The sequence below is a fragment of the Micromonospora sp. Llam0 genome (assembly GCF_003751085.1).
Taxonomy (GTDB): Bacteria; Actinomycetota; Actinomycetes; order Mycobacteriales; family Micromonosporaceae; genus Micromonospora_E.
This window is the reverse complement of the sequence record NZ_RJJY01000002.1, coordinates 1,645,100-1,760,083: the sequence shown is the minus strand read 5'-3', so window position 1 is coordinate 1,760,083 and position 114,984 is coordinate 1,645,100. Positions and strand designations below refer to the sequence as shown.

The following is a 114,984-nucleotide window of genomic DNA, read 5'->3' as shown; positions in this document are numbered from 1 at the left end:
AGTCGAGGTGCTCGAAGCGAGCCGGGTCGGCCTCTGGCTGGGGAAAGACCAGCTTCAAGTCGTCACCTCGGGTGAGTACGACATTCGCGCCGGCCTTGGGACTGACACAGATCCAGTCGATGCCCGCAGGTGCGGGCAGAGTGCCGTTGGTCTCGACCGCGACCTCGAAGCCTGCTTCGTGCAGGGCGGTCACAGCCGTCTCGTCCAGCTGCAACAGTGGTTCGCCGCCGGTGCACACCACATACCGTCGGCTGCGGGGGTGTGCCCGCCCTTGCCAAGCCTCGGCGACGGCGGCGGCCAGCTCGGCGGCGGACGAGAACCGCCCGCCCCCAATGCCGTCGGTGCCGACGAAGTCAGTATCGCAGAATTGGCAGATCGCACGATGTCGATCACGTTCTCGCCCGGTCCAGAGGTTGCAACTGGTGAAGCGGCAAAAGACTGCGGGGCGACCGGCATGCGTACCCTCGCCCTGGAGTGTGTAAAAGATCTCCTTGACCCGGTACACGCCGATCATCCGTCGCCGGAGATGGCAGGGTCGATCATGCCGAGCTCGGCGAAACCGCGTTGACGGAGCAGGCAGGAGTCGCAGCTGCCGCAGGCCCGGTCGTCGATCGGGTCGTAGCAGCTGTGTGTCCAGGCGAAGTCGACACCCAGCTCCAGGCCCCGCTGGATGATTGCGGCCTTGGTCAGCCGGATCAGCGGGGTGTGGATGCGCAACCGCTGTTGCCCCTCGACGCCGGCCTTGGTGGCAAGATTGGCCATCGCCTCGTATGCAGCGATGTACTCCGGGCGGCAGTCCGGGTAGCCGCTGTAGTCCAGTGCGTTCACCCCGATGAATACGTCTGAGGCGTTGAGGGTCTCAGCCCAGGCCAGCGCGAACGACAGGAAGATCGTGTTGCGTGCCGGTACGTAAGTGACCGGGATGGTGTCGTCCATCTCGTCGGTGTTGGTGCGGTGCGGTACCGCGAGCGTGTCGTCGGTCAGTGCCGACCCGCCGAAGGCCCGCAGATCGATGTCGGCGACGATGTGTTGGGCTGCGCCGAGTGCCTTCGTCACGCGGGCGGCGGCGTCCAGTTCGACGGTGTGTCGCTGCCCGTACCGGAAGCTGAGCGTGTGGGCCCGGTAGCCCTCGTGTATCGCGATCGCGAGCGCCGTCGTGGAGTCGAGGCCGCCGCTGAGCAGCACCACGGCATTGCGCGTCCCTGTCGGCACGTGCTCCGTCACCTTCCACCCTCGTCCATCGGCACAGGTCTAGCCAGCTGGCAAGCATACCCAGCGTGCCGCCGGAGCCCCGATCAGGGCCAGCGTTCCGGCGGGGAGCGGAGTCCTCGTATCGGTCCATTCGAGTGGGGTGTTGTGCCGTTGATGACCAAGGGAATCCCCGTTCCTTCAGAGGGCGGGGAGGAAGTCAAGCGTTGTGGGCGCTCAGGAAGGCCCTGCATCAGGCGGCCGTGGCTCAGCGCTGGTAGGTGCTTGACGCCGCCAGCGCGATCCCGCCGCGGACGTTGAAGTCAACAGTGACCTTGAGAAAGATGGGATTGAGTGCGGCTACCAGATCATCACGCATCTTCGTGGCCAGGTGCTCGTGGAAGATGCCTTCATCCCGGAAGGTCTCCAGGTAGAGCTTGAGGCTCTTGGTCTCCACACCCCGGTCACCCGGGCGGTAGTCGATCCGGATGGTCGCCCAGTCCGGCTGCCCCGTGATGGGGCAGCGGCAGGTGAACTCCCGGCAGTCGATCGTTATCTCCTGCGAGCTGTCCGTGATCGGAAAGGTATCGAGTGTCCCGTCAGGCTTGGCCTGCGCCTGCCCGAGCTTAGTCAGCGCCATGGTCCGATCATAGGCTCTGCCCGTAATGCGCCCAGTTTGTCCCTAACCTTGACCGCCGCGTTCAGCATGTCCGGTACGTCCACTGGCTCGATTGACAGCAGAGAGTAGTGAGTTCACACCGCCTCGTCGAAGGTGGCCCGCTTGGTCGACCGGCAAGTGGAACACGTCCGGGAGATCGTGTCGTACGGTGCCTCCTCACTGCTGGTGACCAGAAGCCACCCGCACCCGAGGTTATGATCTTGCTAGTTTCGAAACCGGGTGGCAGCGTCACGTACCGTGGTGCTGTATGGAGATGGAGGTTGCTTGGCCCTCCGGTGCCGGCTTGCGGAAGCACGCTTCAAACCACCACGAGAGGCGTTGGCTGAAGACCGTCGTCCTGAGCGTGATTGGAAAGGGCGCGGCCGGGATCGCGTCAGGGTATGGACCGGGAAGATGAGTGATGAACGTCGAGTTCTCCGCCGTTAACGTGTCGGAACTCAGCCAGACGACATCAGAACCGAGGTCGGAGGTGATTCTCGGGATGAGCCTGGGGGATACCCGCTCACTTCCCCGGTCCGCTCTGGGCGGTGGAGATCCCGAAGAGGGGTGGTACCAGGATTCTGGGCATGCCCAACGCGGCCGGCCGGGTGGCGCAGACCGCTGCGGTACTGGCGCTGGAGCCCGACGGAACTTTGACCTGTCGGAGCAGGAGAACCCCGCAGGGTGGTCCGAGCTTTCCGTTGATTACCATCGTCTTCCTGCACTATGGATCGATCAATGACGCAATCTGCGGGCGACGACCGAGTCGACGAGATCGAGCAGGCCATCGTGAAGAGTCGGCGCTACCAGACGGTGGCTCCAGCCACGGTGCGACGTCTGGCCAGAGCCGCTCTCGTCGCGGCTCGGGGCGATGTTCCCGATGCGGTGAAACGCACCAAGCGCGGGCTACATGAGATTTACGGTGCGTTTCTACCGCCCAAGCCGCCCAACTACGCAGCGTTACTCGGGCAGGTCGAATCTGCCGTTGACGCCGGAGACGACGAAGCGGTACAGGAAGCCCTCCGACGTGCGATGTCGGTGCATCTATCCACCCGGGAGCGGCTGCCACACCTGGCGGGGTTCTACCAAAAAGTCTTCCGTGACCTGCCCGAGCCGAATACGGTGCGTGAGTTAGCCTGCGGCCTCAGCCCGCTGGCTGTGCCGTGGATGGGTCTACCCGAGCAGGCCGTGTACGTCGCGTCCGACATCGACGCCCGCCTGATCGACTTCGTGGGTTCCGTGCTGACGAGATTGGGTGTCCAACACCGGGTGGGGGTGGCTGACATCCTTGAGGATCGGGTTGACGAGCCGACCGATGTCACGCTACTGCTGAAGACGTTGCCTTGCCTGGAAACTCAGCGCCGGGGATCCGGTTGGGAGGCGATCGACCTCGTCAACTCGCCGATTATCGTGGTAACCTTCCCGACCAGATCTCTCGGTCAGCGATCGAAAGGGATGTTCCAGACCTATTCGCGGGGCTTTGAGTCGCAGGTCCGGGAGCGGTCATACAGCTTTCGGCAACTGGAGATTGGCAACGAGCTGGTCTACGTCATTCAAAAGTAGCTTTCGTCGATCGTTCAAGAGAACTGGCTGGCGTCGATTAGCTTGTGCTAGATCTGACCGTTGATCGTAGGCCGAGTCGCGTCCCGGATTCTGGGCGTGCCGTACGTACTCACCGTGGACTGCTCCCGACTCTCGGGCTACTCGGTACGGAGCGAAACGGGCGGAGAGGCGGAGTCGCGGCTCTGGGCGGACTGAGACCACCTGGCCTCACCCCTTGTGGATCGCTACCAGCTCCTCCGATGCCAGGCTGGCTCGTGAGAAGCGCCAACCCCGACCGCGGGCCAGCTCGGAGAGCTCCTCGACGTGTCGAGACACGAAGACCGCAGCTCGACCGTTCATGGCCCGGGTGGGGAACGAAACCACTACGTCGCGGCAGTGCAGCCGGTCGATCAGCGCCTGCCCGGCACCCGTACGGCGTCCCTCCATGCAGTGGTACGTCTTGAGTAGTAGCGCCAGGTCGGCGCTCACCGGCCGGCCGTCGGCGAGCACATCCTCGTGCCGGATCTCGCACTCGGGGTATGCCCGCCCAAGAAACGCGTTACCCAACGCGACGAACAACGCGTTGAAGTCGTAGCCGACGTACTGGGCATCGCTGACCTGCCGCAGCCAGGGCAGCGTGAACGGGTTCAGCGCGCACGCGATGTCCGCTACCGTCCGTGGTGGCGGTACCAGTCCGAACAGGACGGGATAGAAGTCGTCGAGGTCGGGCAGACGCTCGGCGGTGGAGAAGTGGCCACCCAGCATCTGCCGGCACCAGTCCCGCCGGACCTGCGGATCGTCGAGATCGGCTCGGTCGATCGCCCGTCGTAGCGCCGGTGGCCGAGCGGTGAGCAGATGCAACGCAGCCACTTTGTGCAACCGGGCCCGGACCCGGCGTTCCAGCTCGGCCGCGTCGCCGGTGCCCCGCCCTTCCCGCCGTACCAGGTCGACAATCGTCTCCGGGTGGATGTCGCGGTACTTGGCGGCCGAGGTGAGCCGGGCGATCACCTTGTGAACGGCGGGAGGCTCGGCCGTTCGTGCTGATGACGCGGCGACGCCCGGCGGGTGGGCATCTGCTGGGCCCGGCGGGTGGGCACCTGCTGGTCGCAGGCGGGCCAGTGGTTGATCGTCGTCCGGTGCCTGGTCCGGTGGTGGAGGTGTGATCACCGGCCGGTCATCCCCGCCCGCCCGGCTCGCGTGCGGCGGATCCGGCCAGTTGGCCGGACCGGATCATCTCCAGCAGGCGGGTGTAGAAGCGAAGGTTGTGCAGGGTGGCGAGCCGGTCCGCCAGTCCGTCCTTCACCCGGAACAGGTGGTGCAGATAGCTGCGGCTGTACCTCTGGCAGGTCGGACAGTCGCAGGTCGGGCAGATTGGCTGGTCCTTGCGGGAATTCTCCTCGTCGAGGATGTAGATGTTCTGGTAGAAGCTCCGATCCGGAGTGAGCTGCCGGCTGGCGATATCAGGTTCGAACGCGTAAAGGCGGCCGTGCCGGGCATCGCGGGTCGGGATCGTGCAGTCGAAGACCCATCGGGTGTCGAGCTCGCAGAGGGCGACCAGATGCTCGGGCCGGCCGACTCCGAGGGCGAACAGCGGCGCGTCGGGCGGAGTGATCCGGGCGAGCAGGGCGAACATGTCGCGCTCCAACTCGCCAGCGGAGTTCAGCGGCCAGCCGCCGAATCCGAACCCCTGCGCCCCGGACTCGACGAGGGCGTCGACGCAGCGTTGGCGCAGCGTCGGATCGGTACCGCCTTGGACCACCCCGACCAAAAGGGGTGGCTCCGATGTCCGGCGCTGCCGACACTGGAGGTCGTACGCCTGTCGGGCCTGCCGGAACCAGCGGATCGTGCGCTCGGTGGAAGCGAGCTGCTGAGCCGGGGAGTCTTCCGGGCCGGTGCAGTCATCGAGGGCGATCACCACGTCGGATCGGAGGCCGAACTGCCATTCGATGACCTTCTCGGGAGTGAGCACGATCTTCTTCGTATCTGGCGACTCTTGAAAAGTCACCCCGTTCGATCGGATTGACCCGATTTGACCCCGTTTGCGGATAAGGGAGAGTATCTGAAACCCGCCGGAATCAGAGACGATCACACCGTCCCAGGCCATGAAGTGGTGTAGCCCGCCGGCCCGTCGGACGGCCTGGAGTCCGGGGCGCTGGGCCAGGTGCATGGCGTTCACCATCACCGCCTGAATCCCCACTGTCGCCAGGTCACGGCTGTCGACCGCGCGGACCGAGGCCCGCGTGCCGTCGGGCAGGAAGGTCGGCAGGACGATCGAACCGTGAACGGTCTCCAGCCGGTGCCCGGCCTGCAATCGGTGCCCAGCGGGAGCGGCAGGGTCTGCGGAGATCATCAGGTCGCAGCTCCTCGATGGCGGCAGACGGCTTCCCCACGATACGCCACCTGCCGGACGCCATCTCAGCCGCCGCCTGGACTGGCGGCCGGCTGGTAGGTCTTGACCGGGCTGTTTCTTGCCGGACATGCACCGGTCCTTGTCGGACATGCGCGTGCGGGGGCTCGTACGCGCTACCACTGTCCGGCGGCTTTCTCCTGGCCAGCCGTACGGTGAATCCCGCTGGACAGCATTTCCTTCTGGTCCGATCATGGACTGGCGTTCCGGCCGTCAGATGGCAGCCGGGCTCAACCGACTCCATCACCCTGATGTGCAGGTGAGACGTGCCGATCTGGGGTCGAATCGTGCTACTGGCGGCCGGTGAGCCGTACAAGAAGGTCATCGGTGTCGACTTCTCGCCTACCTTCATCCAGCAGGCCGAGGATAATCTGCGTCGCTACACCGGGCCGCTGAAGGCCGCCGAGGTCGAGTTGCTCGCTATCGATGCCGCTGACTTCGTCGCGCCTGTCGAGAATCTGGTCGTGTACCTGTTCTCGCCATTCGGGCCGCCGGTCTTCACGACAGTGATGAACAACCTGGTCTCGGCGGCACGGCGAAATCAGAAGAAGATCACGGTCATCTACTACTCGCCGGACTACGACGATCTTGTCAAGGAAGCCGGATTCACCCTCGTCGGCCATGACAAGGGCGACCATTGGCCGTGGAGCATCTACTCAGTCGGCGGCTGATACGAAAGTGCCTGCGGCGGGTGAACGTCGCCAGCCCGTCCCGTTCCTGGGCCGAGTTGTCCGCCGGCGGCGAACCGCAGCGCGGCGCCAACCAGGATCGCCAGAAGGCCGCTGACAACGAGCGGGCCCAACGTGCGCCCGGTGACCGGAAGGCCGTCCTCCGATGTGCCGTCGCCGGGTTCGTCGGTTACCGGCGGTCCTTCCCCGACGTACCGGAAAGCGATCTCGTTGGAGGTACCGGCCGGGGTGCTGACGGAAATCGTCGTCGCGCCGGCCTCGCAGGCGGGGGTCGGGAAGGTCAACACGTTGAACGCGCCGCCGACCGTGACGACCGCCGGCCCGAGCGTCCGGCCGCAGACTGTCACCCGGGTCTGCCCGGGTACGAAGCCAGTACCGCTGACCGTCGCCGTGGTGCCGCCGACGGTGGTTCCCTCACCGGGGTTCACCGAGTCGATCCAGGGCGTGGCATCGCTGCGATACGTGGAGTCGGTGAGGGTGTCGATGTCCGTAGGTCCTGGTGATGCCGGATCGGTCGACAGTGCTGGCCGCGCGCACGCCGCCTCGGCGACCGTCACCGTGCCGGCCGAAACCGTGACCGTGCCACCGGCCGTGTCGCCGGTGATCTCGAACGTCGCCGTGACGGCGGTGACGGCGGTGACGCGGGTGCCAAGCTCGCGGGTCTCGGTTCCGGTGACGCTCGCGGTCAGCTGCGCGCCGGTCAGCCCGGTCACCGGCAGCGACCGGCTCGACGTGATCGGTGACCCGTCGACGGGGAGACTGACGGCCGCACCGAAGACGGTCAGCCCGTCGAGCGTGGTCTCCGCCGCCCCACGTCGGTCCGGTCCACAGCTCACCGAGGCGGAGGCTGCGGTCACCGCCAGCGCCGGTACGCCGAAGACACTGACGGCCAGGCCGCTGACCGTGCCGGACCCGGTGCTGTGGTGCGGCCGTCTGGTGACGGACACCTCCTCGACCGTCCCGCTGGCCGACACGCCGACCGCCGTCGGTAGGGCGATGTCGACCGCGTTTTCACTGTCGGTGCCGAGCGTCGGCGGGGCGGTGGCGCTGCCGACGACGGCGTCCGCTTCGATCGCGGTGCTGCCGACAACGTCGGCGGCGAGGTCGAATCGGACGCCGACGGCGTGCCCGTCCCCTTCCGCCGCCGTGACCGGCCCGGACGCAGCCAGACTGGCGAGCGCTCCGGCCAGGGCTGCGACGGTGAGCATGGATGTATTGCGGCGTGTGGTGGTACGCACAGTTCCTCGTCTCGGACTTCGGCCTCACACCGCGCCAGGTGGGGATACGACTCGCACCGGCGGGCAGGAGCAGGAGTGGCGTGGCCGGAAGGATTCGGCAACGACAGGCTGAACGACAGAAAATGCGACCAGTTACGCAATTATCGGTAGATCGGCCAGATCAGTCTGATTGCGACCGATTGCCGGGCGTCGGTGCAGCCAGGAAACCGGAGGAGGACACCGACGGGGTCGGCGGTCCGCCGGAACTCTCCGGCTGCCCGGCGGTGCCGGCGGGACGGCGTGTCAGACTGCCGTACGTGACATCGCGTCCGCAGATTCCCAACGTGCTCGCCGCCCGGTACGCCTCCGTCGAGCTTGCCGCTCTCTGGTCCCCGCAGGAAAAGATCCGGCTGGAACGGAGACTCTGGCTCGCCGTCCTGCGCGCCCAGCGCGACCTCGGCATCGCCGTGCCGGACGGGGTGATCGACGCGTACGAGCGGGTCGTCGACCAGGTCGACCTGGCCGCCATCGCCGAGCGCGAGCGGGTCACCCGGCACGATGTCAAGGCCCGGATCGAGGAGTTCAGCGCGCTCGCCGGCCACGAGCACATCCACAAGGGGATGACCTCCCGAGACCTGACCGAAAACGTCGAACAGCTGCAGATCCGGGCATCGCTGGAGCTGATCCGCGACCGGGTCGTCAGCACCCTGGCCCGGCTGGCCCGGCTCGCCGTCGAGCACACCGAGCTGGTCCTCGCCGGCCGCTCGCACAACGTCGCCGCCCAGGCCACCACGCTGGGCAAGCGGTTCGCGTCGGCGGCCGAGGAGCTGCTCATCGCGTACGAACGGTTGACCGACCTGATCGACCGCTACCCGCTGCGCGGCGTCAAGGGGCCGGTCGGCACCGCCGCCGACCAGCTGGACCTCTTCGAGGGTGACGCCGCCAAGGTCGCTGAGCTGGAGCGCCGGGTCGCCGGCCACCTCGGCTTCCGGCGGGTGTTGGACAGCGTCGGCCAGGTCTATCCGCGCTCCCTCGACCTGGACGTGCTCTCCGCCCTGGCCCAGGTCGCCGCCGCCCCGTCCTCGCTGGCCACCACCATCCGGCTGATGGTCGGCCACGAGCTGGTCACCGAGGGCTTTCGGCCCGGGCAGGTCGGCTCCAGCGCCATGCCGCACAAGATGAACACCCGCTCCAGCGAGCGGGTGAACGGGCTGGCCGTGGTGATCCGGGGCTACCTGTCGATGGTCGGCGAGCTGGCCGGCGATCAGTGGAACGAGGGCGACGTCTCCTGCTCGGTGGTGCGCCGGGTGGCGCTGCCGGACGCGTTCTTCGCCGCCGACGGGCTGTTCCAGACCTTTCTCACCGTGCTGGACGAGTTCGGCGCGTACCCGGCGGTGGTCGCCCGGGAACTCGACCGCTACCTGCCGTTCCTGGCCACCACCCGGATTCTCGTCGCAGCGGTGCGCGGCGGCGTCGGCCGGGAGGTCGCGCACGAGGTGATCAAGGAGCACGCGGTCGCGGTGGCGCTGGCCATGCGGGAGCAGGGCGCCGCCGACAACGACCTGTTCGACCGGCTCGCCGCCGACGAGCGGCTCGGGTTGAGCCGGGACGAGATCGCCACGGTGGTCGCCGACCGGGTCGGCTTCGTCGGAGCGGCGCCGTCGCAGGTGCGGGCGGTGGCGGACCGGGTGGCCGGGGTGGTCGCCGACCACCCGGTGGCCGCGGCCTACCAGCCGGCCCCGATCCTGTAGACCTACCTACCAGCCGGCCCCGATCCGGTAGACCTACAGCCGATCCGGTAGACCTATTTGCTGCCGGAGCCGGCCGAGCCGCCGGTCTCGTTGCCGGCGCTGGCGTCGGCGTGACTCGCGTCGACCTTCGACTGCTTCGAGTCGTCGCCGGCGTCCGGCCGGATCTGCAGCACCACGGCAGCCGTCCCGTACGCACAGAGCTCCATGTGGGTGCTACCCACCTGCCGGGTGTCGAACCGCATCCCGATGACGGCGTTCGCGCCCTTCTTCTTGGCGGCCTCGCCCAGCTTGCCGATGATCTCGGTCCGGTACTTGGTGAGGCTGGCCGGGCCGCCCGGGTCGGACTTGCCGCCCCGCAGCGCCTTGACGCCTTCCTTGAACGGGTTGATCGAGCGGACCACCGAGGTGACCACCTCACCCAGCACGATGCGGATCTCGTATCCCGGTAGATCGTTCGTCGTCACGATCAGCACGGAACCGATGCTATGAGCGACAGTGTGCCCTGATCACGGGCATTGGTGGAGCCTGCGCCATCTGTGAAACGGCACGGCGCGGACGTCCGGTCGCCAACCGCGACGGCGCGGACCCCGTGGCTGATCACGGAGTCCGCGCTGTCGTGCGCCAGGACCGGTAGGTCAGGTGACGTCAGGTCACGTCAGGTCAGACGCCGGCCACCGAGCGGATCCAGGACCGGTTGTACGCGACACTGCCGTAGTTCTGGATGTTGACACCGTTGGCGGTCGACGCCACCCCGACCTGCTGGCCGTTGTAGAACTGTGGGCCGCCGGAGTCGCCCCGCCAGGCGTTGCCGTTGATCCGGGTGCTGCGGATCGCCCGGCCGCCGTACGCGTCGGTGACGCTGGTGCTGGTCACCTGGACCGAGGCGGTCTTCAGCTGGGTCGACGCGCCGCAGCCGCTGTAGCAGGTCATGCCCCAGCCGTAGATGCTGTTGGTCGAGCCGACCGGCGGGTAGCTGCTGGACAGCGTCACGTAGCTGGTGCTGACTGGGCTGGAGAAGTAGAGCAGGGCCAGGTCGTAGCGGCCGTACGCGGAGCTGACCGTACGGGTGACGCCGCCGGAGGAGCGGTAGACGCTGCCGATCCGGACCGACATCGAGCCGCTGACACAGTGCCGCGCGGTGAGCACCCAGTTGGCGGCGATGATGGTGCCGGAACAGGTGAACGAGCCGTTGCTGAAGACTGCGGCGGCCCACGGGGCGGACGACACCGTCCCGCCGCCGATGATCTCCTCCGGCGCGGCCGTCGCCGCGGTTGGCGTGGCCAGCAGGCCGATCAGGGTGGTGGCTACTGCTGCCACAGCCAGGCGAACGCGCATGGGTGGGGCTCCTTCCGAGGGGGCAACCCGGGGTACGGGTCGGTGAGCCACGCCGCCGGACGGGTATCCGGCAGCGGAGTTTGTTACAGCGCCCGTCCGACGATCGTCACCGGGCGTTTGACGAAAGACGTTAAGCGCTTCGATGGTCATCTACAAGAATCAAATCGAAGTCATACGATGCATTGATGTCCCGCGACGGCGTCCCGCGCCCCTCGGCGTCCCGCGCTGCCCTCGTCGCGTCCGCCGGCGATCGCCGGTCAGGTGCGGCAGGCCGTCCGTGGGTGCCCGGTGAGCCGGTCCGTCGGCGGTGGCCGATGTCGTCGTTATCGGTTCGTGGCTGATTTGTGGCCCGATCACCGATTCGGCTCTTCGACCGCCGGTGCGTCGTACCCGGTGCCACCAGGTAGGCTGAGCGGTGCGCGGCCCGTTCGAGGCCGGCACCCCCAACGCGTACACGGTCAGGAGTGCCACGTGGCTCGCGTCGTCGTCGACGTCATGCTCAAGCCGGAAATTCTCGATCCCCAGGGCCAGGCTGTCGCGAACGCGCTGCCGAGGCTCGGAGTCAGCGACGTCTCGGCGGTGCGGATCGGCCGACGGATCGAGATCGAGTTCGCCGGCGAGCCCGACCTGGATCGGGCTCGTGAGATCGCGGACAAGTTGCTGGCCAACCCGGTCATCGAGGACTACCAGGTCCGGCTGGCCGAGCAGGCTGATACAGCCGGTGATCCGTCATGAGCGCCCGGATCGGTGTGGTCACCTTCCCGGGCTCGCTCGACGACGGTGACGCCGCCCGCGCGGTGCGGCTCGCCGGCGGGGAGCCGGTCCGACTGTGGCACGGCGACGCCGACCTGCGCGGCGTCGAGGCGGTGGTGCTGCCCGGCGGCTTCTCGTACGGCGACTATCTGCGCTGCGGAGCCATCGCCCGGTTCGCCCCGGTCATGCAGTCGATCGTCGCGGCTGCTGGTGACGGCCTACCGGTGCTCGGCATCTGCAACGGCTTCCAGATCCTCTGCGAGGCCCACCTGCTGCCCGGTGCGCTTACCCGCAACCAGCACCTGCACTTCCGCAACCGGGACCAGATGCTCCGCATCGAGACCGCCGGGACCGCGTTCACCAACGCGTTCTCTCCGAAACAGGAAGTCCTTGTCCCGCTCAAGAGCGGCGAAGGCTGCTACGTGGCCGACGAACAGACGCTCGACGAGTTGGAGTCGACCGGCCGGGTGGTGGCCCGCTACGTCGGCGGCAACCCCAACGGTTCCCTGCGGGACATCGCCGGCATCACCAACCCCGCCGGCAACGTCGTCGGGCTGATGCCCCACCCGGAACACGCCGTCGAGGACCTGACCGGCCCGTCCCGAGACGGACTGGGTTTCTTCACCTCCATCCTCAAGCACCTCGCGGGAGTGCCGGCATGACCACCCAGTCGGAGGCGGCGGCCGTCGCCGACCCGGCAGCGACCGCCCTCGGCGTACCGGTCGACCGGTACGCCGGCGGCCCGGACACCGTCGAACGCGCCACCGATACCCCTGGTGAGCTGCAGCCGTACACCGAGCTGGGGCTGCGCGACGACGAGTACGAGCGGATCCAGCAGATCCTCGGCCGCCGGCCGACCCAGTCCGAGCTCGCCATGTACTCGATCATGTGGAGCGAACACTGCTCCTACAAGTCGAGCAAGGTGCATCTGCGGCAGTTCAGCGAGAAGGCTCCGGCCAGTGACCTGATGCTCGCCGGCATCGGGGAGAACGCCGGCGTCATCCAGGTCTCCGACACCCTCGCCGTCACCTTCAAGGTCGAGTCGCACAACCACCCCAGCTTCGTCGAGCCGTACCAGGGGGCGGCCACCGGCGTCGGCGGCATCGTCCGCGACATCCTCGCCATGGGCGCCCGCCCGGTCGCCGTGATGGATCCGCTGCGGTTCGGCGCCGCCGACCACCCGGACACGGCCCGGGTGCTGCCCGGCGTCGTCGCCGGGGTCGGCGGCTACGGCAACTGCCTGGGCCTGCCCAACATCGGTGGCGAGGTCGTGTTCGACCCCTGCTACCAGGGCAACCCGCTGGTCAACGCGCTCTGCCTCGGCGTACTGCCGGTGGACCGGCTGCAGAACAAGGCCGCCGCCGGGGCCGGCAACGTCGTGGTGCTGATGGGTGCCAAGACCGGCCGGGACGGCATCGGCGGGGTGTCGGTGCTGGCCAGCGCCACCTTCGACGACGCCAGCCAGCAACGCCGCCCGTCGGTGCAGGTCGGCGACCCGTTCATGGAGAAGCTGCTGATCGAGTCATGCCTGGAGCTGTACGACGCCGGGCTGGTCGTCGGCATCCAGGACCTCGGCGGCGCCGGCCTGACCTGCGCGCTCACCGAGACCGCCGCTGCGGCCGGCACCGGCATGCGGGTCTGGCTGGAACGGGTTCCGCTGCGTGAGCCGTCGATGGAGCCGCACGAGATCCTGGCCAGCGAGTCGCAGGAACGGATGCTGCTGATCGTCGAGCCGGCGCAGCTCGACGCGGTGCTCGCCACCGCCGAGAAGTGGGGCGTGCTGGCCACCGCGATCGGTGAGGTCACCCCGGCCGAGCCGGACGGCCGACCCGGGCGGCTGGTGATCAGCTGGCGTGACCACGTGGTGGTCGACGTACCGCCGGGGTCGCTGGCCGACGACGGCCCGATCTACGCCCGGCCGATGCGTGAGCCGGCGGACCTGATCCTGCTGCAGGCCGATCGGGCGGAGACGCTGCCCCGCCCCGGCACCCCGGACGAGCTTCGGGAAACCCTGCTGCGGATGATCGCCTCGCCAAACCTGTGCGACCGCAGCTGGGTGACCGAGCAGTACGACCGGTACGTGCTGGGCAACACTGTGCTGGCCCAGCCTGAGGACGCCGGGGTCATCCGGATCGACGAGCGGAGCGGCCTCGGTGTCGCCCTGTCGGTCGACGGCAACGGCCGGTACGCCCGGCTCGACCCGTACCAGGGGGCGAAGCTCGCGCTTGCCGAGTCGTACCGCAACGTGGCGGTGACCGGTGCCCGCCCGGTGGCGGTCACCAACTGCCTGAACTTCGGCTCCCCTGAGGACCCGAGCGTGATGTGGCAGTTCGCCGAGGCGGTTCGCGGCCTCGCCGACGGCTGCGCCGAGCTCGGTATCCCGGTGACCGGCGGTAATGTCAGCTTTTACAACCAGACCGGTGCCGCCGCGATCCACCCCACCCCGGTGGTCGGTGTGCTCGGTGTGCTCGACGACGTGGCGCAGCGCGTCCCGATGGGCTTCGTCCCGCCGTCGCACAGCGACGGTGACCTGATCATGCTGCTCGGCGAGACCGAGCTGGAACTCTCCGGATCGGAGTGGGCCTGGGTCACCCACCGTCACCTCGGCGGTACGCCGCCCAAGGTCGACCTGGACCGGGAGCGGGTGCTGGCCACCGTGATCGGTGAGTCGGCCCGGGTGGGGCACATCACCTCGGCCCACGACCTCTCCGACGGCGGGCTCGCCCAGGCACTGGTCGAGGCGTGTCTGCGCCGGTCGATCGGGGCCCGGATCGCGTTGCCGCCGGAGTTCAGCGACGGCTCGATGCCGTTCGTTTTCCTGTTCAGCGAGTCAGCGGGGCGGGCCATGGTCGCCGTGCCGCGCGGGCACGAGAAGGCGTTCACCGCGCTCTGCGTGGAGCACGGACTGCCCTGGACCATGATCGGAGTGACCGACCCGGCGGCCCGGCTGCTGGAGGTCCGCGACCAGTTCAGCGTCGGTCTGGACGAGCTGCGCGGTGCCCACACCGGTACCCTGCCGGCGCTGTTCAGCGCGGTAGGGCCGCGCAACGTGCCGGCGGACCCGCAGGATCCGGACGCCGTCGGGGTGCTGGCCAGCGACGCGGTCGCAATCGACGCCCCGGCCGGTACGCCGGAGCAGACCACGGCGACGGTGGACGTCGACCCGGACAGCGACGAAGCCGAGGCGGTGACCGAGCCGGCGGACGGGAAGCCGTCGGATTCGGCCGACGCGGTGACCGAGCCTGCCGCGGTGACCGAGCGGGAACCGGAAGCAGTCACCGACAGCGACGCGGTGGCGGAGGACACGGCAGACAGCGGCGATGTAGCGGCGGCCGAGAAAACGGCGACCGGCGGCGACGCGACCGACGACGCGGCTCAGCCGGTGGACCGGCCCGACCCGTCCGCCGGCAAGCCGAAGAACCAGAGCTGACCGGGCGGTCGACAGACTGACTGATCGATGATGGGCCGGACCCGAACGGGTCCGGCCCATCATCGATGTCGCGTCGGTTGGCCGTCAGTCGTCGAGCCAGTCGAGGGAACGTCGCTCACCCCGGTTGCCCGACTGCGGCGCCGCACCGTGCCGCGGCTGGTCGCCGGGCGGCTGCTCGCCGCCGTAGGGCTGCTGGTCGTAGGGCTGCTGTCCGTACGGCATCTGCTGGTCGTAGCCACCCCGTTGGTCCGGGACGCGGCGGTCGTCGTAGCCGCCGCCCGCAGGCGGGTAGCCGCCACCCTGGTCGTAGCCGCCACCGGTCGGGGCGCCGTACCCGCCCGATTCCCGGCCGGACTCGTAGCCCGCCGATCCGCCGGGGCTGTAGCCCGGCGATCCGTAGCCCTGGTCGGAGCCGTACCCGCTGCCCCGGTCGCCACCGTAGCCCGCGCCCGGGTAGCCCGCATCGGGGTAGCCCGCGTCCGGGTAACCGCCGGCCTGGGGTGGGCTTTCTCCGTAGTTTCCGCCGTAGCCGGCACTTGCGCCGTAACCGCCGCCGTCCGGCCCGTAGCCGGGGCTGCCGCCTCGGTAGCCGGGCTGCGGCGGTTCCGGACCACGCGGTGGTGGTGGCACGTCGCCGCGCCCCTGATCCGGGCCGGGGTAGCCGGTGGAGTCGTACGGCGGGCCGGACTGTCCGTAGCCGCCCGGCTGGTAACGCCCGGTTGGCTCGTCGTAGCGATCCGAGCCGTAGCCGCCGGCGGGGGAGTCCGCTCCGTACCCGCCAGGGGAGTAGCCCGAGCCGCCGCCGGAGTCGCCGTAGCTTCGGCCGCCGCGGTAGCCGCCGGCCTCGTCGGCTGGCGGCCGGCCGGTCGGCTCGCCGTACTGACCGGGTACCGGCGGGGCGCCGTAGCTGCCGGGTGCCCCGGAGGATGGGGCGTTGCCGCCGTACGGGCCGCCCGACGATGGGGCACCGCCGTACGGGCCGCCGGACGACGGCGGGGTGCCGTACGGGCCACCGGACGACGGCGGGGTGCCGTAGCTGCCGGGTGCCCCGGAGGACGGGACGTTGCCGCCGTACTGGCTGCCGCCGTAGGTGCCGCCAGGGCGGGCCGCCCCGGCTGGTCCGCCGTAGCCGGAACCGGCCCCGCTACCCGGCTGGTCGGCACCGGGTACCGCGCCGTACACGCTGGTGGCACCGGCGGGGCCGGAGCCGTAGCCGGGCTGGGTCGGCGGTCCGCCCCAGCCGGGGCGCTGGTCCGCGCCGTACCGTGGCTCGGGCCCGGCCGGCGGGTTCGGCCCGGGCGGCGGCGGAGCACCGTACGGGTCGGGGAACTCGTCCTTGATCGGTGGCATCTGGTGCAGCATCGTCGGCGCGTCCGACAGCGACGGGCGGGTGATCATCGTGGCGTCGGAGACCGGGCCGGGCGGCATCGGTGGCATCGCCACCCGGGTCGCGTCGTCGGCACCGTGGTAGACGCCGCGGCTGCCCGGCGCGGCGGCCCGCCCGCCAGCCGGATCGTCGTCGGCCGGCTCCGGGCCGTCGTCGACGTCGCCGTCCTTGCGCCGCACCAGCAGCAGCACGATGGCTCCGACACCGAGCGCGACCAGCAGGCCGCCCATGATGATCAGCAGCCAGGAGCCCATCCCCCCGCCGCTGCTCTCGTTCGCCAGGTTCTGGGTGTCGACCGGTGGGGCGTCGGTGGCCGCGCCGCTCGGCGTCGCCTCGGCGGTCGCCGACGGGGTCGCCTCCGGAGTGGCCGACGGGGTCGGCTCCACGTTCGACTTCAGGGTGATCCGGTCGACGGTGATCGACTGCCCGGCGGCGGCGGTGACGACCTTCACTTCGCTGTCGTCGTACTCGTCGGCGGTCGCCGCGATCCGGATGTCGCCGGGGACGATCGGCCGGTCGTTGCTGGAAGTGAACCGGTAGTTGCCGTTGGCGTTGGTGGTGGTGTCGTAGTTGTTGCTCTGCGAGTCGCTCATCGCGACCACGGCGCCTTCGATCGGTTCACCGGTGGAGACGTCGGTGACCTTGCCGGCGACCTCCTTGACCCGGGGTGCCTCCTGCGGCCCGCGGACCGAGACGTCGCGCTGGACCCGGCCGTTCTCCCCGTCGACCACGGCGACGATCTCCACCCGGCCGCTGCGGTTCTGGTTGGTCCCGACGTTGCCGGCGATCAGCTCGACCGTGTACTTCTTGCTCGCGCCCCGCTCGATCGTGTCTGTGAAGTCGCACTGACCTTCGCACCGCAGCTCGTTGATGTTCGTGGCGACCCGGATGTTGACGGAGGTCCCGCCCTCGACCTCTTCCTCGCCCGCCGGGTTGTTGTTGCGGACCTCGAATTCGAGGGTGGCCCGGCCACCGGAGCTGAGGTTGGCGTTGGAGAGGCTGGTGATGGTGACTGTGGGTGCCTCGGCGGCCGCTGGCGCGGCGGGCAGGCCGACTAGTGCGACGGCAGCCAGCGCTGCGACAACACCGGCCCGCGAAAGCCAGGCTCGTAGGTGTGTTGTCACGTCCACCGCCTTCCGGTTTGATCCTTCCCCCGCACCAGGATTCGGGCAGGGGTCACCCGTGACGAGTACACCGTCGGCAACTATGCCTTGCCGAGACGGATGTGCGCGACCCAGGGGCGGGAGCAACTGGTACCGGAGCTAGTCGTATCGTCCCGATGTGTCCTCTCCGTACAGTAAGTCCACTACGGTCGCCGCCGTGCGGGACGCCGTGGCGGCCGGTGCCGTCCCCGCCCGTGTGCAGCTACGCGATGCGGTCCGCCTGCTGTTGGCGGCGCTGGCCGAGCGAGCGCCGGGCCGATCGGTGGAGGTCCGTGTCCCACCTTACGGTGCAATTCAGTGTGTAGCCGGGCCGCGACACACCCGTGGCACCCCCGCGAACGTGGTGGAGATCGACCCGGTGACCTGGGTGCTGCTGGCGACCGGCGACCTCGACTGGGCTGCGGCCGTGGCGAACGGACAAATCTCCGCGAGTGGTCCAAGGTCCGATATATCGCCGTACCTGCCGCTGTGAGGCGGGCCGGCGATTTGCCGGCCGGCTGCGGCGGTCACCCGGCCGGCTGCGGCGGTCACCCGGCCGGTGTGGGGCCAAATGGAGCACTCTGGGCCAACCGGAACCTCGCGTACACTGTTCGGCGACGGTAGTCCGGTGACACCCCGCGCTGAGGCGTGCAGGCCACGTGCAGGCCAGGCGTCAGTGCAGACCAGTACGAGGGAGCGGCAGGTGCCTCGAGGCGACGGCCGGTTGAGTCACGATCTTGATCCCCAACGACCCGGTCCGCAGGACGCCTGTGGCGTGTTCGGAGTGTGGGCACCGGGGGAAGAGGTCGCGAAGCTGAGCTACTTCGGTCTCTACGCCCTGCAGCACCGGGGCCAGGAGGCAGCCGGGATCGCGGTGAGTGACGGCTCCGGCGTGGTGGTCTACAAGGATCTCGGCCTGGTGGCCCAGGTCTTCGACGAGCCGACCCTGGCCAGCCTGCGCGGCCATCTCGCCATCGGGCACGCCCGCTACTCCACCACCGGCGGCTCGACCTGGGAGAATGCCCAGCCGACGATCAAGGCGACCAGCGCCGGCACGACGATCGCCCTGGCGCACAACGGCAACCTGGTCAACACCGCCGAGCTGGCCCGCGAGGTGGTCGACCGAGGGCTGTCCGGCGACGGCTCGACCTCGGACACCGCCCTGGTCACCAGCCTGCTGGCCAGCCGCCCGGACCTGTCGGTCGAGGCCGCGGCGCTGGAGGTGCTGCCGACCCTGCGGGGCGCGTTCAGCTTCGTCTTCATGGACGAGACCACGCTGTACGCGGCGCGCGACCCGCACGGCGTCCGGCCCCTGGTGCTCGGCCGGCTGGAGCGGGGCTGGGTGGTCGCCAGCGAGACCGCCGCGCTGGACATCGTCGGCGCCACCGTGGTCCGCGAGGTGGAGCCGGGCGAGCTGATCGCCATCGACGAGCACGGGCTGCGGTCGGCCCGGTTCGCCCCGCCGGAGCCGAAGGGCTGCCTGTTCGAGTACGTGTACATCGCCCGCCCGGACACCACCATCGCCGGGCGTAACGTGCACGCCGCCCGGGTGCAGATCGGCCGCCGACTGGCCCGGGAGCACCCGGTCGAGGCGGACCTGGTGATCCCGGTGCCGGAGTCGGGCACGCCGGCCGCGATCGGCTACGCCGAGCAGTCCGGCATCACCTACGGCGCCGGCCTGATGAAGAACTCGTACGTCGGCCGTACGTTCATCCAGCCCTCCCAGACGCTGCGCCAGCTCGGCATCCGGTTGAAGCTCAACCCGCTGCGGGAGAACGTCCGTGGCAAGCGGCTGGTGGTGGTCGACGATTCGATCGTGCGGGGCAACACCCAGCGGGCGATTGTGCGGATGCTGCGCGAGGCGGGTGCCCTGGAGGTGCACGTACGCATCTCGTCGCCGCCGGTGAGCTGGCCGTGTTTCTACGGCATCGACTTCGCCACCCGGGCTGAACTGCTGGCCAACGGGCTGGACACCGAGGGTATACGCCGGTCCATCGGTGCGGATACTCTCGGTTATGTCTCGCTTGCCGGTCTGATAGCGGCAACCGAGCAGCCGAAGACACGATTGTGTCGGGCATGTTTCGATGGGGAGTACCCGATCGAGTTGCCAGCTGGCAATCTGATCGGCAAGCACGTGCTCGAAGGTGTGGACCGCCGGGTCGCTGGCGGGGTCGGCCATCCGGGGGACATCACCGAGCAGGACTATCAGGCCGGTGGCGACCGGACCGGCCCGGGCGCTCAACGGTTCGCTGTCAGCACTGGCGGCCCCGAGGCCCTGCACCGCCCGTAGCACCGGCCGGACCGGCCTCGGTCGTCCGACCGGCAGCCCGAGTCGAGCGATCCTCGACAGCTACCCGACGCGGCCCCGCCGCGAGAAGCACAAAGGGGAGAACCGTGACGCACGTGACTGAGCGCGGCAGCGCGGACGTCGGCCCGACCGCCGACGACTCCGGCGCCCGGACGGTCAACCGCCAGCCGTGGACGGCCAGCGCCGGCCGGTCCGGCCGCAAACGCACCGTGACGTACGCGGACGCCGGCGTCTCCATCCACGCCGGTGAGCGCGCCGTCGAACTGCTCAAGTCGAAGGTGCACAAGACCACCCGGCCCGAGGTGATGGGCGACATCGGCGGCTTCGCCGGGCTTTTCCGGCTCGACGTGCAGAAGTACCGGCACCCGATCCTGGCCTCGTCGACCGACGGGGTGGGCACCAAGCTGGTCATCGCCCAGCAGATGAACATCCACGACACGGTCGGCATCGACCTGGTCGCGATGGTGGTGGACGACCTGGTCGCCTGCGGGGCGGAGCCGCTGTTCCTGCTCGACTACATCGCCTGCGGCGAGGTCGTGCCGGACAAGGTCGCCGAGATCGGCGCCGGCATCTCCGACGGCTGCCGGTACGCCGGTTGCGCGCTGCTCGGCGGCGAGACCGCCGAACACCCCGGGGTGCTGCGGCCGGACGAGTACGACGTCTCCGCGACCGGCGTCGGCGTGGTCGAGGAGAGCGAGATCCTCGGCCGGGACCGCGTCGAGGTGGGCGACGTGGTGATCGCGATGCGGTCGTCCGGCCTGCACTCCAACGGCTACTCGCTGGTCCGCCACGTCCTGCTCGGCGCCGGTCGGATGCGGCTGGACACCGTGGTCGACGACTTCGGCCGGCAGCGGACCCTGGGCGAGGAGCTGCTCACCCCGACGAAGATCTACGCCCGGGACTGCCTGAAGCTGATCGAGGAGTGCGAGGTCCGGGCCCTGGCCCACGTGACCGGCGGTGGCATTCCCGGCAACCTGGTGCGGATCCTCCCCGAGCACGTCGACGCGCTGGTCAACCGCGCCACCTGGAAGCCGCAGTCGATCTTCGACCTGGTGCAGGCGAAGGGGCGGATCGAGGACAACGAGATGGAGTCGACGTTCAACATGGGCGTCGGCATGTTCGCCATCGTCTCCGCCCAGGACGCCGACCGGGCGCTCGCCTGCCTGACCGGCAGCGGCATCGAGGCCTGGCAGGCCGGCGACATCATCGAGGGCACCGGCACCGTACAGATGGTCGGCCACCACACCCGGGGCTGACGGCGGGCCGCTGCCGCGTCACCTTGGCGGGTCGGCACCGCCGCGCTCCGGCGGGCCGTACCGCCGATTCACCTCGGCAGACCCCGACACCTAGCCTGAAACGACATCCGTCACAGGCAGGAGGATGGGGATGAGCAGGGCCGAAACCCGGCAGGACCCGGCCGGTGGGGGGCGGCTGGCCCCCACCGGCATGCGCGGTGTGGCGACCGTCCCGAGCTACGTCGTCATGCAGCCCACCACGCTGTGCAACCTAGACTGCACCTATTGCTACCTGCCGCTGCGGGCGGCCAACCGACGGATGCCGGTCGCCGTGGCCGCCGCTGTCGCCCGACCGGTGAACACCTGGGCCGCGCAGCAGGGACGCCGGTTCTCGGTGGTCTGGCACGGCGGTGAGCCGTTGGCTGCCGGGCTGGACCACCTGTCGGCGCTGATCACCCCGTTCAGCGCCGACGTGGAGCACCACGTGCAGACCAACGCGACCTTGATCGACGACGCCTGGTGCGAGTTCTTCCGCGAGCACCGGGTACGGGTCAGCGTCAGCGTCGACGGTCCGCGGGCGCGTAACGACAACCGGCACACCCGGGGCGGTCGGCCCGCGTACGACCAGATCCGTAGCGGTGTCGAAGCGCTACGCCGGCACGGGATCGAATTCTCGGCGCTCTGCGTGGTCAGCGACCCGAGCCCCGGCCTGGCCACCGAGCTGTACCAGTTCTTCCTCGACCTCGACTGTGACGTGCTGGGCGTCAACATCGAGGAGACGGAGGGCGTGAACGTCCGGTCGAACAGCTGGCCGGACCGGGCCGTGGCGGGCTTCTGGGCGGAGCTGGTCGGAGCCTGGCGGCAGGCACCGCAAATCCATCTGCGCGAGGTGGAGTGGTCGCTGCGGTATGCGGCAGCCGTGCTCGACGGCACGGCCGACCAGGTGCTGCCCCGCCAGCTCGACCCGATCCCCACCATCGGGTACGACGGGTCGGTGGTGCTGCTCTCGCCGGAGCTGGCCGGCTTCTCCGATCCCCGGTACGGGGACTTCACCAGCGGAAACGTGTTGACCAGCGGGCTGACCGAGATCCTCGCCACGCCGGAGCGGACACCCTGGGTCACCGAATTCGTGGCGGGCGTCGAAGCATGCCGGACCACCTGCCCGTACTTCCGGTTCTGCGGAGGTGGTCACGCTGCCAACCGTTACTTCGAACACGGGCGTTTTGATGGTACGGAGACCAACCACTGCCGTAACAGCAAGATCCATCTACTGGAGGGAGTGTTGGCCCATGCCAGAGACCAGCCGGCAGCGGCCTGAACCGGTCGGCGCAGCCCCGGGAGCCACCGTCGCCGAGGCAGCTGGCGACGATCAGGTGGCGGACCGGGTGTACGCCGTCCGGGACGGTCTGGCACTGCTGCTCGCCGAAGCGGAACAGGCCCGGCGCCGTCGCGCCGAGGCGGCCGGTGCCGACGGCGCGGTCTGCGCCTGGAACCACTTCGAGAACATCCCGACCTTCTACAACTGGAACAACCGCCCCCGTTGACCGCTGCGACCGGCCGCGTACCTGGCGCTCCGCTCGGCCCCGTACCCGGGCAGGGCGGCACGCACCAGTCGCCCGCCTGCCGACGGACATCCGGTGGTGCCTACCCCGTCCTGGGGTACGCACCACCGGATGGTGGCATTCCGACACACGTACGGCGACCAGCCGGGCCGGAGTCCTCGTCGACATGAATCAGCACGCGGACACTGACCGCGTGCTCTGATCAGTCGGACCCTCAGCGGGACGAAGAGGGTGTCCAGTTACCCCGGTCGTCGTCGGCTGGGTCGTCCTCGTCATCGTCGTCGAGGTACGGATCGTACTCGTCGTCGAAATCACGGTCCGACTTGCCGCTGCCGGCGAGCTCTCGCTGCAAGGCGGCGAGGTCGGTGTTCGGGGAGTGGTATTTCAGCTCCCTGGCCACCTTTGTCTGCTTGGCCTTAGCACGGCCGCGCCCCATGGCTCGACCCCCTCGCACAGAATTCGGGGCAGCCCGAAGGCGGGCCCCGATGACGTCAGGCATCTCTCGTGGGTCTTACGGTACATGGGCGGACCCAGGTTCGGCACCTCGGGTTGCATCGGGTCGCTCCCGTGCGTCCTCGGCGGCCGACGTCGTCACGGGCAGCGGCGGGGTAAGGAGCCGGATCCCCACCGCTCGTGACCCGTACGGGTGATTCTCCACACGCCCGGTGATGGCCACCCGGGGCGGACCGGCGGGGTCAGCGCCCAGGCCGGCGGCGCTCGGGGTGGCGGCTCACCGGAGATGGATCGCGCGCAGCCGACCGACCTCGGCCATCCGGCGTTCGGCGAGCCGGTCGGCCGCCACCGCCGGCGGTACGCCCTCCCGGTCTGCGCTGCGCAGGATCTCCCGGGTGGTCTGGTAGATGCGGGTCGCCCGGGCCTTCGCCCGGGCGAAGGCGAACCCGTACCGGCCGTTGGCCGACGGTGTGGCGGCCCCGGTCACCTCGTCGGCCACCTGGATCACCCCACCGGCGTTGACCACGTAGTCCGGGGCGTAGAGGATGCCCCGCTCGGCGAGCAGCTTCTCGACGCCGGGGTGGGCCAACTGGTTGTTGGCGGCTCCGGCGACGATCTCGGCCCGCAGCGCCGGAACGGTGTCGTCGTCGAGCGCCCCACCGAGCGCGCAGGGCGCGTAGACGTCGATCTCCTGGCGGATCAGCACGTCGGTGTCGTCCACCAGGTCGACCTGCGGATAGGTGCTCCGGGCCCAGTCCACCGCCGGTTCGCTGACATCGGTGGCCACCACCGCGGCACCGTCGTCGAGCAGATGCCCGGTCAGCTGCCGGCCCACCTTGCCGAGCCCGGCGATACCGACTCGCCGGCCGGCGAGACTGGCCGAACCCCAGCGGTGCTCGGCGGCGGCCCGCATGCCCTGGAACACCCCCCAGGCGGTGAGCTCGGAGGAGTCACCGGCTCCGCCCTGCTCGCGGCTGCGTCCGGTGGCGAACCGGGTCTCCCGGGCCACGACGTCCATGTCCGGCACGTAGGTGCCGACGTCGCAGGCGGTGTAGTAGCGCCCGCCGAGCGATTCGACGAACCGGCCGTACGCGCGCAGCAGCGGCTCGGTCTTGAGCTGCTCCGGGTCGCCCCAGATGACTGCCTTGCCGCCGCCCAGGTCCAGTCCGGCCATCGCGTTCTTGTAGGCCATCCCCCGGGACAGCTCCAGCACGTCGTGCAGGGCGTCGGCCTCGGAGGCGTACGGGTAGAACCGGGTGCCGCCGAGCGCCGGCCCGAGCGCGGTCGAGTAGATCGCGATGATCGCGCGCAGCCCGGTCGGCTGGTCCTGGCAGAAGACGACCTGTTCGTGCCCGGTGGCGGTGCCGGGTCCGGTGGTGGTGGTGAAGACGCCCATGTCTGCTCCTGAGACGGTGTCGGCACCCTCGTGAGGTGCGTCCGGTGCGCCGGGCCGGTGGGCCCTGCTGGCTCCGAGCCTAGTATCGGCCGCAGCGCGACGGACCCGCCCGCTGCGGGGGTGTTTGCCCCCGGCGGGGGCGGTGTCGTGCGGTTTCGTGGGAGGATCGCGCCGTGCCGTCCCTCTTCGCTTCCTTCGCCTCATACCTGCGGGTGTACGAGCCGCTGGCCGCGTTCGACCGTGAGCGACAGGTCTACTGGCGCCGATACGTGCGGGAGGGCCGCGCGGTCGGCCCGCTGGAAGGGCCGGGCCGGCAGCGGACGGCGGTGATCGAGGCGCTCGGCGCGGGCTGGACCCGGCTGCCCGACCTGCCGGACGAGGCGTACGTGCTGGAGTCGGACGACACGCTGCTGGTCTGCCCGTGGAACCTGCGGGTGCGGGTGGCGGAGGCGGCGTTGAGCGCGCGCGACGGTGTCCCGTCGGTGCTGGCCGACGCGTTCGTCCCGCCGGTACTGGCCGGTCAGGCCAGGGCGGTGATCGACGACTGGCGCAGCGGTGCCCGGGTGCTGGAGCACGGGGTGCCGCGGGTGCACGAGCAGGCCGCCACCTGGGGGGTGCCGTTGCGGTGGTTCGTCTTCGTGGACTTGGCCGAGCGTGACCTGATCGTCACCGGGGCGCGCCGGGCGCTGCGCTACCGGACCGAGATATCCAAGGCCCGTCGCCGGGCGTCGCGCGGACTGTCGGTGTTGCGTAAGTCGGTGGGGGATGCGCCGATCACCGAGGCGGTGGAGGAGAGCGCCCGGTGGCTCGAGGAGTTCCATCCACGGTCGGTGGTGGAGCTTGACTACGGTGGGTTGGTGCGGCTGCTGCCGGACGAGACGTTGGAGGCCGACGATTCGCCGGGTCTGGTGAGCGCCGGGTTGGCGGCGCTCGGCCGGGGCGACGCCGAGGCGGCCGGCGAGGCGTACGAGAAGCTGGTTGCCCGGTGGCGTGCCGTTCAGCTACTGGAGCGCTGCAACTAGTAGTCGACGAAAAGGGTGAATCGGTTTCAATCACCGAGTATTAGGCGCAGATTCTGCCGCGAATCCCGAAGAAGATTCGTAATCACCCGTTCACGACCGGTGATCAAGAGTCCGATTATGGTATGTTCTGTCACAAAAAAGGGAGAAAAATCGGTCATTGCTCATCCGTCCATCCAAGGACGTTCGGCCGTTCGGCCCATGTCGGACATCGGGGACTAGCCGGACCATGGGAGACGCGTCGGCCGGCGGGACCCCGGCCGATGTCTATAGCACTGTGGAGGAGTGACTGATGGCATCGCGTACGCACGAACCAGAGCCGTTGCTCACGCCGGCCGAGGTGGCGTCGATGTTCCGAGTCGACCCGAAAACCGTCACCCGGTGGGCGAAGGCCGGCAAGCTCAGCGCCATACGGACGTTGGGCGGCCACCGCCGATACCGGGAGTCGGAAGTACGTGCCCTGCTGCAGGGGCAGATTCCCCAGCAGCGGCAGGGTGATTGACTGGCCTCTCCAAGTGGCTGACATCGGCTACGCCAAGGGGCGGTGATCTCGGCTCGTCCGGGGTCACCGCCCCTTGTTTCATGTGCACTGCGTCAACGGCGGCCCGGCGGATCTCCGCCGGGCCGCCGTGTCACGATGCGTACCGTACTCAGCTCGCCGGCGGGTGCCCGCCGTCGCCGTCGACCACCTCGTCCGGGGTGCCGTCCTCGTCCAGATCGACCATGGTGATGTCCACCATGCCGTCCCCGTCGGTGTCGAACTGGTACATGTCGGCCTTGCCGTCGCCGTCGGTGTCGACCACCCAGACGTCGGTCTGCCCGTCGTTGTTGGTGTCGGCCTTGAGCAGATCGACGCGATCGTCACCGCGCGTCTCCACCGACTCCTGTGCCTCGGTCATCCCAGGTCCCTCCATCGCTCAGTCACAACAGCTGCGGATGTCGACAGTAGGGTGCCATCCGGCCGGCCGCGACCCGGCCTCACCTCGCCGCGTACGGGTTGACCGTCGGATTCAGGTAGGTCACCGTCTCCGGCACGCCGTCCTGGTCGGCGTCGCGCAGCGTCTGGTCCGCCTGGCCGTCGAAGTCGGTGTCCTGAACCCAGGTGTCCGTCCGGCCGTCGTGATCGGTGTCGGCCGCCACCTCGTCGATCAGGCCGTCACCGTCAGTGTCGGTGGCGACCACGTCGATCCAGCCGTCGCCGTTGGTGTCCGCGCTGACCTCGTCGACCCGCCCGTCGCCGTCGAAGTCGCGCAGCATGCTCTCCAGCCGACCGTCCCCGTCGCCATCGACGTACGCGACCTCCGCCAGACCGTCGCCGTCGCTGTCGTGCAGGACCACGTCGGCGAGGCCGTCCCCGTCCCGGTCGACCAGCACGTCGGTGGAGCCGTCAAGATTGTGCTGGACGATCGTGTAGGATCCGCCGTCGTACGGCTCGGCGCCGTAAGGGCCGTCGCCGTACGGCTCGTAGCCGGCATCGTCGTGGCCCGGGTCGCCGCTCGGGCCCAGTCCCTGTTCCGCTTCGACCGCCTCGTCACCGAGGGCCGGATCGACCCACTCACTCATCCTGCCGCCTCTTCCGCAGATCGTCCTGGCTGCTGACAAGGGAAACCGTACGCAGCGGCGACCTGCCTGTGATCCCGAGAAAGTGCCAGCTGGGCGGACCGGCCGGCGGGTGCCCGGCGACCGCCGGCCCGGTCTACTACCGGCCCGGTCTACTGGTTGATCGGCAGCCCGGCCGCGGCCAGCGACTTGATCACGTCAGCCGACTCGGCGAAACCGATGATCAGGACCGCGTCCGCGCCGAACGCCTTGATCTCCTGGGCTTCACTGTCGAAGTTCACCGGCGGCGCGTCCGCGCCGGCCGGCGGCTCGTAGCTGAGCAGCTTGAGCCGGTCCGGTCCGACCCCGGCCCGGTCCAGCTCCGCCCGGACGTTCTCCTGCAGGCCCTCGCCGTACGAGTCCCTGCGGGCCACCAGCACGATCCGCTGCGACCCGTCCCGCAGGATCACGTCGGCGAGCGCCCGTCCCTGCAGCAGGTCCGACGGCGCGGTACGGAAGTACAGGCCCTGGTCGTCGACCTCGCTCAGCCCGGCGTCGGTGTTGCTGGGCGAGAACAGGATCAGCCCGGCGGCCGCCACATCCGGCAGCACCTCGCGGGAGATGCCGGACGCACCGGCACCGATGATGACGTGCACCCCTTCGTCGACGTGCCCGGCGACCGTCCGGCGGGCCACGTCCGGGTTGGTCCCGTCATCGCCGTCGAACCACTCGACCGGCTCGCCGAGCACCCCGCCGGCCTCGTTGATCTCCCGGACCGCGAGCGCCGCGCCGGCCGCCAACGGCGGGTACGCCAACGCCAGGTCGCCGGTGCGCGGCAGCAGGCCGCCCAGCTTCAGCGGTGCCTCGGCGCGGGTGGCGAAGGTCTCCGGCTCGGCCGGTGGCGGTGCCGCCGTGGTGGTCGTCGACTCGTCCCCGGCACCGACGAACTCGGTCTTGCCGTCGTTGATCTGGCCGTCGCCGTCGAAGTGCAGGGTGGCGTAGCTGGCGGTGGACGGCTCCCCGACGTCGGTGAAGCCACCGCGTTTCAAGGAGACCCCCCGGTAGGCGATGTCCGTCCCGTCCCGGGCCAGCTCCAGGCAGAGCGCGACGACGTCGCACTGCTCGCCGCCGGTGGTCACCCCGTTGATCTGGGCGGCGATGTCGGCCGGGTCGGTGCTGCCGGCCAACTGGGTGGCGAGCGCGCTGATCACCACGGCGTCGTACGCCTCGCCGGCGTACAGGAAGTCGTTGAGCTGCCGGTCGACCGTGCGCAGCCGGCTGATGAAGTCGTCCGACAGCGGGGTGAGCGGGCTGGTGCCCTTCATCCCGGTCAGCAGCGTGGTCTGCCCCTCGAACTCCGCCCCGAACGAGTTGCTCATGTTGCCGTCGGTGCCGTACAGCCGCACCGGGTTGACCTGGGACTCCTCGGTGGCCGCCGGTTCGGCGCAGCCCGCCGCGCCGACCAGCATGATTGCGCAGAACGCCAGGGCGGCGGTGCGGGAGCCGCGTGACACGAGCATGGGGACGTCCTCCATCGGCCGAAGGTCCGCAGGGCACCTTAGCGCCTCCTCGGCTGGAACGCGACGTCAGCCGGCCTGCCGGTGACGGCGACCCGGCCAGCGGCTTGACCTCGCCGCCTACCCTTCCGCTCATGACCGACCGACGCGATGGGTCCGACGAGGCGTTCACCGACGCTGCGGAGATCCTGCGCTCCGCCTTGGCCGGTGACAGTGACGGTGTGGCGGGTGCCTTCGACGCGGTGGTGGACCGCAGCGGGGTCACCGGGGCGTACGACGTCGCGTGGTGCCTGGCCGCGACGATGGTCGGCGACGACGTACCGGCCGGCGGCTGGGCCCTCGACTTCCCCGGCATCGACGAGGCGGGCTACGACGCGCGGTGGGTGGCCAGGTTCATCAGCGCGTACGCCAACTCGGACGACTCGACCGGGGAGGCGCTGTTCGGTGCCGCGCTGGCCGACGGGCAGCTGCCGGAGTGCCTGCTCACGCTGGCCGGGTCGGCGGTCGCCACGCTGCGTCGCCGCCGGGCCGCCTGACGGGAGCCCGCCGAGCTGCCGGTCACCTGCTCCAGTCGTGTTTGGCCGCCCGGACCAGCTTGTCCTTCAACTCCCGGGTGTGCCGTCGGGAGACCGGCAGCTCGGTGCCGTCGATCACCACCACGTACCCGGAGCTGGCCAGCCGCAGCTCGGTGATCAGCCGGAGCTGGACCAGGAACGACCGGTGGATGCGGACGAAACCGGCGTCGGCCCAGCGCTCGCCGAGGGTGGCCAGCGGCACCCGGACCAGGTGCGAGCCGTCGGCCGTGTGCAGCCGGGCGTAGTCACCCTGCGCCTCCACCCAGCGCACCGCCGACCGGGGCAGCATCCGGGTGGTCCCGGCCAGCTCCACCGGGATCGCCGGGTCCTCCTCGTTGCGGGCGATGGCCGCCGGATGGGTCGGCACCACCCGGGCGGTCAGCACCCGGCGGACCGACTCGGCCAGCCGCTCCGCGCGTACCGGCTTGCGGACGTAGTCGGTGACACCGAGGTCGAAGGCGTCGACCGCGGCGTCGTCGTACGCGGTGACGAAGACGATCGCCGGTGGCCGGGCGAACCGGCGCAGCACCCGGGCCAGCTCCATGCCGTCCAGCCCGGGCATCCGGATGTCGAGGAAGACGGCGTCGACGTCGGTGTCGCGCAGCACCCGCAGCGCCTCGGTGGCGTCGGCGGCCGTGTGCAGCCGGGCCACCCGGGGGTCGGCCCGCAGCAGGTACGCCAGTTCGTCGAGGGCGGGCGGTTCGTCGTCGACCGCGAGTACCCGCAGGAACGGGGTCACGACAGCACCTCCCACCGGCCGGTCGCGCCCGCCCCCGGCCGTACGTCGGGGTGGAACTTCGGCACCCGCATGCTCACCTTCGTACCCGCTCCCACCGCGGTCTCCACCACCAGCCCGAACTCGTCGCCGAAGACCGAGCGCAGCCGTTCGTCGACATTCGACAGGCCGACGTGCTGGCCGGCGTCGTCGGCCGGATCGGCGCCGCGACGTACCGGGTCGGCGCCGGCGGTCAGCACCGCCGGGTCCATCCCCACCCCGTCGTCCTCGACGGTGATGTGGCACTCGGTCCCGGCGTCCCGCGCCTCGATGCTGACCGTGCCGAGCCCTGGCTTGCGCGACAGTCCGTGCCGTACCGCATTCTCCACCAGCGGCTGCAGGCAGAGGAAGGGCAGATGCACCGGCAGCACCTCCGGGGCGATCTGCAGCCGGACCTGGAGCCGTTCGCCGAACCGGGCCCGTTCGATGGTCAGGTACCGGTCGATCGACCTCAGCTCCTCGGCCAGCGTGGTGAACTCGCCGTGCGCCCGGAACGAGTAGCGGGTGAACTCGGCGAACTCCAGGATCAGATCCCGGGCCCGTTCCGGGTCGGTCCGGACGAACGACGCGATCGCGGTCAGCGCGTTGTAGATGAAGTGCGGGCTGATCTGCGCCCGCAGCGCCCGTACCTCGGCTCTGGCCAGCCGTTCCCGTGACGAGTCCAGCTCGGCCAGCGCCAGTTGGCTGCCCGCCCACCGGGCGGTCTCCAGGGTCGCCTGCACCAGCCCTGGCGCCGGATCGTCGTCGACCACCGCGATCAGCGCCACGGTGGCGTCGCCGTCCGGCCCGGTGAGCGGGGCGACGACGGCCCCGCGCACCAGACAGTCGGGCCGGTCACAGGGCAGGTCCCGGGCGGTCAGCACGAGGGAGCGGCCGGCGTCGAACGCCCGCTGGGCGGCGGCGGTGAACTGCTCGGCGTGGTGCTGGCCGCGGCCGTCGAACGCGAGCACCGCCTCGCTGCCGACCAGCGCCGCGCCCGGGGCGCCGACCAGCGCCCGCAGGTGCCGGACGGCCTTGGCCGCGTCGGCCGCCCCCAGCCCGTTGCGCAGCGGTTCAGCGGCCAGGCCGGCGGTGTGCAGGACCTGGTACGTCGCCCGCTGCGTCGCGGTGGCGATCCCGCGGCGGGCGCGCAGCCGGACGACCGCGTACACTGCGGCGGCCAGCGCGGTCACCAGAGCCAGGACCGCCAGTGGTGCGGATAGGTTTGCCGCCACGGACAGATCTTGTCCGCTACCGGCGGTGCTGCCAAGCGGAAGACGACGAATGGTCGCTCAGCGGTCGGCTGCCCGCTTTCGACGGACTTTCTGCCATCCGTCGGCATCCGGGACCGGTCGGCATCCGGAACCGGTCAGTAGGCACCCTTGCGGGCCAGCACCACGCCGATGGTGCGCCAGAGGATGCTCAGGTCGTAGGTCAGCGACCAGTTGTCGACGTAGTAGAGGTCCAGCCGGACCGCCTCGTCCCAGGACAGGTCGGACCGGCCGGAGACCTGCCACAGCCCGGTCATCCCGGGCCGGACCAGCAGCCGCCGCCGGACGTCGCCGAGGAAGTCGCCGTCGTCGGCGGGCAGCGGCCGCGGCCCGACCAGCGACATCTCGCCCTTGAGCACGTTGATCAGCTGGGGCAGCTCGTCGATCGAGCTGGCCCGCAGGAACCGACCGATCGGGAAGACCCGCGGATCGTTGCGGATCTTGAACAGCATGCCGTCGGTCTCGTTCTGGTCGACCAGCGAGGCGAGCCGCTCCTCGGCGTCGACGTACATGGTCCGGAACTTCCAGACCCGGAACACCCGGCCCTCGTGGCCGACCCGGGGCTGCCGGAAGAAGACCGGACCCCGGTCGGAGAACCGAATCGCGATCGCCACCGTCAGGAACAGCGGTGCCAGCATGATCAGACCCAGCCCGGCGGCCACCCGGTCCAGCAGGTTCTTGGCCAGCCAGCCCAGTCCGGAGAGGGTGGGCTCCTCGACGTGCAGCAGCGGCAGACCTTCGATCGGCCGGATGTGCACCCGGGGACCGGCGATGTCGGTCAGCTGCGGTGCGACCACCAGGTCGATCCCGCTGCCTTCCAGCTGCCAGGCGAGCCGGCGCAGCTCACCCGGCTCGGAGCTGGCCGAGCCGCAGACCGCGATGGTGTCCGCGCCGACCTCCCGGACCAGGGCGAGGACGTTGCGGCCGGCGTACACCGGTACCGGGGTCTCGAGGCCCCGGGCCGCCGCGTAGCCGTCGGTGAGGTGGATCGCGACCGGCATCAGCCCGGCGGCGGGACTGCGGGTCACCGCCCTGAAGACCTCCAGGGTCTCCGGCAGGGTGCCGACCAGCACCATCCGGTGGGTGGCCTGCCCGATCCGCCGACGCAGTACGTGCAGGGCGTACCGGGCGAGGAAGCGGAACATCAGGATGAACGCCAGCGCGCCGAGCAGCGCGGTGGCCACCGAGAGCCGGGACAGGTCGGTCTTGGTGGCGAAGGCGAGGAACGAGACGCTGGCGGCGACCGTCACCCCACCGCGCAGTACCCGCTTGAACTCGTCGGTGCCGAGGCCGAGGTAACGCCGGTCGTAGGAGCCGGTGCCCCAGAGCACCACCACCCAGCCGAGTGGCAGCAGCAGGTAGGTGACGGTGTGGAACCAGGTGGCGTCCGCATCGGCATCGGAGAACCCGGAGGTGGCCTTCTCGAACACCGAGATCGACAGGTAGCTGGCCAGCACCGCCGCCGCGAAGTCCAGCGTGAGCAGGATCGCGGTGTACGGACGGTGCCAGCGCGACGCGCGACGCCGGGCCCGAGCCCAGGCGGACCGGGGTACGCCGTTGGTCGGTGTCGGCGTCGGCGGTTGGATCTCGAAGCTGTCGACGTGGCGCACCCTGTTGCTCCGGCTGGTGTTGGTTACCGGGCGCTGGAGGCTTGTCGTCACCTCACCCACGTCCTCCCGCGTGACACGTGCCGCCCACTCTCCGTGAAGGCTTGGCTCGCCCACCAGCTCAGTCTCTCACGGTGCCCGTACACGGACGGTAACCCGAAAGACTTTACGCCCCCCGGCCGAACGGTGGGGGACCGGCGGTTCCGGTGGTGTTGAAGCATTGGGACCGGGCCACTATACCGATGGATCGTCTCCGAGGAAGTCTCCGTTGTGGTGCAGATCGCCGTGGCGCGGGACGTACGGGCTTCTGCACCCCATTTGGTCACCTAACGCACAAGACGGGACAACCGTCGGTCAGCGAGTGGGCGGCCGCCGGTCTGGCAGGTGGGGCAGTACTGCAGGCTAGAATCTGCAAAAGAGACTTCCCGCACCAGATCGCCGCAAACAGGGCAGGGCAGGCCGGTTCGACCGTGCACCCGCATCCCCGAGCGCTTCTCACCCTTCAGCTCGGCCGCCCGCTGACCTACCGACCGGTCCACCGCGTCGGTCAGCACCCGCCGCGCCGCCTCGTACAACCCCGCCAGCTGATCGTCGGTGAGCCGATTGGTCAACGCGAACGGCGACAACCGCGCGGTGTGCAGGATCTCGTCCGAGTACGCGTTACCGATGCCGGCCAGCACCTCCTGCTCGGTCAGCACCCCCTTGACCTGACCCCGCCGAGCGCGCAGCCGCCGCGCGAAGGTGTCCGGGTCCACCGCGAGCGCGTCCGGACCCAGCCGGGGCCACCCCGGGCACCTGCGCCGGATCGGTCACCAGGTACGCGGCCAGCTTCTTCTGCGTACCGGCCTCGGTCAGGTCGAAGCCCGAGCCGTCGTCGAGGCGGACCCGTACGGCGATCGGCCCCTTGCCCGGCTTCAACGGCGTGGCCGAGGGAAACGACTCCCGGTAGTGCAGCCAGCCGGCCCGCGCCAGATGCACCAGCAGGTGCAGCTCCGCCCCGCCGGCCTGCGCGCCGGCCGCATCGGCCGCATCGGCCGCATCGGCCGCACCGGCCGCACCGGCCGTCGCGCCGAACGTGACGTCGAGGAACTTGCCGTGCCGGCCGGCGTCGGTCACCGCCGCGCCGGCGACCGCCGACGGCGGCGGATCGTACGTCTTGAGCGCGTTGATCGCCGACACCTCGACACGCTCGACCCGACGGCCGACCGCGCGCTGGCGCAGGTAGGCCGCGAGCGCCTGTACCTCCGGCAACTCGGGCACGTCCTAGATGATCGATTCCAAGGGGTCAGTGGTCGAATGCGGTCAGGGAGCGCAGGGTCGGTTGGCCGGTGTGCCAGTTGTGCCAGATCGCGGCGGTCAGGGCGAGGACGCGTTGCAGGACCCGGACGGCGACGCCGGTGATGGTCCGGCCGCCGTGCTGTTCGAGGTCGAGTTGGCTTTTGAAGGTCTGGTTGACTGATTCGATGGTCTGCCGGACGGCGCGGAGCAGGCCCCGGCCGGGTCGTGCGGGTTCGGTGCGGTACGCGGGGCGTACGACGGTGACATCGTTGTCGTTGAGCCAGATTTCGGTGTCGCGGTCGCGGTAGCCCTTGTCCACGACCAGGATCACCCCGTCGGGGTGGTGGAACATGCCGGGTTGCAGGGTGACCAGGTCGATGAGGACTTCACGTTCGTCGGTCTTGGCGTTGGTGAGGGCGAACGCGACCGGCAGTCCGTGGACCGTGGTGACCAGGTGCAGGCGTAGTCCCCAGAACAGCCGGGAGTGGGAGGCGCAGTAGCCGTAGCCGGCCCAGCCGGCCAGGTCGGAACGCTGCACCGTCTCGCGGGATGTGCCGCAGGGCACGGGTGTGGAGTCGGCGATCCGGATCGGGTGCCGCCACGGGTCGGTGTCGGTGGCGAGCACCGTGATGAAGTGGGCCAGTTGGGTGGTCAGCGCTCGCAGCCGTTTGTTGTAGCCGGGCTGTTTGGGCAGGTGGGGGAACAGGTGGATGATGGATTTGCGGGCGTAGCGGATCCAGCGGGTCTCGTTGTGGTAGCCGAGTAGTGCCTGCATCACTGACACCGTGATGAGTTCGGCGTCGGTGATCCGGGCGGTGATGCCGACCGCTGGACGCCACCGGTTGAGGTGCGGGGACGCCTTCAGTTCGTCGTCGATCCTGACGTACAGTGCGGTCGCGAGGGTGTCCAGATCGACGTGCACGTGGCCTCCATGGTTTCGCTGCCTAGGCAACGTTGATCATGGATGCCCTCGCGTCCGCTTGCTACCCCGTATCCCTTGGAATCGATCATCTAGACGGTAGCGTCTGACGACGTCGAGCAGGAGGGTGGACCGGTGAGAGTCGTCGTGGCGCACAACCGATACCGGCAGGCCCAGCCGTCCGGCGAGAACGTCATCGTCGACAGCGAGATCGACCAGCTCACCGCCGCCGGCGTCGAGGTGATTCCGTTCCTGCGCAGCTCCGACGACATTCCGGCGCTGCCGGCCACCGGCAAGGCGCTGCTGCCGATCTCGCCCAGCTACGCCCCGGCCGCCCAACGCGACCTGGACCGGCTGCTCACCGAGCACCGGCCGGACGTGCTGCACCTGCACAACCCGTACCCGCTGATCTCGCCCTGGGCGATCCGCACCGCGCACCGGCACCGGGTGCCGGTGGTGCACACCGTGCACAACTACCGGCAGGTCTGCTCGGCCGGGCTGTACTTCCGCGACGGCCGGATCTGCACCGACTGCCGGGGGCGGGCGATCGGCCTGCCCGGCGTGGTGCACCGCTGCTACCGCGGCTCCCGGGCGCAGAGCGCGGTGATGGCGGCGACCCTGGCCCTGCACCGGCCCACCTGGCGCTCGGTCGACCGGTTCATCGCGCTCACCTCGGCGGTCGCCGGGCACCTGCGCGACTACGGCGTCCCCGACGAGCGGATCGTGGTCAAGCCGAACGCGATCGCCGATCCCGGCCCGCCCGCCCCGCTCGGCGACGGTTTCCTCTTTCTCGGTCGGCTCACCCCGGAGAAGGGCATTGGCCTGCTGCTCGACGCCTGGCAGCGGCACCCGGACGGGTCGCTCGGCACACTGCGCATCGGCGGCGACGGCGAGCTGCGGCCGCTGGTCGCCTCGGCCGCCGCCGGCCGCACCGACATCGACTTCCTCGGCCCGCTGGACAGATCAGCGGTACGCGACGCGCTGCGCGCCAGCGCCGTGGTGCTGGCCGTCTCCACCTGGCACGACGTCCTGCCGACCGTGGTGATCGAGGCGTTGGCCAGCGGCCGGCCGGTGCTCGGCACCGCCCTCGGCGGCATCCCCTACCTGGTCGGCGCCGACTCCGCCGGGGCCGGGATTGCCGGCCCGGCCGGTGCTGTTCCCGCCAACGCCACCACTGCTGCCGGCTGGGTGGTACCGCCGGAGGCGGCCGCACTCGCCGCCGCCCTGTCGTTCGCCCGCGACGGCGCCGCCGCGCTGGCCGGCGTCGCCCGTACCCGCTACGAGACCACCTTCCACCCCGACGTGGTGATGAAGCAGCACCTGGCCGTCTACGACGCGGTCGCCACCAAGATCAGTTGATGAAAAACCGGCCGACACGCCGGTGCCATCCCGAATTTTTGTCATTTGATCTTCAGGCCGGCGAGGCCGGTCAACTGATCAGCGGAGGGCGGAGCGGGCGGAGAAGGTGATGCTGGCCAGCAGGAAGCCGCCGTTGACCACGGTGAACGCGGCGATCAGCCAGACCGTCAGCACCGGAGCGGCGGTCAGCACCAGCCCGGCGACGGTGACCACCGCTCCGTAGTCGCGGATCAGCTTCACCAGCCGTACGGGCAGCGAGGTCGAGGTGACCATGCTGGCCGCGTTCGGGCCGGCCTGCATCACCGAGGTCACCAGGTTCACCATCCAGGTGCCGGCGAACGCCGCGAGCAGCCACACCGGGGTTTCCGGCAGCTGCGCCACCGCCACTGCGGACAGCGCCGTGACCAGCGCGATCTGCGCGGCCACGTCGCAGAGCACGTCGACCCGGGCACCGGCCGGGCTGGTCTGCCCGGTCACCCGGGCCAACTGCCCGTCGGCGCAGTCCAGCGCGTACGCGATCTGCCAGCCGACCAGCGCGACCAGCCCGATCAGCCAGGCCGGGACGGAGCCGTCGGCCACCGCGTCGGCGGTCGCGATCACTACCACCGACGCGGCCAGCCCGAGCAGCAGGTTCGCCACGGTCAGCACGGTCGGTGCCAACCGCAGCCGGGCGGCGGCGTACGCGAACACCGCCCCCAGCCGCTGGCTGACCGTCTCGCTGAACAGCCCACCCCCCCTGTTCGCCTGAAAGAAGTCTTTCAGGAACGGAACGGCCACCGTTTGTTCACCTTGCGGGCATGCTGAGGGCACCGAGGTATTCTGCCAGCCGCTCCTGGACGGCATCCGCACCGAGGTGCAGGTGCTCCAGGATGGTGTACCGGTCCGGCCGGGTGTGCGGGGCGTGCAGCACGGCGGCGACGAAGTCGTCGTCGGTCAGCCCCAGGTCAGCGGGGCGCACCGGCAGCCCGTGCCGGCGCAGCGCCGCCGCCAACTGCCCGAACCGCAGCTGGTCCCCGCGCAGGAAGGTGCAGAACAGCGCACCCAGCCCGACCTGCTCGCCGTGTGAACCGGCACCGGGGTGCAGCAGGTCGAGGGCGTGCGAGATCTCGTGGCAGCCGCCGCTGGCCGGCCGGCTCGACCCGCACACCGCCATCGCGATCCCGCCCAGGATCAACGCCTCCGCGAGGGTGGTCAGGAACGCGTCGTCGCCGAGCCCTCCCGGGTGGCTGATCAGCGCCTCCGCTCCGGTGCGGGCCAGCGTCACGGCGAGACCGTCGATCGGCTCGTCGCGGACCGCGTGCGCCAACTCCCAGTCGGCGACCGCGCTGAGGTTGCTCAACGCGTCACCGACGCCGGCCCGGGTCTGCCGGTCCGGGCCGTCGGAGACGAAGTCCAGATCGACCACGATCGCCAGCGGGATGTGCACGCCGTACGACCCGCGCCCGCCGTCGTGGTCCAGCGACGCCACCGGGGAGGCGATCCCGTCGTTGGCCAGGCTGGTCGCCACGCTCACCATCGGTACGGCGTACCGGGAGGCGGCGTACTTGGCGGTGTCGATGGTCTTGCCGCCGCCGATGCCGACGACCGCGTCGTAGGAGCGTTGCCGCAGCTTCTCGCCCAGCTCGTGGGCGGCCTCCAGGGTGCCGCCGGCGACGGTGAAGACGTCGGCCCGGCCGAGCCCGGGAGCGATCAGCTCGGCGATCCGTTCGCCCTGGCCGGGGCCGACCACCACGGCGACCTCGCCGCCGGCGGAGATCCGGCGGTCGGCGAGCAGCGCGCCCAGGCCGGCGACGGCACCCCGGCGCACGTCGATGGCGAGCGGGGTGTGCACGGTACGGGCTAGTAGCGGCATGCGATGTCCCGCGCCTTGATCAGGTCGTCGTGGTTGTCCACCTCGACCCAGTCGACGTCGCCGATCGGCGCTGCCCGTACCTCACCGCCACGATCGGCGTACTCCTGGTAGCCGTCCTCGTAGTAGAGGTTGGGGTCGCGCCGCCAGGTCGCCTCCAGCGCCTCGGCGAGCCCGGCGGCGGCCGACGCCTCGATCAGCGTCGCGCCGATGTACTCGCCGTGCGCCTGTGCCGGATCCATCAGCTTGGTGATCCGGGTCAGCTGCCCGGCGTCGTCGAAGACGACCTTCATCTCCTCGTCGGCGAGCTTCTTGACCGTGTCGACGGCGAGCAGGATGCCCGGCCCGCGCCCGGCCAGCAGCGTCTGCTCGACGCTGGCCGGGTGCACGGTGTCGCCGTTGACCAGCAGCGCACCGGCGGCGAAGTGATCCCGCGCCAGCCACAGCGAGTACGCGTTGTTCCATTCCTCGGCGCGGTCGTTGTCGACCAGGGTCAGTTTCACGCCGTGCCGGTCCTGCAGGTCGGCCTGCCGGGTCCGGACCGCGTCCGCGGCGTAGCCGACGACGACGACCACGTCGGTGAGCCCGGCGGCGGCGAGGTTGCGCAGCCCGATGTCCAGGATCGTGGTCTCCCCGTCGACCGGTACCAGCGCTTTCGGCAGAGTGTCGGTGTACGGCCGCAGCCGCCGTCCCGCTCCGGCAGCGAGCACGAGACCGATCATCAGACGGTCCTCCTGGTGAGGGGTGGGTGGGGTACCGGTGGAGGATAGCGGCATCAGCCGGGAAGCGCGGCGAGGTCGGCGAGCAGCGTCAACCGCTGCTCCGGCTCCAGCGCCTGGTACGGGCCGGCCGCCCGGCGGTCGGTCTCCTGCTCGATGGCCAGCCGGGCCGGGCCGGGCGGCAGGTCGACGATGCTGCGGGCGGTGTGCCCGGCGGCGGCCCAGGCGGCGGCGTGCGCGTCGGCCCGGTGGTAGCGCAGCACGGTGAGCCGGTTGAGCAGCAGCACCCCGGCCGGGGTGCCCTCCGGCTCGTACGGCGGGGCGACCGCGCGGAACGCGTCCTGCCCACCGGTGTCACTGTCGGCCAGCGCGGCGGCCAGCAGCCGACCGGTCAGTTCGACCAGCCGGACCAGCCGGGCCGCGTGTTCGGCCCCCCAGATCTGCCCGGTCACCGTGGCGTGCAGCGCGTACAGGTCGGTGAGGAAGGCGCCGCCGCGTTCGGTGGCCCGCAGCGCCCCGTCCGGATGGCGCACCAGCATCCCGTACGCGACCTGCTTGTCCAGCACCCGCTGACAGCTCGCCGAGTCCTGGTATCGGGTGACGGCGGCGAACCCGGCGGCGTCGACCAGGCCGGCCGGCGCGGCCAGCCGGGTCCGCAGGTCGACCAGGTAGCCGACCGCGGCCGGACCGCCGTACCGCTGACGCAGCTCGGCCCCGGCGGTGTCGGCGGCGGCCATCGCGGCCCGGTGCACCCGGTCGACGACGGGGGCGGTCAGCGCCGCGCACCGGTGACCGGGCAGCCACAGCTGGTCGCCGGCGCTCACAGGCCCAGGGAGCGCAGTACGGCGAAGCCGTTCTCGGCGATCCGCCGGATCAGCCCGTCGTTCACGTGGGCCGATTCGTCGAGCACCTCGAGCGCGTCGGCGGCGAGCCAGCGGAACTCGGTGTGCTTGCCGGCTTCGAGCTGCGGATTGGCCAGGTCACCGTCGACCCGTACCAGATAGTCGAGCTCGACCCGGGCGATGCCGTCGTTGCCGACGTAGGCGTACTCGCCGACCTCGGCGAGAATGTGCGAGACGGTCCACCCGGTCTCCTCGTGTACCTCCCGGTGCAGGGCTTCCATCGGCGTCTCGCCCGCTTCGAGGTGGCCGCCGGCGATGTCCCAGGTGTCGGGGAACAGTCGACGCTGCGGCGACCGGCGCTGGAAGAAGATCCGGCCGTCGTCGTCGACGATCAGCGCCGCGACGCAGCGCAGCGGTTCGCTGGCTGCCGCACGGTCGGGGGGTGGGGCGGACACGCCTGTGACCCTAGCGAGCACCCCGGGGGAAGAACCAGGACCAGCGTGTGTGCTGGCGCACCAGCCGGCGGTGATCGGCCGGGCAGGTCGTACGCTGGCACCCATGAGCGCCGAGCAGCTGATCTCGTTCGCCCGTGGGGCGCCCTCGCTGGACATCGTCGACATCGACGGGCTGAAGGCCGCCGCCGGCCGGGCCTTCGACGCCGACCCGGCCGGGGTGACCGCCTACGGCACCTCCGTCGGCTACGTTCCGTTGCGCCGCTGGATCGCCGACAAGCACCGGGTCGCGCCGGAGCAGGTGCTGGTGACGAACGGGTCGCTGCAGGCCGACGCGTTTCTCTTCGACCACCTGGTGCAGCCGGGCGACGCGGTGGTGGTGGAGCGGCCGACGTACGACCGGACGCTGCTCAACCTGCGCCAGCTCGGTGCCGAGGTGCACCCGGTGACGCTGCAGCCGGACGGGCTGGACACCGACGAGCTGCGCAAGCTGCTGGAGTCCGGGGTCCGGCCGCGGCTGGCGCACGTCATCCCGAACTACCAGAACCCGGCCGGGGTGACGCTGTCGCTGCCGAAGCGGCGGGCGCTGCTGGAGCTCGCGGCCGAGTTCGGGTTCACCATCTTCGAGGACGATCCGTACGCCGACATCCGGTTCCGCGGCGAGGCGCTGCCGTCGATGCTGTCGCTGGACACCGACGGCGTGGTGGTGCACGCCTCCAGCTTCACCAAGACGGTCTGCCCGGGGGTCCGGGTCGGCTACCTGGTCGGCGAGGCCGGGCTGATCAAGACGATCGCGGCGCGCGCCACCAACCTGTACATCTCGCCCGGCATGGTGGCCCAGGCGATCGTGCACCAGTTCTGCGTCTCCGGCGACCTGGACCGGTCGATCGCCACGGTGCGCACCGCGCTGGCCGAGCGCGCGCGACTGCTGGCCGAGTCGTTGCGCAAGCACATCCCGGGGGTACGGTTCACCGAGCCGGACGGCGGGTACTTCCTCTGGGTCGACCTGCCGGACGACGTGGCGGTGGACGCGCTGGTGCCGGTCGCCGCGCGGCGCGGTGTCGCGGTGGTCAAGGGCAGTGACTTCCTGCTCGACGGCGGCGAACACGCGCTGCGGTTGGCGTACTCGGCGGTCACCGTCGGTCAGATCGACGAAGGCGTACGCCGGTTGGCGGCCGCGATCGACGAGGTACGCGCCGGGTAGCCGGCCGGCGTCTCTGCCGGCTTCGGCCGGACGGGTGCCGGGGTGCCGGGGTGCCGGGAAGGAGACGGGCGGATGGCTGACCAGGACCGTGGGCAGCAGCGGTGGCCGGACGGCGGGAGCAGCCGGGCGTTGTCGCGGGCCTGGACGGCCCCGGTCCGGGCGGTCAGCCGGATGCTCAACTCGACCGAGACTCCGCTCGCGCCGGACCCCGCGCCGGTCGAGGAACGCAGCGGGGTCGTCGACTGCGCGCTCTACATCGACGGCATCCGCCAGCCGGGCTCGTGGCAGCATCCCGAGGCGCTGGCCACCGCCCGCCGGGAGCGCAACGCGTTCGTCTGGCTGGGGCTGCACGAGCCGAGCTCGGCCGAGATGGCCGGCATCGCCGACACCTACGGGCTGCACGAGCTGGCCGTGGAGGACGCGGTCAAGGCCGAGCAGCGACCCAAGCTGGAGCAGTTCGGCGAGGTCAACTTCCTGGTGCTGCGGACCGCCCGGTACGTCGACCACGAGAAGCTGACCGGCGACTCGGAGGTGGTGGAGACCGGCCAGGTGATGCTGTTCATCGGGCAGGGCTTCGTGATCAGCGTCCGGCATGGCGACGCCTGCCGGTTGGCGCCGGTCCGGGCCGACCTGGAACGCAACCGGGACCTGATGGTGCAGGGGCCGTGGGCGGTGGCGTACGCGATCACCGACCGGGTGGTGGACCTCTACCTGGAGGTGGTGGACCGGGTGGAGACCGATCTGGACACCGTCGAGGCGGACGTCTTCTCGCCCGAGGCCAGTGACAAGGTGCACGAGATCTACCAGCTGAAGCGGGAGCTGGTGGAGTTCAAGCGCACCGTCGCCCCGCTGCAGCGGCCGATGATGACTCTCACCGCCGAGATCAACGAGGACGTGCCGGCCGAGGTCCGCCGCTACTTCCGGGACGTGCAGGACCATCTCAGCCGGGTGGTGGAGCAGGTCAACGCGTACGACGATCTGCTGAACTCGATTCTGCAGGCCCGGCTGGCGCAGGTGACCGTGGCGCAGAACAACGACATGCGCAAGATCGCCGCCTGGGCCGGTATCGCTGCGGTGTGGACCGCGTTGGCCGGCATCTACGGGATGAACTTCGAGTTCATGCCGGAGACCGGCTGGGAGTTCGGCTACCCGGTCGTGCTCGCCCTGATGCTGAGCATCTCACTGGTGCTGTACCGGTCGTTCCGGCGCAACGGCTGGCTCTGAACCCGCCAACCGTGCGCCGGTCCGACCGCCGGTACTCAGGCGCGCCCGTTGCGGGCGGTCGTCGTCGGGTCGCTGTCCATCGCGGAGATCGGGTCGCCGTGCGGCTTGCCGCCGTCGGCCGGCATCGGCGTGACCGACTCGTGGGTGGCACTGCCGGCCGCCCGCATCGTGTCCAGCGCCTGACCCGGGTCGTACTCCTCCCACTGGGCGGCCTGGCGACGCCGTACCGCGATGGTGCCGATCGCGGCTCCCGCCGCGAGCACGCCGACGATCATCGGCCAGCGGCGGCGGCTGTGCTTGGCACGCTTCGACGAGGCGAGCTTCGCCTTCATCGCCGGCATCGCGGTCCGTTTCGCTGCCTTCATGTTCTTCATGTTCTTCGTCTTCGCCTTCCTGGTTGCCCGGCGGGCCTGGCGGGCCCCGTCGGCGGCGGCCACCGCCAGCGGCGCCAGCGTGGCCATGGTCGCGGTCATGCCCTCGGACGCGGAGCCGCGTACCCGGTCGGCGGTGGGTGCCACCGCGTCCCGGGCGGCGTGGATCCGGGGTCCGACGGTGGCCCCGACGCCCCCGGCCGCGTGCGTCGCTGCCTGCATGAAATGATCTAGGCTCTCGCCGAGCTCCGCTCGGACGAGATCCCGCCGCCTGGCGCGCCTGGAGATCCTCAACACCGCTGCCTACCTCCTGTGCCGTCGTTACGCCGTCATCCTCCACCTTCGGGTGCCTCCGTGTGACCGGATCGGGCACATGGGAGGATCCGCATGGAACTGACCAACAACTGAGGAGTACCCGTGGCTGAGGCTGTCTACGCCACCTTGCACACCAATCACGGACCGATCCGGTTGGAGCTGTTCGCCAACCACGCACCGAAGACGGTCCGCAACTTCGTCGAGCTCGCCGAGGGCACCCGCGAATACACCGACCCGCGCACCGGTCAGCCGGGCAGCGGTCCGTACTTCGACGGCACCATCTCGCACCGCGTGATCAGCGGGTTCATGATCCAGATGGGCGACCCGACCGGCACCGGTCGGGGTGGCCCGGGCTACACGTTCGCCGACGAGTTCCACCCGGAGCTGCGCTTCGACCGTCCGTACCTGCTGGCGATGGCGAACGCCGGACCGGGCACCAACGGTTCGCAGTTCTTCATCACGGTCAGCGCGACCACCCACCTGAACAACCGGCACACGATCTTCGGCCAGGTGGCGGACCAGGACTCGGCGAAGGTCGTCGACTCGATCGCGACCACGCCGACCAACCCGGCGGACCGTCCGCTCAGCGACGTGGTGATCAACCGCGTGGAGATCGAGCGGGTCGGCTGAAGCCGGTCGGTCACGAGGCGGCCGCCGCGAAACCCGCCGGGTAACCTTGGCGCTCATGAGCGAGCACCGGGGTTGCCGGCTCTCGGCGCGGGTCGTCGGCACCGGCGCAGTGAGGTGGCGTGATGAGTGATCCGGCCCCGACGGTGCCGGTCTGCTACCGGCACACGTCCCGGGAGACCTGGGTCCGGTGCGCCCGGTGTGAGCGGCCGATCTGCCCTGACTGCATGCGGGACGCGGCGGTCGGGCACCAGTGCCCGGAGTGCGTCGCCGAGGGGCGACGGACCCAGCGGTCGGCGCGCACTGCCTTCGGCGGCAGTGCCGCCGGCCAACAGGGCATCGTCACCAAGGTCCTGATCGGCGTCAACGCGGTCGTCGCCCTGATCGGGGTGGCGATCTCCGGCGGTGGCTCACTGCTCGGTGCCGGGCTTTTTTCGGCCGCCGGGCGGCTGCACGCGTTCGGCGGAGTGATCGGCCCGGACGTCACCGTCCGGCCCAACGGCACTGTCCTCTCCGGGGCGCTGCCCGGGTACGGCGACGTCTTCGTCGGCATCGACGGCGGCGGCGTCTACCGGCTGATTACCGCGATGTTCATCCACTACGGGCTGCTGCACCTGCTGTTCAACATGTGGGCACTGTGGGTGCTCGGCCGCAACCTGGAGGCGGTGCTCGGGCCGGCCCGGTTCTTGGCGCTGTATCTGATCGCCGGGCTCGGCGGCAACGTCGCGGCCTACCTGGTCGACCCGGGTGCGCTGTCCGCCGGCGCATCCACCGCGGTCTTCGGCCTGTTCGCCGCGTTCTTCATCGTGCTACGCCGGCTGAAGCGGGACACCTCAGCGGTGGTCGGCATCCTGGTGATCAACCTGATCCTGACCTTCACCGTGTCCAGCCTGTCGATCGCCGGTCACCTCGGCGGTCTGATCACCGGCGGGTTGATCGGGGCGATCCTGGCCTACGCTCCGCGTACGAACCGGACCGTGGTGCAGGCGGTCGGTGCCGGTGCCGTGCTGCTGTTCCTGATCCTGGTCACGGTGGCCCGGATAGCCCTGGTGCACGCCGGTTGACGACGGTCCGGGCGCGGCCGGGCGCAGGCTCTGCAGTGCCGCCGCGACCTCGTCCGGCGAGGCGCCACCCAGCTCGTTGCCGCCGATCAGGTGGAGCGAGTCGCCCGCGTCGATCTCCACCAACTCGCTGCGGATGCCCCGGTGGCCGCGGCGGTCCACGCTGATCGACTCGATCCGGTCCCAGGCGATGGTGTGCCGGCGGGCGAAACCGGTGACGACGCCGACCCCGTCCGGCCCGGCGGTCAGCCGTACCGGCACCACCAGGTCGCGCACCGCCCAGCCGACCAGGCCGGCGGCGGCCAGCAGCGCGAGGACCAGCCGGACCGGATCGCCGTCGCCGAGGAGCAGGCCGGCGGTGCCGATCAGTACGGCGACCGCGATCTTGCCGGCCGGGATCTTGCCGGCGACCCGCCAGGTCAGCTCCGTGGGTTCGCTGTGCACCGGTCAAGGATGGCTGTGCACCGGCAGACGATGCCAGTCGCGTTGGTCGAGGCTGCCAGTCGCGCGGGTCGCGGCGTACGATTCGGGAAACGAGAGTTACCCGGGAGTAGGTAGGCATGAGGGACGCGGTCATCGTCGGAGCGGTCCGGACCCCGATCGGGCGACGCAAGGGCGCCCTGGCGTCGGTGCACCCGGTCGAACTGTCCAGCCACGTGCTGCGGGCGCTCGCCGAGCGGACCGGCCTCGAACCGGCCGACGTCGACGACGTCGTCTGGGGCTGCGTGTTCCAGTCGGGCGACCAGAGCTGGAACATCGGGCGCAACGCCGTACTGGCGGCGGGCTGGCCGGAGTCGGTGCCCGGCACCACCGTCGACCGGCAGTGCGGGTCGAGCCAGCAGGCGCTGCATTTCGCGGCCGCCACGGTGATCTCCGGGCAGGCCGACCTGGTGGTGGCCGGCGGCGTGGAGTCGATGACCCGGGTGCCGATGGGGGCCAGTACCGGTGCCGGGCGGCCGTTCGGCGACCAGGTGCGGGACCGGTACCGGGGCGTCGACGGCGTCGTCGCGGACGATCCCGTTCCGTTCAACCAGGGGGTCGGCGCCGAGCTGATCGCGCGGCGCTGGGGGTTGTCGCGTACCGCGCTGGACGAGTTCGCGCTGACCAGCCACCAGCGGGCGGCGGCCGCCCAGGACGCCGGCGAGTTCGACGCCGAGATCGCGCCGGTGCCGGTCACCGACGACGCCGCGGCGGGCCGGCCAGCGACCGCCTCCGGTGCCGACAAGTTCGGTGCCGACGAGGGCATCCGCCGGGACACCTCACTGGCGAAGCTCGGTGAGCTGGCCACCCCGTTCCGGGCCGACGGGGTGGTGACCGCCGGATCCGCGTCACAGATCTCCGACGGCGCGGCGGCGCTCGCGGTGACCACCTCGGAGTGGGCCCGGGCGCACGGCGTACGGCCGTTGGCGCGGGTGCACACCGCGGTGGTGGCCGGTGACGATCCGGTGATGATGCTGACCGCCCCGATCCCGGCGACGGCGAAGGCGTTGCGCCGGTCCGGGCTCGACCTGACCGACATCGGGGTGTACGAGGTCAACGAGGCGTTCGCGCCGGTTCCGCTCGCCTGGCTGGCCGAGACCGGTGCTGACCCGGCCCGGCTGAACCCGCGTGGCGGCGCGATCGCGCTCGGTCATCCGCTCGGGGCCAGCGGTGCCCGGATCATGACCACGCTGCTGCACCACATGCGCTCCAACGGCATCCGGTACGGGCTGCAGACGATGTGCGAGGGCGGCGGGATGGCCAACGCGACCATCGTGGAAATTCTGTAGCTGAAATTTCGCCGTCACCCCGAGTCATTGCGTATTGACGTGTCGTTAACACGACATGGACGTCTTCTCCCGCACGTTCCTGCCGGCGGCGGCTGAGACCGCCGTCCCGATCTCGACCACCAGCCGGCACATGCCGGTGTTCCGCCGCTGTGTCTCGCCCAACGAACGCACCGTGCTCGTCACCCGGTGCCAACGCCCCGACCAGCCGATGCAGGGTGACTACCTGCTCCTGTTGACCAGGCGGCGACTGGTGGTGACCCAGGAGACGCTGCTGTGGCGCCGGCTACGGCTGCACCTCAACAGCGAACTGCGTCACCTCGACCACGTCACCTGGACCACCGATGCGCGGGCCGGCATCGTCGAACTGGCGGTCACCGCCGTCGACGGCATCCGGGAACGGTTCCTCATCAAGGCCGGTGACCCGGCTCGGGCCAGCCACATCGAAGCCCTGTTCGGCTACGCGTTCCTGGCCCGCCCGTTGGACGCCCGCAGCGGTGCCGCCGCCTGACTGGCGGTAACAGCCGCCGGCATGCCGCGTAGGCGTAGCGGCCGGCGGCCAGCCGGTCACGGACCGGCGATCGGCGACTGGATCGACCCGGAACAAGCCGAGCACTTCAACCACACCTCACGGGTGCGGCCACTGATCAGGGCGAAGGTGAAGGCCTTGCCGGCACCGAGGCATTTCGGGCAGATCGGCGGCCGCCGTCTCCTCGGTCCCGGCAGATCATCTTTCTCGCCCATGGGGGCGAGATTACCGCCCACCATTACTCCGAGTGGAAGTCGACCACCGCCGAAAATCTTTCGGGCGACCTGGGCGCGCACCTGCGGCTCACCGGGCCCGTACGCCCCGACGGGTTGGGCTAGTCTAGGTCCACTGCCACCGTATTCATTCGGAGACCACCGTGAAGCTCTCGATCCTCATGCCGGTCTACAACGAGGAAGCGCGGGTCGGCGATGCCCTCAAGCAGGCGCTCGCCGTCGACTATCCGTGCGAGATCGAGTTCCTGGTCGTCGACGACGGCAGCCGGGACGGCACCGGTGCGATCCTGGAGAGCGTCGACGACGCACGGCTGCGGGTGATCACCCATCCGCGCAACGCCGGCAAGGGCGCGGCGATCAAGACTGCGGTGGATTCCGCCGAGGGTGACTACATGGTGATCCTCGACGCGGACCTCGAGTACGACCCGCAGGACATCCCGAAGCTGCTCGAGCCGGTGCTGGACGGCCGCGCCACGGTGGTCTACGGCAACCGGACCTTCGGCAGCCACAGCGCCTACAGCTTCTGGTACGTGATGGGCAACAAGGCCGTGACCACGGCGGCGAACGTGATGTTCAACTCCTACATCGGCGACCTGGAGACCTGCTTCAAGCTGCTGCCGCTGTCGTTGTACCGCTCACTCGACGTGCGCTCGCGCGGGTTCGGCATGGAGGCGGAGGTCACCGGCAAGCTGCTGCGCCGTCGGATCCGCCCGTACGAGGTGCCGATCTCCTACCGGGCCCGGGGCCGCGAGGAAGGCAAGAAGATCACCTGGAAGGACGGGGTCGAGGCACTGTGGATCCTGGGTCGGGAGCGGACCCGGCGCCAGGGGCGTGCCGTCCCCGGCGCCTGAGCCCCGCCGTCTCCCGCCCAGCTGCCAACGAATCCGGGCAGCCGCTGACGAATGCCGGTCAGCCGGTGACGAACCGGGTGACCGAGCGTCGCAGCCCGGCCGGGTCCAGCCCGTGCCAGCGGTCGTGGTCCGCCGCGCTGCCGTACCGGTGCAGGTCCTCCCGGCCGACGCCCAACGACAGCAGCCGGTACGGCCGGTCCGCCAGCGCGGCGCCGACCAGGTGACTGGACGTGCCGGCCAGGTACGGCTCGACCAGCACCACCACCGGATCGAGATGATCGGCGAGCATCCGTAGGCCGGTGACGTCGAACGGGCGCGGCGTGTTCGTGTACGCCACCGTCACGTCCAGCCCGGCGACCGCGTCCAACGTCGGGTCGAGCATCGGGCCGACCGCGACGACGACCGGGGCTCCCCCGCTGCCCCGACGCACCGTCACCAGCCGGCCCGACACCCCGTCACCGTGCCGGCTGCGGTTGCCGCGTGCGGCCAGCCGCAGGTAGACGGCACCGTCGTGACCGGCCGCCGCGCGCAGCAACGGCGCGACCTCGTCCGAATGGCCCGGTACGTGCACCGTCCACGGTCCGGCCGTGTCCAGCAGCGCCACGTCACCGGGGGACATGTGGGTGCGGCCCTCCGCCGCCGCGTCGTACGAACCGCCGACGCTGACCAGCACCGCGCCGACGCCCTGATGGTCGAGGTCGAGCTTGATCTGCTCGTACGCCCGGTCGACCAGGAACGGCGCGTAGGAGTGGGCGATGGCCCGCAGCCCGGTCAACGCCAGCCCGCCGGCCACGCCGATCATCAACTGTTCGCGGATGCCGACGTTGAGCACCCGGTCGGGGTGCCGGCGGGCGGCCGGGGCGAACGCGTCGGCCGAGATGTCGGCCAGCACCAACGCGGTACGCGGATCGTCGTCCAGCAGGCCGGTGGTGGCGCGGGTGAAGGCGTCACGCATGACCGTCCTCCTTGCCGTCCGAGGTGGTGTACTTGGCCGGCGTCCGGGCGACCACCAGGTGCGGGCGTACGCCGTCGTGTCCGGTCAGCGCTGCGGTCAGTGCCTCGTGGTCGCGGCCGTCGACGGTGGTCGTGGTCCAGCCGTTGACGCTGAACCGGCTGGCCAGCCCGCCGGGCCAGCCGTGGGTGGCTGAGTCGTTGTCGACGACGATGGCGGTCAGTTCGGCGAGTTGCCGGCTGCCGGCGTACGCGATCGCCTCGTGGTTCGACCCTTCGTCGAGCTCGGCGTCGCCGACCAGGACGTAGACCCGCGCTCCGCCGACCCGACCGGCCCCGCCGGCCCCGCCGGCCTGGTAGGTCAGGCCCTGGGCGCGCAGGCCGAGCAGCATGCCGACGCCGAGGCCGAGTCCGTGCCCGAGCGAGCCGGAGCCGATCTCCACCCCGGGCACCAGCAGCCGGTCCGGGTGGTGCCCGAGCGGGCTGTCCGGCCCGGCCAGGTCGTCGAGCCAGGCGTCGGGGATGAACCCCTTCGCGGCGAGTACGGCGTAGTAGGCGGCCGGCCCGTGCCCCTTGGACAGCAGGAACCGGTCGCGGTCGGCGGCGTCGACGGTCTGCGGGCTGATCCGCAGGATCCGGTCGTAGAGGACCCACAGCACGTCCAACGTCGAGTTGGCGCTGGGCTCGTGTTTCTCGTCGCCGGTGATCCGGCGCAGCAGCGGCGGAAGTGCGGCGTACCCGGTGGGGGTTGGCGGTGGAAGTGCCGCGTACCCGGTGGGGGTCGGCGGCGGGTGCGGCGCCGCGACCGGGCTGGCTATGAAGGCTGACATGCCCCTACCCTGCAAGTTGAAGTTGACTTCAACTCAAGGGTGTTGTGATGGATCGGACACTGACCATCGGCGATCTGGCCGCCCGGTCCGGGGTGGCACCGTCCGCGCTGCGGTACTACGAGCGGATCGGGCTGATCCGGGCCGGTCGTACCGGCGGCAACCAGCGCCGGTACGACCGCACCGAGCTGCGCCGGGTGGCGTTCATCCGGATCGCCCAGCAGATCGGCGTGCCGCTGGACGAGATCCGCCAGGCGCTGGACGAGTTGCCTGAGTCGCGTACCCCGACGAAGGCCGACTGGGCGCGGCTGTCCCAGCGCTGGCAGGCCCGGCTGGACGAGCGGATCGCGCTGCTCACCCGGCTGCGCGACGACCTGACCGGCTGCATCGGCTGCGGCTGCCTGTCGCTGCGGTCGTGCACGCTGTACAACCCGGCCGACCAGCTCGCCGCAGCCGGCCCCGGCCCGCGCATCCTGCTCGACGGCGGCTAGCTCTCCCCGGTCACCAGCAGTACCTTGCCAAGGTGGTCGCTGCTCTCGACGATGCCGTGCGCCTGCGCCGCCTGGGCCATCGGCATCCGGCGGTCGATGACCGGGCGGATCGCACCCGAGGCGACCAGCGGCCAGACCTGGTCGTGCACCCGGCGGACGATCTCCGCCTTCTCGGCGAGCGGCCGGGACCGCAACGCGGTCGCGAAGATCGTGGCCCGCTTCGCCAGCAGCGCACCCAGGTTCAGCTCGGCGCTTCGTCCACCCTGCAACCCGATGATCGTCAACCGGCCGCCGGTGGCCAGTGTCCGCACGTTGCGCTCCAGGTAGGCACCGCCGATGATGTCCAGGATCACGTCCACCCCGCCGTCACCGTCGCCGGTCAGCTCGCGGGCGCGGGCAACGAAATCCTCCGTGGTGTAGTCGATCGTGTGGTGGGCGCCGAGCGCCCGCAGCTGTTCGTGCTTGGCCGCGCGGGCGGTGGTCAGCACGGTCGCGCCGAGCGCCGCACCGAGCTGGATCGCGAACGTGCCGATCCCGCTGCCGCCGCCGTGCACCAGCAGCGACTCGCCGGCCCGCAGCCCGGCGAGCTTGACCACGTTCGACCAGACGGTGCAGGCCACCTCGGGCAGCGCGGCGGCGTCGACCAAACTCAGCCCGGCCGGCACCGGCAGCAGCTGCCCGGCGGGCACGGCGACCCGCTCGGCGTACCCGCCGCCGGCCAGCAGCGCGCACACCTGGTCGCCGACCTTGTGGTGGGAGACGTCCGCGCCGACCGCGCTGATCACCCCGGAGCATTCCAACCCGAGGTACGGCGACGCGCCCGGCGGCGGTGGGTAGTGCCCCTGGCGTTGCAGCAGGTCGGCCCGGTTGACGGCGGTCGCGGCGACGTCGACGATCACCTCGTCCGGGCAGGGGGTCGGGTCGGGCACCTCGGCCCAGACCAGGGCGTCGGGCCCGCCGGGCTGCGGCACGGTGATCGCATGCATGGCATCAGTCTTACCCGGTCGGGCCGGTTGCCGGGCGGCTACTGCCGCGTTAACCACGGGGCCGGGCACCGGTTCCGGGCCCGTGGCACACTAGGGCACAGCGGCGCGGCAGCCGACCGTCTCCGGCTCGCCTCGCACCGGGAGGGCTCGCCTAGTGGCCGATGGCGCTGGTCTTGAAAACCGGTAAGGCAGCAATGTCTTCGTGGGTTCGAATCCCACGCCCTCCGCTCCACCGGACGCACAGCGGCCCTCGACCGTGACGTACCGGTCAAGGGCCGCACACGCACCAGCAGGAAGCCGGGCCCGCCCCCGGCGCAGGGGATGTCGGTCAGTCGTACACGTGTGGGAACACTTCATCTCTGCTTGCCGTGTGGATCCAGCCGAGATGGGCGATCGTCATGAACGCGATCCCCATCCACTCATAGTCCCGCTGGTGGTTGCTGTTCGAGTAGACGCCCACCACCCGGTTCTGGTAGATCAACCCGGCTCCCGAGTCACCGTAGCTGGGGAACCCGCTGCCCTTGTAGACCAGATGGTAGGTGTAATGGGACTGGTTGTCCCTGGAGATCCGTACGCCGCAGATTTTCAGGACGGGTGAAACCTGAGGCGGGCCGGTGCCGACGTTGTTCGTTTGCCCCCAGCCGCTGATCGACACTTCCTGGTTGACAGGTGCCGACCCGTACCCGAGCTTGATGACTTGGTCCGCCCTTGCCGGCTGAGCAAGCTCGATGAGCATGAGGTTGTAGCCACCGCCACGGCGCTGCATGGAGTTGACCGCGCTGCGGTGCCCTGCTCCGAACCTGCGGTCGCCGAGGTAGACCCCGATGCCGTACGTCGGTATGTCGAGGGGGACGCAGTGGCTGCTGGTGAGCACCCACCGTACGTGCACGAGGCTGCCGGAGCAGCTGAAGTTGCCGTTGACCCAGATCTGGACCTGCCCCCTCAGGCATCAGCGGCGGCAGCTGGTACCGACCTGGCTAAAGTCGGCAGATATGAGTCGGCGGGACTGGAGTGCCTGGCACGAGGCGTACGCGGATCCAGACTCCGCGCTGTCCCGGCGGTTGGTGGTGGTGCAGGCCCGGATCCGGGAAACGCTGGACGAAGCCGCGCCGGGCCCGGTCCGGGTGGTGAGCATGTGCGCAGGCGAGGGCCGGGACGTGCTCGGCGTACTGGATGGGCATCCCCGCCGGACGAACGTGCGCGGCCGGCTCGTCGAACTGGACCCGCGGCTCGCCGACCGGGCCCGTCGCCGGGCTGCCGCGATCGGCGCCGACCTTGAGGTGGTCACCGGCGACGCGGCCCGATCCGCCCACTACGCGGGTGCCGTACCCGCCGATCTGGTCCTGCTCTGCGGGGTGTTCGGCAACATCGGCGATGCGGACGTCGCCCGGGTGGTCGCGGCCGCGCCGCAGCTGACCGCTACCGGCGGCACGGTGGTCTGGACCCGGCATCGTCGCGAGCCGGACCTGGTGCCGACCATCCTGGACTGGTTCGCCGCCGCCGGCTTCGTCCAGGTCTGGCTTTCCGACAAATCCGAGGGGTACGGGGTCGGCGTGCACCGTTTCGCGGGGGTGCAAGCGGCGTTGCGCCTCGACGAGACGCTGTTCCGCTTCGTCGACCGGGGCTAATCCACGGCGAGCGTCGCATCGAGTGCTACACCAGGTACCTCATCCGGTGCTCATGAGGTACCTGGTGTAGCACTCGATGGGTCTCCGCCCGAGAGGTTGCGGGTGACGTGGCAGGCGACTGCGCGGAGTACGTCGATCTGGTGGTCGGTGAGGCCGTCGATGACGTACCGGCGGACGGCGGTGACGTGCCCGGGGGCGGCGGCGACGACCAGGTCCCAGCCGGCGTCGGTGAGGACGGCGGTGGTGTAGCGGGGGTTGTCGGCGTCGGGCTCGCGCCGTAACAGACCGCGTCGTTCCAGGCGCTTGACGACGTTCGACAGCCGGGACAGTGAGCTGGAGACGTGACCGGCGAGCTCGCTCAGGCGCAGGGTGCGGCCGGGGGTCATGGACAGGACGCTGAGCACGAAGTAGTCGAACAGCGTGAGGTCGTTCTCCCGCAGCAGCTGGGCGTCGAGCGCGCTGGGCAGGTTGAACATGAGCTTGGCCAGGGCCAACCACGCCTCGCGTTCGCGGTCGGTCAGCCACCTGGGTTCGTCTGGCACAAGGCCAAGCGTACGTCTGCGCTTCACCGTTGAAGTGACGGATGTCTCAACAGGTTCAAGCTTGAACCGACGGCAGCTACCGTTGGGCTTCAAGCTTGAACCTACGAGCAACTGGAGTAGTGGTGACCCTGTTCCGGCTGGACGCCAGCATCCGTACGCACGGTTCCGCAAGCCGCGAGATCGCCGACATCGTCGAACAGGAGTGGCGCGCCGCCCACCCCGGCGACCCGGTGGTGACCCGCCACATCGGCGTCGACACCCTGCCGTCCACCGTCTGGGCGGCCGCGGTGACCGCCGGCATGACGCCGGCCCAGGAGCAGACCGCCGAGCAGCGCGACGCCGTCGCCCTCGCCGCGACACTCGTGGACGAACTGATCGCAGCCGACGCGATCCTGTTCGCCGTACCGCTCTACAACTACGGCGTCTCTCAGCACTTCAAGACGTACCTCGATGTGGTCCTGGCCGATGCGCGGGCGACCGGGGTCCCGTTCCTCGCCGGCAAGCCGGTCGTGCTCGCCACGGTCCGTGGCGGCGCGTACGGACCGGGCACCCCACGGGAGGGCTGGGACCACTCCACGCCGTACCTGCGGCGGGTCATCGCCGACTGCTGGGGTGCCGAGCTCACCGTGGTGGAACGTGAGTTCACCCTGGTCGGAGTCAACCCCGCGCTGGACGCCTTCACCGACGAGGCCGCGCAGTTGCACGCCGGAGCGCTGCAGGCCGCCCGGGAGGCCGGCCGTGCCCTCGGCGCCGTGCCCGTCCCGGCCTGATCGACGGCGGTACGCGGTCAGCGACTCGGCGTACTGCTGATCACGGGCCGCCCCCGGCGAACCGGTGGCTATTTGTGAGTTTAATACTCGTTCGATCGGCCTCTTTCTCGATCATGCTGCATTGTTTTACATTGATTCTGTTCCGACTCTCTTGTCGTCGCCCTCGATGTTAGAGGTAAAGCGAAAGCCGGTCGCATTTCACCAACTCCCATCGTTGTCGTTCCTGACTCGTCCTGTGGAGGAATCAATGGGCAGCTGTCCATCGGGATGGAAGCCAGACCCGACATTCCTCACGGCAGGGGCCCGCCGCCGATGGTCGGCTGTCAGCGTCGCCGTGCTGCTGGCGATGGTTCTGGTGATCGGTGATGCCTCCATGGGGTACGCCAGCGAACCGGCTGAGCGTGCAGCCGCCGAGGCGGCTGCACGCTCAGCCGGGGATCGACAGGTTCCGGCAGTACTCGGTGCCGTGCAGGCCATCGCCGCCGGCCCTCGGCACAGCGTGGCCCTGCGCTCGGACGGTACGGTTGTCGTCTGGGGCTATAACGGGTACGAGCCGCCCGGCCACTGGAGCCCGATCCCGGTGCCGGTCTGCGCTGTGTTCGAGGACGGACGATGCACCCGGTTGCTCTCGGGCGTGATCGCGGTCGCGGCGGGAGAGTTTCACAGTCTTGCGCTGCTGCGGGACCGTACGGTCGTCGCCTGGGGCTTCAACGGGGGAGGTATTCTCGGTGACGGCACCAGGGAGCTCCGCAGCACTCCGGTGCGGGTGTGCGCGGTGGGTCAGGTCGCCCCCTGCAGCCAGTTTCTGAGCGGAGTCCGAAGCCTGGCGGCAGGGGATCTTCACAGTGTTGCCCAGCTGACCGATGGCACCGTGGTCGCCTGGGGCTGGAACTTCTACGGCCAGCTTGGTGACGGCACCACCGACCAACGCCTCACCCCGGTGCGGGTGTGCGCGGTGGGTCAGGTCGCGCCCTGCAGCCAGTTTCTGACTGGAGTCAGGTCAATCGCGACCGGCGGGGGCCACACCTTGGCGGCGGTGGACAGCGTGCTTGCCGTTGCCTGGGGGCCGAACGGTTCTGGCCAGCTCGGTGACGGCACTGTCGAGGAGCGGCTCACCCCGGTGCGGGTGTGTGCGGTGGGGCAGACCGCGCCCTGCACCCGGTTCCTGAACGCGGTGAAGGCCATGGCGGGTGGCGACACCCACAGCATGGCGCTGCTCGGCGACGGCCGCGCCGTGACCTGGGGGAACAACGGTGATGGTCAGCTTGGTGACGGCACCGCCGTAGGCCGCCTTACCCCGGTGCGGGTGTGCGCGATGGGGCAGACCGCGCCATGCGACCGCTTCCTGTACGGGATTCGACACATCAGCGCCGGCGGGAACCACAGCATGGCGCAGCTCAGCAGCGGCGGTGTGCTCACCTGGGGCGCTAACGGTGACGGCCAGCTTGGTGACGGCACCTACGAGAGCCGAACCACTCCGGTGCGGGTGTGTGCGGTGGGGCAGGCGGCTCCCTGCACGCAATTCCTGTTCCAGATCAGAGCCATCGCTGCCGGCGGCTATCACAGTTTGGCCCTGCAGCCCAACTACACCGTGGTCGCCTGGGGCCTGAACGACCTGGGCCAGCTCGGTGACGGTACTACCGAAACCCGTCCGATCCCGGTGCAGGTCCATGCACCCTGGCCGTATTTGAGCTGAAGTCACCTTGCCGGTTCGGGCATCCACCACCACCGCTGAGTCCGAGCTGGACTGAGCGAGACGGCCGCCGAGAGAGGATGATCGGATATCTCCGATGACCTGGTCGCGGAAAACTGTCCCTCTTCGACTGCTGTGAGCCATCGATGCCGACCGGCACACTTCGCCGGTGACCTATCCAGCGCGCGACATCAACCAGCGTCCGTTGCCCACCACCGGTGCCGGGCGGCTCGGCCCCGGCCAGAAGGCCGCCGCCTACCTCGGCGTCGGTCTGGCGGTCTTCGTCCTGCTCTGCGGCGGCGGCTCGTTCCTGGCCGGCCTGGTCTCCTCGGAGCCGCAGGCCACCGGGGACAACCTCACCGCGCTCAGCGGAAGCGGCGCCGACGGCGACCGGTCGGCACCGCCCACCTCCGCCGTGGCACGCGGCTCTGCCTCGGCCAGCCCGACCGCCTCCCCGACCCCGACCCCGACGGCCGCCGCCCCGAGCGTTGCGCAGCCGAAGGTGGAGACGAAAACGGTGACCGAGACGCGCGAGATCCCCTTCAAGGAGAAGCGGGTCGACGACCCCAGTCTCGCCAAGGGCAAGACGAAGGTGAAGACCGCCGGTGTCACCGGCGTAAAGACGCTGACCTACCGGGTGACCTACACCGACGGGGTGCAGACCGCCAAGGAACTGGTCAGCGAGAAGGTGGCGAAGAAGCCGGTCACCAAGGTGGTGCTGGTCGGCACCAAGGTCGCCCAGCAGTGCCACCCCAGCTACACCGGTGCCTGCGTGCCGTTCGCCAGCGATGTCGACTGTGCCGGCGGCAGCGGCAACGGTCCGGCGTACGTCCGCGGGCCGGTGCGGGTCGTCGGACAGGACGTCTACGGCCTGGACCGCGACGGCGACGGCGTCGCCTGCGAGTAGTGGCGGCCGGTCGGGCCTACGGGATGACCCACATCCGGGCCCACAGCCAGTAGACCAGCGACAGCAGCGCCATGATCGCGACGAAGGCCAGCGGCACCGCGATCAACGCTGTCAGGATCGGAAACCGGCGGTGCAGCCGTTGCCGCTGCTGCCAGCGCCACCAGGCCCGGCGGACCCTCGGTCCGCCGGGCAGGCGCAGCGCGGCCAGCGTCGCCCGCTGCCGCCAGGTGGCCCGGACCGGCTCCGGGTCGCGGATCCAGTCCGGCAGGGTGACCGGCTGCCGACCACGCCGGGGCTGAGCTACGTCGTCGGTACGCGGACCGGCCGGCTCGCGGCGGTCGCCGTACATGTCGGCCATGGCTTCCTCCCTCATCGAAGGATGTTGGCGTCGGTGATGCCGGGCCATGGCCTGATGGTGACAGCGGTACGCCAGCTTGTCGTGATCATTTCGCCTGGTCAGGCCGCCCAGACGAGGCAGAACGGGTGGCCGGCGGGGTCGGCGTAGACGCGCCAGCCGGGGCCGGCACCGTCCAGCCGGGTGGCGCCGATGGCGAGGGCGGCTCGTTCGGCGGCGTCCACGTCCTGGACCTGCACGTCGAGGTGGATCTGCTGCGGGTACGCCGGATCCGGCCAGCGGGGCGCGGCGTACTGCTCGACCTGCTGGAACAGCACGGGTTGCGCGCCCTGTTCGCCGATCATGGCGATGCCGTCCCCCTCGTAGGTCACCGGTTTGCCGAGCAGCCCCGCGTAGAAGTGGCTCAGCTCCTTGGCGTCGGGGCAGTCGAGCATGACGCCCGCCAGGGTGGTTTGCGGCTCGTCGGCTTTCAGACACAGGCAGAACGGGTGGCCGGCCGGGCAGGCGAGGGTGTGCCACCGTTCGTTGCGTTGCAGCAGGCTGGCGCCGATCTGCTGGGCGCGGTCCGCCGCCGCGTCGATGTCCGACACCTGGAAGTCGAGGTGGGCCTGCTGCGGACGGTCCTGGCCGGGCCAGTCCGGCGGTACGTGGTCGACGGCCTGTTGCAGCCCGATCCGCCAGCCGTCGTCGGTGACGAGGGTGATCCAGTCGTCGTCATCGTCACCGGTGGGGCGGCGTCGCCAGCCGGCGAGCTGTTCGTAGAAGGTGGCCAGGCGGTCGATGTCCGGCGCGTCGATCGCCACGGCCCGCAGTGAGCCGACCGCCTGCCGGTCTGGTTCGGTGGTCATTCCCCCGATCCTGCCGACTGCGGTGCCGACCCGCCACCGGAATCCGGCGTCAATGGTCGTTTTGATTAGCCGCTCCAGATACGCAGCTGATCCTGCCACGATCGCTGTGGCGATGATTTGCGGCCAAGATCCGCTGGGCGACAGGTACGTCCGCCCGAGCACTGCTGATGTCTTCAGACGTTGGCGACAACGGTTCCCGGCTCGTCGATCCAGAGGCGCTGTGTCGTGCCGTCCACTGTCAAGCCGAACCGGGTGTACTCGGGCCGACCAGCGTCCTGCCACCAGGCGTAGGCTGCCTCGACCTCGTTCCAGAGCCGTCGTGGACCGCCCTGCCGGACGGCGAAGTCGGTGCCGGACTCGTCGCCGTAGGCGACCGCCGCCCATGAGCCCGAGGCGAGATCGTCCAGCCGTACGGTCACACCTGCCTCGCCACTCTCGGTCCATTGGTCGCAGCTCGGCACGAGCACGGCGACAGCAAACTGAGCCGACTCGCTCCCGAAGACCTCGCCTCGCCGGAGGCTGGTACGACCGTCAAGCGCTGGGCCGGTCATGGGCACTTCATCGGTTGACCGGCGTTGGTCGCGCATCACCATGAACCACGCCGGGACAACGAACGGCCCGGAAGCTGTACCGTCCTCGTTGACCTGAAGGCGAACGAGCAGGCCACTCGGCATCGCGAGACGCCATGGCGTCACGATGTACCCGCCCGGCCGGGTCTGAGCGATCCACGCGGGCGGGACGCGGTACACAGAACAGGTGGCGAGCACGCGGTCATAGGGAGCGTGAGCGGCATAACCCTCGGTGCCATCGGCCGCGACCGTGGTCGGCGCGTAGCCCGCCTGTCGTAACGCCTGCTGCGCCGCGCGCAAGATCGTCGTGTCGATCTCAATGCTTGTCACGTTCGCGTCGCCGAGCCGGTCGGCGAGCAGCGCCGTGCTCCAGCCGCTACCCGTGCCGATCTCCAATACGCGCATGCCGTCGACGATCATCGCGGCATCCAACATGCGAGCGACGAGCGTCGGCATAGACAGAGAACTCGACGGCGACAGCCCGCGTGCGCCGCCGGGCAACACCTTGCCGTCGTCGAACTGCGTCACGATCGGCTCATCAGCGTACGCGGCATGGAGCCATGCTTCCGGCTCGTCAGCGCGGGAGATCACCCGGTTGTCCCAGCCGAACCAAGCGACCTCGGGCACGAACTCATGACGCGGGACTCGCTCGAAGTGGGGCCGCCAGGCTCCCGAAAGATGCCCGGCGGCCGCCAGCTCGTCGAGTAGGCGAGCTTGCTCCATGATCACTTCTTCTTGCCTCCACCGGAGCCGCCGCTACCGCCGCTGTGCTTGCCGCCGCCCCCGGTCTTGCCGGGGTCGACGATCTTGTTCGGGTCGTAGCCGCCGGGCTTGTTGCCGTCGCTGTCCTGGCCGTGCTTTCCCACTGGCTTCCTCCCCATTCCGATGGGCGTCAGACTCCGGTCGAGGCTTCGACCTATCCCGCCCCACGCTCTGTAAGTAGCGTCGTACGTATGGTAGGTAACCATCAATGAACTTGCTTAGGTTTGCTCGCCGTCGCCCATCGCCGTCGCTTCAACGGCCTCAGAGATGAGATTGCGAGCGCGTGCCCCGAATACGGCAAGCGCTGCAAGCTCCGAGAACGCTTGCGCGTACAAGCCGATCTCGCGGGGCTGAGTCACCGTGAGATAGCCCGCGACGAGTTCGACATTCACCTCGGCATCGTCGAACATGTAAAAGCTTTCGACCGGCCACGCCGCCTCGCGGCCGACACCAAAGGGGATCACGCCGAGGCTCACGCTGGGCAGCGTCGAAACACGCAGCAAGTGGCCGAGCTGCCCGGACCACACGTCGGCACTGCCGATACCGCAACGTAGCGCCGACTCTTCGACGATGATCGAATATCGGCGGTCGCCGCGTAGGTATCGCTGGCGCTGCATCCTGACCGCAACCGCCTCGTCAATGTCGTCCGGAATGGCACGTCTACGCATGATGGCCCGCAGAATGGTGTCCGTGTGTGACTCGGTCTGCACGATCCCGGGCAAGAGCGACGGGCAGTAGAAGCGAAAGCGCCGCGTGCGTTCGTAGATGGGTGCGGCTCTTTTGGAGTGATGGCTGGTCATCCGGCGAGGGTGTAGCCCTCCCGTTGTTGCTGGTATCTGTTCTGGTGTATGCGTTGGTGTTCTTGTTGCAGGTGGAAGGCCCAGTAGGCGTTGAAGTCGCCGTTGGCGGATACGGCGCGTAGCTTGAGGATGGCTTCGGCGGTGTCCAGTCCCCAGCGGGCGCCGGTGATGTCCATGCGGTCCTTGACCAGATGCCGGCAGGCGCCCTCGATCACGCCGGTGGCGATCGGCCACCCCGCAGCCAACGCGGTGTGGTAGTCCAGGTAGGGCTGGTGGCGGGTCAGGTAGTCGGCGCACTCGTCGGCGCCGGCGCGTTCCCTGGCCGAGTATCCGTACCGGGTGGCCCGCCGACGGATCCCGGCCGCGACCTGCCCGGCCTTGCCGGACAGGATCTTGACCGCCTGCTCGCCGACCCACGCCTCGGCGGCGGGGTCACCGGTGTAGAAGAACGCCCACGCCGCTTTCCACACGTACTCGAGCACGTGGACGAAGTCCAGCACGATGTGGACCTTCACCTGGCGGCGGTCCGCCTCGGCCCGGACCGCGTCGATCTGGGCACGGTTACCGTCAACGAGCACGACCCAGGTCCGCGCCTGCCGCGGGTCACGGCGACACGCCTCGTCGAACCCGGCGGCGACGACCGGGGCGATGTCGTCGACCACGGACGCCGTCAACCACCTGGCCTGGGCGACCGGACCCCGCCGACGCCGGCCGTCGTCACCGGTGATGATCTCGGACGGGGTACGCGGCACCGGCGCCGCGTCGTAGACCACCGCCAACTCCGCCATCCGTTTACGGCCACGTTTCTCTCCCGGCGACAGCCGGGTGGTCAACCTACGGCCTGTCCGGGCGGCGGCCTTCGCGGTGGCGTCCCGTAACGCGGACGGGATCATCACGACACCCTTACCGTCGAACGACAGCACCAGCAGCCAGCCATCGCCGACCGGCCGGTGCGATCGGGTGTCGTAGAACGCGGCCACGTCCACAGCGGCGGCCACCGCCAACTCCTGCACCTGCCGTTTCCCCACACCCACCCCGCACGACCGGTCGATCGCGGCGACCGCGTCGTCGAACGATCCCCGTACCGACTCCACCGCCGCCAACCGGCGCAGCCCGTGCGAATGCCTCTCCACCGGCAGGTTCAACACCGCGTCCGCCGGATACAGGTTGGCCACTCCCGACGCCCGGTACGCCATCCTGGTCACCGTCACCGCACCGAACACCGTGCCCAGCCCCCGACCATGCCCCACCTCCACCCGGGAACGGACCACCTCATCGGCACCGACCACCCGTTCCCGGCGCACCTCCCGCGCCGCCCGCAGATCCACATGGTCCTGCAACAACAACCGCAGCAGCTCACGACCCCGCACCGCGAGGCGGTCCTCCAACTCGGCGTGCGTCAACCCGTCACTGTCCGAGCCGGCCAACCCCTCCACCAACTCCTCGAAACACTCCCGCGACCGGTCGAACGCCCCCGCCACCACGTACCCTGACACCCGGGCTCCTTCTTCGGTTGTGGATCTAGACCACCCATCAACCTACGAGAAGGAGCCCTTCAACCTTCCAACCGACCCAAACACCCCCGCGACCACTCCCCGCAACCACTCCGCGACCATAGGCAATCACCGCCTCACTCCAGAAGAGCCGCACCCATCACGGTTTCGGCCAGGTCGAGCGCTACGGAAAGCGGATCACTCGCCGTGGCTGGAAGGTAGCCTTGGTCTAACCCGCTCGCCTTCATCAAGGGGCGTAGCGTCCCTTGATGTTCGGCCGCCACAGCCGAGTGACTGATGAGGTCACGCGCTGCGTTCGCGTCCTCTTCGTGGATAGCATCCGCCACCAGCTGTTTGATCAGTCCATGTGCGACCTCGGATGGCAAGCCCACCGAGAGGTCCAGGGCCGTCAATCCGAGGCGAACGCGGAATACTGCGAGACCGGGAGTTCGCGGTACGGCTGACACTCGATTGATGAGGTCAGCGTGGTCGACGGCGACCGTCTCTACGGCCAACCCCTGCCAGGTGTTGAGGAGCCCACGCACCGCTTGCTCCCAGGGCGTCTCGATCTTGGTGGCCGTGAGGAGTGCCGCTGCTGTCAGCTCTTCGTCTTGCAGGAGATGGGCGACGATCGCGACTTGTCGTCCATCAAGGAGGGTTGGCTCGATCCCGTCGTATCGACGTATATGGGACACGGCGTCGTCCCACCGTCCGGCAAGGGTGAGGGCCCGGGTTCCGTCGGAGAGCAGGGTGCCGCGCAGCCATTTGATGATCTGATTGAGTTGTTCGGGATCGGCGGGTAGTTGTCGAGGGTGTATTTCCAGGTCGTCCAGTAGAGCGGGGCTGCCGCCGACGATGGCCGTGTACAGGTGGGTGAGTAGGCGGTACGCGCCGTCGCCGTCGCCGTCCCGAATGCGCAGGCGAGCGAGGTTGACGACTGGTTCGAGAGCGAAGCGGGCCGTGTAGCCGTTCAGCGGGGCTCGGTTGAGGTAGATGCTCGCGTGGCGGCGGCACCAGGCGCGGGCAAGATTGGGGTCGCCGCAGTCGGAGGCGACGAGGGCCGCCCCGTTGAACACCATGGACGCCTTGTCCGGATCACTCTCGCAGTGTGCGGTCTCGGCGAGCCTGACGAGTCGGTCTACCCGAGCGTCCAGGGGTTTGGCGGGCGGTCGTTTACGGGCGACGAGAGGGAAGCGGGCCGCGATGGTGGCGGCAAGAGACGGAGTCATGGCGTCCTCATCTGCTGCGGAAGGGCCGCATGGTGGCAACGATGTCCGTCCCGGTCGTGCGTGACGTCTCAGCTGCGCTCGTCCCGGGTCGCCGGGGCGGGACAGGGCATGGCACCGTCCCGGCGTGGATGCAGTCAGAAGGCGATCGTGAGGATGGTGTCGGATCGGCTGATGTCGCCATGGTCGGCGGTTCGGGTTCCTGCGCGGTGGGCGGTGACGGTGGGCTGGTTAGGGCGGCCCGCAGCGTCCCATCGGTCGAGCAGGTTGGTCAGGTCGGTGGCGAGCGTGGTGGCATCCGGTCCGTGGGCAATCGCGCCGACTTCGTGGTGGCCGTCGCCCGCGTCCTGGAATGCGAGGTAGGCGATTGTGCCGCCGTGGTAGATGGCGGCACCGGCCCACCGATAGGCGGGGGTGACCAGGCCGCTGGTGCGGGCGGTGTCCCCTACGCCGAGGCGACCGAACGGCCGGTTGGCGTGTACGAGCAGCCACAGGTCGAGGTGGCCGATGGGGTCGTCGTCGGTGACCTGGATGCCGGTCCAGCGTTCGAGCCGGGGGTGACTGAGGGCGCTGGCGAGGGCGGCGCGGTCGGGCTGGTCGGTGGTGTCGAGTTTTAGGACCACGTCGGTGTCGAGGCGTACGTGGTGGTCGGTGTGTTCGGTGCTGCCGCGCATGGGGACGAATCCGCAGACCAGCGGCGTCGTGGTGCTGACGAGCTGGTGGGGGCTAATGCGGTCAAAGGCGAAGCATCGGGTCAGACCGCTCTCGTGCACGCGCAGGGGCACGACGATGCGGCCGTGGTCGGCGAGTTGTTCCCACCAGGCGGCGGAGATGTCCCAGGCTCCGGCGGTGACGATGATCCGGTTGTAGGGCGCCTGGTCGGGTTCGCCGAGGGCTCCGTCGCCGCAGATCACCTTCACGGTGTTATAGCCGGCGCGGTCGAGGCCGGTGCGGGCGCCGTCGGCGAGGTCTTGGTCGAGTTCGATGGTGACGACCGTGCCGCCGGGGCTGGTCAGCTCGGCGAGTAGGGCGGCGTTGATGCCGGTGGCCGCGCCGATCTCCAGGACGCGGTGGCCGGGTTGGGGTGCGAGCTGTTCGAGCATGTCCGCGACGAGGCTGGGGCTTGACGCTGATGACAACGCGGCACCGGTCGGGTCCCGTTTGGTGACGATCTGGCGGCGGGTGTAGACGGTTTCCAGGTCGACGCCGGGGAGGAACTGCTCGCGGGGGACCGTACGGAATGCGTGCGCGACGGGTGCCGAGCGGATGTGGCCGCGCTGTTCGAGCGTGCTGGCGAGTTGTTCGCGCAGCGTCGCGGCACTCGACGTTTCCGGTGCGGTGGGGAAAGTGTTCACTGCGTTGACCCTACTGTCGATCTTGGTGGCGGGTTGATAGCCGGATGGGGTGTCGAACGGGTGGTGGAAGGTGACGGTCACGGCCGCCGTCGCGAGCAGCCAGGCATCTGCGGCGGAGATGCCGAGCCGGTTGAACAGGAACAGAAGGTGGTGAGTCAGCACCTCGCGTAGGTCACGGGTCAGCGCGCCGTGCCGGTCGAGGAAGCCGAGGTCCGCGCCCGCCTGGACGTGGGCTTTCGGCCAACGCGGGGTGACGGCCAGCGGGCTTCCAACCGCATCGTCGGCTGCGGTGATCAGACGCTGCACCGCCGCGATCAGCCGTGGGCTCGGCGCGGGGGCGCTCGGCTCGTGCCGGCGCGAGGCGAGAAGCCGCCAGACGTCGCCCTGCTCGGAGAACTCCAGTCCGGCGGCGCGCATGAGGCGAGTGGCGAGCAGGACGCCGAGTTCACGCCGATGGGCGCCGCCGGTGGTGGCGAAATGGCCGAGGATGTAGCGGCTGTCCGCGTGGAAAAGGGTGTGAGCGATCGTCATTGCCTGGTCCCCACCGAAGGCGTATGCCTCGGGCCGGTAGATGGGCTCGGTGACACCGCGGATGCGGTCGTCGTCGGTGATGGCAGCGAGAAGGGCGTAGACCTGGGAGAGCCCGTCCCCGGGCAGAAGCCGCAGCCGCCACGTCTCGCGCTTACGGATGAACCAGAAGGCGGTGATTGCCCGGTGGTCTTCGGCACCGGTGAGCTCAGGGGCGAGCCGCGTTGCGGCGTAATCCTCAGCGCTCTGCCAGTCCGAGAACGTTAGGTTGATCTGGCGCCATCGGCTCACCTGCGCCACGCCGGGTGGCTCGTTGTCGGGTTCGGAATCGAGATCCACGATGCTCTCCTCGTCTAGTTGATCAGCAGGCTGGTGGCCCAGCGGACGTCGGTGCCGGTTGCGACGGTGTGCAGGGTGAGGGCGATTCCGGCGGGGCCTGTGATCAAGCCGGACCGTGTCGGGGTGGTGTCCGTGGCGTGCCGGACCAGCAGGCGCACGATCTCGGGCAGCTGGTTGTGCGGGCTGGTGGTGCGGGCGTCGTCGGCGGCGTACCAGGCCGTAGCGGCAAGCCCCGCCCAGCCGTGACACAGCGACGGATCGACGATCCGGCTGAGTTGGACGGGATCGGCCAGGCAGCGGGTCAGGGCCTCTTCCGCCGCCTCTTGCCGGGCGGCGTCGTCGAGAGCGATCCCGGCTAGCTGCTGGGCGCGGGCGACGCCGGGGGTGCCATAGCACCAGGACGGCCGTACCGGTCCGCTCATGGAGGGTCTCCCGGCGTGCAACTCCGCGACGGTGATCTTCTCTGGCCACCACGGTCCCGCAGGGCTGGTCTGCTGCCAGCAGTCGAGCCACGTGCAGATCCGGCGGATCGCCTCCGTCTGCCCCGGCACCTGGATGTTCTGCCGCATGGCCAGGGCCAGGTGAGCCAATGGGCCGGCGATGCCGTGCGCCATGCCAAAGTTGGCATGTCCGCCCTGCTCCGGGCCTTCGCGGTCGGCGGGGTCTGCGCTCCACCACCCCGGCGCGAGTCGGCCCGCCTCATCGTCAGTGCGTACCGGCTCGGTGAGTCGGACCAGGTACGCCAGCACCCGCCGGAGCAGATGTCCCTGCGGGGCGCGGCGCAGCAGGTAGGCTCCCAGGCCGGTCAGCCCACGTACGAGGTCGAACTCCGGCAGCGAGGGCCGGGCACGCGCCGCGAGGCGTGCCGTGGCAGCGGCCAGGCGGCGTTCCACCAGGTCATCGAGGGCATGATCAAGCGCGTCCAAGGCTGCTGGGCGGGAGTGCGGCATGGCGATGGTCAGCGCGTGGGTGACAGCGGGTGCGCCGAACCAGAGTCCGGCTCCGCTGCCGTTGTTCAGCGTGTCAGCGGTCGCGCGGCGCAGCCACGCATGCACCGGTTCCCATCCACCGTGTCCTGTCTGCGCTCGCACCCCGTGTAGGAGTGCCACCCCGGCGGCACCCCGGGACAGCGACTGGGCGTACCAGCGGGTACTGCGTGGCCCGTAGTCGTCAGCTGCGAAATCCGGGGACGGCGGCTCCGTCAGGGTGTCGGTGATACACGCGGCCATCGCCTCTGCCGCTCGTAGCAACGGCGTCCTCAGCGGTGCTCCGGTCATCGGGATGCTCCTACGGCGCGAACCCGGCGGCGCACCGCCGCCAGCGCGACATGGCGGGCCAACCGATACGTGAGCTGTTCGGCGTCTTCGTCGGGACCGAGAGCACGAACGACGTGCAGGTGTATCAGCGACGCGAGCACCGAGGCGGGGGTGAGCGGGCCGGCGACGGCGGACAGTTCGGCGGCGTACCGGTTTGCGGCCCTGGAGCGTTCCTGCCATGCATGCTGGATGGGCTCCGGAAGTTCGTTCGGGTCGAGGGTGACCGCTTGCCGCAGCACGTCTCGCTGGATCGGTGCCTGCCCGGTTTGCTCGGGGCGCGCCACCAGCCACTCGCATCCGACGGTGCGGCTGCCGAGCATCGAGGTAGCCAGGTCGACCATGCTCAGGGCGGTCAGTGCCTGCCGATCGATCCCAGACTCGGGCTGCGCTACGAGCTGAGCCAACACCGCGGTGGAGTCGGCGGCGAAAAGTCCCTCGGCCGCTACCAGCGCGGTGCCGTAGCCATACCGGCCGGACTCGGGATGGTAAGCGTCCAGGCTCCAGCCGCCGGCAAGACGCTGCTGTCGGAGCCCGGTGACCCACCTCCCGACCCGTACCGCCGCGTCGCCGTAGCTATCGGTGTGCAGTCGTAGTCGAAGATGCGGGGTGGGGCGTCGCATGCGCACGAACCACCACAGCGGTGGCTTGGGCCAGTCGGCGAACAGCGCGGGCAGCCCTCGGGTCAAGACCAGCTCCACCGTCGCGGGGTCGACGGCCACCGAAGCGGACAGCAGGCCACTGGCACCCGGTGCGAGCGGCTCGGGCGTAGCAGGTGGCGGCCAGGTGCCACGCGCGGTAAGCGCGGCCGGCGAGGCAGCGGGCGCAGCCCTCGAGGCGACGGGCACGACGATCTCGTGGGCGCGTCCGGAGAGCCAACCGAAGTCCTCTGGGCTCGCTGCGTCCACCACGGTTGCCGGTCCTGCGCTGGCGTCCAGGTGGGCACGCAGCAGGGCAAGATCCATGGACTGTTCGAGGTGGAGCCGAAGCCTCTGGTCACCGTTGCCGACCTGCACCCATGGCGGCAGCCGCAGCCTCCTCCGGAGCGCCTCCCAAGCGGTCAACCATTCGCCATCGCCTGCGTTCGCACCGGGCAGGGCCGTCGGATCGACGCGCCACCGGGCCGCCGCCAGGAGGACGCGGCCGTACCTCAGCGCGGGTCGGAACGGCAAGCAGGAAGCCGCACCCCAGTCGAACGGCTTCATTCGAGCATCCGTGGCTCGAGGCAGCTCCAGGAGAAACCGGCCGAGCAGCGGCATCGTGTGTAAGGCGGCGGCATGCGCCACTGTCGGCTCCACCACCTGCCGCCGCGACATCGACACCAGGACCAGCCGATCACGACCGGCAGTCACACCGAGGTCGTCGAGGCCAATCACGTTCTCGGCCACGGGCCGGTGCTCAGCCAGGCTGACCATCCATGGAAGTACCTGCGGAGAGTTGAGCACGTTCTGGCTGTGCAGCTTGCGCGGCGGGAAGCTCAGCTGCGCCGGCATTGCCCCGGCCACCGCGACAGGAAGACGGGCGAACTCTCGGCGCATCAACTCCCGATCGGCGTAGGGCAGCCCGTCGAGGAAGCGTCCGCTCGTCGCCATCGCCGAGCGGCCCATGCCGGTCAACGCGACAGTGAACTGTCCCTTTGTCAGCGCCTCCAGCGAGACCGCGCGGACCTCTGCCGAGACGTCGACGTGGGGGCTGACAGGTCCCGTGACCCGGTTAGTACCGGCGAGCCAGTCGACGGCCGTGTCATCGAGGACCACCTCACGAGCGCCGTCGATCAATGCCTCCTGAGCCATCGCGAGCAGGCGCTCGTCACGGCCCGACAGTGGAGCCGCAGGCGCGTCGGCCACAGTGCCGAAGTGTTCTGGGAAACCCAACCCGACCAGCGGATCTACCAGCCGATCCAGCGGCACCACCGCCGTCATCCCGTAGCGGTCGACGAACCGGGCACGGTACGCGCGCCACTCGGGCCGTCCCGCCGGATCTGGCGTCAGCCGTCGTAGCACCTCGACCGATGCGGCGATCTCGGCGGCGACCTGCTCCGGCAGGGTGATCCGATTCGCGAGCTGAAGATCCACCGCGAGCGGCTGGGTGGCCGCTGCCACGCTGCGCATGCGGTCGGCGAGCCCACGAAGGTACGTCGCGCTACCTGCGCTGGTACCACCGAGACGACCATGCAGCGAGCGCAGCTCGACCCGAAGGGCTCGCTGTCCCTCAAGATCACCGTCGAACGCCGCATCGAGGGTGTCCAGGACATGCCTGATCGGGTCTGCGCACGTCGATGGTGGTCGGAGAGCGGAGATCAACACGCCGTGGCCCACCAGGCCGGCAACCATTGCGTCAGCGGACGCGCGTGGGGAGCCTGGAAACGCGGCAGCGACCGTGTCGACCAGTTCATCCCACGGCACAGGGGCACCGGCGAGCGATACCGCCAGCCGTACCGCTGCGGTGTTCCTCACTGAGGTCGATTCCGCACTTGCCGAAGTGTGCGGCCGGCGCGCCACGACGATCCGGGGCCCGTTCACCAGCGCCAGGTTGTTCGCCTGCACTGGCAGACGGCGGCGCACGTCGGGCTCAGCTTCAAGGCGCGCGATCAGGGACGCGAGCCAGCTCGCGTCTGGCCGTACCCGGATCGCCGGCTGCCCTGCTGGCACCACCGCAGCCACCGTGTCGAACCGCAGGGCCGCCACCCCCGAGAACAACCCGAAGGGAGTCGCACGCCGCTGCGCACGGACCAGGTACCTCGCGAGCGCCAGCGCGACCCGCCACTCTCGGTCCGGAGTTGCGCCTCCTGCGGCGAGGACCGTTTCTACGCGAGCAGCGAACTCAGCCTCGATCCACCGATGAAGGTTTGACCGGCAGGACTCCGGCTACAGAAAGTGCCCTCTGAACTGGAAGGATAGGAGTTCTGACGCTTCTATCACTCGGTTCGAGAGGGCACCTCGCAGGTGAGAATACGCCAGGACGCGCCGGTGGTGCGCGCGACGTTCGACGATCCGAATCTGGTGTCGTGTGCCGGTCTCGTTCCGGTGATGCGCCTTGCCGAGCAGGCCGGTCTGCACGACGCGGTCGCAGACCGGGTCAGGCTACCGACGGACAAGGGCGCGAACCCGGCCGGCAAGGTCGCCACGATCGTGGCCGGGATGCTCGCGGGCGCGGACAGCATCGACGACCTCGACATCGCCCGGCACGGCGGCATGCGGTCGCTGTTCGGCGGCGTGTACGCGCCGTCGACACTCGGGTCGTTCCTGCGTACGTTCACCCACGGGCACGTACGGCAGTTACAGGCCGCCGCCCGCGACACCCTGATCGGTCTGACCGGCCGGGCACCGATCCTGACCGGCGCCGACACCCTGTGCTTCGTGGACATCGACTCCATGCTGCGGCGGGTGTACGGCAAGCAGAAGCAGGGCATCGGGTTCGGCCACGCCAAGGTCGGCGGCTACAACGTCTACCTGCGCGGCTACAACCCCCTGGTCGCGACGCTGTCCACCCCGCTGTCCGCGCCGGTGATCGCCGCCACGAGGCTGCGGTCGGGTAACGCCGGCTCGGCCCGGGGCGCCGCCACCATGATCGCCGAGGCCATCACGACCGCCCGGGCATGCGGCGCTTCGGGGGAGATCATGGTGCGAGCGGACTCGGCGTTCTACGCCAAGACGGTGATCAGCGGCTGCCGGCGTCGTGGCGTGCGGTTCTCGGTCACCTGCCGCATCGACCCGAAGATCCGCGCCGCGTGCGACGGCATCGCCGCCGACCAGTGGGTCGACATCACCTATCCGCAGGCCGTCTGGGACGAAGACGCCGGCCGGTGGATCTCCGACGCGCAGATCGCCGAAACCACGTACACCGCGTTCGCCGGCACCCGACACGAGGCGACCGCCCGGCTGATCGTGCGCCGCGTCCGCCGCGACGACCCGCAACAGATCCCCGGCCAGGACGAACTCCTGCCGACCTACCGGTACCACGCCGTGTTCACCGACAGCCCGTACACCCTCGTCCAGGCCGAAGCCCAGCACCGGCAACACGCGATCATCGAGCACGTCAACGCCGACCTGATCACCGGGCCCCTCGCCCACCTGCCCTCCGGACACTTCAGCGCCAACGACGCCTGGCTGACCTGCGCCGCGATCACGCACAACCTCACCCGCGCCGCCGGACACCTCGCCGCGGGCACCTGGTCGACCGCCAGACCCGCCACCATCCGGACCCGGATCATCACCGTCGCGGCCCGCCTCGCCCACCGGGCCCGCACCATCCACCTACACCTGCCCGAGTACTGGCCCTGGCAGGCGGCGTTCGACAACCTGTTCACCGCCGTCCAGCCGGCACCCGGCTGACCACACCCCACCAGCCGAAACCAGGCGGCCCGACCACAGGCCACAATCCCCGTTCCACCTCGAACCCTCACCCTCGGAGCAAGCCGATCACGTGATCGGCGACTCCCTCACGCCCGCCCCACCACCCCAATACAGAAATGTTCAACCAACATTTAGCGGCAACCGCGTCGGTGGATCGAGGCTCAGGACTGGGCTGACCAGCTACCGACCCACCTCGCCCGGATCGCCGCTCTCCTGATCCCCACCCGACGCGAACGCACCTGCCCCCGCGCGGTCAAACGCGCCCGCCACAACCAGTACCGGGTCAAGAAACCCCACGAACCGGCCAGCATCCGCCACCAGCGTCCACCGACCATCCACATCCATCGGGTCCAGCCACCATCAAGATCAACCTAGGCTACGTGGCATTGTTGTGTCCCGAACGCGAAAGGACAGGAATATGTAGGAATATCTGTCTTGCGGCGATGCTGTACGGAAGATGAAGGTTTGGCCCTTCGGAGTCGCTCTGCTGGGGGAGGCTTCAAACCACCTCATGCTGCATTAGCTGAAGACTGTTGTGGTGAACGATGGGGAAAAGGCATCCATTCGAGATGTCAGGTGGGGGTCGGGAAGGCGAGCGAAAGCGAATCGCTGATGACGTGTCGAAAATTAGAAGGCGACATCGAAACCGGGGTGTCAATGCGATCCCGGGATGAGTCTGGCGGGGACCAGTTTACTGGCCAGGCGGTGTCCGGCATACAGGCGACGCGAGCCCGACCTGCGGCTTTCGTGCGGAACGGGAGAAGGCGTGTGAGGAAACTACCCGCCGCTGCTGGGGCGGGTGAGAGGGAGCGTTCCGGGCGGCCCGAAGCCGTGAGGAACTGAGTACCGTTGCCGATCGCGCTGGCGGACCGACTCGTAGTAGTGGCGAAGCTCCTGTAATAGGGGTGGAGCGAAGGGGTCGGGTCGTTCGTGACTGGTTTACTCGATCAACCAGCCTTGTGGTTGGGAGGAGTCGCGTGGATGAGTTGAAAGCACTGGGCAAGCCGTTCATGATTTCGAAGCGGGCTGTCTGGGAGGCGTACGAGAAGGTGAAAGCGAACAAGGGTGCCCCGGGCGTGGATGCGGTGTCCCTGGCGGACTTCGAGCAGGATCTGAAGAACAATCTGTACAAGATCTGGAATCGAATGTCGTCGGGAACATACTTTCCGCCTCCGGTGCGTGCGGTGGAAATTCCCAGGACTGGGGGAGGCGTCCGGGTTTTAGGCGTGCCCACGGTCGCGGACCGGATCGCGCAGACGGTGGCAGCGCGGGAGCTGGAAGCGCGGGTCGAACCGATCTTCCACCCTGACTCGTATGGCTACCGGCCTGGGCGGTCGGCGGTCGACGCGGTAGCTGTTTGCCGTAGGCGGTGCTGGCAGAACGACTGGGTGATCGATCTGGACATCCGGAAGTTCTTCGACACGGTTCCGTGGGAACTGCTACTAAAAGCAGTCACCGCGCATACTGATAAGCCCTGGGTTCTGTTGTATGTGGGACGCTGGTTGAAGGCGCCACTGCAACTACCCGACGGCGTGCTACAGGAAAGAGATCGTGGTACCCCGCAAGGGTCCGCGATTTCACCGGTCCTGGCTAATCTGTTTCTCCATTACGCGTTCGACGCGTGGATGGCCAAGGTGTTCCCGGTCGTCCGGTTCGAGCGTTACGTGGATGACGTGGTCGTGCACTGCGTCAGTGAACGGCAAGCTAAATACGTGCTGGCCGAGATCACGAAACGGATGACTGGGGTTGGGCTTGCTCTACACCCGGAGAAGACCCGGATCGTCTACTGTCAGGACGACAACCGGCGTGCAGATTCATCCGAGCACACCGAGTTCGTTTTCCTCGGCTACAGCTTCCGGAGACGCTCCGCGCGAACAAAGGAAGGAGCGATGTTCCTGTCGTTCCTGCCGGCGATCAGTAGCCAGGCCCTGAAGAAGATCAGTGCCCAGGTGCGGTCCTGGCGGCTGCACCATCGCACATGCCTAACCGAAGCGGACCTCGCCGATTGGATGAACCCGATCGTACGGGGTTGGATGAACTATTACGGGGCGTTCTACCGATCGGCCCTGTATCCCCTCCTGGAACGTATCAACGCCTACCTGCTGCGGTGGGTCCGTCGAAAGTACAAACGGTTGCGGGGCAAGAGGAAAGCCCGGTCGGCATGGAACAGAGCCGTTCAGAAACGCCCGAGGGCTTTCGCCCACTGGGCGTGGGTCACCCACGCTCCCACGGTCTGGTGACCAGAGCGACAAGAGCCGTATAACGGGCGACTGTTACGTACGGTTCTGTGAGGGCCCGGGGGTGAGATTCCCCCGGGCTACTCGGCGGCACAGGCCACGAAGGAGACGGCCGGCTCGCTGCTGAGCATCGCCCAACCTGGCTGCCAAGCCACAGCGTTTCCGAGCAAGTCGATTTTTTCTAGGTGCTTGGCGATGAGATCCTTTACCCAGGGATTGCGCTCTTCTGCCATCACCACCGCCGCCACGACCCGGCGCGCGCCGTCCAGGCTGAACGTTTGCACGGTCGTCCGTTCCAGCGCCCCGCCTGAGAGGTCGCCCTCGTATTCAAGCCGGACGACCAGGGCCTGGGCGATCGACTCGTCAGGCTGGCCAAATCCGGGTCCGAAGGGAGTTATCCGCACACCTATGAGGTCAGTCCCGGTGGCCTGTTCGAGTCTGTAGATTATCCGGCCGATCTCGTCAGCCGCTGGCCGGTCTCCCCCGTGGAGGATCAGTACTCTTTCCACGGTCGCCATCTGCGCTCCCTCCCCTTGCCGCGCTTGATAGTAGTGCGCGGTGTCCGGGATCGGCCTTTGCGGGCTTGTGATGGAATATGCGGGTGACCACTTGGCGGGCCGGAGACGTCATCGATGACCGATACGAGGTAGTTCGTGTGCTTGGTCAGGGCGGGATGGGCCAGGTGTACCTCGTGCGGCACTGGGGGTGGGGGATCAACCTCGCGGTGAAGTCGCCGCAGCCGCAGCTGTTCGCCACCCCCCGCGATGTCGACCAGTTCGTCGCCGAGGCGCAGACATGGGTGTCCCTCAGCCTGCACCCCGCCGTCTGTGGGTGCCACTATGTGCGCGTGCTGGACGGCATCCCGCGACTGTTCGCCGAGTACGTCCCCGGCGGCACCCTGCATGAGCAGATCAGTAGACGCACTCTTTACGCTGGCACACCTGACGATGCCACGGCGCGAATCCTCCGGATCGCCGCACAGATGGCACTTGGGCTTGAGCATGCGCACAGCAATGGCGTGCTTCACCTCGACGTCAAGCCGGCGAACGTGCTGCTCGAAGACGGTGACGCGGGCGACGCGAAAATCACCGATTTCGGACTGGCCAGGGCCACGGGAGCCGCCCCCTCCGCTGGCGTGGGCATGACCACGGCATATGCCTCGCCGGAACAGGCTTCGGGCCGACCCGTGGACCAGAGGTCGGATGTCTACAGTTTTGCGGTGTCGGTGTTGGAGATGTTCACTGGCGGGGTCACCTGGCGAGCCGGTGCAGCCGCAGGGGCGGCCCTGGCGGAACTGCTCAGGAATGGCCCGTATGAACCCGGCCCGCCATCCGTCCCACCGGTGTTGGCGAGCCTGCTGGAGCGCTGCCTGAGCCGGGGAGTCGACGGCAGGCTAGGGTCAATGGCCGAGGTTGCCGAGGAGCTTTCGGCACTGCATGACGCGTTCGCTCCGCTGGGATCCCCGCTCCTGTGGCCAGGCGACATAGAGCTTCGTGCGGCAGAGCACAACAACCGGGCACTATCGTTCCTCGACCTCGGCGAGGAGGCCGCAGCGGAGGCTGAGTTCCAGGCCGCCCTGAGCGCCGATCCCCGGCACCTGGAAGCGACCTACAGCTCCGGGCTGCTGCGTTGGCGGGCCGGGAAGATCACCGACGAGGACCTGCTGGCCCAGGTTGAGGCCGTCCGGCGGGAGGCGGGCGATTCCTGGCTGGCACGGCTCATGATCGCCCAGATCCACTTGGAACGCGGAGACGCTGAGTCTGCACGGCAGGATCTGGATGATCTTATCCGCACCGATCCCGCCGAGCCCGAGGTCCAAGCGGCGCTCCGGGTGCTGGAGTCAGGCGGAACTGGCGGCATCGGCCTTGACCATACAGTGCGAGCGCAGTGGCACTCCGTCCCCGAGAACCCTGGCAGCGACCGGGACTACCGGAAGAGTGCGCGCTTCACCAGGGACGGCACTCGGCTCATAACGGCCGCGAGCAACCGCCGGACCGAGCTGTGGGACACCCGTTCAGGCGAGCATCTGCACACCTTCAGCGAGGAGGATTGCCCCGCCGATTACGCGGAATCCCGTGTAATCGGCTATGGCAGCGACCCGCAGGAGCGGGAGGAGTTCTTCTACCTTGGCCAGCAGGCGTCCGACGCCGACGGGTCCCAGTCGCTTGTCGTGTTGGGAAGCCACCATGGACGGCAGTTCAGGGTACGGCACGTGGACCACGCAAAGAAGATGGACAGGCTTATCACCGAACTGGACTTCCTCGTGCGGGCACTGGCCTTTACCCCGGACGGAGGCTCTGCGGTAATTGTCAGCAACGATCACCGCATTGGGGTGTGGGACCTGCACAGCGGCCAGTGCGTGCGGCAGATCATCGGCGCGACGGACTACTCACGGGCGTTGGCGTTCTCCGACGACGGGCGGTTGATGCTGTCCGGCGGCGATGCTGTGCGGTTGTGGGACTTCCGGGCAGGCCGGTGCCTGCGCACACTGCGCGGGCATACTGCGGCGGTCGCCGCCGTATGGGTTTCCCCGGATGGTGGTTCCGGGCTATCAGTCGGCTTCGATAACACGCTGCGCACCTGGTCTCTACAACCAGCGTCTGGTTATCTGGCACCGCTGCACCTCAGCCGGCCGCGTCCCACACGCGAGGTCAGTCGCGTCGGCGCCGAGGTCCGCGACCTGGTCAGGCGGTCAGTGGAGGCCATCACCGCCGGGGATTACGGCACGGCGCACACGCTGCTGTCGCGGGCACGGGGGACTCCTGGACATGAGCGGGATCCCAGGGTGCTCGGGGCGTGGCGAATTCTTGGCCATCACCTTCCCCGAACCGGGCTGCGAGCAGCGTGGACCACCCGTGTACTGTCCGGCCAGGGCGACGGGGGGCGTGGAGCCCGCACGGTAAGCATGTCCGCGGACGCCCGCGTCGCGGTCTCGGCTTGTGGGTCCAGCGCCTTCTTGTGGGACCTCGCGGCTGGCAAGCAGCTAGCCGAGATACAGGTCAGCAAGATGGTTGACGGTGTGGACATCAGCCCCGACGGGGAACGGGTCGTCTGCGGCATGGACTTCGGGCACGTCGGGGTGTACTCGGTACGCACGGGAGAAGAACTGCACAAGCTAAAGCTCCCGTACACCGGAATCCCGCACACGGCCGACGGCGTGTCGGTCGCCTTCACCGGCGATGCCCAGCGGGTCCTTCTCGGCAGCGAGAACGGGACGATCCTGGTGTGGGACCTGCAGTCTGGACGCCGCATCCGGACGCCCTCCGGCCACGAGCGCGTCGTCAAGGCTCTGTGGGCCAGCGCAGACGGCCACACCTGCGCGTCCGCCGCGATGGACTCAGTGCGGCTTTGGAACCTGCGCACCGGCGAATGCTTCCGTGAGATCCCGGCTATCGGCGACAACTCGGCAAGATCAGTGTGCATGAGTCCCGATGGCAAGCTGGTCGTCGCGACCTGGTGGGGGTCGCCGAGCATGACGCTATGGGAAGCTGCGGGAAGCTGCGTGCTTGCGGTCGACGAGAAGGACCACTCCATTGAGACCGCACGGTTCAGCCCGGACGGACGGTTTATCGTCGCAGGCGCGCGTGACAACACCATCACCGTGTGGGATACCGGTAATGGCAGGCTTTTAAGCCAGATCGACGGCCATCAAAGATACGTCTGGGACGTACGGCTCACGCCGGACGGGCGCTACATGCTATCGGCCGGGAACGATGGCACCATACGTTTGTGGGAACTGGACTGGGAACTTGCCGCACCAAGCCCGGCAGGTACATCTACCGGAGGTCTGGAATTGAGCATGGATCATTGCCATATGAGGCGGGGCACGCCGAACATCACGGTGGGGATGACCGAGTCCGACGTCAGGAAGCTGCTGGGTGACGATTTTCTCCAGATGGGAACAACGCAGCTCCGCTCGTCGAACACCAAGTACGACTTCATGGTGTCGGATGAGGCACCAGAGCGCTTTTACCGGCTCTACTCCAATCAGCCGCCCGGCTATGAGACGAAAATCGTCTTTCAGGACGGCCTCGTCATTAGCGTCGAGCAGGTCTCGCGCTAGGCCGCAAACGGCGAGTCGAGGGGTCTTCTTTGCGGGCGATAATCGTGGTGTGACCACTGCCTGGGATACGAGGACTGGCGAATGTTTGCAAACCTCAACGGACACCAGCGCGAAATCTGTGCTATGTGCCGGACGCCAGACGGGCGTTACCTTCTGTCATCAAATGCAGACCACGCCGTGCGACACTGACCTAAACTTTGGTCGTTTTGTGGGTAATAGCGCCGGTTTCGGGGTGGGTGTGGGTCGGGTGCGGGACGTGAAGAAGCTCCTGGTAGGACATGGATTGACTAGATCAACATGTTCCAACCAGGAGCTTCGGTGTCGAATTCTGCCATGCTGTCCGCCAGCGCGGTGCGACAGGCCGCCGATCAGCGGGAGACGCTGCGGGCAGCGGTGATCGCCGGGCCCGCCGGTGTCGGGACCCTCGACGAGCAGGTGACCGGCCGGTTGTGGCCACTCCTGGCCGATGCCGCACTGATCGAACGGGCGCGGGCCACGGTCGGGCACGTCGACGCCCGGCGGCGGGTGCTGACCGGAGCGGTCACGGTGATGATCGTGCTCGGGCTGTGCCTGTTCCGGCGGGAGAGCACATCGGTGGTGACCGCACGGGTGACCTCACGGCTCCCCCGGACCCGGGTGGAGGGCGCACCGACCGCCGCGGCGGTGTCGAAAGCCCGGGGCAGACTCCCCGCAGCGGTGCACCAGCGGGTGTTCACCGACGCCGCCCGGTCCACACCGACGTTCGGGCCCGAGTCGTACGCGTTCGGTCTGCTGGTCACCGCGATCGACGGCACCGTGTTCGACCTGGCCGACACGACACGGACACGGGCCGGGTTCACCACCCCGACCGGCGGCCGGTTCCCCCAGGCCCGGATGGTCGCCCTGGTCGCCTGCGGCACCCGCTGGATCCTCGCCGCCCGCATCGCCTCCTCCGGGACCAGCGAACAGGCCCTCGCCGACGACCTGATCGGCGAACTCCAACCCGGCACCATCAACCTCGCCGACCGGGGCTTCTTCTCCATGGACCGCTGGACGCGGGCGGCCGCCACCGGGGCGCACCTGCTGTGGCGGGTCAAGAACGGCGCCCGGAGCCTGCCCGCCCGACTGGTCGAGGTCCTCCCCGACGGCTCCGCGCTCGTGCAACTCGCCGAGTCCGACGCGATGCTGTCCCGCCGCCGCACCACCCGCGCCGACCGCACCCTGCCCCGACTCCGTCCGACACTCGCCCGTCTGGTCGAGTTCACCGTCACCACCCGCGACCGCGCCGGCCGCACCACCCACAGCCGCTACCGCGTCCTGACCACCCTGCTCGACCACCACCGTCACCCCGCCACCACACTCGCCGCGCTCTACGCCGAACGATGGCAGATCGAACTCACCTACGGACGACTGAAGACCACCCTGCGGGGACCCCGCACCCGACCACGCGGACACACCCCCGAACTCGCCTACCAGGAACTCTGGGCGCTACTGACCGTCTACAACGCCCTCGTCCGACTCGCCGTGACCACCGCCGTCGACCTGAACATCGACCCCGACGCGGTCAGCTTCGCCACCGTCCTCGCCCTGACCCGCGCACACCTCGCAAGCCAGGACCCCGCACCCTGCGTCAACTGCGGACACGACGACCCCGACCCCACCACCACCCTGCTCACCGCGATCGCCGCCCAACCCCACAACCGACACACCCGCACCCGCACCGGCCCCCGCACCAAACGACAACGACGAACACAACGCACCCGCGACGTCACCTACGAGATAACCATCACCCAGACCGACCTACCCAAAGCCAGCAAAACGGCCAAAGTTTAGGTCAGTGCGCCGTGCGACTTAGGAGAATGGACTGGGGACTCGCTGTACCGGATGACCAGCACGCCCACGTCCTGAACCACCCATCGAATCCGTCCGTGGGGTATGCGATGTATCAGTGGCGGACCGCCGACTGGGGTTTTCGGGCGGACCATGCTGACGGTACTTCCGGCCAGGGTCGTCCGAAATGAAGGCCACGGATCGGGCGGCGAGCATAACGCTGAGCGTCGTCGCGGGTGAACTCAGCCCGCGCACCTTCACCGTCAGCGGCCGAACTACATGCATCCTCGGCCGGGCCAACGACTGTACGCCGAGTGTGCCTGACGACGAGTCGCACCGCACGGTGTCTCGGCACCATTGTCTACTCGACATTAACCCTCCCGACATCCGCATACGCGACTTCGGAAGCTTGAACGGAACATACGTCAACGGAACGAAGATCGGTCAGCGGGAACCTGGCCAGACACCGGAGGAAGGTGCAACGGGTAAGTATCCCGAACACGATCTGTCCGACGGTGACACGATCGGGTTGGGGCCAACGGTTATCCGGGTCGGCGTGCAGGCGCCCGTTCCAGACGGCAACTACTTGCTCGGGCGACGGCGCTGTCCGATCTGCGGTCGGAACGTCACGGACGAACTCAAGGATCGCCTCTGCGCCACATGTGCGGACGACCCGGAAATGGTGGCACGCCGCCTGGTCGAGTTCGCCCAGGCTGGGCATCCCGGCCTCGACGTGCTCTCCGGATACGCGTTGGTGCGGGAGCTAGGGCGTGGCGGGGTGGGCGCTGTTTACCTGGCCCGTCACGAAGTCACTGGTGAGCGGATCGCGTTGAAGTTAATGCTGCCCAAGGTAGCCGTGCGCTCCAACGCGCGCGCCCGGTTCATGCGCGAAGCTGCACTCGCGAGGTCCCTGCATCACCCCAACATCGTGAACTCGTACGGTGCGAGCGTCGCGGCGGGAGCATTCTGTTTCATCTCCGAATACTGCGCCAGCGGCAGCCTCGGAGAGTACCTGGACCGCTCCGGCGGTCGTATACCGGCGTATGACGCGGTCCGGTTCACCGTTCAGGTGCTCAACGGCCTGGCCCACGCACATCGTAACGGCGTAGTCCACCGCGACCTCAGCATCGACAACATTCTTCTCGCTAAGGACAGCGACGGTGCTGTGATCGCAAAGATCGGCGATTTCGGATTGGCCAAGGCGTTTGACCTCGCCGGTCTGTCCGGCTTGACAAGGACTGGGGCAACCGCAGGAACACCGAGGTACTTGCCGCGCCAGCAGGTTATCAACTTCCGCTATGCTACGTCGGCTGTCGATGTCTGGGCGGCTGCCGCATGCCTCTACCGCATGCTGACCGGCACAAGTCCTCGGGATTTCCCCGCTGATCGGGACCCGTGGCAGGTCGTCCTTGACCATCCGCCAGTTCCAATACGACAGCGCGATGCGAGCATTCCGGCGGTTCTGGCTATGGTGGTTGACCGGGCACTACGGGATGATCCCGCGATCGAGTGTCAGGACGCGGCAGAGTTGCGCGACCAGTTGCGGGAAGTCCTCCTGATCACGACATAAACAGCTGGCCCAATCGGGTTCTCAGTCAGCCAAGGCGACGTAGATGGGTGAGCCGAGCAGCACTGACATGTCCGCGCGTGGATCGGAGTGTGGGAATGGGCTGGGCCCGTGGAGCAAGCGTTTAGCCACGAACTCGACATTCTGTGCCACCCCCCTTAGCCGCCTAACGGCCTGATGTACGGTGACCAGCGCGGCGCGGTCGGAACGATCGAGGACGTCGTGGATATCGCCAGCCGCCTCGACGACTAGTTCGTCCTCGACGTCGGAACTGGTGCTTAGGTGATCGAGAATGGTCGGCATCAGTGACGACGGCATAGCCGGGCCATCGCTGGCTGGCAACGCGCCCAGGACATGCCTGTCTGAACCCCCGAGGCCCACTACCGCGTGGTCGGTCTGGCCCCCGAAGAACACCAGCGATGAGGGCTCCGAACCGGGAAATGGCCCCCATTGCATGGGCAACAGTCCTCCGAAGAACTGGCCCGGTTCGTCCACCGACCCAAGGTCACCATAGTCCTGGAGATAACCCACGACACGCTCAAGCCGGGCGATACGGTCGATCTCCGCAGGCTCAGCAGTCCGCTTCGCGGTCAGCACTTTGAGGTTCACACCGATCTCGGACGTGCGCTTGGTCATAAATCCTCGATCGATCTGCGACAACAGCATGTCGATCTTGCTGTCGCTAATGTAGACGTAGTACCGGAACATCGCCGCCACCCCACCCGGAGACCCTGAACCATTGCCATGCCTGGATAGTCGCACCTGCCCGTCGAGTATGCCCGATCCCGGTCCCGGTCTGCCCATGAGGGGCGCAGCACCAGCGTCAGCACAACAGTCTCGGCACGACGACCGTACACGTTGCCCGCTCGGCGCAATATCAACGGCTCATCGCGTGGACCGATCGGTTCGACACGTCGCGATCGCTCCATGAAAGCGTCCGAAGTGGACCAGCCGCACCACTCCGTGAGTCCTTCGCATCCAGAGCATGCGATGCACACGGGGACACGGAAATCGGCTCTCGGTGGTTGCCCCTGGGTACCCGCGCCAAGATGTCCGATCATACACCTGAGGGGAAATGTGGCGAACCAAGAACCGGTTTCGTGTTGCCGGCGGGGCTGGGTTCACGGTTGGTCGGGTGATGTTCTTGCTGGCCAGGTCGTGCCGGTTGCCGCATGGTCGAACGGCTGGTCGTGCAACGCGAGCCACGGCGCGTAACTGCTGACCGCGAGAAGCAGGTCCTGGTGGGATACGGGCGGTGGCGGGAACTCGGCCGGTGACGGCTGGGGCCACATCCGCAAGCCGTGCGGCGCCGCCAACGGTGGCGGGAAGGCCGTGCGGTTGGCGAAGCTGTAGACAAGCGTCGCGATGCCGTTGACGATCAAGCAGCTGGCCAGCAAGCGGCGTGGCGCCTTGCCCGGCGTGGGAGGGCTGGTCCGGTCGAACGTCACGTGGGCCTGTATCTGCTGGCATACGCCGAGGTCGTGGTGGGCGGCGAGCCAGACCCAGGAGCTGGCCGGCGGTGTGTCTTCCTCAGCGAGGCGCTGCCTCATCTCAAGCGGCAACCAAGCGTGGTCCTGGTTTTGGCTGCCGAGTCCGGCAAGCTCCGACGTCCAAGAGGTCTTCACCGCCCAGCGGGCCAGCATCACAGACTCGGCCGGCGACAGCAACACCGACCCGGCCTGCTTGGGGCATGGATGAGGCCCTCCAGGATCGGCTTGGTCGCTGTCTCGAGGCTGCTCATCCAGCCGTTGTTGCACCTGGTGCAGACGGTCCGGCGCACTGCCGCAGCAACACCGCGCCCGCGTGCCCGACCAGACCCTTGCCGCCCACGGCCACCTGCAGCCCTGCGGCCCATCCCGTACTCTTACTCACCGGAAAGGTGCACCCGATTCTGTTATGGATATGACTTCGACACTCACATCCTTGCAGGTACTACAGCCCCAGATCTTGGATCGGAGAGAGTCTAGCGACCGACATCAAGATCGATCGTTGTCCATGTCGTGGACTCGGTGACGGCGGAAGATCTCGCGGCGTGTGACGCGCAACTGTCGGCGGTGACGGCAGAGTTGGGCGGGTTGTTCACCCGACCGGAACCACGGGAGACGTTCTGCCTGCTGGTCCGGGGGATGCTGGCGGAGGTCGCGAAGAAGAACTGTTGGGGTTTGTCCGAGCACGCGGGGTTACCGAACCCGAAACGGTTCCAGCATCTACTCAACGAGGCCAGCTGGGACGTCGACCGGCTACGCGACTGGCTACGTGGCTACGTGCTGACCGGGCTGGCAGATCCAGACGCGGCACTGGTCCTGGACGACACCCAGGCGATCAAGAAAGGCGTCCACAGTGTCGGGGTCGCACCACAGCATTGCGGGTTGACCGGACAGACCGAGAACTGCCAGTGCATGGTGATGCTCACCTACGCCTCCCGACACGGGCACGCGTTCGTCGACCGGGAGTTGTACCTACCCAAAGAGTGGACCGGTGACCGGGACCGGTGCAGGGCCGCCGGGGTGCCCGACGATCGGGGCCTGGTCACCAAACCCCATCTGGCGGTACGAATGCTGCAGCGGGCCCTGACCGATCCGCTGCTGGTCTTCCGCTGGGTGGTCGCCGACGCCGGCTACGGCCGCGACCCGGTCCTGCGCGCCTTCTGCCACGACCAGCGACTGTCCTACGTGTTCGCGGTGCCGACCGATCTGCCCCTGCTCGGCGTCCACGGCGAACCGCTGCGCCCGGACGACATCCCCACCGCCACCGACGACCGGGCGTGGCAGCGCCGCTCGTGCGGGCACGGCGGGAAAGGCGAACGGTACTGGGACTTCGCCGCGCACCAGGTCACCGTCAAGGACCAGCCACCGACGTCCGGCTTCGTCCACGTACTGCTGATCCGCCGGGCCCTCAAGCCGAAGTTCACCAGGAAGCACCCCGACGGGATCATCGAGATCGCCTACTTCCTCGCCCACGTCCCGACCGGCACCCCGCTGCCCAAGGTCATCACCGCAGCCGGGCTGCGATGGAACATCGAGGACGACAACAAGTGCGGCAAAGACCAACTCGGGCTCGACCACTACCAGGTCCGTAAATGGACCCCCTGGCACCGGCACGTCACCATCAGCATGCTCGCCCACGCGTTCCTCGCCGTCACCCGGGCCGGCCTGGGAAAAGACCACCCAGCTCTGACCCCACGCCATCAGAACATCCCGCGAACCCCGACCGCCCGGCACCGCTGATCCGGCTGTCCATGGCCGCCCTACGCGGCCTACTCACCGCCACCATCCTGATCCGCGCCGCGACCGACCATGCCGCTGCGATCGCCCGGGACCGCTGGCGCCGCACCCACCAGACCACCGCGATGATCAGCCACTACCGCCGCCGCGGGGATCCCCTACCACCCCACCTGCGCATCTAAAGGACCCCATACCGGACACCCCTCAAGAACTGGGGCTGTAGTACAGGTGTGGGCCCACGACTGTTCTTTCAGCGCGTTCCCGAAGGCAAGGTCGTCAAAAATCGGCTCCATCTCGATGTGCGGGTCGGCACCGGGCTCGTGGGGGACGAACGCTTGGCCGCGATCGAGGCCGAATGCGCACGACTACTCCCGCTCGGCGCGAAACGCGTGCGACTGCTGCGCGCCGACGGCGTCAACGAGTCGTGCCTCGTGATGCAGGACATCGAGGGCCACGAATTCTGTCTCGACTGAGCAGCCGCCCGAAGCGGGCACGCCTCGGAGATCAGCACTCCGCACAGCGCCAGCCCACCCGACCCGCGCCAGCCGAAGGTCCGTTCGACCGGCCACCTGCGCCACCGGTTGGAGAAAGTACTTGTTGCCGGCACTCTCGTGAATGTCGTCGAGGAGTCGGGTGACCTCATTGAGCCATTCCGGGTAAGGCTGCAGGTACAGAAAGTAGCCGTCCGAAGTGTGTTGGAAACGCCCGTTCCTGGCTGATCGCGATGCGAAGACGCGGAACTCCGATACGAAGTGGTCCTCTCACCGATCACCCGCCACCGGAGTCCCGCGCACCTATGAGTATCACGTACACCGCCGCCCTGCCCGTCCGTGACGAGACCGTGCTGCGCGTGTCGGCGCTGCTGCACGCCGAACGCCTACGCCGTGGCACCCGCCAAGGCCGCCGGGCACTGACCTGCTTCCGGCAGGCCGTGCTGGTCCTGCGCTGGCTCCTCGACGGCACCCGCATGCACCAACTGGCCCACGACAACACGATCAGCAACTCCACCGGCTACGACAACCTGCACGAAGGCATCACGGTGCTGGCGGCCCAGGCTCCCGGCCTGCACGCGGCCCTGCTGGCCGCCAAGACTGCCGGCTACGACTACATCCTCCTCGACGGCACCCTGATCGAGACAGACCGGATCTCCACGCCCGGCCCCACCCCCGGCGTGGACCTGTGGTGGTCGAAGAAGCACAAGAACCACGGCGGCAACATCCAGGTCGTCAGCGCCCCGGACGGCTGGCCGCTGTGGACCTCCCCGGTCCGCCCCGGCAGAGAACACGACACCAGATGCCTGCGTACCCACCCCGGCATGCTGGCCACTCTCACCGAGATCCGCGACGACGTGCGCACCCTCGCCGACCTGGGATACGAAGGAGAGGCCGACACCATCGCCGTCGCCTTCAAGACACCGCCCAACGGGCAACTCACCGACATCCAGCAGCAGTTCAACCGAGCCCACAACCGGCTCCGCGCGGTCGGCGAACGCGGCAACAGCCTCCTCAAGATGACCTTCAAAGCCCTGCGCAACGTGACCCTCTGCCCATGGAAGATCGGCGACATCGTCGCGGCAGCCCTGGTCATCCTCCACATCGAACACAACCGAACCACGTGAAACGGACACTACGCGCAGTCACGCGTCGTTACCCGGAAAGGCTCATTGGGTCCCCAGCGGTAGCCGCGCTGTAGCTGGTACGGCCCTGCCAGCGCGGTGTTGCGCAGATCGACGGGGAATCCTCCTGGAGGCCCTGCTTGGTTCACTCTCAAGTAGCCGCCGGCAGCCTACCGGTGCCGGTGTTGCTGAGTTGGCGGCTCCGGCCGGTGGGGTTGCGGGGGTCCAGACCGCCGTGGCTGCTCAAGGAGGTTCGCGTCCTGCCGTGCTTCTCCGGCTGGATGCCACGATTTTGCCAGGCCAAGAGCAGTAATGACTCCGCGTTTCGGGGCGCGTTTGCCCCCGCGTCTCACCGAGGGGAACCCCGATGAACCAAGAATCGATTCGGCCTTGAGACAAACTATTCGGACGGGGTTTGTTCGGGTTTGGGCCCGGTCGACTGCTGATCACGATGCCAGGCGACGGGGCTCGCTGCGGGGAAGGCGTAGCCGGTCGCCCCGTCACGATCTCGGCGTTGCCGCTACGAACGGAGCGAACTGATGAGCCGCAAGTTTCAAGTCACCTTCGACGCGCGACGACCACCGCGGTGTCGTGGCGCATCGCGGCGAACAACTGCACATCGACCCCGTCCGGTCCGCCCGAGTGGCGGACGGTCTTGCCCAAGCCGATCGACTGGTACCGCTGCGCGGCGTCGATGGGTGTATCCAGTGGCAGGCGGGCCGCGGTGCAGGACGTCCGGCTGCCCGGGTGACGGCGCTGCTTGCCGCCGGCCCATGAGCCGTCGGCGGTCGGGCGGCGTTCCCGGTCCCGGAGTACCGCCCGGCCGAAAGGGTAGTGCTAGGTCTACCCCAAGAGTCGAACCTGCGCGCTGTCGGAGGTTGTGGGCGGCCGCTTAACTTTGGACGCGTGACAGACACGCTGCTCGGGTCGGTGACCGGGCGACGGTTCCTGGTCACGGCCTGGCCGTGGCGCGGGTTCGCCTATTGCGTCACGACGGCGGTGGCCTCCGGCCTGCTGTGGCTCCTGCTGGCGGTGCCGCTGACGCCGGCGTTCTCCGCCGTCGTGGTGCTCTTTTCCGGGCATACGGGTGGCCACCTGATCGTGGCGGCCGGCCTCGGGCTGGTCGGGGTGGGCATGCTCGCGCTACTCGGCCCCCGGCTGGCGCTCGCGATCGCCCGGGCCGAACGATGGCGGCTGCGGCTGGTCGGCGATGCCCCGCTGCCGCCCGGGCGCCGCGGCGATCTCTACACCGACCCGGCCACCTGGCGGGCGGTGACCTACGCGCTGCTGCTGGGCATCGTCGGCCCGATGTGGCTCGGGGTGCTGGGCGCCATCGGGCTGATCGTCGTATCGACGCCGGTCTCGGTGGAGTACCGGATCTCGGTCATGGACTCCCCGGCCGGCATCGTCGGACGGGTCGTTGGCGGGCTGCTCCTGATCCCGGTCCTGCTCTACCTGATCGCGCTGTTCGGCGGAGCGCACGCCGCGCTGGCGCGACTGCTGCTGTGCCCGGAGCCGTCCGAGGAACTGGTCGAGGTGGCCCGGTCCCGAACCCGGCTGGCGTACGCGTTCGACGCCGAGCGGCTGCGCATCGAGCGGGACCTGCACGACATCGCACAGCAGCGCCTGGTCGCCTTGACCATGCAGATCGGGATGGCTCGGCTCGATCTGCCGTCTTCATCGCCGGCCGCTGCCGCGATGTCCTGCGCGCACGACCAGGCCAAGCGGCCAGGTCCTGGCTGGTGGTGAAGCAGCAGAACGGATCCCGCGAGTACGACAGCACCATGTGAAACGAGTACACCTTCGGAATCCCGACGTGAGCCAGGATGCCGCCCTCGTCACCCCAGTCCACCTGCGCCTGCGCACCCGGAACGACCTCGAACCGGCGATGCGGCCCCGCCAGCTGATCCGGGCTGATCCCCAGCTCCGCGGCGATCCGGGGACGGGCCTGCTGCAGATACAACTTCACCCGCTGGTAGTTACCGGTGAACCCGTACTGCTCGACCAGGCGTTCATGGATCACCGTGCCCTTGAGCAGCAACTCCGCCCGCAACCACGCATCGACCACATGCGCGAACACATCGATCAGCTGCCCACGAGCCGGCCGCGCCCGAACCGGCGGCACCACCTCGCCGCCGCCAGCAGCCAGGTACTTCTTCACCGTCCGCCAGTTCAGACCCGTCTCACGGGCGATCTCCGAGACACTCGCACCAGCCTCGTGCAGCGCCCGGAACCGACGCACGTCCAGCCACCGCTGCTCATCCAACGCACTCACCGCCAGCCGTCCCACGCCGGTCCGATCACGACCCGGGCAGCCTCACCCCCAGCCACCCGCAGACGACGGACAAACGGTGCGCACCTCTGCAAGATCAGCTGTACATAGCTCTGCACTCCAGGCCGTACCCCGACATGAAGAACCCGTCGCAGAACGCTCTCGCGTCAGCGAGGGACCCGAACCTGGCCGGGAAGTCCGGCACGTACTTCATCGTCTTGAACTGCGCCTCCGAGTACGGGTTGTCATTCGACGTCCGAGGTCGGGAATGCGACCGGAGGACACCGAGGTCGACGAGCATCTCCGACACCGGCTTCGACACCATCGCGCCGCCACGGTCGGCGTGGATGGTGTGCGGCTCGATCCCGTTCCGGGCGATCGCGTCGGCGAGGAAGTCCCGGGCCACGACGGCGTCCTCGGCGGCCGCGACGAGCCAGCCGACGACGTAGCGGGAGTAGATGTCGAGGACGACGTAACACCGGTACCAGACGCCCTTGGCAGGTCCCTTCAACGCGGTGATGTCCCAGGACCACACCTGACCGGGTCCGGTCGCGACCAACTCCGGCCGCACCCGGGGCGGGTGGGTCGCCAGCCGGCGTCGTTCCCTGCTCTGACCGGCCGCGCGGGCGATGCGGTACCTCGTGGACATGGAGCAGTGGTAGCGGCCCGCGTCGAGTTCCCGCGCCCACACCTGGGGGATCGCCAGATCGGCGTAGGCGGGCGAGTTCAACACCGCGAGGACCCGGTCACGTTCGGCGCCGCTGAGCGTCCACGGTGGCGGGGTCCGGGGCAGCCACGGCCCGTGTCGCGGACCGACCGGCCGCGCCCGCCGGTAGTAGGTCGCCCGCGAGGTCCCGGTCAGCGCGCACGCCCGCTGCACCGCGACGCCCGCGTCGCGCAGCTCGCCGAACGCGGCGGTCAGGATCTCCTCGGCGGGTTGTCGTTGTCCGCGCTCCCGGAGAGTTCTTCCAAGAGCGCGTGTGCTTTTCCCATGATGTCCAACGCCATCCGGGTCTTGGTCAGATCCGCCTGCAGTTTCTCGTTCTGCCGGCGCAGCTTCTCCAACTCGATCTGTTCCGCGGACTTCTTCACCCGCGACCCGGCCGAGGCGGGGGTGGCGGTATCCGTCTTCCCGCCGCCGTCGACGTGGCCGAGGTGTCCGGCGTCGCGGGCCCGTGTCCACTCGATGATGTGCGACGAGTACAGGCCTTCCCGGCGCAGGATCGCGCCTTTCTCTCCGTTCGGGGCGTTCTCGTACTCGGCGACCATCGCGAGCTTGTACTCCGGGCTGAAGACCCGCCGCGACGGCTTCGGCGCCGGGTCAGCCCCGCCGCCGGAGGCCGACTGCTTGCCAGATGAAGTGGACACGTACACAAGGATCTCCGATCCCCGTCCTCAGGTCAGCACCCCACTCACACGGGGTGTCTCACACCATCTTGACCAAGAGGGGTGGCCATCTCCACCGTCGCAGATGACGGCATCGACGTGGCACCGAGCTCCCGTTTGACATCCTGACCTGCCGCAGATCGATCACGAGAGCCCCGACTCTCCACCACTACACGTTGGAAGGGCGCGATCGTCGTTCGACGCAGAGGAATCACCGTAACCGGCCAGGGCATGAAGGGCGAACGGTAGGCACGCCGGGACCCGGATGTGCCGTCCCAGTATTTGGATTTCGGCGGCTGGCTGCCCCGCCATGATCAAACGCCACGGGACTCGACCACTTGCGGCCGGACCTGGCCGGACGTGAGGGATGCTCGTCGCACGAGCACCCACCGAGCACCCAACCGACCACAAGGGATGGAAAAGTGAAGGGGCCTGACTGCCGTTTCGGCAGGTCAGACCCCTGTTGATCTTGCGCGCCCGAAGGGACTCGAACCCCTAACCTTCTGATCCGTAGTCCGAAGTAGACAATTAAGGATGTCCTACTTCGACTCTACCTGTGGGATCGTCCGACGGCAACCGGCTCAGTCCGGCCCGATCCTGTTGTGTTCGCCCAGGTCGCCGCCATGCCAGGCCTCGCCATCGACGTGTGTGGACGAACTCGGCGGATCCTGGAAGCCAGGAAATCCGGCTGGGTCCTGGTGGGTTCGTGCTGGTTCCCCGACGTTCGAGCACCCAGGGAGCACCACGCCCTGCCGCGCGGAGGCCGGCTGTCTGGTTCGCCCGCCAGGGCTGTGCTTGCCCTTGTCGTCCCGTTGAGGGGGTCCCAGGCCGGCCAACGGCAGCCGGAACGTGTCGCACCGGTACGCCAGGATGGGCCCGTGGCGATTGTGCTGTTCACCAATGAGGCTCTTGGCCTGACGCTGTGCGAGACCACCCGGCGAATGGTCGACCGGCTGGAGCGCTGGGACCCGGAAGCGTTGCTGAAGGCTCCTGAGGCGGACGTCGTTGCCGAGCTGATCAAGGAGGGCACGACTGCGTGTCCTCGTCTGCGGCACGACGACGCGTGGATGCCGGACCCGTCGGAGGTGGTGCAGAAGCTCAAGCATTTCGGCGATGTTGTGGAGCGGCTGGTCACACGTTTCGTCCTGGTGGTGCCGTTCGACGGTGCCATGGAGGTCTTCACACTGCGGGCGGACACCTACGGCCCCAACCCGCCCCGAGTACAGGCCCTGCGGCCTGGGGAAATACGGATCGCTGTGGACGGTCCATCTGACGATCCGACGGACGTGCGTGCTCAGTTCGACGCACAGCTGGACAAGGTCGAGGAGTACCTGAGATGGTCACGCAAGCAAATTGAGCAGCACAACACGCAGATCATCGGTGAAGTGCCCGGCATGGTCTCCCGCCGCCGTTCGCAACTGCGCGCCGCCCGGAATCTGCAGGCGCAACTCGGGTTTCCCATCCGGCGACGGCCAGATGCAGACACGTACGCCGTGCCGATCAAGCGGCGAGCGCTGCGACCTGTCCGCGCCGGCGCGGCCCCGGCCACACCGTTCAAACCGGAGCCGGCGATGGTCGATAGCGACTACCAGGCCGCCTTGGCTGTGCTGCGCAACTCCCGCAACGCACTGGAACGCACGCCGTCGTTGGCACAGAAGCTCGACGAGGAGCAAATTCGGGACCTGCTACTGGTCAACCTCAACGCGCACTTCGAGGGCGACGCTGCCGGCGAAGTCTTCAACGGCGCAGGCAAGACCGACATCCTGATCCGGGTCGATGACCGCAACATCTTCATTGGCGAATGCAAGATCTGGGCCGGGCCCAGCACGATGGACGAGGCACTCGGGCAGATCTTCTCGTATCTGGTCTGGCGCGACACCAAGGCCGCGATCTTGCTGTTCATCCGCAACAAAGGCGTGGCCGCGGCCATCCAGAAGGCCGCCGAGAAGATCGAGGCACACCCCAACTACAAACGACGCGGGCCACTACGCAGCGACGACCAACTCGACTTTGTCATGCGCGCCCAGGACGACCCCGACCGGCAGATCCAACTCGCACTGCTCCCCTTCGCATTGCGCACCAAGCCAGGCGTGCCAACCGTTTAACCGCAAGCAAGGCTGGCTCCCAGCGCCACATCCATCCTCCGCCGACGGCAGCTCAGTCCGGCCCGATCTTGTTGTGTTCGCCAGGTCGGGACCATGTGGAGCCTCGCTATCGAAACGCCGAGGGCATTACTGTCATCAAGAACCCGCCGCAGACCCTACGAGCGAACTGCTACATCGAACGATGGGTCCGCAGTCTGCGGGCCGAATGCACCGACCGACTGCTGATTTACCAAGAACGGCACGCCCTCGCAGCGGTCGGCGAGTACGTCGACCACTTCAACAACCACCGCCCGCATCAAGGCCGGCAGCAGTTACCGCCCAGCCACGACCCGGCCGTCGTCATCGTCATGGACGCCCCGATACGACGCCGACAACGCCTCGGCGGCGTGATCAGCGAGTACCACCGGGCAGCCTGAAAGATCTTCAGAATGCCAGCTCACAACCATGTACAGGGGTTTTGGCACGGTACAGGCTGCCGGCATGGTCTCTTTCTGGGTTGAGTCGGGCATTTTGCGACGCTGGGGTCGGTATGTGAATCGGCCGCTACTGGCGCGAAGATGAAGCAAACATCCAGTCACACCATCTTGACCAAGAGGGTCGCGCCGACCGACCGACGACCGAATCCCCGCTGCGTACCGTCCTTGACACGGGCAGGTCGATTGCACCTGACACAGGACCGATGGGCCCACCGGGCAGGGCCGCTGGACTCTACGGCATCTAGGGGGCTGGGCGCAGCCTGAGCCTGTGGACACGTCAACGGCAATTGCACCAACCGCGATCGAACCGGCAGCGTTGCTGGCCGTGGCCGCTGACCCGGTACGGTGGCGGCTGCTGGCCCACCTGGCCCAGGGCACCGCCCGCTGCGTGTGTGACCTGCAGCCCGTCGCTGCCGTCGCGCCGAACCTGCTGTCGTACCACCTGAAGGCGCTGCGCGAGGCCGGGCTGGTACACGCGCGGCGGCGCGGCCGCTGGATCGACTACACCATCGCCGCCGACACGGGCGACCGGTTGCGCGCGGCGCTTCCCACCTCTGCCGAGGTTGACCGTCCGCCGCAACGTCCGGCAGGTGTGCGATGAACGGGCAGCCGGGTGCCGCGCCCGTCATACCACAGTGGCGAGCCGGAGCGCGGCGTGGTCTGACGCTGGCCGCCGCAGCCGCGCTGTGGCTGGCGCTCTACCAGGTGAACCGGCCACTGTGGGACCTGGTCGTGCACGGTTGGCTGGGCCTGGACCCGGCGTCCCGGCTAGGTTCCGGCGTGCACTTCTTCCTCTATGACACCGTCAAGATTGTGCTGCTGTTGGTCGGGATCATCTTCGTGGTGACCGTCGCCCGGTCGTACCTGAGTCTGGAGCGCACCCGGGCGCTGCTCGGCGGGCGCCGGCAGGGGCCGGCGAACCTGGCCGCCGCAGGCCTCGGCGTGGCCACCCCGTTCTGCTCCTGCTCCGCCGTGCCCGCGTTCATCGGCTTCCTCTCCGCCGGAGTTCCGCTCGGCGTGACTCTGTCCTTCCTGATCGCCAGCCCGCTGATCAACGAGGTCGCCGTCGTCCTGCTGTACGGGATGTTCGGCTTCAAGATCGCCGCCCTGTACGTCGGCTCCGGATTGTTCATCGCCACCGTCGCTGGATATCTGCTCGGGCGCGTCGCCCCCGACCGCTGGGTTGAGCCGTTCGTCTTCGCCACCGCCGTGCGCGGCGGTGCCGGGGCGCTCGGGCAGCGGCTGACCTGGGCCGACCGCACCGCGATGGGGCGCGAGGAGGTCGCCCGGATTCTGCACAAGGTGTGGCCGTACCTGCTGGTCGGGATCGGGCTGGGTGCGGTCATCCACGGCTGGGTGCCGGCGGACTTCTTTGCCCGCGTCGCCGGCCCCGGTAACCCGCTGGCCCCGCTGGTCGCGGTGGTGTTCGGCGTGCCGTTGTACTCCAACGCCGCCGGGATCCTGCCGCTGGTCGAGGTCCTGCACGCCAAGGGCGTCGCGATGGGCACCGTACTGGCGTTCATGATGAGCGTCGTCGCGCTGTCGTTGCCCGAGTTGATTCTGCTGCGCCGGGTCCTCAAGCCTCAACTGCTGGCCGCCTTCGTGGCGGTGGTCGCCACCGGGATCCTGGCCACCGGCTACCTGTTCAACGCCGTCCTGTGAAGGGATTCATCATGCAGATCAAGATCCTCGGGCCGGGCTGCGGCAACTGCCACGCCCTCGAAAAGATCACCCGCGAAGCCCTCGCCGATCTGGGCATCACCGCCGAAATCACCACGGTCACCGACTATCCCACCATCGTCGGGTACGGTGTCATGAGCACACCAGCCCTTGTCATCGACGAGCAGGTAGTGCTCTCCGGCCGGGTCCCTGGTAAGGGCCAACTTCGCCAGTTGCTCACCGCCGCCTGCTGAGCACGCCGCGGCATCCGCCGGCCTCTGCTCGCAACGAGCCAGCCAGCGAGCCAGTCGGCGGTTGCCGTGTTGCCGTCGGCGCGGACGCGGTGATCTGGGATGCTGGGCCGGTCAGCGGATACCGGGCGGTACCTGCCCGGTATGGAGAAGAGAGAGGGGCGCGACGATCATGGCCGATCATCTGCCCGACGTGTACGTCGGGTTCCGGGAACGCTTCGGTGAGGTCGCTGCCGCCCAGGACCAGCTGGCGGCCCAGGTCGACCGGGCAGGTCCGTTGGACGATCGCACGGTGCGGCTGGTCAAGCTGGGCATCGCGGTGGGCAGCCTCGCCGAAGGCGCGGTGCGCTCCAACGTACGCAAGGCGTTGGCCGCCGGTGCGTCGGCTGAGGAGATCGAGCAGGTCGTGCTGCTGGCGTTGACCACCCGCGGCTTCCCCGCCGTCATCGCGGCCTGGGGCTGGACCCGGGAGGTCCTCGACCGGCGCTGATCCGGGGGCCACCGCGGTGCTCATGCACCCCTGAGACAGCCGGCCCGGCCACGGCATTGTCCAGTCAGGCCGGCTCCAGCCGGATGTGGGTGTCGTAGAAGCTGACGCTGCCGCCGACCGGGTCGAGCATGCAGGTGTTTTTCACCGTCGGATCGGTCCACATGGCGGCGTTGGCGTGCACGCCGGCTTTACGCCGCGGTTCGCCCTTGACGGTGTGGCCGTCGATAGTGACGTTGCTGGCGCCGGTGGCCCAGTGGCCGAAGCCGAGGGCGAAGCTGACGACGCCGGGCCGCATGGTCTGCGTCGCGACGATCTTGCCGATCATCGCCCGGGTACCGCCGCGGCCGAGGTCCCACAGCCCGCGCGGGTTGGTGGCGCTGACCACCTTGACCTGCTGGCCGTCGTGCAGGCCGAGTCGGGTGACGTCGCGCGGGTTGATCAGGATGCCGTTGTCGGGCATGAGCGCTGACAGCCACGGGTCGGCGACGGTGCGGCTCTTGGTCTGCGAGATCACCCGGTGGGTGATCAGCGCCAGGTCGTAGCCGTCACGGTAGGCGGTCGGTTCGGCACCGACGAAGTCCCGGACCGGGATGTAGGTGGCGTAGCCGGGGTGCTTCTCGCCGGTGCCGGCGTGCACCGTCTTCGCGGTCTTCTCCTGGTAGAGGTTGAGCAGCTTGCCGTACGGGTGGGTGACTCGGTCACCGTCGTACGCCTTGGCGTGGTCCTCGAACCGGCCGCCCCGGTTGAGCACGTACACCACCTTGCGCCACTGGTCGGCGCCGACGACGGCCGCCCAGCGGGCCGGGTCGTAGACGCTGGCCGGCAGGTGCGACCGGGCCGCGTCGAACAGCTCCAGTTCGCGATCGTCGGCGTCGGGCACGGACTTGCTGCCGTCGGACGCCTCGCCGAAGGCGAGGTTCGCCACCTGGCGCAAGTACAGCTCGTCGGGGTGGCGTAGGTGCCGGCCCGGCCCGAACGCGTCGGTGCCGAAGCCGGGCAGGTCCAGCTTTTCGGCGACGCCGAGCAGCAGCGCCTCCAGGCTGATCGGGTAGCTCTGCCCGTACACGGTGCACTGCTCGGGGATCGGGGCGATGACCGGCTGGCGGACCGGTTGGACCTTGTTGGGGATGTTGGGGTGGCTGCCCTGGAACTCCCACCGTTCCAGGAAGGTCAGGTCGGGAAAGATGTAGTCGGCGTACATCGAGGTGGGGCCGATGAGGATGTCGTTGGCGACGAACAGCGGCAGCTTGGTCACGTCGGACAGGATCTCGATGTTGGTGTGCCCGGCCGGCAGCGCATAGGTCGGGGCACCCATGTAGAGGAACAGTGCCTTGACCGGGTACGGGTAGGCGTCGCCGATCGACGGAATGATCTCCTCGTAGATGTCGCTGGACAGCGGGTACCAGTTGCGTTTCGCCGGGTAGTCGGCGAACAGCGTGGTCTTCTCGTAGTCCACGCCGTGCCGGATGGAGCTGACCCCGAAGCTACTGGTCTTGCCGGGGTGGGCGGTGATGTCGAACAGCTCGCCCTTGCCTTTGCCCTTGGTGTCGTAGGTGGACGCAGCGATCATGCCGCCTTTGGCGTCGAAGTTGCCCAGCAGCATGTTCACCGTCATCCAGCCGAGCACGTTGTAGAAGCCATTGGTGTGCTGGGCGACCCCGCGGTGGATGTCGACCGCAGCGGCCTTGCCGTGGCTGGTCAACTCCTCCGCGACCGCGACGATGGCCTTCTCGGTGACGCCGGCGAGGTCGGCCCAGTCGGCGACACTGCGCTCACGGGCCGACTCGGCCAGCACCTGCAGGCCGCTCTTGACGGCCGTGCCGTCGGGCAGGGTGGCGTCGACGAACAGGTCCCCGTACACGGGTGTGGTCTCGTCGTTGGGGTCTATCGCGGTGGGCACCCCGTCGACCATGGTGACGAGGAAGGTCTCTTCGTACTCCTTGTCCTGGCCGGTGGCCGCGTCGGGGTAGGTGCGCGGCTCGGCCGCCCGCAGCGGTGTGCCGCCGACCATGATGTCGGCGGCGCGGACCAGGGCGCCCGGTGTGCCGTCGCTGACGTCGACCAGTACGGTGGCGTTGGTCCAGGAGGTTTCGCCTCGGGCGGTGGCAGCGGCCTTGTTCGCGCAGGACAGGAAGCTGGTGTCGATCCGTTCGTTGTCCAGCATCCAGCGGATGAACGCCATCGCCAGGGCCCCGTCGCCGCCCGGCTTGACCGGTAGCCAGTGCGCGGCCTTGCTGGCCAGCTTGCTGAACCGTGGGTCCGCCACCGCGATCCGCGTTCTGCCGGTGACCAGGTTGTCGGTCAGCCGCACGGTGCGGTTGGGCGGGCCGTAGTTGGCCTCGAACAGGTTCGCGCCGACGAACAGGATGAACCGGCTGTTCTCGGTGTCGGCCTGCCAGTAGAACTTCTTGCCCTCGCTGAACTTGCCGCCGATGTACTGCTCGCTGATGGCCTTGCAGGTGAAGTACAGCGAGCCCTGGCAGACCGTGGTGTGCCCGTGTGCGTTGGTGGTGCCCAGCGCTGCGGCGAACCGCTTGTACAGGTCGCCGCGGCCGTCCTTGAGCCGGCCCCACGCGACCACGACCTGGTTGTTCTTCGGGCCGAGGTCCGGGTGTTCCGGGTCGATGAGCAGGTCCAGATGCGCGGAGTGGGTCTGCTTGAACGCGGCGACCAACGCGGCCTTGGCCGTCTGGTCCTTCTCGTCCCAGATGGCCTTGACGTCGGTGGCCATCGCCTTGGCGACGTCCGGATCCCGGAGCGGCGTCAGCGCTTGGAGCCCTTCGACCTCGCGGTCCTGTTCGTCGGGTACGTCAGCGAACAGCCGCCCACCCTCGGTGATCTCGGTGATGGCCTGGTCGAACGGGATGGACACCCATTTGTTCTCACCGCGCCGGCCGGCGCGCTTGAGGACCTTGCGCAGGCGGTACGGGTCGTAGGCGGTCTGCAGCCCGGACTGGCCTTTCGGGCATAGGGATCCGTCGACCGGGGCGGCGTCGTCGACCGCGGTCGCGTACGGCAGGTGCGGCAGCATCGTCCACGGGCTGTACGGATTTCCGTCTATCTTGGTGATGACGCCGTTCTCCACTTTGGCGCGGATGCCGCAGCCGGTGTTGCACTGCAGGCACGACGACAGGATGTGGTTGTCGGCCAGGGCCAGCTCGTACGGGGCGTCCGGGCGGGCGCTGTCCAACACCGCACCGCCGTGCCCGCCGGCCTGCGCTGGCGATGCCAGGCCGATCGGTAGCAGCGAGCCGAGCAGCGCCCCGCCGGCCAGTACGCCGCGCCGTGACGGGCCTGCCGCGCCGCCGTTGACCGTGGATTCAGGAGACGGCATCGGTGTGGTCCTTTCGGGAGATGCGGGGGAAGCGGGGGATGGTGGGGATGCTGGATTCGAGCGCCGCGCTGACCCGGAGCCCGACATAGCAGATCGCCATGCCCAGCGCGAGGCAGAAGAGCGCGACCAGGTATTCCATGACAGTGGCGTGGTACACGTAGTCCAGCCGTGGGTGGGCGTACGCGGCCTGCAATCCGTCCAGCTCACCGACGGCCTGGCCGGGCACCAGCACGTTGAGTCGGGTGCTCAGGAACGCCACCGCCACCACCGCGGCGGCCACCGGCCACCAGGGCGGGCGGCGGGCCGCCAGCAGCGCGGCGGCCAGCACCCCGCCGAGCGCGACGTGCACCCCCCAGAACACCCACCAGTACGGGCCGGTCAGCACCAGCGACAACTCCGGGGCGGTGGCCTGCGGATTCCACCAGGCCACCGAGAACTCGGCGAACTCCAGCACGAAGTACACCCCGATGCCGGCCAGCACCACCCGGCGCAGCACGCCGACCGCAGCCGACGCCTCGCGTCGCTCGGCCGACGAATCGGGCTGCCCGGCGGCCAGCACCGCGCGTACCAGCAGCAGCGTCGCCGCGCCGGCGGTCACCGCGGACACCAGCAGCAGGATTGGCAGCAGCGCGCTGTGCCAGTACGGCTTGGCGTCCACCACCCCGAAGAAGGCACCGCTCTGGCTGGGCACCATCACCGAGATGACCACACCCAGCACCAGCACCGGCTTGAGCCACCCTCGGTCGGCACGGTAGGAAAGCCACCACACCGTCGCGCAGATCGCCAGCAGCACCACGTACGCCCACGAGTTGAACGCCATCATGCTGGTGAACGACGGCGTGACGAAGATCCGCCACGCCCGGGTCATCTGCCCGAGATCCAGGCCCACCGCCAGCAGCGCCGGCAGCACCGAGGCCGCCACCAGCACCGCCGCGACCCGCAACGATCGCGGCGAGACGAACCCTGGCAGCCGCAGCAGATGACCGAGCGCCGATACCGCGAATGCCCCGGCGGCGATCCCCACGCCGTGGAAGTAGATCGCCACCCACAGCCCCCACGGCACGTACGAGCCGTACCCGGCCGGCAGGTGACCGCCGACGAACCGCCACACCAGCCCTACCGAGCCCAACACCGCGCTGACCGCGAAGACGGCCCACAGCACCTGGTGCCAGCCGGGCTTGGCCTGCCACGTCCGGACCGTCGACGCTGTTCGGGAGGTCGGCCGGTCATCGGCGGGACGATTCAGAGTCGTTGTCATCGCGGCGCCCCGATCAGACGATGTAGTAGACGCGCGGGCGGGTGCCGTGGTGCGGCAGTAACGTCTGCACGTTGTTCTTGGTGATCAGCTCGGTGACCAGGCTTTCCGGGTCGTTCGCGTCACCGAAGTAGGTCGCCCGGCCGATGCACGATGTGGCGCACTTGGGCAACTGGCCGACCTCCAACCGGTGCAGGCAGAAGTGGCACTTGCGGGCGTTGCCCTGCGGCGAGGCGTGATCCTCCCGCGTCCAGGCCTTGCCGTACTCGTGGTTGGGCTGCTCCATCCACGGCGCCTGAGCGCCGAACACCACCGTCTCCAGCTCGTCGGACCCGTCGGCGACCTCGGCCGTGTACGACTCGCCGAAGTCCGCCGTCCGCGCCCCGTACGGGCAGGCCGTGATGCAGTACCGACAACCGATGCACTTGTCATAGTCGATCGCCACGATCCCGTCCGGGCGTTTCCATGTCGCGTTCACCGGGCACACCGGCACACACGGCGGCTCGTCACACTGCATGCAGGGCCGCGGCGTGAACCGCAACTGCACGTTCGGGAACTCGCCGAACTCCTCGGTCAGCACCGGCCGGTACACCACCCCGGGCGGGAGGTTGTTCTCCGCCACACAGGCGATGGTGCACGCGTGACAACCAACGCACTTGCGGGTGTCGATCACCATGATCCAGCTGCGGTCCTCCACCGGCTTCGTCATCGCCTTCACCAGTTCCCGCTGCATCCGCAGCAGCACGTCCTCGCCGGGTTGCGCCGCGACGTTGTCCAGCACCGTCAACGCGCGTACGGTCCGCTCACCGGTCGGATCGGCCGAACCCCGCGCGACTCGCGACCCCACCACGGCCGTCCCCGCCACCGCCGCGAAGCCGCCGACCAACGTCACGGTGCGCACCAGCTCACGGCGGTCCAAGCCACGCCCGGAAGCCTCCGCGCCGTCCGGAACGGCCGGATCGGTCCCGCCGGTGTCTCTCGACGTGCTCATCAGTGTCCTCCTGCGCCGGTGACACTCATATGGTCGGGATATCGCAGGCCCTTCCCGCAGAGTCCGACGACCCCACCAGCACCGGTCCAACGGCCCGAATGGAAGGAACAGCTCACGGACGCCAGCATCCCGGCTGGCGGGTATCAGCGCGTCAAGACCGGCCGCCGTACCGCCACCAACCAGTGGCCTGTGGGTGTTGTCGGCGACGCGCGAAGTTTCAGGCGCCGACGACAGTGAGGTGATCTCACCGACTTTCCGATAGGTATTTGTATTCGAAATGCGTCAGGTGTAGCGCTGCCGCCACGATGTCGCCGATTCTGCGTGGGCTGGCGGTGGTGTGACGTAGCGTCCTCCATCGTCCGATCAGGATGGCGAAGCCGCGTTCGCCCTGCCACCGAAGCCCGCGCAGCAGCCGGTTGTAGAAGCGGTTGTCGGGGGCGAGCCGGCTGCCGTCGGCGGGCTGCTTGACCGGGGTCTTGACGCCCTGGCCTGCGCCTTCGTAGCCGGAGTCAGCCAGTGTCGGCAGGTCGAGGACGGCAGCGGCCCAGTTCAGGGCGGCGGTGACACCGAGGGTTTGGGCGCAGGTCAGGTCGTGCAGGTGTCCGGGCATCGCGGCAGAGGTCCAGATCGGTAGTCCGTCCGGGCGGGTGACCGCCTGAATGTTCGCGCCGAAGTCACGGTGCTTTCCGGAGTACCAGGCGTCGATCGTTTCTCCTTTGACGGAGAGGGTGGTCTCGGTGAGCCGGTCGCAGTCGAACAGTTTGCCGTCGAGGATGACGTGGGACCAGCCGTCGTCGGCGACCCGGCGTAGGGGGCGGTGTGCAGGTCGGTCGCCTGGGCGGTGAGGACCGTGATGCCCTCGGCCAGGTACCGGTAGGTGGTCGCCCGGGAGATGCCGAAGCCGGCGCCGAGCCCGGTGACGTCCTCGCCCTTGCGGAACCAGACGAGCACCATCAGCGCCTGGCGGAAGCAGGTCAGGGCGCGGGTACCGGTGCGGGTACCGGTGCGGGTTCCTCGCGCCCGGCGTTCGGTGGCGAGCAGTCGGCTGACGTACTGCACGAGTTCCCTGGGGACGTCGACCGTGGCAGGATAGGTAATCACGTGGAGCCCTCTCGAAGACGTGTGTCTGTCGCAAGGACATGTCTATCGATGGCTCCACGCCTATTTCTGACACCGTCCGACACGTCGCCTTCGCCCGTGTCGCACCAATTAAACCTTTTGCGTTGCTGAGATCAGCTCTTGTGAACACGAACGTAGAAAGCGAGGCAAAGATGGATGACGGTCTCGTGGACTGCGGTGCTGTATGGGAGATGGAGGTTGTTTGGCCCTCCGGAGCCGGCTTGCGGAAGCAGGCTTCAAACCACCACGAGGGGCGTTGGCTGAAGACCGTCGTCCTGAGCGTCGTTGGAAAAGGCGCGGCAAATGACTGCGTCAGGTATGGACCGGGAAGATGAGCGATGAACGTCGAGTTCTCTGCCGTTGACGTGTCGAAACTCAGTCAGACGACATCAAAACCGAGGCCGGAGGTGAGTCTCGGGACGAGCCTGGGGGATATCCGCTTACTGCCCAGGTGGTGTCCGGCATATAGGCAGCATGAGCCCGGTCCAGGCTCAATGCCACGTAGCCTAAGTTGATCTTGGGTTTGACCTGCGGGTTTGATGTGGACTCCTGGGCGGTGCGGCGTGGCGGGACGACCACGGCTCGGCTGACTGTTTTGATCACGGGTCATGTCGGTGGATGTGGTGGACCGTCCAGTGGTACGGCCGGATCAGGTGACGCTCGGGGTGCTGATCTCGCAGGTGTCGCGGGAGGAGGTCGACGCCGCGATCGAGGTGTGCGGGGTGCGGGAGCAGCGGTCGGACGGGAAACTGCCGGCGCACGTGAGCACCTACCTGACGTTGGGGTTGGCGTTGTTCCCCGACGATGACTACACCGAGGTCGCGACCAGGGTCACCGGGTCGTTGGACCGGTTCGGGTGCTGGGACGCGGCGTGGAGCGTGCCGACCTCGAGTGCCATCAGCCAGGCGCGGAAACGGTTGGGCCGCCGGGTGTTCGCCGAGCTGTTCGAGCGCACGTGCGGGCCGGTCGCGGGCGAGGCGGGCCCGACAGCGCCGGCGGGCGCGTTGGGGACCGCGCGGGGGTCGTTCCTACGCCGGTGGCGGCTGCTGGCGATCGACGGGTTCACCGTCGATGTGCCCGACAGCACGGCCAACGCGGCCGAGTTCGGCTACGCCGGGTCAGGGGGGAACCGTTCCGCGTTTCCGAAGGCCCGGGTCGTGGCCCTCGCGGAGTGCGGCACCCACGCCTTCGTCGCCGCCGAGATCGGCGCCTACCCGGAAGGGGAGAAGACCCTCGCGCAGCGGCTGTACCCACGGCTACGGTCCGACGAACTACTCACCGCCGACCGGGGGTTCTACTCCTGGCAGGCGTGGGACACCGCCGCCGCGACCGGCGCCGCGCTGCTGTGGCGGGCCCCGACCCAGCTCGACCTGCCCGTGGTCAAGATCCTGTCCGACGGCACCTATCTCACCGTCCTGATCAAACCGACCGTCCGTGGCGGTCGACGGGAACGACTGCTCGCGGCCGCCCGCGCCGGAGCTGACCTGACCGACATCAACAGCGTTCCCGACGCGTTCGACGACCGGGGCCTGCCGGTCGTCCACCTCGCCCGGGTGGTCGAGTACGACATTCCCGACCGCGTCGGCGACGGCACCGGCGAGTTGATCGCCCTGATCACCACCATCGTCGACCCCGCCGACGCCCACGCCGACGAACTAGCTGGCGGCTACCACGAGCGGTGGGAGGAGGAAACCGCCAACGACCAGCTCAAAACCCACCTCCGTGGTCCCGGACGGGTGCTGCGGTCCCGTCTGCCGGACCTGGCCCATCAGGAGATCTGGGCCTACCTGATCGTCCACCACGCGATCAGCGCGCTGACAGCGAAAGCGTCCGCCGCCGCCGACCTCGATCCGGACAGGATCTCCTTCACCAGAGCCCTGCGCCTGATCCGCCGCACCGCCACCGGCACGGCGGACATTCCCCCCTCAGGACTGGGCTGACCAGCTACCGACCCACCTCGCCCGGATCGCCGCTCTCCTGATCCCCACCCGACGCGAACGCACCTGCCCCCGCGCGGTCAAACGCGCCCGCCACAACCAGTACCGGGTCAAGAAACCCCACGAACCGGCCAGCATCCGCCACCAGCGTCCACCGACCATCCACATCCATCGGGTCCAGCCACCATCAAGATCAACCTAGGCTACGTGGCATTGCACCTGACCCCGACCCACCCAGGTAAACATCAGCCGGCGGCCACCAGCCAACCGGCCATCACGCTATGCCACCGCACGGAACCCTACGCCCACCACCTGAATGTTTGCGCCGGGACCACACTGCGGCATTTGGCGCTTGGTTGCTCTTACTGGTGACGGCGCGCACTGACCACCAGCAGCGGATCACGTCGAGGTCGATGCCGGCACCGTAGCCGGCTACGGTGCCGGCCAGGTGCTCCTCGTGCCCGTGCAGGGCATCTGCAGATAGGCGCAGAGGACCTCGATATGAGTCTGCCGGACTCCTTTCCATCGTCCGCGAGCCGCGCCAACGCGTACACACCGGCGAGACGGTGGTCAGGAGAAGTACTTGAGGAACGCTGTCGTGTCGGCGTAGTAGGCAGTCAGCTTGGCGATTTTGCCGCCGGCGAAGTCATACCGTTCGATAATCGATGTGTGCCAGCCACTCGGATAGCCTTCGCGTGCGGAGAAGTTGATCTCATAGTAGTGCAGCACGGTGTCACCGTTCTCGAAGAACTGTGATCCGCCGGTCACGAACCGGACACCGGTTCGCATCGCCATGTCGGCTGCGGCCGTGCGCCACTGGTTCCAGCCGTTGATTCCAACGAGTCGGCCGAAAAGACTGTCGGGTTCAGCCAGAACGGATTCATCGGTGATGTAATGCGGCAGCTTGGCGAGGAACGCCTGCTCGTCGAGCATCGTGGATTCGATGAAGGTGTTGTATTCCTGAACGAACTCGATGTTGCTCATCGGACTCACTTCGGGTCGGAGGAGTGGGGGGGAGCGCCCCAGCCCACGCGTCCGGCGAGCAGGGCTTCAGTACGGATCCAGAGGGCCCGCTAGGCCCGGGTGCAACGACGGTGTAGTTTTCAACAGGACGTTGTGGATCTTGGTCGTGTAGTAGTCCAGCTCCGTTGTGAAGTCCCGCACGTGTTCGAGGTCGTCGAGCACCCGCTCGCCCGAGATGCGCGCGCCGCTGCTCGCGGTCTGGATCACGATTGCCCGGCTCGCGAAGAGCACCTGTCGAGACGATCACCGGGAAGCCTCAGCGTGGATTCGCGCCCGACCCCCGACTCGAAAGGTGTCCAGCCAATTAGTAACCGCTGCTTATGCGGTCTCCAGTCCGGGTAGGTATCCGCCGGCCTTGCCGCGTACGGCGGTGTTGGTGAGTTTTCTGATCTGGTCGGCGGGGACCGGGACGCCGGGGTTGGTGAGGTGCCAGCGGAATTCCTCCTCCGGATCGAGGCCCTTGGGCGCCTCTCCTGCGAAGTAGGGCTGGACGTAGACCGGGGTGTTGGGTTCGCTGCGCCAGCTTTCGGCGAGGGTGCCGATGTCGACGGCGTCGTAGCCCAGGGTGTCGAGTAGCGCAGCAACTTGTGCCTTGGCGGCGGTGTCGTCGCCAGCGATGGGAAGGGCGCTGCGGTCGGGGTCGCCTGCGGGCCGCGCTCGGTTGCCGAGGCTGATGTAGGTGATGCTGTTGAACGCCTTGACCACGCGAGAGTCGGCCAGGTACTGCTGCACCAGTTGGCTTGAGGTCAGCCCGTTCGCGTCCAGCTCCGGTATGCGACCGTCGCGTTGCGGGTAGTAGTTCATCGCGTCGATCACGGTCTTACCGGCCAGTGCAGCCGCCGGGAGTAAGCGGTAGCCGTTGAATGGGATGGCGGCCACGACGAGGTCACCATCGCGCGCGGCGTCGGCGGGGGTGCCGGCATGGGCGTGCTCGCCGAGGTCGGTGACGAGGTTGGCGAGGGTGTCGGGGCTGCGGGTGTTGCTCAGGACGACGTCCAGGCCGGCGGCAACGGCGAGGTGGGCCACTGTGCTGCCGATCATGCCGGCGCCGATCAGTCCGAGGGTTGTGGTCATCGCGCCTTCCTTCGGTCGAAGTTCCACTACGACCGTAGGCTAACCTACAGATGTAGGCAATGTAGGCTGGCTCACGTGTCCATGACGGAAGGCGGCCCTCCCGCAGGCGATCGGCGGGTGCGGCGTACTCATGCGGCACTGCGGGGCGCGCTGATTCATCTCGTCGAGGATCGAGAGTTGTCGCAGATCAGCGTTGCCGACGTCGCCGAGCGAGCGGGCGTGAGCCGCTCGACCTTCTACGATCACTACCGAGATGTGCACGAACTGGCCGAGGCCGCCTGCACCGGGATGATCGACGAGCTGGTCGAGGTGATGACCGCCCTTGGCGGCGACCCCGAGACCGGGGACCCGATCGAATCCCTGCAGACCTTCTTCACTGCTCTCGCCGAGCACGCCAGCCTGTACCGCAGCTTGCTCGGACCGCAAGGAAGCGCCCGCGTCATCGACCACATCCGGCGCCGCATGGCAGCCGCCGGGCTGAAGAGGTCGACCGGCAAGACCATTGTTGCGCCCGACGATCCGCATAACGTGCCCGCCGCGTTCGTCGCGGGTGCGCTCGTCGGGGTGGCCACCGACTGGCTGCAGCGCGGCTGCGCACACACACCGTCGGAGATGGCCATGCTGACCTGGCCCATTATCTCCGTCTGCCATTTCGAGGTGCACGCACCGGCACGCCAGGCTCGGCCGTGACAGACGGGGCCGCCGAACCCGCGACCTAGAGAACATCCTCGGTGGCCTGGCCCCGGAACGTGTGACTGGCCGCAGGCAAGGGTCCGAGAGGTGGCTCCCCGCAGTGGCGCCGCCAGGACCGCCATTCCGCCAGGCCTGCCCGAGCAACCGCTGTGCGCCGGGCTCCCGCCCCACTGGCGATCAAGGCCCGTAACGTCCGTCGGTCGTGGCACGGTGGAGAACACGGTCGCCGCTACGGCGCGGCAGTCCGCGCTCGCCATCGCGGAGTCGGGCGCCGACTTCTTGGTAGCGGTCCGAGGGCTGGCTCACGCAGGGCGGCACGAATGAGGCTCTGCGGGCCGGCGCCCGTCGTGTTCTACTCCCGGCTGCCCACCACCCCGGCCGCCCCCAGCTCCTCCGGGAGCTGCACTTCATCGAGGCAAACACCGTGGCCAGCGATGTAGTGGAGACCTTCTCACGGCCAACGTCTGTGGACAGAACATCGCGCAGCTCCACCATGTCGTCGCCCAAGGCATGACATTCGCTCATCGGCCCGAAGGTGGTGACCCTCTGGTTGGCCGACTCACCTCTGTCGCCGCCGTTGCCGGGGCGTCAGCTCCGCAGACGGGCGGTAACGCCGTCGAGGACGATGCCGAGTTGTCGTTCGAACCGTGGGTCGCCCTCGTCGCGGAGGTGCCCGGCGGCCTTGACCAGTTCTACGCCCTCGCCCAAGCCGACGTCGCGCTCGGCGAGCGAATATCGGTCTGCCGGTCCCTGGGTTCGTTCCTGTTCTTCGATGACGAAGCCGACCACGAACGCGGTGACCAGATCTGCCGCGTCGTCGGCCTCGGCAAGCGTGAGACCGGCCGCGGTCAAGCGGGCGAGCCAGGGCTCCTTCGCCCGCACCACTTCAAAGTCGGAAACGCGCCTGCCGCTGAATATGCGGGCTCCCTCCCGGTGGCGCAGGTACTCCGCGCGTAGGACGCGGGCGTACGCGGCCATGTCGTCACGCCAGCTGCCGCTGGGTGGGATGGAGGCGAGAGCGTCGGTGACGCGGCGCATGACGACGGTGCTCATCTCGTCGAGCAGTTCCTGCTTGTTGCGGATGTGCCAGTACAGCGCCGAGGCCCTTACGTTGAGCCGGGAGGCGAGCGCGCGGACGGTGAGGGCGTCGATGCCCTTGTCGTTGAGCAGCTCGAGTGCCGCCGCCACGATGCGTTCCCGCGTGATGCCCTTCACAATTGTCACTTTAACAAAGTTCAGGCATCCTGGGTGAGATGGTTGAACTTAGTTCAGGAGCAGCACCGTGACCGTTAGCATTGCTGAGGAACCGTGGGATAGCGCGGACGGGCTCCGCCTGCGCCGGGCCATGCACAGTGAACTGGCCGCCCGCTACCAGATGCCCGACCAGGAGACCGAGCCGCCGACCGCCGAAACAATCAGCGTATTCCTGATCGCCCGCGACCCGCACGGCCACGCGACCGGCTGCGGCGCCCTACTCCCGCTGGACGACGGCACGGCCGAGATCAAGCGGATGTACGTGATCCCCCGAGCGCGCGGCACCGGTGTGGCAACCCGCATCCTGCATGCACTGGAGGACCAGGCCCGGCGGCGGGGGATCGGCACCCTGGTGCTGGCGACGGGCACAAAACAGCCCGACGCGATCCGGTTCTACGAGCGCGAGGGCTACCAGCGGAGCGACGGCTACGGGCCGTACGTCGGCGAACCGCTGGCCAGGTGCTTCACCCATCAACTCAGCTGAACCAGGCACCAGTCCCAAAGGTTCTGCGCGCCTGTCAGCGGGCGACGGCGCGTCCTGTGGCCGAACCCGCGGGAGCGGCCATGACCAGCGGAAATTATGTCATTAGGACCGCGGCCGTTGGTCAGCGGTTCTCGGCGAGGGTCTCGGACGCGGTGGCCGTGACCGCGCAGCGGTTCGGGCTGCCAATCCGGCTGGTCAGACACGTCAGCGACGGTGGGGAGGGGAAGGCCGCAGAGGGGACCGCGCGGCAGAGCCTTCCGCGACGCGTGGCGGACGGCCGCGTGGTTGACTGAAGGTGGAATGTTCGGCCCAGCCCGAAGCAGGAGTTCCCTCGTGCGGACTTGCCCGTTGTCACCCGGCTCGCAACTCGTCCTCGACGAGGTCACCAAGCGCTACCCCGAGAGGGCCGTCCTGGAGCGGGTGTCGCTCACCGTCAAGCCGGGGGAGCGGGTCGGTGTCATCGGCGAGAACGGGTCGGGCAAGTCGACCCTGCTCCGGCTCATCGCCGGGCTGGAGACGCCGAACAGCGGGCACCTGACGGTCTCCGCGCCCGGTGGCACCGGATACCTGGCGCAGCGGCTACGGTTGCCACCCGGCGGCACCGTGCGGGACGTGGTGGACCACGCACTGGCCGACCTGCGGCACATGGAGGCGCGGCTGCGGGCCGCCGAGGCGGCCCTCGCCGCCGCGACCGCTGAGCAGCTGGACGAGTACGGCACGCTGCTCACCGAGTTCGAGGCCCGCGGCGGCTACGCGGCCGACGCCCGGGTGGACGCGGCCCTGCACGGCCTCGGCCTGCCCGATCTCGACCGGGACCGGGCGGTCGACACCCTCTCCGGCGGGGAACGGTCCCGGCTCGCCCTCGCGGCCACCCTGGCCGCCGCGCCGGAGCTGTTGCTGCTCGACGAGCCCACCAACGACCTCGACACCGAGGCCGTCGAGTGGCTGGAGGAGCACCTGCGCACGCACCGGGGCACGGTGGTGGTGGTCACCCACGACCGGATGTTCCTGGAGGCGGTCACTCCCACCATTCTGGAGGTCGACGCCGACACCCTGACTGTACGCCGGTACGGGGACGGCTACGCCAACTACCTGCGGGCGAAGGCCGCCTCCCGGGCCGCCTGGGAGCGCGCGTACGCGGACTGGCTGGCCGAGGTCGACCGGCAGACCGACCTCGCGGAGCGGGCCGGCGAGATGCTCCGGTCCATCTCCCGCAAGGGTCCGGCGGCGTTCAGCGGGGCCGGTGCGCACCGGTCCCGGTCCTCGTCGACAGCGACCTCCCGCAAGGCCCGCAACGCCAACGAACGGCTACGTCGCCTCCGGGGGGAGCCGGTTCCGCGTCCCGCCGACCCGTTGCGGTTCACCGCGTCCGTCACGGCGGGCTCGGCGGACGTCGACACCCCCTGCGCCCAGTTGACCGATGTTCGGGTCGGCGACCGGCTACACGTTCCCGACCTGGTCGTCGGCCGGTCCGAGCGACTGCTGGTCACCGGTCGCAACGGGGCGGGCAAGAGCACGCTGATGCGGGTGCTCGCCGGTGAACTCGTCCCGGACGGTGGGCAGGTGCGGCTCCCGGCCCGGGTCGGTCACCTACGCCAGGACGTGATGGCGGAGCAGCAGGGGCGCACCCTGCTGGAGGCGTTCGCGGCGGGCCGCCCAGGGCACCCCGACGAGCACGCCGAGGACCTTCTCTCGCTCGGCCTGTTCCGCCCGGACGATCTGGGGATGCCAGTCGGGACGCTCTCCGTCGGGCAGCGCCGCCGGATCGACCTGGCCCGCCTGGTCACCCGCCCGGCCGACCTGCTGCTGCTGGACGAGCCCACCAACCACTTCGCCCCGCTGCTGGTCGAGGAGCTGGAGCGGGCGCTGGACGGCTACGCCGGGGCGCTGGTCGTGGTGACGCACGACCGCCGGATGCGCAGCACCTTCACCGGGACCCGGCTGGAGCTGCGCGAGGGAGCGGTCGCCGGCTCCACGCGGGTCTGACGGGCCGGGCGGGAGGCGTGCCTCAGCCGCCGACGCCGCCGGTCCGCGCCGGGGTCAGCGCCTTGAGTGCGGCGGTGATCCGCCCGCAGACCGCGTCGATCTGGCCGTTGAGGTAGAAATGCCCGCCGGAGTAGGTGTGGACGACCGTCGTCGCCGTCGTCACCTCGGCCCACGCCGCCGCCTCCTCGGCGGTGACGTTGGGGTCACTGTCGCCGGTGAGCACGGTGACCGGGCAGCGCAGCAGCGGCCCGGGGCGGTAGTCGTAGGTCGCCGCCGCCCGGTAGTCGTTGCGAATCGCCGGGAGGACCATCTGCAGCAGTTCCTCGTCGGCCAGCAGGCTGGAGTCGGTGCCCTCCAACCGGCGGATCTCCGCGATCAGCTCGTCGTCTGCGTGGTAGTACCGGTCGCGGCGGGGGGTGGCCGGGCCGCGCCGGCCGGAGGCGAAGATGTGGACCAGCCGGTCGGCAGCGGCGGGTGGGAGCCGGCGACCGATCTCGAAGGCGACTGTGGCGCCCATGCTGTGCCCGAAGAAGGCGATCGGCCGGTCCGCTGCGGCGAGCAAGATGGGTAGCAGCCGATCCACGAGGGCGTCGATGGAGTCGACGAAGGGCTCGTCCCGGCGGTCCTGCCGGCCCGGGTACTGGACCGCCGCCACGTCCACGGTGGCCGGCAGCCGGCGCGCGAACGGCAGGTACGCGCTGGCTGCGCCGCCGGCGTGCGGGAAGCAGAACAGCCGGACGGCAGGGTCGTCGTCCGGCTGGTAACGACGCAGCCAGAGCTCGGGTGAATCGGTGGACCGGGACATGAGGGTGGACGCTCCTCGGTTTTTCTCGATGGTGCGGTGCTCAGGTGGTCGGTGGCCCGGTGGGCGCGGCCCGGCTCACCGCCGGGACGATGCGACCCCGACCTCCGCGTCCAGGTCGGTCAGGGCGGCGCGGACTGCGGAGATCACCATCTCGACGCTCTCGTCGGACAGGTGGGGGCCGATCGGCAGGCTTAGGACCTCCTCGGCGAGGCGTTCACTGAGCGGTAACGGGCCGGCCCGGCGGACCGTCTCGGTGTCCCGGTACGCGCCGGACCGGTGCACCGGGGTCGGGTAGTGCACCAGCGTCTCCACCCCGGCCTCGGCCAGCCGACCCCGCAACAGCTCACGGTGCCGGGTCCGAACCACGTACAGGTGCCACGCGGACGTGGCCCAGGGCGCGACGGTGGGCAGGACGAGGTCGGGCACCTCGCTCAGCGCCTCCGTGTACCGCCGGGCCACCCGGTTCCGTCGCGTGGTCCACTCGTCCAGGTACGGCAGCTTGGCCCGCAGCACCGCCGCCTGAAACTCGTCCAGCCGCGAGTTGCCGCCCTGTACCTGGTGTTCGTACTTGCGTGTGGAGCCGTAGTTGCGCAACAGCCGGACCCGCTCGGCGAGCTGCGCATCGTCGGTGACCACGGCTCCGCCGTCGCCCAGCGCGCCGAGGTTCTTTGCCGGGTAGAAGCTGAACGCGACTACTCCGCCGGCACCGATCGGCCGCCCCCGGTAGGTGGCGGCGTGGGCCTGCGCCGCATCCTCCACCACCGGTACGCCGTACCGGTCGGCGACCGCCCGCACCGAGTCCAGGTCGACCGGGTGCCCGTAGAGGTGTACGACGAGCACCGCTTTGACGTGCGGGGTGAGCGCATCCGCCAACCGCTCCGGGCAGATGCCGAAACTGGACCCGCCCGGCTCCACCGGAACCGGGCGGGCGCCGGTGGCCGACACCGCCAGCCAGGTCGCGATGAACGTGTGCGCCGGCACGATCACCTCGTCACCCGGCCCGACGCCGAGCGCCCGCAGGGCCAGCACCAGCGCGTCCAGCCCGCTGCCCACCCCGACGCAGTGCTGCGCCGTGCAGTACGCCGCGAACTCCGTCTCGAACGCCGCCAGCTCCGGACCGAGCAGGTAGCGGCCCGACGCGGACACCCGCGCGTACGCCGCGTCCAGGTCGGCCCGTACCTCGTCGGTGGCCGCAACCAGATCGAGGAAGGGAACCTCCACTGTCACCTCGGGTTCCGTGCGTGGGGGCGGGGGCAGGCCGGTGGGCCGGCGGCGATCAGCCGCGGACCACCTGGACGGGTAGGCGTCGCGCGGTGAGCTGGTCCGGGTCGTAGAACTCGACCTCGTCGTGGTCGATGGTGAACTCGCTGAACTCGTCGAGGACGTGGTTGAGGAAGACCCTGGCCTCCTGTCGGGCCAGGAAGGCGCCCAGGCAGTGGTGGATGCCGTAGCCGAAGGCCAGGTGCTTGTTCGACTCGCGCCGGATGTCGAAGATGTCCGGGTCCGTGAACACCTCGGTGTCGCGGTTCGCGGAGGCGATCCAGGCAATCACCATCTGCCCCTTGCGCATCGGCTGGCCGAAGATCTCAGTGTCTTCGGCGAGCAGCCGGAAGATGCAGTTGAAGGGGGAACGCCAGCGAAGGGTCTCCTCGACAACGCCGGGGACGAGGCTGCGGTCGGCGCGGACGGCCGCGAGCGCCTCTGGGTGCTCCTCCAGCACCAGGAAGAGGTTGCTAAGCAGCGTGGCGCTGGAGATGTGCCCGGCGGTGAGCAGCAGCGCCACGATGTTGACCACCTCCTCGTCGGTCAGCTTGCGGCCCTCAACCTCTACCGCCAGCAGCCCGCTCATCAGATCGTCCTGCGGCCGGGCCCGCTTTTCGGCTATCTGGGCGTAGAGGAACTCCGACCACTCCGCGATGGCCGGGCCGACCGTCTCGGTGAAGTCTTCCGGGAGGTTCGGGTACTCCAGGCCCTCGTTGCTGAGGATGATGTCGACCCACCTGCGGAACTTTTCGTGGTCCTCGTTCGGGATGCCCAGCATGTCGGCGATGACCGTCACCGGCAGCGGGTACGCGAGGTCGGCGGCGATGTCGATTCGTTCCTGGCCGCGTACCTGCTCGAGAATGTCGGCGGTGATCGTTTCGATCCGCGCCTCCATCTGGGCGATCCGTCGGGGGGTGAACGCCTGGCTCACCAGTTTACGCATCGGCCCGTGTCGGGGCGGGTCGATGCCGCCGATGGTGCCCGGCCCCATGAGCAGGGCCAGCTCCGGTGGCACCGGGAAGACCGGACTGAAGTCCGAGGAGAAGATCAGCGGGTTGGCGGTGACGGCCAGGTAGTCCCGGTAGTTGAACACGTGCCAGGCCTGCCGGGTCTCGTCCCAGGAGACGGGACTGTGCTCCCGCATGTAGGCGAACCAATCAAGCAGCCCTTGGGCGTCCGCGCCCTTGGGCATGTCGAGCGGTGGCGCCGGCACGTTGTCCGTCTGCGTCATGGTGTCCTCATCTCCTCGATGCTCGTGGCCCCAGGGGCCGGGGTGGGCAGGACCGGGTGCGCGACGGACCGCCGGGGTAGGGAGGTAATTGTTCGAGGTCGAACCCTCCCGCGTCATCCTCGCCAGGATTCGACGGTCTGGCAGTAGCGGTCGCCGGGATCGGCAGGTACACCGGTTATGGCGACTTTTTCGGGACGTTGGGGGACGCGGAAACGAATCGAAACCAGCTATGGCGGAAAGAAGTCTGCATTGTGCGCCATTGTGGTCGATGTGCTGGTGTCGAACCGTGAACCGGACTGCGGCTGTCGGGGGCATGCGGAGAACCGCTCCGTGGCATTGAAAGTTACCGACCGAGGCCCGCAGCCGCAAGGCTGGACTTGACATAGTGCCATCTCCAACGCTGGGAGCACGCCCGCAGAAGATCATCTGTAGCGATTGTCACAGGCGGTTTGGCCAGTTCAATTGCGAGACCTGACATAGTCCTATGTGATTCCGTGACAGCGCGTTGCTTGCTCCTGTTGGGTGAATCGCGAAAGGGTGGGCTCTCAGGGAGGGAACTTGTCGAGATCGGTACAGGACGTCCCCTTTCTGGAGGAGAAGCAGCCATGAAGTGTCCCGTAACAGCCGGATCCTTACGGCTCTACCCCTTCAGTGACCGTGCCGACCTCACTGTCGACCCCACCTACGGCGACCTGCGCTCAAATGAGCCGGTCGCCCGCGTCCGCATGCCCTACGGCGGCGGGGACGCCTGGCTGGTCACCCGGCACGCCGACGCCAAGAAGGCGCTCTCCGACCCGCGGCTCAGCATCGCCGCCGGCGCCGGCCGGGACGTGCCCCGCGCCTCCCCCCGCATCCAGGAGGCGGACGGGCTGATGGGTATGCCCCCCGAGGCGCACGCCCGGCTGCGCCGCCTCGTCGCCACCGCGTTCACCCCGAAACGCGTCCGAGACATCGCCCCCCGGATCGCCGAGATCGCCGACCGGCTCGTTGACGACGTGATCGAGACCGGCCCGCCAGCGGACCTCGTACGCCAGATCGCCCTCCCCGTCCCGGTCACGATCATCTGCGAGATGATGGGGGTCGCCACCGAGGAGCAGCCCATCTTCCGGGCCTTCAGCGATGCCCTGATGTCCAGCACCCGCTATTCGGACGACGAGGTCGAACAGGCCGTCCAGGAGTTCATCGCGTACCTCGGCGGCCTGCTCGCGCACCGCCGCGCCAACCGTACCGACGACCTCATCGGCGCGCTGATCGAGGCCCGCGACGATGGCGACCGACTCAGCGAGGAAGAGCTGATCATGCTCACGGGCGGCCTCCTCGTTGGCGGCCATGAGACCACCGCCAGCCAGATCGCCTCGCACCTGTTCGTCCTGCTGCGCGACCGTTCCCGGTACGAGACCCTGTGCGCCCGGCCCGAGCTGATCCCGACAGCCGTCGAGGAACTTCTCCGCATCGCCCCGATGTGGGCCACAGTGGGGCCCACCCGCATTGCCACCGAGGACCTGGAACTCAACGGGGCCGCCATCCGTGCCGGTGACGCCGTGATCTTTTCCTTGGCCTCCGCCAACCTGGACGAGGATGCCTTCCTGGACGCCGCCGACGTCGTCCTCGACCGCGAGCCCAATCCGCACATCGCGTTTGGACACGGCCCGCATTTCTGCATTGGGGCAAGCCTCGCCCGACTGGAGATCCAGGCCACCATCGGAGCATTGGTCAGACGACTCCCCGGCCTTCGTCTTGCTGTCAAGGAGAACGAACTCGAGTGGCACCGGGGGATGATGGTACGGAGCCTCGTGGCCCTACCGGTGAGGTGGTGATCCAGCTCCACGACCAGTTCAGGTGAGGGGCCGAATCAGCACCGAGTGATCCGCCACGGCTCAATCTAACACGCGGGCTGGTGACGCCACCCTGTCGGCCACCATCGTTACGTATTTCCGCCGGGAGAACGATCGAGCTGCGCGCGGACGCGCAGCACACCAGAGCCGTCCTTCGGACCGTCGGTGAGTCTCCCGAGCGAGTTCTTCTCGACCCAGGAGACCTCATGACCGTGAAGAGCAGCGTGCTGCATACCAGCGATATCGCCGTGGTCGGAATGGCGTGCCGACTACCCGGCGCGCCCGGCATCGAGGAGTTCTGGGAACTGCTACGTAACGGCCGGAGCGCGGTCGAACGCCAACCCGACGGCAGTTGGCGGGCCGCGGTGGAGGGTAAGGCGGAATTCGACGACACATTTTTCGGGATGTCCCCGCGGCAGGCCGCCGCGGTGGACCCGCAGCAGCGCCTGATGCTCGAACTCGGCTGGGAGGCCC

Annotated in this window: 103 protein-coding genes, 1 tRNA gene and 4 pseudogenes (2 of these 108 only partly in view); 50 read left to right on the top strand and 58 right to left on the bottom strand. The window is 68.9% G+C overall.

Going from position 1 to position 114,984, the window contains the following annotated elements:
- The 3 genes from queE to queF all read right to left on the bottom strand — a co-directional run.
- On the bottom strand, positions 1 to 514 hold the 5' portion of the coding sequence (queE, locus tag EDC02_RS35275) for a 7-carboxy-7-deazaguanine synthase (RefSeq protein WP_123606459.1). Its footprint begins 134 nt before the window's first position; the window shows 514 of its 648 coding nt (coding positions 1-514); it begins with the start codon at positions 512 to 514; its stop codon lies off the left edge, out of view.
- Positions 511 to 1,212 carry a 7-cyano-7-deazaguanine synthase QueC gene (gene queC / locus EDC02_RS35270; protein WP_123607400.1) on the bottom strand — a complete coding sequence of 234 codons (702 nt, stop codon included), beginning with the start codon at positions 1,210 to 1,212 and terminating at the stop codon, positions 511 to 513. The genes queE and queC overlap by 4 nt, the downstream gene beginning before the upstream one ends.
- A gap of 244 nt (positions 1,213 to 1,456) precedes the next feature.
- The gene (queF, locus tag EDC02_RS35265) at positions 1,457 to 1,828 is read right to left on the bottom strand and encodes a preQ(1) synthase (protein ID WP_123606458.1); all 372 of its coding nucleotides are present in this window, start codon (positions 1,826 to 1,828) and stop codon (positions 1,457 to 1,459) included.
- A gap of 756 nt (positions 1,829 to 2,584) precedes the next feature.
- On the opposite strand from queF, the gene EDC02_RS35260 reads away from it, so the two are divergent.
- Entirely contained in the window at positions 2,585 to 3,409 is an 825-nt protein-coding gene (locus EDC02_RS35260; RefSeq protein WP_199758033.1) for an Rmt family 16S rRNA (guanine(1405)-N(7))-methyltransferase, read from the top strand.
- A 207-nt stretch (positions 3,410 to 3,616) separates the two neighbouring features.
- Here the strand turns inward: EDC02_RS35260 and EDC02_RS35255 are convergent, their stop codons facing one another.
- Both EDC02_RS35255 and EDC02_RS35250 read right to left on the bottom strand, forming a co-directional pair.
- The gene (locus tag EDC02_RS35255) at positions 3,617 to 4,396 is read right to left on the bottom strand and encodes a hypothetical protein (protein WP_158632421.1); all 780 of its coding nucleotides are present in this window, start codon (positions 4,394 to 4,396) and stop codon (positions 3,617 to 3,619) included.
- A gap of 166 nt (positions 4,397 to 4,562) precedes the next feature.
- On the bottom strand, positions 4,563 to 5,738 hold the full coding sequence (locus EDC02_RS35250; RefSeq protein ID WP_158632420.1) for a tRNA guanosine(34) transglycosylase Tgt: 1,176 nt from the start codon (positions 5,736 to 5,738) through the stop codon (positions 4,563 to 4,565).
- A 323-nt stretch (positions 5,739 to 6,061) separates the two neighbouring features.
- Here EDC02_RS35250 and EDC02_RS35245 point away from each other — a divergent pair, with 323 nt between their 5' ends.
- Complete coding sequence (locus EDC02_RS35245) at positions 6,062 to 6,466, top strand: class I SAM-dependent methyltransferase (protein WP_123606454.1); 405 nt, start codon at positions 6,062 to 6,064, stop codon at positions 6,464 to 6,466.
- On the opposite strand, the gene EDC02_RS35240 is transcribed toward EDC02_RS35245, so the two are convergent.
- On the bottom strand, positions 6,448 to 7,692 hold the full coding sequence (locus EDC02_RS35240) for an IPT/TIG domain-containing protein (protein WP_123606453.1): 1,245 nt from the start codon (positions 7,690 to 7,692) through the stop codon (positions 6,448 to 6,450). The genes EDC02_RS35245 and EDC02_RS35240 overlap by 19 nt on opposite strands.
- Before the next feature lie 326 nt (positions 7,693 to 8,018).
- Here EDC02_RS35240 and purB point away from each other — a divergent pair, with 326 nt between their 5' ends.
- Entirely contained in the window at positions 8,019 to 9,452 is a 1,434-nt protein-coding gene (gene purB, locus EDC02_RS35235; RefSeq protein WP_199758032.1) for an adenylosuccinate lyase, read from the top strand.
- 53 nt (positions 9,453 to 9,505) lie between these two features.
- Here the strand turns inward: purB and EDC02_RS35230 are convergent, their stop codons facing one another.
- A complete protein-coding gene (locus tag EDC02_RS35230) occupies positions 9,506 to 9,925 on the bottom strand; it encodes a YbjQ family protein (RefSeq protein ID WP_233606603.1) in 420 nt (139 codons plus the stop codon).
- A 187-nt stretch (positions 9,926 to 10,112) separates the two neighbouring features.
- Positions 10,113 to 10,787, bottom strand: a complete 675-nt coding sequence (locus tag EDC02_RS35225; protein ID WP_123606452.1) for a DUF1986 domain-containing protein — start codon at positions 10,785 to 10,787, stop codon at positions 10,113 to 10,115.
- A 471-nt stretch (positions 10,788 to 11,258) separates the two neighbouring features.
- On the opposite strand from EDC02_RS35225, the gene purS reads away from it, so the two are divergent.
- Genes purS through purL form a run of 3 tightly spaced genes read left to right on the top strand, consistent with a single transcriptional unit; the run spans position 11,259 to position 14,970 of the window.
- Complete coding sequence (gene purS, locus EDC02_RS35220; protein ID WP_123606451.1) at positions 11,259 to 11,522, top strand: phosphoribosylformylglycinamidine synthase subunit PurS; 264 nt, start codon at positions 11,259 to 11,261, stop codon at positions 11,520 to 11,522.
- Positions 11,519 to 12,202 (top strand): phosphoribosylformylglycinamidine synthase subunit PurQ, encoded by a 684-nt coding sequence (gene purQ, locus EDC02_RS35215; protein WP_123606450.1) that lies wholly within the window; start codon positions 11,519 to 11,521, stop codon positions 12,200 to 12,202. The genes purS and purQ overlap by 4 nt, the downstream gene beginning before the upstream one ends.
- The gene (gene purL / locus EDC02_RS35210; RefSeq protein ID WP_123606449.1) at positions 12,199 to 14,970 is read left to right on the top strand and encodes a phosphoribosylformylglycinamidine synthase subunit PurL; all 2,772 of its coding nucleotides are present in this window, start codon (positions 12,199 to 12,201) and stop codon (positions 14,968 to 14,970) included. Before purQ ends, purL begins: the two co-directional genes overlap by 4 nt.
- Positions 14,971 to 15,054: 84 nt before the next feature.
- Here purL and EDC02_RS35205 read toward each other — a convergent pair whose 3' ends face one another.
- On the bottom strand, positions 15,055 to 17,481 hold the full coding sequence (locus tag EDC02_RS35205; RefSeq protein ID WP_158632419.1) for a carboxypeptidase-like regulatory domain-containing protein: 2,427 nt from the start codon (positions 17,479 to 17,481) through the stop codon (positions 15,055 to 15,057).
- Positions 17,482 to 17,638: 157 nt separating this feature from the next.
- Here EDC02_RS35205 and EDC02_RS35200 point away from each other — a divergent pair, with 157 nt between their 5' ends.
- The 5 genes from EDC02_RS35200 (at position 17,639) to amcA (ending at position 22,586) form a co-directional block, all read left to right on the top strand.
- Positions 17,639 to 17,992: a sterol carrier family protein gene (locus tag EDC02_RS35200; RefSeq protein ID WP_158632418.1), complete on the top strand. Its 354-nt coding sequence runs from the start codon at positions 17,639 to 17,641 to the stop codon at positions 17,990 to 17,992.
- A 210-nt stretch (positions 17,993 to 18,202) separates the two neighbouring features.
- The gene (gene purF, locus EDC02_RS35195; RefSeq protein WP_233606602.1) at positions 18,203 to 19,789 is read left to right on the top strand and encodes an amidophosphoribosyltransferase; all 1,587 of its coding nucleotides are present in this window, start codon (positions 18,203 to 18,205) and stop codon (positions 19,787 to 19,789) included.
- Between the two features lie 104 nt (positions 19,790 to 19,893).
- The gene (gene purM / locus EDC02_RS35190) at positions 19,894 to 21,063 is read left to right on the top strand and encodes a phosphoribosylformylglycinamidine cyclo-ligase (protein WP_123606446.1); all 1,170 of its coding nucleotides are present in this window, start codon (positions 19,894 to 19,896) and stop codon (positions 21,061 to 21,063) included.
- Between the two features lie 190 nt (positions 21,064 to 21,253).
- Positions 21,254 to 22,360, top strand: a complete 1,107-nt coding sequence (amcB, locus tag EDC02_RS35185) for a cyclophane-forming radical SAM peptide maturase AmcB (protein WP_123607397.1) — start codon at positions 21,254 to 21,256, stop codon at positions 22,358 to 22,360.
- On the top strand, positions 22,332 to 22,586 hold the full coding sequence (amcA, locus tag EDC02_RS35180; RefSeq protein WP_123606445.1) for a multiple cyclophane-containing RiPP AmcA: 255 nt from the start codon (positions 22,332 to 22,334) through the stop codon (positions 22,584 to 22,586). Before amcB ends, amcA begins: the two co-directional genes overlap by 29 nt.
- A gap of 232 nt (positions 22,587 to 22,818) precedes the next feature.
- Here amcA and EDC02_RS35175 read toward each other — a convergent pair whose 3' ends face one another.
- Positions 22,819 to 23,040 (bottom strand): DUF3073 domain-containing protein, encoded by a 222-nt coding sequence (locus tag EDC02_RS35175; protein ID WP_123606444.1) that lies wholly within the window; start codon positions 23,038 to 23,040, stop codon positions 22,819 to 22,821.
- Positions 23,041 to 23,334: 294 nt separating this feature from the next.
- On the bottom strand, positions 23,335 to 24,453 hold the full coding sequence (locus tag EDC02_RS35170; RefSeq protein WP_123606443.1) for a Glu/Leu/Phe/Val dehydrogenase: 1,119 nt from the start codon (positions 24,451 to 24,453) through the stop codon (positions 23,335 to 23,337).
- 173 nt (positions 24,454 to 24,626) lie between these two features.
- Between EDC02_RS35170 and EDC02_RS35165 the strand changes: the two genes are divergently transcribed.
- The gene (locus EDC02_RS35165; RefSeq protein WP_123606442.1) at positions 24,627 to 25,475 is read left to right on the top strand and encodes a hypothetical protein; all 849 of its coding nucleotides are present in this window, start codon (positions 24,627 to 24,629) and stop codon (positions 25,473 to 25,475) included.
- Positions 25,476 to 25,764: 289 nt separating this feature from the next.
- Entirely contained in the window at positions 25,765 to 25,974 is a 210-nt protein-coding gene (locus EDC02_RS35160) for a BldC family transcriptional regulator (protein WP_007073996.1), read from the top strand.
- A 148-nt stretch (positions 25,975 to 26,122) separates the two neighbouring features.
- Here the strand turns inward: EDC02_RS35160 and EDC02_RS35155 are convergent, their stop codons facing one another.
- The 3 genes from EDC02_RS35155 to EDC02_RS35145 form a co-directional block, all read right to left on the bottom strand.
- Positions 26,123 to 26,371, bottom strand: a complete 249-nt coding sequence (locus tag EDC02_RS35155; protein ID WP_199758031.1) for a hypothetical protein — start codon at positions 26,369 to 26,371, stop codon at positions 26,123 to 26,125.
- Positions 26,372 to 26,450: 79 nt separating this feature from the next.
- A complete protein-coding gene (locus EDC02_RS42125) occupies positions 26,451 to 27,035 on the bottom strand; it encodes a hypothetical protein (RefSeq protein ID WP_123606440.1) in 585 nt (194 codons plus the stop codon).
- Positions 27,036 to 27,184: 149 nt separating this feature from the next.
- Positions 27,185 to 28,531, bottom strand: a complete 1,347-nt coding sequence (locus EDC02_RS35145) for an ABC transporter substrate-binding protein (RefSeq protein WP_123607396.1) — start codon at positions 28,529 to 28,531, stop codon at positions 27,185 to 27,187.
- Positions 28,532 to 28,662: 131 nt separating this feature from the next.
- Between EDC02_RS35145 and EDC02_RS35140 the strand changes: the two genes are divergently transcribed.
- A complete protein-coding gene (locus EDC02_RS35140) occupies positions 28,663 to 29,064 on the top strand; it encodes a hypothetical protein (RefSeq protein WP_123606439.1) in 402 nt (133 codons plus the stop codon).
- 22 nt (positions 29,065 to 29,086) lie between these two features.
- Here the strand turns inward: EDC02_RS35140 and EDC02_RS35135 are convergent, their stop codons facing one another.
- The 5 genes and pseudogenes from EDC02_RS35135 to EDC02_RS35115 form a co-directional block, all read right to left on the bottom strand.
- Positions 29,087 to 29,842 (bottom strand): LytTR family DNA-binding domain-containing protein, encoded by a 756-nt coding sequence (locus EDC02_RS35135; RefSeq protein WP_123606438.1) that lies wholly within the window; start codon positions 29,840 to 29,842, stop codon positions 29,087 to 29,089.
- Positions 29,839 to 31,092: a histidine kinase gene (locus EDC02_RS35130; RefSeq protein ID WP_123606437.1), complete on the bottom strand. Its 1,254-nt coding sequence runs from the start codon at positions 31,090 to 31,092 to the stop codon at positions 29,839 to 29,841. The genes EDC02_RS35135 and EDC02_RS35130 overlap by 4 nt, the downstream gene beginning before the upstream one ends.
- Positions 31,093 to 31,226: 134 nt before the next feature.
- A complete protein-coding gene (locus EDC02_RS35125; protein WP_199758030.1) occupies positions 31,227 to 32,738 on the bottom strand; it encodes a sugar transferase in 1,512 nt (503 codons plus the stop codon).
- A 323-nt stretch (positions 32,739 to 33,061) separates the two neighbouring features.
- Positions 33,062 to 33,995, bottom strand: a pseudogene (locus EDC02_RS42600) (Fpg/Nei family DNA glycosylase).
- A gap of 25 nt (positions 33,996 to 34,020) precedes the next feature.
- Positions 34,021 to 34,935, bottom strand: a complete 915-nt coding sequence (locus tag EDC02_RS35115; protein ID WP_123601185.1) for an IS982 family transposase — start codon at positions 34,933 to 34,935, stop codon at positions 34,021 to 34,023.
- A gap of 132 nt (positions 34,936 to 35,067) precedes the next feature.
- Between EDC02_RS35115 and EDC02_RS35110 the strand changes: the two genes are divergently transcribed.
- Positions 35,068 to 36,291 carry a glycosyltransferase family 4 protein gene (locus tag EDC02_RS35110; RefSeq protein WP_123606435.1) on the top strand — a complete coding sequence of 408 codons (1,224 nt, stop codon included), beginning with the start codon at positions 35,068 to 35,070 and terminating at the stop codon, positions 36,289 to 36,291.
- Between the two features lie 78 nt (positions 36,292 to 36,369).
- Here the strand turns inward: EDC02_RS35110 and EDC02_RS35105 are convergent, their stop codons facing one another.
- From EDC02_RS35105 to EDC02_RS35085, 5 genes are read right to left on the bottom strand one after another with little or no spacing between them, the layout of a single operon-like run.
- Positions 36,370 to 37,068: a CDP-alcohol phosphatidyltransferase family protein gene (locus tag EDC02_RS35105; protein WP_233606599.1), complete on the bottom strand. Its 699-nt coding sequence runs from the start codon at positions 37,066 to 37,068 to the stop codon at positions 36,370 to 36,372.
- Between the two features lie 7 nt (positions 37,069 to 37,075).
- On the bottom strand, positions 37,076 to 38,143 hold the full coding sequence (locus EDC02_RS35100) for an iron-containing alcohol dehydrogenase family protein (protein WP_123606433.1): 1,068 nt from the start codon (positions 38,141 to 38,143) through the stop codon (positions 37,076 to 37,078).
- Positions 38,131 to 38,862, bottom strand: coding sequence for a sugar phosphate nucleotidyltransferase (locus EDC02_RS35095; protein WP_123606432.1), 732 nt, complete (start codon positions 38,860 to 38,862; stop codon positions 38,131 to 38,133). Before EDC02_RS35095 ends, EDC02_RS35100 begins: the two co-directional genes overlap by 13 nt.
- Positions 38,863 to 38,915: 53 nt before the next feature.
- Positions 38,916 to 39,683, bottom strand: a complete 768-nt coding sequence (locus EDC02_RS35090) for a hypothetical protein (RefSeq protein WP_123606431.1) — start codon at positions 39,681 to 39,683, stop codon at positions 38,916 to 38,918.
- Positions 39,680 to 40,156, bottom strand: coding sequence for an NUDIX hydrolase (locus EDC02_RS35085; protein ID WP_305036228.1), 477 nt, complete (start codon positions 40,154 to 40,156; stop codon positions 39,680 to 39,682). The genes EDC02_RS35090 and EDC02_RS35085 overlap by 4 nt, the downstream gene beginning before the upstream one ends.
- Before the next feature lie 103 nt (positions 40,157 to 40,259).
- Between EDC02_RS35085 and EDC02_RS35080 the strand changes: the two genes are divergently transcribed.
- Both EDC02_RS35080 and corA read left to right on the top strand, forming a co-directional pair.
- Positions 40,260 to 41,357: a PLP-dependent aminotransferase family protein gene (locus tag EDC02_RS35080; protein WP_123606429.1), complete on the top strand. Its 1,098-nt coding sequence runs from the start codon at positions 40,260 to 40,262 to the stop codon at positions 41,355 to 41,357.
- A 72-nt stretch (positions 41,358 to 41,429) separates the two neighbouring features.
- Complete coding sequence (corA, locus tag EDC02_RS35075) at positions 41,430 to 42,581, top strand: magnesium/cobalt transporter CorA (protein WP_123606428.1); 1,152 nt, start codon at positions 41,430 to 41,432, stop codon at positions 42,579 to 42,581.
- 35 nt (positions 42,582 to 42,616) lie between these two features.
- Here corA and EDC02_RS35070 read toward each other — a convergent pair whose 3' ends face one another.
- Positions 42,617 to 43,174, bottom strand: coding sequence for a hypothetical protein (locus tag EDC02_RS35070; protein WP_123606427.1), 558 nt, complete (start codon positions 43,172 to 43,174; stop codon positions 42,617 to 42,619).
- A gap of 195 nt (positions 43,175 to 43,369) precedes the next feature.
- Here EDC02_RS35070 and EDC02_RS35065 point away from each other — a divergent pair, with 195 nt between their 5' ends.
- Both EDC02_RS35065 and EDC02_RS35060 read left to right on the top strand, forming a co-directional pair.
- Entirely contained in the window at positions 43,370 to 43,897 is a 528-nt protein-coding gene (locus EDC02_RS35065; protein WP_123606426.1) for a peptidylprolyl isomerase, read from the top strand.
- Positions 43,898 to 44,019: 122 nt separating this feature from the next.
- A complete protein-coding gene (locus EDC02_RS35060; protein WP_123606425.1) occupies positions 44,020 to 44,958 on the top strand; it encodes a rhomboid family intramembrane serine protease in 939 nt (312 codons plus the stop codon).
- Positions 44,959 to 45,036: 78 nt separating this feature from the next.
- On the opposite strand, the pseudogene EDC02_RS42110 reads toward EDC02_RS35060, so the two are convergent.
- A pseudogene (locus EDC02_RS42110) lies at positions 45,037 to 45,216 on the bottom strand (PH domain-containing protein); the annotation flags it as partial.
- A gap of 299 nt (positions 45,217 to 45,515) precedes the next feature.
- On the opposite strand from EDC02_RS42110, the gene EDC02_RS35050 reads away from it, so the two are divergent.
- Complete coding sequence (locus EDC02_RS35050; protein WP_123606424.1) at positions 45,516 to 46,724, top strand: thiolase family protein; 1,209 nt, start codon at positions 45,516 to 45,518, stop codon at positions 46,722 to 46,724.
- Positions 46,725 to 46,779: 55 nt separating this feature from the next.
- On the top strand, positions 46,780 to 47,232 hold the full coding sequence (locus EDC02_RS35045) for a hypothetical protein (RefSeq protein WP_123606423.1): 453 nt from the start codon (positions 46,780 to 46,782) through the stop codon (positions 47,230 to 47,232).
- 56 nt (positions 47,233 to 47,288) lie between these two features.
- Here EDC02_RS35045 and EDC02_RS40600 read toward each other — a convergent pair whose 3' ends face one another.
- Complete coding sequence (locus EDC02_RS40600; protein WP_158632417.1) at positions 47,289 to 47,465, bottom strand: hypothetical protein; 177 nt, start codon at positions 47,463 to 47,465, stop codon at positions 47,289 to 47,291.
- A 161-nt stretch (positions 47,466 to 47,626) separates the two neighbouring features.
- On the opposite strand from EDC02_RS40600, the gene EDC02_RS35040 reads away from it, so the two are divergent.
- Positions 47,627 to 48,334, top strand: a complete 708-nt coding sequence (locus tag EDC02_RS35040) for a glycosyltransferase family 2 protein (protein WP_123606422.1) — start codon at positions 47,627 to 47,629, stop codon at positions 48,332 to 48,334.
- A 58-nt stretch (positions 48,335 to 48,392) separates the two neighbouring features.
- On the opposite strand, the gene EDC02_RS35035 is transcribed toward EDC02_RS35040, so the two are convergent.
- Both EDC02_RS35035 and EDC02_RS35030 read right to left on the bottom strand, forming a co-directional pair.
- Positions 48,393 to 49,289, bottom strand: a complete 897-nt coding sequence (locus EDC02_RS35035) for a transketolase family protein (RefSeq protein ID WP_123606421.1) — start codon at positions 49,287 to 49,289, stop codon at positions 48,393 to 48,395.
- A complete protein-coding gene (locus EDC02_RS35030) occupies positions 49,282 to 50,115 on the bottom strand; it encodes a transketolase (RefSeq protein WP_123606420.1) in 834 nt (277 codons plus the stop codon). The genes EDC02_RS35035 and EDC02_RS35030 overlap by 8 nt, the downstream gene beginning before the upstream one ends.
- A gap of 47 nt (positions 50,116 to 50,162) precedes the next feature.
- On the opposite strand from EDC02_RS35030, the gene soxR reads away from it, so the two are divergent.
- A complete protein-coding gene (gene soxR, locus EDC02_RS35025; protein ID WP_123606419.1) occupies positions 50,163 to 50,603 on the top strand; it encodes a redox-sensitive transcriptional activator SoxR in 441 nt (146 codons plus the stop codon).
- On the opposite strand, the gene EDC02_RS35020 is transcribed toward soxR, so the two are convergent.
- Positions 50,600 to 51,589, bottom strand: a complete 990-nt coding sequence (locus EDC02_RS35020; RefSeq protein ID WP_123606418.1) for an NAD(P)H-quinone oxidoreductase — start codon at positions 51,587 to 51,589, stop codon at positions 50,600 to 50,602. The two genes, soxR and EDC02_RS35020, sit on opposite strands and share 4 nt — an antisense overlap.
- Positions 51,590 to 51,729: 140 nt before the next feature.
- Between EDC02_RS35020 and EDC02_RS35015 the strand changes: the two genes are divergently transcribed.
- Positions 51,730 to 51,816 (top strand) — tRNA-Ser (locus EDC02_RS35015).
- Positions 51,817 to 51,917: 101 nt separating this feature from the next.
- On the opposite strand, the gene EDC02_RS35010 is transcribed toward EDC02_RS35015, so the two are convergent.
- The gene (locus EDC02_RS35010) at positions 51,918 to 52,517 is read right to left on the bottom strand and encodes a trypsin-like serine protease (protein ID WP_255500672.1); all 600 of its coding nucleotides are present in this window, start codon (positions 52,515 to 52,517) and stop codon (positions 51,918 to 51,920) included.
- A 64-nt stretch (positions 52,518 to 52,581) separates the two neighbouring features.
- Here EDC02_RS35010 and EDC02_RS35005 point away from each other — a divergent pair, with 64 nt between their 5' ends.
- Positions 52,582 to 53,217, top strand: a complete 636-nt coding sequence (locus EDC02_RS35005) for an SAM-dependent methyltransferase (RefSeq protein WP_123606416.1) — start codon at positions 52,582 to 52,584, stop codon at positions 53,215 to 53,217.
- 50 nt (positions 53,218 to 53,267) lie between these two features.
- Here the strand turns inward: EDC02_RS35005 and EDC02_RS35000 are convergent, their stop codons facing one another.
- Complete coding sequence (locus EDC02_RS35000) at positions 53,268 to 53,759, bottom strand: MarR family winged helix-turn-helix transcriptional regulator (protein ID WP_233606596.1); 492 nt, start codon at positions 53,757 to 53,759, stop codon at positions 53,268 to 53,270.
- 122 nt (positions 53,760 to 53,881) lie between these two features.
- On the opposite strand from EDC02_RS35000, the gene EDC02_RS34995 reads away from it, so the two are divergent.
- The 3 genes from EDC02_RS34995 to EDC02_RS34985 all read left to right on the top strand — a co-directional run bounded on the left by EDC02_RS34995 (position 53,882) and on the right by EDC02_RS34985 (position 57,129).
- Positions 53,882 to 54,529, top strand: coding sequence for an FMN-dependent NADH-azoreductase (locus tag EDC02_RS34995; RefSeq protein WP_123607394.1), 648 nt, complete (start codon positions 53,882 to 53,884; stop codon positions 54,527 to 54,529).
- Between the two features lie 334 nt (positions 54,530 to 54,863).
- Positions 54,864 to 56,225, top strand: a complete 1,362-nt coding sequence (locus EDC02_RS34990; protein ID WP_158632416.1) for an RCC1 domain-containing protein — start codon at positions 54,864 to 54,866, stop codon at positions 56,223 to 56,225.
- Between the two features lie 166 nt (positions 56,226 to 56,391).
- Positions 56,392 to 57,129 (top strand): G5 domain-containing protein, encoded by a 738-nt coding sequence (locus EDC02_RS34985; protein ID WP_233606595.1) that lies wholly within the window; start codon positions 56,392 to 56,394, stop codon positions 57,127 to 57,129.
- A 16-nt stretch (positions 57,130 to 57,145) separates the two neighbouring features.
- Here EDC02_RS34985 and EDC02_RS34980 read toward each other — a convergent pair whose 3' ends face one another.
- From EDC02_RS34980 to EDC02_RS34940, 10 genes are all read right to left on the bottom strand, one after another.
- Positions 57,146 to 57,502 carry a hypothetical protein gene (locus tag EDC02_RS34980; protein ID WP_148083763.1) on the bottom strand — a complete coding sequence of 119 codons (357 nt, stop codon included), beginning with the start codon at positions 57,500 to 57,502 and terminating at the stop codon, positions 57,146 to 57,148.
- A gap of 83 nt (positions 57,503 to 57,585) precedes the next feature.
- Positions 57,586 to 58,332 carry a VOC family protein gene (locus tag EDC02_RS34975; RefSeq protein ID WP_123606413.1) on the bottom strand — a complete coding sequence of 249 codons (747 nt, stop codon included), beginning with the start codon at positions 58,330 to 58,332 and terminating at the stop codon, positions 57,586 to 57,588.
- Between the two features lie 173 nt (positions 58,333 to 58,505).
- The gene (locus EDC02_RS34970) at positions 58,506 to 59,624 is read right to left on the bottom strand and encodes a methyltransferase domain-containing protein (protein WP_123607392.1); all 1,119 of its coding nucleotides are present in this window, start codon (positions 59,622 to 59,624) and stop codon (positions 58,506 to 58,508) included.
- Between the two features lie 2 nt (positions 59,625 to 59,626).
- Positions 59,627 to 59,767 carry a hypothetical protein gene (locus tag EDC02_RS40595; protein ID WP_158632415.1) on the bottom strand — a complete coding sequence of 47 codons (141 nt, stop codon included), beginning with the start codon at positions 59,765 to 59,767 and terminating at the stop codon, positions 59,627 to 59,629.
- A gap of 114 nt (positions 59,768 to 59,881) precedes the next feature.
- Entirely contained in the window at positions 59,882 to 60,463 is a 582-nt protein-coding gene (locus tag EDC02_RS34965) for a DUF5753 domain-containing protein (RefSeq protein WP_123606412.1), read from the bottom strand.
- Positions 60,460 to 61,947, bottom strand: a complete 1,488-nt coding sequence (locus tag EDC02_RS34960) for an ISKra4 family transposase (protein ID WP_370461507.1) — start codon at positions 61,945 to 61,947, stop codon at positions 60,460 to 60,462. Before EDC02_RS34960 ends, EDC02_RS34965 begins: the two co-directional genes overlap by 4 nt.
- Before the next feature lie 146 nt (positions 61,948 to 62,093).
- Positions 62,094 to 63,185, bottom strand: coding sequence for a hypothetical protein (locus EDC02_RS34955; RefSeq protein ID WP_123606411.1), 1,092 nt, complete (start codon positions 63,183 to 63,185; stop codon positions 62,094 to 62,096).
- A gap of 134 nt (positions 63,186 to 63,319) precedes the next feature.
- A complete protein-coding gene (fxlM, locus tag EDC02_RS34950; protein ID WP_123606410.1) occupies positions 63,320 to 65,404 on the bottom strand; it encodes a methyltransferase, FxLD system in 2,085 nt (694 codons plus the stop codon).
- 14 nt (positions 65,405 to 65,418) lie between these two features.
- Entirely contained in the window at positions 65,419 to 66,681 is a 1,263-nt protein-coding gene (locus EDC02_RS34945) for a lanthionine synthetase C family protein (RefSeq protein ID WP_123606409.1), read from the bottom strand.
- Complete coding sequence (locus tag EDC02_RS34940; RefSeq protein WP_123606408.1) at positions 66,678 to 69,551, bottom strand: lantibiotic dehydratase; 2,874 nt, start codon at positions 69,549 to 69,551, stop codon at positions 66,678 to 66,680. The genes EDC02_RS34945 and EDC02_RS34940 overlap by 4 nt, the downstream gene beginning before the upstream one ends.
- A gap of 111 nt (positions 69,552 to 69,662) precedes the next feature.
- Here EDC02_RS34940 and EDC02_RS34935 point away from each other — a divergent pair, with 111 nt between their 5' ends.
- Together EDC02_RS34935 and ltrA are read left to right on the top strand one after the other, a co-directional pair.
- On the top strand, positions 69,663 to 71,051 hold the full coding sequence (locus tag EDC02_RS34935) for an IS1380 family transposase (protein ID WP_199757464.1): 1,389 nt from the start codon (positions 69,663 to 69,665) through the stop codon (positions 71,049 to 71,051).
- 998 nt (positions 71,052 to 72,049) lie between these two features.
- Positions 72,050 to 73,312, top strand: a complete 1,263-nt coding sequence (ltrA, locus tag EDC02_RS34930; RefSeq protein ID WP_199757747.1) for a group II intron reverse transcriptase/maturase — start codon at positions 72,050 to 72,052, stop codon at positions 73,310 to 73,312.
- 77 nt (positions 73,313 to 73,389) lie between these two features.
- Here the strand turns inward: ltrA and EDC02_RS34925 are convergent, their stop codons facing one another.
- On the bottom strand, positions 73,390 to 73,827 hold the full coding sequence (locus EDC02_RS34925) for a hypothetical protein (protein ID WP_123606407.1): 438 nt from the start codon (positions 73,825 to 73,827) through the stop codon (positions 73,390 to 73,392).
- A gap of 83 nt (positions 73,828 to 73,910) precedes the next feature.
- On the opposite strand from EDC02_RS34925, the gene EDC02_RS34920 reads away from it, so the two are divergent.
- The 3 genes from EDC02_RS34920 (at position 73,911) to EDC02_RS34910 (ending at position 80,751) form a co-directional block, all read left to right on the top strand.
- Positions 73,911 to 77,372 (top strand): protein kinase, encoded by a 3,462-nt coding sequence (locus tag EDC02_RS34920; protein ID WP_158632414.1) that lies wholly within the window; start codon positions 73,911 to 73,913, stop codon positions 77,370 to 77,372.
- Positions 77,373 to 77,690: 318 nt separating this feature from the next.
- Positions 77,691 to 79,184: an IS4 family transposase gene (locus EDC02_RS34915; protein WP_158632025.1), complete on the top strand. Its 1,494-nt coding sequence runs from the start codon at positions 77,691 to 77,693 to the stop codon at positions 79,182 to 79,184.
- 184 nt (positions 79,185 to 79,368) lie between these two features.
- Complete coding sequence (locus EDC02_RS34910; RefSeq protein ID WP_123606405.1) at positions 79,369 to 80,751, top strand: protein kinase; 1,383 nt, start codon at positions 79,369 to 79,371, stop codon at positions 80,749 to 80,751.
- A gap of 21 nt (positions 80,752 to 80,772) precedes the next feature.
- Here the strand turns inward: EDC02_RS34910 and EDC02_RS34905 are convergent, their stop codons facing one another.
- On the bottom strand, positions 80,773 to 81,456 hold the full coding sequence (locus EDC02_RS34905) for an SAVMC3_10250 family protein (RefSeq protein ID WP_123607391.1): 684 nt from the start codon (positions 81,454 to 81,456) through the stop codon (positions 80,773 to 80,775).
- 413 nt (positions 81,457 to 81,869) lie between these two features.
- The gene (locus tag EDC02_RS34900; RefSeq protein WP_123606404.1) at positions 81,870 to 82,391 is read right to left on the bottom strand and encodes a hypothetical protein; all 522 of its coding nucleotides are present in this window, start codon (positions 82,389 to 82,391) and stop codon (positions 81,870 to 81,872) included.
- Between the two features lie 366 nt (positions 82,392 to 82,757).
- On the opposite strand from EDC02_RS34900, the gene EDC02_RS34895 reads away from it, so the two are divergent.
- The 5 genes and pseudogenes from EDC02_RS34895 to EDC02_RS34875 all read left to right on the top strand — a co-directional run bounded on the left by EDC02_RS34895 (position 82,758) and on the right by EDC02_RS34875 (position 87,336).
- Positions 82,758 to 83,975 carry an IS701 family transposase gene (locus tag EDC02_RS34895; protein ID WP_199758028.1) on the top strand — a complete coding sequence of 406 codons (1,218 nt, stop codon included), beginning with the start codon at positions 82,758 to 82,760 and terminating at the stop codon, positions 83,973 to 83,975.
- Positions 83,976 to 83,986: 11 nt separating this feature from the next.
- Entirely contained in the window at positions 83,987 to 84,154 is a 168-nt protein-coding gene (locus EDC02_RS34890) for a hypothetical protein (protein ID WP_199758027.1), read from the top strand.
- Positions 84,155 to 84,196: 42 nt separating this feature from the next.
- Positions 84,197 to 84,445 (top strand): annotated as a pseudogene (locus EDC02_RS34885) (VOC family protein); the annotation flags it as partial.
- Between the two features lie 323 nt (positions 84,446 to 84,768).
- Positions 84,769 to 85,590: a transposase family protein gene (locus EDC02_RS34880; RefSeq protein ID WP_123603901.1), complete on the top strand. Its 822-nt coding sequence runs from the start codon at positions 84,769 to 84,771 to the stop codon at positions 85,588 to 85,590.
- Positions 85,591 to 86,493: 903 nt separating this feature from the next.
- The gene (locus tag EDC02_RS34875) at positions 86,494 to 87,336 is read left to right on the top strand and encodes a histidine kinase dimerization/phosphoacceptor domain-containing protein (RefSeq protein WP_123606403.1); all 843 of its coding nucleotides are present in this window, start codon (positions 86,494 to 86,496) and stop codon (positions 87,334 to 87,336) included.
- Between the two features lie 620 nt (positions 87,337 to 87,956).
- Here the strand turns inward: EDC02_RS34875 and EDC02_RS34865 are convergent.
- Positions 87,957 to 88,739, bottom strand: coding sequence for a DDE-type integrase/transposase/recombinase (locus tag EDC02_RS34865; protein ID WP_123606402.1), 783 nt, complete (start codon positions 88,737 to 88,739; stop codon positions 87,957 to 87,959).
- Between the two features lie 38 nt (positions 88,740 to 88,777).
- Positions 88,778 to 89,227, bottom strand: coding sequence for a transposase (locus tag EDC02_RS42995; RefSeq protein ID WP_148083762.1), 450 nt, complete (start codon positions 89,225 to 89,227; stop codon positions 88,778 to 88,780).
- Positions 89,228 to 90,123: 896 nt separating this feature from the next.
- Here EDC02_RS42995 and EDC02_RS34855 point away from each other — a divergent pair.
- The 6 genes from EDC02_RS34855 (at position 90,124) to EDC02_RS34830 (ending at position 94,226) form a co-directional block, all read left to right on the top strand.
- The gene (locus EDC02_RS34855) at positions 90,124 to 91,350 is read left to right on the top strand and encodes a hypothetical protein (protein ID WP_123606400.1); all 1,227 of its coding nucleotides are present in this window, start codon (positions 90,124 to 90,126) and stop codon (positions 91,348 to 91,350) included.
- Between the two features lie 95 nt (positions 91,351 to 91,445).
- Positions 91,446 to 91,766: an integrase core domain-containing protein gene (locus EDC02_RS40590; protein WP_158632413.1), complete on the top strand. Its 321-nt coding sequence runs from the start codon at positions 91,446 to 91,448 to the stop codon at positions 91,764 to 91,766.
- Between the two features lie 328 nt (positions 91,767 to 92,094).
- Positions 92,095 to 92,427, top strand: coding sequence for a helix-turn-helix transcriptional regulator (locus tag EDC02_RS34845; protein ID WP_255500611.1), 333 nt, complete (start codon positions 92,095 to 92,097; stop codon positions 92,425 to 92,427).
- The gene (locus EDC02_RS34840; RefSeq protein WP_123606398.1) at positions 92,424 to 93,488 is read left to right on the top strand and encodes a permease; all 1,065 of its coding nucleotides are present in this window, start codon (positions 92,424 to 92,426) and stop codon (positions 93,486 to 93,488) included. The genes EDC02_RS34845 and EDC02_RS34840 overlap by 4 nt, the downstream gene beginning before the upstream one ends.
- 11 nt (positions 93,489 to 93,499) lie before the next feature.
- Positions 93,500 to 93,739 (top strand): thioredoxin family protein, encoded by a 240-nt coding sequence (locus EDC02_RS34835; RefSeq protein WP_123607388.1) that lies wholly within the window; start codon positions 93,500 to 93,502, stop codon positions 93,737 to 93,739.
- A gap of 166 nt (positions 93,740 to 93,905) precedes the next feature.
- The gene (locus tag EDC02_RS34830) at positions 93,906 to 94,226 is read left to right on the top strand and encodes a carboxymuconolactone decarboxylase family protein (protein WP_123607387.1); all 321 of its coding nucleotides are present in this window, start codon (positions 93,906 to 93,908) and stop codon (positions 94,224 to 94,226) included.
- A gap of 64 nt (positions 94,227 to 94,290) precedes the next feature.
- On the opposite strand, the gene EDC02_RS34825 is transcribed toward EDC02_RS34830, so the two are convergent.
- The 4 genes and pseudogenes from EDC02_RS34825 to EDC02_RS34810 all read right to left on the bottom strand — a co-directional run bounded on the left by EDC02_RS34825 (position 94,291) and on the right by EDC02_RS34810 (position 100,907).
- Positions 94,291 to 97,560: a molybdopterin-dependent oxidoreductase gene (locus EDC02_RS34825; RefSeq protein WP_123606397.1), complete on the bottom strand. Its 3,270-nt coding sequence runs from the start codon at positions 97,558 to 97,560 to the stop codon at positions 94,291 to 94,293.
- The gene (nrfD, locus tag EDC02_RS34820; RefSeq protein WP_123606396.1) at positions 97,547 to 98,818 is read right to left on the bottom strand and encodes an NrfD/PsrC family molybdoenzyme membrane anchor subunit; all 1,272 of its coding nucleotides are present in this window, start codon (positions 98,816 to 98,818) and stop codon (positions 97,547 to 97,549) included. Before nrfD ends, EDC02_RS34825 begins: the two co-directional genes overlap by 14 nt.
- A gap of 13 nt (positions 98,819 to 98,831) precedes the next feature.
- Positions 98,832 to 99,806, bottom strand: coding sequence for a 4Fe-4S dicluster domain-containing protein (locus tag EDC02_RS34815; protein WP_123606395.1), 975 nt, complete (start codon positions 99,804 to 99,806; stop codon positions 98,832 to 98,834).
- Between the two features lie 244 nt (positions 99,807 to 100,050).
- Positions 100,051 to 100,907, bottom strand: a pseudogene (locus EDC02_RS34810) (transposase family protein).
- Positions 100,908 to 101,548: 641 nt separating this feature from the next.
- Here EDC02_RS34810 and EDC02_RS34805 point away from each other — a divergent pair.
- Positions 101,549 to 102,865 carry an IS4 family transposase gene (locus EDC02_RS34805; protein WP_233605980.1) on the top strand — a complete coding sequence of 439 codons (1,317 nt, stop codon included), beginning with the start codon at positions 101,549 to 101,551 and terminating at the stop codon, positions 102,863 to 102,865.
- A gap of 567 nt (positions 102,866 to 103,432) precedes the next feature.
- Here the strand turns inward: EDC02_RS34805 and EDC02_RS34800 are convergent.
- The 3 genes from EDC02_RS34800 to EDC02_RS34790 all read right to left on the bottom strand — a co-directional run bounded on the left by EDC02_RS34800 (position 103,433) and on the right by EDC02_RS34790 (position 104,959).
- Positions 103,433 to 103,846, bottom strand: a complete 414-nt coding sequence (locus EDC02_RS34800; protein WP_123606394.1) for a hypothetical protein — start codon at positions 103,844 to 103,846, stop codon at positions 103,433 to 103,435.
- Positions 103,847 to 103,912: 66 nt separating this feature from the next.
- A complete protein-coding gene (locus tag EDC02_RS34795; protein ID WP_123606393.1) occupies positions 103,913 to 104,116 on the bottom strand; it encodes a hypothetical protein in 204 nt (67 codons plus the stop codon).
- 87 nt (positions 104,117 to 104,203) lie between these two features.
- The gene (locus EDC02_RS34790) at positions 104,204 to 104,959 is read right to left on the bottom strand and encodes an NADPH-dependent F420 reductase (RefSeq protein ID WP_123606392.1); all 756 of its coding nucleotides are present in this window, start codon (positions 104,957 to 104,959) and stop codon (positions 104,204 to 104,206) included.
- Between the two features lie 81 nt (positions 104,960 to 105,040).
- Between EDC02_RS34790 and EDC02_RS34785 the strand changes: the two genes are divergently transcribed.
- On the top strand, positions 105,041 to 105,649 hold the full coding sequence (locus EDC02_RS34785) for a TetR/AcrR family transcriptional regulator (RefSeq protein ID WP_123606391.1): 609 nt from the start codon (positions 105,041 to 105,043) through the stop codon (positions 105,647 to 105,649).
- A gap of 591 nt (positions 105,650 to 106,240) precedes the next feature.
- Here EDC02_RS34785 and EDC02_RS34780 read toward each other — a convergent pair.
- Positions 106,241 to 106,867 (bottom strand): TetR/AcrR family transcriptional regulator C-terminal domain-containing protein, encoded by a 627-nt coding sequence (locus tag EDC02_RS34780; protein WP_199758023.1) that lies wholly within the window; start codon positions 106,865 to 106,867, stop codon positions 106,241 to 106,243.
- A 130-nt stretch (positions 106,868 to 106,997) separates the two neighbouring features.
- Here EDC02_RS34780 and EDC02_RS34775 point away from each other — a divergent pair, with 130 nt between their 5' ends.
- The gene (locus EDC02_RS34775; protein WP_199758116.1) at positions 106,998 to 107,390 is read left to right on the top strand and encodes a GNAT family N-acetyltransferase; all 393 of its coding nucleotides are present in this window, start codon (positions 106,998 to 107,000) and stop codon (positions 107,388 to 107,390) included.
- A 348-nt stretch (positions 107,391 to 107,738) separates the two neighbouring features.
- The gene (abc-f, locus tag EDC02_RS34765) at positions 107,739 to 109,376 is read left to right on the top strand and encodes a ribosomal protection-like ABC-F family protein (protein WP_370461625.1); all 1,638 of its coding nucleotides are present in this window, start codon (positions 107,739 to 107,741) and stop codon (positions 109,374 to 109,376) included.
- 22 nt (positions 109,377 to 109,398) lie between these two features.
- Here abc-f and EDC02_RS34760 read toward each other — a convergent pair whose 3' ends face one another.
- From EDC02_RS34760 to EDC02_RS34750, 3 genes are all read right to left on the bottom strand, one after another.
- Positions 109,399 to 110,181 (bottom strand): thioesterase II family protein, encoded by a 783-nt coding sequence (locus tag EDC02_RS34760; protein WP_123606387.1) that lies wholly within the window; start codon positions 110,179 to 110,181, stop codon positions 109,399 to 109,401.
- 75 nt (positions 110,182 to 110,256) lie between these two features.
- On the bottom strand, positions 110,257 to 111,408 hold the full coding sequence (locus tag EDC02_RS34755) for a DegT/DnrJ/EryC1/StrS aminotransferase family protein (RefSeq protein ID WP_123606386.1): 1,152 nt from the start codon (positions 111,406 to 111,408) through the stop codon (positions 110,257 to 110,259).
- A gap of 49 nt (positions 111,409 to 111,457) precedes the next feature.
- Positions 111,458 to 112,675, bottom strand: coding sequence for a cytochrome P450 (locus EDC02_RS34750; RefSeq protein WP_123606385.1), 1,218 nt, complete (start codon positions 112,673 to 112,675; stop codon positions 111,458 to 111,460).
- A 605-nt stretch (positions 112,676 to 113,280) separates the two neighbouring features.
- Here EDC02_RS34750 and EDC02_RS34745 point away from each other — a divergent pair.
- Positions 113,281 to 114,492 (top strand): cytochrome P450, encoded by a 1,212-nt coding sequence (locus EDC02_RS34745; protein ID WP_123606384.1) that lies wholly within the window; start codon positions 113,281 to 113,283, stop codon positions 114,490 to 114,492.
- Positions 114,493 to 114,716: 224 nt separating this feature from the next.
- Positions 114,717 to 114,984: the 5' portion of a type I polyketide synthase gene (locus EDC02_RS34740; RefSeq protein ID WP_123606383.1), read on the top strand. It continues 9,791 nt past the right edge of the window; 268 of the gene's 10,059 nt are visible here — the first part of the coding sequence; its start codon is at positions 114,717 to 114,719; its stop codon lies beyond the right edge, outside the window.

Bases quoted from the DNA above. Each gene is read 5' to 3' on its own strand.
- EDC02_RS34880 (WP_123603901.1), top strand. From the start codon at position 84,769: ATGAGTATCACGTACACCGCCGCCCTGCCCGTCCGTGACGAGACCGTG.
- amcB (WP_123607397.1), top strand. From the start codon at position 21,254: ATGCGCGGTGTGGCGACCGTCCCGAGCTACGTCGTCATGCAGCCCACC.
- EDC02_RS34790 (WP_123606392.1), bottom strand. From the start codon at position 104,959: ATGACCACAACCCTCGGACTGATCGGCGCCGGCATGATCGGCAGCACA.
- EDC02_RS35060 (WP_123606425.1), top strand. From the start codon at position 44,020: ATGAGTGATCCGGCCCCGACGGTGCCGGTCTGCTACCGGCACACGTCC.
- EDC02_RS34900 (WP_123606404.1), bottom strand. From the start codon at position 82,391: ATGCTGGCCCGCTGGGCGGTGAAGACCTCTTGGACGTCGGAGCTTGCC.
- EDC02_RS35260 (WP_199758033.1), top strand. From the start codon at position 2,585: ATGACGCAATCTGCGGGCGACGACCGAGTCGACGAGATCGAGCAGGCC.
- EDC02_RS35095 (WP_123606432.1), bottom strand. From the start codon at position 38,862: ATGATCGGTCTCGTGCTCGCTGCCGGAGCGGGACGGCGGCTGCGGCCG.
- EDC02_RS34775 (WP_199758116.1), top strand. From the start codon at position 106,998: ATGCACAGTGAACTGGCCGCCCGCTACCAGATGCCCGACCAGGAGACC.
- nrfD (WP_123606396.1), bottom strand. From the start codon at position 98,818: ATGACAACGACTCTGAATCGTCCCGCCGATGACCGGCCGACCTCCCGA.
- EDC02_RS35005 (WP_123606416.1), top strand. From the start codon at position 52,582: ATGAGTCGGCGGGACTGGAGTGCCTGGCACGAGGCGTACGCGGATCCA.
- corA (WP_123606428.1), top strand. From the start codon at position 41,430: ATGGCTGACCAGGACCGTGGGCAGCAGCGGTGGCCGGACGGCGGGAGC.
- EDC02_RS34945 (WP_123606409.1), bottom strand. From the start codon at position 66,681: ATGACCGGAGCACCGCTGAGGACGCCGTTGCTACGAGCGGCAGAGGCG.
- EDC02_RS34825 (WP_123606397.1), bottom strand. From the start codon at position 97,560: ATGCCGTCTCCTGAATCCACGGTCAACGGCGGCGCGGCAGGCCCGTCA.
- EDC02_RS34890 (WP_199758027.1), top strand. From the start codon at position 83,987: ATGGCCGCCCTACGCGGCCTACTCACCGCCACCATCCTGATCCGCGCC.
- EDC02_RS34955 (WP_123606411.1), bottom strand. From the start codon at position 63,185: ATGACTCCGTCTCTTGCCGCCACCATCGCGGCCCGCTTCCCTCTCGTC.
- purL (WP_123606449.1), top strand. From the start codon at position 12,199: ATGACCACCCAGTCGGAGGCGGCGGCCGTCGCCGACCCGGCAGCGACC.
- queF (WP_123606458.1), bottom strand. From the start codon at position 1,828: ATGGCGCTGACTAAGCTCGGGCAGGCGCAGGCCAAGCCTGACGGGACA.
- EDC02_RS34815 (WP_123606395.1), bottom strand. From the start codon at position 99,806: ATGAGCACGTCGAGAGACACCGGCGGGACCGATCCGGCCGTTCCGGAC.
- EDC02_RS35045 (WP_123606423.1), top strand. From the start codon at position 46,780: ATGGACGTCTTCTCCCGCACGTTCCTGCCGGCGGCGGCTGAGACCGCC.
- EDC02_RS35170 (WP_123606443.1), bottom strand. From the start codon at position 24,453: ATGGGCGTCTTCACCACCACCACCGGACCCGGCACCGCCACCGGGCAC.
- EDC02_RS34965 (WP_123606412.1), bottom strand. From the start codon at position 60,463: ATGACCAGCCATCACTCCAAAAGAGCCGCACCCATCTACGAACGCACG.
- EDC02_RS35080 (WP_123606429.1), top strand. From the start codon at position 40,260: ATGAGCGCCGAGCAGCTGATCTCGTTCGCCCGTGGGGCGCCCTCGCTG.
- EDC02_RS34800 (WP_123606394.1), bottom strand. From the start codon at position 103,846: ATGAGCAACATCGAGTTCGTTCAGGAATACAACACCTTCATCGAATCC.
- EDC02_RS35070 (WP_123606427.1), bottom strand. From the start codon at position 43,174: ATGCAGGCAGCGACGCACGCGGCCGGGGGCGTCGGGGCCACCGTCGGA.
- EDC02_RS34835 (WP_123607388.1), top strand. From the start codon at position 93,500: ATGCAGATCAAGATCCTCGGGCCGGGCTGCGGCAACTGCCACGCCCTC.
- EDC02_RS34910 (WP_123606405.1), top strand. From the start codon at position 79,369: ATGAAGGCCACGGATCGGGCGGCGAGCATAACGCTGAGCGTCGTCGCG.
- EDC02_RS35030 (WP_123606420.1), bottom strand. From the start codon at position 50,115: ATGTCAGCCTTCATAGCCAGCCCGGTCGCGGCGCCGCACCCGCCGCCG.
- EDC02_RS35145 (WP_123607396.1), bottom strand. From the start codon at position 28,531: ATGCTCGTGTCACGCGGCTCCCGCACCGCCGCCCTGGCGTTCTGCGCA.
- EDC02_RS34975 (WP_123606413.1), bottom strand. From the start codon at position 58,332: ATGACCACCGAACCAGACCGGCAGGCGGTCGGCTCACTGCGGGCCGTG.
- amcA (WP_123606445.1), top strand. From the start codon at position 22,332: ATGCCAGAGACCAGCCGGCAGCGGCCTGAACCGGTCGGCGCAGCCCCG.
- EDC02_RS34980 (WP_148083763.1), bottom strand. From the start codon at position 57,502: ATGAGGGAGGAAGCCATGGCCGACATGTACGGCGACCGCCGCGAGCCG.
- EDC02_RS35160 (WP_007073996.1), top strand. From the start codon at position 25,765: ATGGCATCGCGTACGCACGAACCAGAGCCGTTGCTCACGCCGGCCGAG.
- EDC02_RS35140 (WP_123606439.1), top strand. From the start codon at position 28,663: ATGACCGACCGACGCGATGGGTCCGACGAGGCGTTCACCGACGCTGCG.
- soxR (WP_123606419.1), top strand. From the start codon at position 50,163: ATGGATCGGACACTGACCATCGGCGATCTGGCCGCCCGGTCCGGGGTG.
- EDC02_RS35155 (WP_199758031.1), bottom strand. From the start codon at position 26,371: ATGACCGAGGCACAGGAGTCGGTGGAGACGCGCGGTGACGATCGCGTC.
- EDC02_RS35050 (WP_123606424.1), top strand. From the start codon at position 45,516: ATGAGGGACGCGGTCATCGTCGGAGCGGTCCGGACCCCGATCGGGCGA.
- EDC02_RS34750 (WP_123606385.1), bottom strand. From the start codon at position 112,675: ATGACGCAGACGGACAACGTGCCGGCGCCACCGCTCGACATGCCCAAG.
- EDC02_RS40600 (WP_158632417.1), bottom strand. From the start codon at position 47,465: ATGGGCGAGAAAGATGATCTGCCGGGACCGAGGAGACGGCGGCCGCCG.
- EDC02_RS35240 (WP_123606453.1), bottom strand. From the start codon at position 7,692: ATGCTCACCGTCGCAGCCCTGGCCGGAGCGCTCGCCAGTCTGGCTGCG.
- EDC02_RS42125 (WP_123606440.1), bottom strand. From the start codon at position 27,035: ATGAGTGAGTGGGTCGATCCGGCCCTCGGTGACGAGGCGGTCGAAGCG.
- EDC02_RS34905 (WP_123607391.1), bottom strand. From the start codon at position 81,456: ATGTTCCGGTACTACGTCTACATTAGCGACAGCAAGATCGACATGCTG.
- EDC02_RS35175 (WP_123606444.1), bottom strand. From the start codon at position 23,040: ATGGGGCGCGGCCGTGCTAAGGCCAAGCAGACAAAGGTGGCCAGGGAG.
- EDC02_RS34970 (WP_123607392.1), bottom strand. From the start codon at position 59,624: ATGGAGCAAGCTCGCCTACTCGACGAGCTGGCGGCCGCCGGGCATCTT.
- purQ (WP_123606450.1), top strand. From the start codon at position 11,519: ATGAGCGCCCGGATCGGTGTGGTCACCTTCCCGGGCTCGCTCGACGAC.
- EDC02_RS35250 (WP_158632420.1), bottom strand. From the start codon at position 5,738: ATGATCTCCGCAGACCCTGCCGCTCCCGCTGGGCACCGATTGCAGGCC.
- EDC02_RS34760 (WP_123606387.1), bottom strand. From the start codon at position 110,181: ATGTCCCGGTCCACCGATTCACCCGAGCTCTGGCTGCGTCGTTACCAG.
- EDC02_RS34785 (WP_123606391.1), top strand. From the start codon at position 105,041: ATGACGGAAGGCGGCCCTCCCGCAGGCGATCGGCGGGTGCGGCGTACT.
- EDC02_RS35020 (WP_123606418.1), bottom strand. From the start codon at position 51,589: ATGCATGCGATCACCGTGCCGCAGCCCGGCGGGCCCGACGCCCTGGTC.
- EDC02_RS34925 (WP_123606407.1), bottom strand. From the start codon at position 73,827: ATGGCGACCGTGGAAAGAGTACTGATCCTCCACGGGGGAGACCGGCCA.
- EDC02_RS35035 (WP_123606421.1), bottom strand. From the start codon at position 49,289: ATGCGTGACGCCTTCACCCGCGCCACCACCGGCCTGCTGGACGACGAT.
- EDC02_RS34840 (WP_123606398.1), top strand. From the start codon at position 92,424: ATGAACGGGCAGCCGGGTGCCGCGCCCGTCATACCACAGTGGCGAGCC.
- EDC02_RS35225 (WP_123606452.1), bottom strand. From the start codon at position 10,787: ATGCGCGTTCGCCTGGCTGTGGCAGCAGTAGCCACCACCCTGATCGGC.
- EDC02_RS35100 (WP_123606433.1), bottom strand. From the start codon at position 38,143: ATGCCGCTACTAGCCCGTACCGTGCACACCCCGCTCGCCATCGACGTG.
- EDC02_RS34745 (WP_123606384.1), top strand. From the start codon at position 113,281: ATGAAGTGTCCCGTAACAGCCGGATCCTTACGGCTCTACCCCTTCAGT.